Source organism: Paraburkholderia tagetis (assembly GCF_022213065.1).
GTDB lineage: Bacteria > Pseudomonadota > Gammaproteobacteria > Burkholderiales > Burkholderiaceae > Paraburkholderia > Paraburkholderia tagetis.
Genome location: NZ_JAKLJA010000017.1, coordinates 1 through 114,920, shown reverse-complemented (window position 1 = coordinate 114,920; position 114,920 = coordinate 1). Strand labels below are relative to the sequence as shown.

At 65.7% G+C, this 114,920-nt stretch carries 94 protein-coding genes and 1 pseudogene (1 of these 95 running past the window's edge); 49 read left to right on the top strand and 46 right to left on the bottom strand.

Annotated elements, in window-relative coordinates:
- From L5014_RS20375 to L5014_RS20360, 4 genes are all read left to right on the top strand, one after another.
- Positions 1-934: the 3' portion of an amino acid--[acyl-carrier-protein] ligase gene (locus L5014_RS20375; RefSeq protein WP_238465549.1), read on the top strand. 98 nt of this gene lie to the left of the window's left edge; the window shows 934 of its 1,032 coding nt (coding positions 99-1,032); its start codon lies beyond the left edge, outside the window; its stop codon occupies positions 932-934.
- A complete protein-coding gene (locus tag L5014_RS20370; RefSeq protein ID WP_238465548.1) occupies positions 931-2,046 on the top strand; it encodes a DUF1839 family protein in 1,116 nt (371 codons plus the stop codon). Before L5014_RS20375 ends, L5014_RS20370 begins: the two co-directional genes overlap by 4 nt.
- A 146-nt stretch (positions 2,047-2,192) precedes the next feature.
- Entirely contained in the window at positions 2,193-4,841 is a 2,649-nt protein-coding gene (locus tag L5014_RS20365; RefSeq protein WP_238465578.1) for a glycosyl hydrolase 2 galactose-binding domain-containing protein, read from the top strand.
- A gap of 301 nt (positions 4,842-5,142) precedes the next feature.
- Positions 5,143-7,449, top strand: coding sequence for a hypothetical protein (locus L5014_RS20360; protein WP_238465547.1), 2,307 nt, complete (start codon positions 5,143-5,145; stop codon positions 7,447-7,449).
- An 81-nt stretch (positions 7,450-7,530) separates the two neighbouring features.
- Here L5014_RS20360 and L5014_RS20355 read toward each other — a convergent pair whose 3' ends face one another.
- Positions 7,531-9,543: an alpha/beta hydrolase gene (locus tag L5014_RS20355; protein ID WP_238465546.1), complete on the bottom strand. Its 2,013-nt coding sequence runs from the start codon at positions 9,541-9,543 to the stop codon at positions 7,531-7,533.
- Positions 9,544-9,936: 393 nt separating this feature from the next.
- On the opposite strand from L5014_RS20355, the gene L5014_RS20350 reads away from it, so the two are divergent.
- Together L5014_RS20350 and L5014_RS20345 are read left to right on the top strand one after the other, a co-directional pair.
- Positions 9,937-11,442, top strand: a complete 1,506-nt coding sequence (locus L5014_RS20350) for a flippase (RefSeq protein ID WP_238465545.1) — start codon at positions 9,937-9,939, stop codon at positions 11,440-11,442.
- Positions 11,443-11,444: 2 nt separating this feature from the next.
- Positions 11,445-12,797: a glycoside hydrolase 5 family protein gene (locus tag L5014_RS20345; RefSeq protein WP_238465544.1), complete on the top strand. Its 1,353-nt coding sequence runs from the start codon at positions 11,445-11,447 to the stop codon at positions 12,795-12,797.
- A gap of 86 nt (positions 12,798-12,883) precedes the next feature.
- Here the strand turns inward: L5014_RS20345 and L5014_RS20340 are convergent, their stop codons facing one another.
- Positions 12,884-13,936 carry a glycosyltransferase family 2 protein gene (locus L5014_RS20340; RefSeq protein ID WP_420800105.1) on the bottom strand — a complete coding sequence of 351 codons (1,053 nt, stop codon included), beginning with the start codon at positions 13,934-13,936 and terminating at the stop codon, positions 12,884-12,886.
- Positions 13,937-14,147: 211 nt separating this feature from the next.
- Between L5014_RS20340 and L5014_RS20335 the strand changes: the two genes are divergently transcribed.
- Both L5014_RS20335 and L5014_RS20330 read left to right on the top strand, forming a co-directional pair.
- Complete coding sequence (locus tag L5014_RS20335) at positions 14,148-15,254, top strand: MraY family glycosyltransferase (RefSeq protein ID WP_238465543.1); 1,107 nt, start codon at positions 14,148-14,150, stop codon at positions 15,252-15,254.
- Positions 15,255-15,399: 145 nt separating this feature from the next.
- The gene (locus tag L5014_RS20330) at positions 15,400-15,534 is read left to right on the top strand and encodes an entericidin A/B family lipoprotein (RefSeq protein ID WP_238465542.1); all 135 of its coding nucleotides are present in this window, start codon (positions 15,400-15,402) and stop codon (positions 15,532-15,534) included.
- A gap of 111 nt (positions 15,535-15,645) precedes the next feature.
- On the opposite strand, the gene L5014_RS20325 is transcribed toward L5014_RS20330, so the two are convergent.
- Positions 15,646-16,311, bottom strand: a complete 666-nt coding sequence (locus tag L5014_RS20325) for a pyridoxamine 5'-phosphate oxidase family protein (protein ID WP_238465541.1) — start codon at positions 16,309-16,311, stop codon at positions 15,646-15,648.
- A 319-nt stretch (positions 16,312-16,630) separates the two neighbouring features.
- Here L5014_RS20325 and L5014_RS20320 point away from each other — a divergent pair, with 319 nt between their 5' ends.
- A complete protein-coding gene (locus L5014_RS20320; protein WP_238465540.1) occupies positions 16,631-17,083 on the top strand; it encodes a host attachment protein in 453 nt (150 codons plus the stop codon).
- A gap of 303 nt (positions 17,084-17,386) precedes the next feature.
- Entirely contained in the window at positions 17,387-18,490 is a 1,104-nt protein-coding gene (locus tag L5014_RS20315; RefSeq protein WP_238465539.1) for an acyltransferase family protein, read from the top strand.
- Between the two features lie 37 nt (positions 18,491-18,527).
- Here the strand turns inward: L5014_RS20315 and L5014_RS20310 are convergent, their stop codons facing one another.
- Positions 18,528-19,463, bottom strand: coding sequence for an MBL fold metallo-hydrolase (locus tag L5014_RS20310; protein WP_238465538.1), 936 nt, complete (start codon positions 19,461-19,463; stop codon positions 18,528-18,530).
- Positions 19,464-19,679: 216 nt separating this feature from the next.
- On the opposite strand from L5014_RS20310, the gene L5014_RS20305 reads away from it, so the two are divergent.
- The 5 genes from L5014_RS20305 (at position 19,680) to L5014_RS20285 (ending at position 23,756) form a co-directional block, all read left to right on the top strand.
- Positions 19,680-20,024: an ArsR/SmtB family transcription factor gene (locus L5014_RS20305; RefSeq protein ID WP_238465537.1), complete on the top strand. Its 345-nt coding sequence runs from the start codon at positions 19,680-19,682 to the stop codon at positions 20,022-20,024.
- Positions 20,021-20,521: a YeeE/YedE family protein gene (locus L5014_RS20300; protein ID WP_238465536.1), complete on the top strand. Its 501-nt coding sequence runs from the start codon at positions 20,021-20,023 to the stop codon at positions 20,519-20,521. The genes L5014_RS20305 and L5014_RS20300 overlap by 4 nt, the downstream gene beginning before the upstream one ends.
- A gap of 1 nt (position 20,522) precedes the next feature.
- Positions 20,523-21,017, top strand: a complete 495-nt coding sequence (locus tag L5014_RS20295; RefSeq protein ID WP_274389437.1) for a YeeE/YedE family protein — start codon at positions 20,523-20,525, stop codon at positions 21,015-21,017.
- Positions 21,018-21,035: 18 nt separating this feature from the next.
- Positions 21,036-22,751: a bifunctional protein tyrosine phosphatase family protein/NAD(P)/FAD-dependent oxidoreductase gene (locus tag L5014_RS20290; protein ID WP_238465535.1), complete on the top strand. Its 1,716-nt coding sequence runs from the start codon at positions 21,036-21,038 to the stop codon at positions 22,749-22,751.
- A gap of 159 nt (positions 22,752-22,910) precedes the next feature.
- The gene (locus tag L5014_RS20285) at positions 22,911-23,756 is read left to right on the top strand and encodes a sulfite exporter TauE/SafE family protein (protein ID WP_238465534.1); all 846 of its coding nucleotides are present in this window, start codon (positions 22,911-22,913) and stop codon (positions 23,754-23,756) included.
- 133 nt (positions 23,757-23,889) lie between these two features.
- Here L5014_RS20285 and L5014_RS20280 read toward each other — a convergent pair whose 3' ends face one another.
- Together L5014_RS20280 and rarD are read right to left on the bottom strand one after the other, a co-directional pair.
- Complete coding sequence (locus tag L5014_RS20280) at positions 23,890-24,270, bottom strand: DUF5594 family protein (RefSeq protein ID WP_238465533.1); 381 nt, start codon at positions 24,268-24,270, stop codon at positions 23,890-23,892.
- Between the two features lie 155 nt (positions 24,271-24,425).
- Positions 24,426-25,319 carry an EamA family transporter RarD gene (gene rarD / locus L5014_RS20275; protein ID WP_238465532.1) on the bottom strand — a complete coding sequence of 298 codons (894 nt, stop codon included), beginning with the start codon at positions 25,317-25,319 and terminating at the stop codon, positions 24,426-24,428.
- A 280-nt stretch (positions 25,320-25,599) separates the two neighbouring features.
- Between rarD and L5014_RS20270 the strand changes: the two genes are divergently transcribed.
- Complete coding sequence (locus L5014_RS20270; protein ID WP_238465531.1) at positions 25,600-26,388, top strand: sulfite exporter TauE/SafE family protein; 789 nt, start codon at positions 25,600-25,602, stop codon at positions 26,386-26,388.
- Between the two features lie 166 nt (positions 26,389-26,554).
- Here L5014_RS20270 and L5014_RS20265 read toward each other — a convergent pair whose 3' ends face one another.
- Together L5014_RS20265 and L5014_RS20260 are read right to left on the bottom strand one after the other, a co-directional pair.
- Positions 26,555-26,815: a hypothetical protein gene (locus L5014_RS20265; protein ID WP_238465530.1), complete on the bottom strand. Its 261-nt coding sequence runs from the start codon at positions 26,813-26,815 to the stop codon at positions 26,555-26,557.
- 264 nt (positions 26,816-27,079) lie between these two features.
- Positions 27,080-27,445, bottom strand: coding sequence for a BON domain-containing protein (locus L5014_RS20260; protein WP_238465529.1), 366 nt, complete (start codon positions 27,443-27,445; stop codon positions 27,080-27,082).
- Positions 27,446-28,114: 669 nt separating this feature from the next.
- Between L5014_RS20260 and L5014_RS20255 the strand changes: the two genes are divergently transcribed.
- The 3 genes from L5014_RS20255 (at position 28,115) to L5014_RS20245 (ending at position 31,638) form a co-directional block, all read left to right on the top strand.
- Positions 28,115-29,647, top strand: coding sequence for a TAXI family TRAP transporter solute-binding subunit (locus tag L5014_RS20255; RefSeq protein WP_238465528.1), 1,533 nt, complete (start codon positions 28,115-28,117; stop codon positions 29,645-29,647).
- Between the two features lie 146 nt (positions 29,648-29,793).
- Positions 29,794-30,447, top strand: coding sequence for a 2-hydroxychromene-2-carboxylate isomerase (locus L5014_RS20250; protein ID WP_238465527.1), 654 nt, complete (start codon positions 29,794-29,796; stop codon positions 30,445-30,447).
- Positions 30,448-30,690: 243 nt separating this feature from the next.
- Positions 30,691-31,638, top strand: a complete 948-nt coding sequence (locus L5014_RS20245) for a LysR family transcriptional regulator (protein WP_238465526.1) — start codon at positions 30,691-30,693, stop codon at positions 31,636-31,638.
- Positions 31,639-31,832: 194 nt separating this feature from the next.
- Here L5014_RS20245 and xdhC read toward each other — a convergent pair whose 3' ends face one another.
- The 3 genes from xdhC to xdhA form a co-directional block, all read right to left on the bottom strand.
- Positions 31,833-32,441: a xanthine dehydrogenase accessory protein XdhC gene (xdhC, locus tag L5014_RS20240; RefSeq protein ID WP_238465525.1), complete on the bottom strand. Its 609-nt coding sequence runs from the start codon at positions 32,439-32,441 to the stop codon at positions 31,833-31,835.
- 69 nt (positions 32,442-32,510) lie between these two features.
- Positions 32,511-34,865, bottom strand: a complete 2,355-nt coding sequence (xdhB, locus tag L5014_RS20235; protein WP_238465524.1) for a xanthine dehydrogenase molybdopterin binding subunit — start codon at positions 34,863-34,865, stop codon at positions 32,511-32,513.
- A gap of 43 nt (positions 34,866-34,908) precedes the next feature.
- On the bottom strand, positions 34,909-36,483 hold the full coding sequence (gene xdhA / locus L5014_RS20230; protein ID WP_238465523.1) for a xanthine dehydrogenase small subunit: 1,575 nt from the start codon (positions 36,481-36,483) through the stop codon (positions 34,909-34,911).
- Positions 36,484-36,838: 355 nt separating this feature from the next.
- Between xdhA and L5014_RS20225 the strand changes: the two genes are divergently transcribed.
- A complete protein-coding gene (locus L5014_RS20225) occupies positions 36,839-38,062 on the top strand; it encodes an MFS transporter (protein WP_238465522.1) in 1,224 nt (407 codons plus the stop codon).
- A 234-nt stretch (positions 38,063-38,296) separates the two neighbouring features.
- Positions 38,297-38,836 carry a PAAR domain-containing protein gene (locus L5014_RS20220; RefSeq protein ID WP_238465521.1) on the top strand — a complete coding sequence of 180 codons (540 nt, stop codon included), beginning with the start codon at positions 38,297-38,299 and terminating at the stop codon, positions 38,834-38,836.
- Here the strand turns inward: L5014_RS20220 and L5014_RS20215 are convergent.
- The 4 genes from L5014_RS20215 to aspT (L5014_RS20200) form a co-directional block, all read right to left on the bottom strand.
- Positions 38,823-40,811, bottom strand: coding sequence for a type VI secretion system Vgr family protein (locus tag L5014_RS20215; protein ID WP_238465520.1), 1,989 nt, complete (start codon positions 40,809-40,811; stop codon positions 38,823-38,825). The two genes, L5014_RS20220 and L5014_RS20215, sit on opposite strands and share 14 nt — an antisense overlap.
- A 227-nt stretch (positions 40,812-41,038) precedes the next feature.
- Entirely contained in the window at positions 41,039-42,697 is a 1,659-nt protein-coding gene (locus L5014_RS20210) for a bifunctional aspartate transaminase/aspartate 4-decarboxylase (protein ID WP_238465519.1), read from the bottom strand.
- A gap of 102 nt (positions 42,698-42,799) precedes the next feature.
- Positions 42,800-44,485 (bottom strand): aspartate-alanine antiporter, encoded by a 1,686-nt coding sequence (gene aspT / locus L5014_RS20205; protein WP_238465518.1) that lies wholly within the window; start codon positions 44,483-44,485, stop codon positions 42,800-42,802.
- Positions 44,486-44,564: 79 nt separating this feature from the next.
- Positions 44,565-46,247, bottom strand: a complete 1,683-nt coding sequence (aspT, locus tag L5014_RS20200) for an aspartate-alanine antiporter (RefSeq protein ID WP_238465517.1) — start codon at positions 46,245-46,247, stop codon at positions 44,565-44,567.
- 637 nt (positions 46,248-46,884) lie between these two features.
- Between aspT (L5014_RS20200) and L5014_RS20195 the strand changes: the two genes are divergently transcribed.
- The gene (locus L5014_RS20195) at positions 46,885-47,892 is read left to right on the top strand and encodes a LysR family transcriptional regulator (RefSeq protein ID WP_238465516.1); all 1,008 of its coding nucleotides are present in this window, start codon (positions 46,885-46,887) and stop codon (positions 47,890-47,892) included.
- Here the strand turns inward: L5014_RS20195 and L5014_RS20190 are convergent.
- On the bottom strand, positions 47,876-48,475 hold the full coding sequence (locus L5014_RS20190) for a plasmid fertility inhibition factor family protein (protein WP_420800104.1): 600 nt from the start codon (positions 48,473-48,475) through the stop codon (positions 47,876-47,878). The genes L5014_RS20195 and L5014_RS20190 overlap by 17 nt on opposite strands.
- Before the next feature lie 131 nt (positions 48,476-48,606).
- Between L5014_RS20190 and L5014_RS20185 the strand changes: the two genes are divergently transcribed.
- Positions 48,607-49,461 carry a crotonase/enoyl-CoA hydratase family protein gene (locus tag L5014_RS20185; protein WP_238465515.1) on the top strand — a complete coding sequence of 285 codons (855 nt, stop codon included), beginning with the start codon at positions 48,607-48,609 and terminating at the stop codon, positions 49,459-49,461.
- Positions 49,462-49,651: 190 nt separating this feature from the next.
- Positions 49,652-51,433, top strand: a complete 1,782-nt coding sequence (locus tag L5014_RS20180; RefSeq protein ID WP_238465514.1) for a winged helix-turn-helix domain-containing protein — start codon at positions 49,652-49,654, stop codon at positions 51,431-51,433.
- Positions 51,434-51,566: 133 nt separating this feature from the next.
- Here L5014_RS20180 and L5014_RS20175 read toward each other — a convergent pair whose 3' ends face one another.
- Positions 51,567-51,827 (bottom strand): hypothetical protein, encoded by a 261-nt coding sequence (locus L5014_RS20175; protein ID WP_238465513.1) that lies wholly within the window; start codon positions 51,825-51,827, stop codon positions 51,567-51,569.
- Between the two features lie 398 nt (positions 51,828-52,225).
- On the opposite strand from L5014_RS20175, the gene L5014_RS20170 reads away from it, so the two are divergent.
- The 3 genes from L5014_RS20170 (at position 52,226) to L5014_RS20160 (ending at position 55,795) form a co-directional block, all read left to right on the top strand.
- Positions 52,226-53,410 (top strand): MFS transporter, encoded by a 1,185-nt coding sequence (locus L5014_RS20170; protein ID WP_238465512.1) that lies wholly within the window; start codon positions 52,226-52,228, stop codon positions 53,408-53,410.
- A 128-nt stretch (positions 53,411-53,538) separates the two neighbouring features.
- On the top strand, positions 53,539-54,702 hold the full coding sequence (locus L5014_RS20165; protein ID WP_238465511.1) for an MFS transporter: 1,164 nt from the start codon (positions 53,539-53,541) through the stop codon (positions 54,700-54,702).
- Between the two features lie 229 nt (positions 54,703-54,931).
- Positions 54,932-55,795 carry a hypothetical protein gene (locus tag L5014_RS20160; RefSeq protein ID WP_238465510.1) on the top strand — a complete coding sequence of 288 codons (864 nt, stop codon included), beginning with the start codon at positions 54,932-54,934 and terminating at the stop codon, positions 55,793-55,795.
- A gap of 110 nt (positions 55,796-55,905) precedes the next feature.
- On the opposite strand, the gene fahA is transcribed toward L5014_RS20160, so the two are convergent.
- Both fahA and hmgA read right to left on the bottom strand, forming a co-directional pair.
- The gene (gene fahA / locus L5014_RS20155) at positions 55,906-57,204 is read right to left on the bottom strand and encodes a fumarylacetoacetase (protein WP_238465574.1); all 1,299 of its coding nucleotides are present in this window, start codon (positions 57,202-57,204) and stop codon (positions 55,906-55,908) included.
- A gap of 116 nt (positions 57,205-57,320) precedes the next feature.
- On the bottom strand, positions 57,321-58,646 hold the full coding sequence (gene hmgA / locus L5014_RS20150; protein ID WP_238465573.1) for a homogentisate 1,2-dioxygenase: 1,326 nt from the start codon (positions 58,644-58,646) through the stop codon (positions 57,321-57,323).
- A 444-nt stretch (positions 58,647-59,090) separates the two neighbouring features.
- On the opposite strand from hmgA, the gene L5014_RS20145 reads away from it, so the two are divergent.
- A complete protein-coding gene (locus tag L5014_RS20145; RefSeq protein WP_238465509.1) occupies positions 59,091-59,918 on the top strand; it encodes an EAL domain-containing protein in 828 nt (275 codons plus the stop codon).
- Positions 59,919-60,060: 142 nt separating this feature from the next.
- Here L5014_RS20145 and murB read toward each other — a convergent pair whose 3' ends face one another.
- A complete protein-coding gene (murB, locus tag L5014_RS20140) occupies positions 60,061-61,116 on the bottom strand; it encodes a UDP-N-acetylmuramate dehydrogenase (RefSeq protein ID WP_238465572.1) in 1,056 nt (351 codons plus the stop codon).
- 316 nt (positions 61,117-61,432) lie between these two features.
- Here murB and L5014_RS20135 point away from each other — a divergent pair, with 316 nt between their 5' ends.
- Positions 61,433-61,918: a YajQ family cyclic di-GMP-binding protein gene (locus tag L5014_RS20135; RefSeq protein ID WP_133198698.1), complete on the top strand. Its 486-nt coding sequence runs from the start codon at positions 61,433-61,435 to the stop codon at positions 61,916-61,918.
- Positions 61,919-62,009: 91 nt separating this feature from the next.
- Here the strand turns inward: L5014_RS20135 and L5014_RS20130 are convergent, their stop codons facing one another.
- The gene (locus tag L5014_RS20130; protein ID WP_238465508.1) at positions 62,010-62,525 is read right to left on the bottom strand and encodes an SRPBCC family protein; all 516 of its coding nucleotides are present in this window, start codon (positions 62,523-62,525) and stop codon (positions 62,010-62,012) included.
- A 273-nt stretch (positions 62,526-62,798) separates the two neighbouring features.
- A pseudogene (locus tag L5014_RS20125) lies at positions 62,799-63,173 on the bottom strand (citrate/2-methylcitrate synthase); the annotation flags it as partial.
- A 117-nt stretch (positions 63,174-63,290) separates the two neighbouring features.
- Between L5014_RS20125 and L5014_RS20120 the strand changes: the two are divergent.
- On the top strand, positions 63,291-64,736 hold the full coding sequence (locus tag L5014_RS20120) for a coiled-coil domain-containing protein (protein ID WP_238465506.1): 1,446 nt from the start codon (positions 63,291-63,293) through the stop codon (positions 64,734-64,736).
- A gap of 51 nt (positions 64,737-64,787) precedes the next feature.
- Here the strand turns inward: L5014_RS20120 and L5014_RS20115 are convergent, their stop codons facing one another.
- The 11 genes from L5014_RS20115 to queG form a co-directional block, all read right to left on the bottom strand.
- Positions 64,788-65,528: a hypothetical protein gene (locus tag L5014_RS20115; protein WP_238465505.1), complete on the bottom strand. Its 741-nt coding sequence runs from the start codon at positions 65,526-65,528 to the stop codon at positions 64,788-64,790.
- Positions 65,529-65,536: 8 nt separating this feature from the next.
- Positions 65,537-66,223 (bottom strand): C39 family peptidase, encoded by a 687-nt coding sequence (locus L5014_RS20110; RefSeq protein WP_238465504.1) that lies wholly within the window; start codon positions 66,221-66,223, stop codon positions 65,537-65,539.
- A gap of 3 nt (positions 66,224-66,226) precedes the next feature.
- On the bottom strand, positions 66,227-66,676 hold the full coding sequence (locus tag L5014_RS20105) for a hypothetical protein (RefSeq protein ID WP_238465503.1): 450 nt from the start codon (positions 66,674-66,676) through the stop codon (positions 66,227-66,229).
- A gap of 193 nt (positions 66,677-66,869) precedes the next feature.
- Positions 66,870-68,102, bottom strand: coding sequence for a hypothetical protein (locus tag L5014_RS20100; protein WP_238465502.1), 1,233 nt, complete (start codon positions 68,100-68,102; stop codon positions 66,870-66,872).
- Positions 68,103-68,118: 16 nt separating this feature from the next.
- Positions 68,119-69,351, bottom strand: coding sequence for a hypothetical protein (locus L5014_RS20095; protein WP_238465501.1), 1,233 nt, complete (start codon positions 69,349-69,351; stop codon positions 68,119-68,121).
- Between the two features lie 709 nt (positions 69,352-70,060).
- Positions 70,061-71,860, bottom strand: coding sequence for a methyl-accepting chemotaxis protein (locus L5014_RS20090; protein WP_238465500.1), 1,800 nt, complete (start codon positions 71,858-71,860; stop codon positions 70,061-70,063).
- A 205-nt stretch (positions 71,861-72,065) separates the two neighbouring features.
- Positions 72,066-72,692 (bottom strand): glycerol-3-phosphate 1-O-acyltransferase PlsY, encoded by a 627-nt coding sequence (gene plsY, locus L5014_RS20085; RefSeq protein ID WP_238465499.1) that lies wholly within the window; start codon positions 72,690-72,692, stop codon positions 72,066-72,068.
- 310 nt (positions 72,693-73,002) lie between these two features.
- Positions 73,003-73,509: a Cys-tRNA(Pro) deacylase gene (gene ybaK / locus L5014_RS20080; RefSeq protein ID WP_238465498.1), complete on the bottom strand. Its 507-nt coding sequence runs from the start codon at positions 73,507-73,509 to the stop codon at positions 73,003-73,005.
- 54 nt (positions 73,510-73,563) lie between these two features.
- On the bottom strand, positions 73,564-74,523 hold the full coding sequence (gene xerD / locus L5014_RS20075) for a site-specific tyrosine recombinase XerD (RefSeq protein WP_238465571.1): 960 nt from the start codon (positions 74,521-74,523) through the stop codon (positions 73,564-73,566).
- Between the two features lie 185 nt (positions 74,524-74,708).
- Entirely contained in the window at positions 74,709-75,182 is a 474-nt protein-coding gene (locus L5014_RS20070; RefSeq protein WP_238465497.1) for a methylated-DNA--[protein]-cysteine S-methyltransferase, read from the bottom strand.
- Positions 75,183-75,259: 77 nt separating this feature from the next.
- A complete protein-coding gene (queG, locus tag L5014_RS20065) occupies positions 75,260-76,507 on the bottom strand; it encodes a tRNA epoxyqueuosine(34) reductase QueG (RefSeq protein WP_238465570.1) in 1,248 nt (415 codons plus the stop codon).
- A 224-nt stretch (positions 76,508-76,731) separates the two neighbouring features.
- On the opposite strand from queG, the gene tsaE reads away from it, so the two are divergent.
- Together tsaE and L5014_RS20055 are read left to right on the top strand one after the other, a co-directional pair.
- The gene (gene tsaE, locus L5014_RS20060) at positions 76,732-77,307 is read left to right on the top strand and encodes a tRNA (adenosine(37)-N6)-threonylcarbamoyltransferase complex ATPase subunit type 1 TsaE (RefSeq protein ID WP_420800103.1); all 576 of its coding nucleotides are present in this window, start codon (positions 76,732-76,734) and stop codon (positions 77,305-77,307) included.
- Positions 77,289-78,875, top strand: a complete 1,587-nt coding sequence (locus L5014_RS20055; RefSeq protein ID WP_238465495.1) for an N-acetylmuramoyl-L-alanine amidase — start codon at positions 77,289-77,291, stop codon at positions 78,873-78,875. Before tsaE ends, L5014_RS20055 begins: the two co-directional genes overlap by 19 nt.
- 80 nt (positions 78,876-78,955) lie before the next feature.
- Here L5014_RS20055 and L5014_RS20050 read toward each other — a convergent pair whose 3' ends face one another.
- On the bottom strand, positions 78,956-79,873 hold the full coding sequence (locus L5014_RS20050) for an EamA family transporter (RefSeq protein WP_238465494.1): 918 nt from the start codon (positions 79,871-79,873) through the stop codon (positions 78,956-78,958).
- A 217-nt stretch (positions 79,874-80,090) separates the two neighbouring features.
- Between L5014_RS20050 and L5014_RS20045 the strand changes: the two genes are divergently transcribed.
- Positions 80,091-80,975: a pirin family protein gene (locus tag L5014_RS20045; protein WP_238465493.1), complete on the top strand. Its 885-nt coding sequence runs from the start codon at positions 80,091-80,093 to the stop codon at positions 80,973-80,975.
- A 57-nt stretch (positions 80,976-81,032) separates the two neighbouring features.
- On the top strand, positions 81,033-81,881 hold the full coding sequence (gene trxA / locus L5014_RS20040) for a thioredoxin (protein WP_238465492.1): 849 nt from the start codon (positions 81,033-81,035) through the stop codon (positions 81,879-81,881).
- Positions 81,882-82,051: 170 nt separating this feature from the next.
- Here trxA and L5014_RS20035 read toward each other — a convergent pair whose 3' ends face one another.
- The gene (locus L5014_RS20035) at positions 82,052-82,933 is read right to left on the bottom strand and encodes a tRNA threonylcarbamoyladenosine dehydratase (protein ID WP_238465491.1); all 882 of its coding nucleotides are present in this window, start codon (positions 82,931-82,933) and stop codon (positions 82,052-82,054) included.
- Between the two features lie 251 nt (positions 82,934-83,184).
- Between L5014_RS20035 and pdxH the strand changes: the two genes are divergently transcribed.
- The 3 genes from pdxH (at position 83,185) to L5014_RS20020 (ending at position 86,913) form a co-directional block, all read left to right on the top strand.
- Positions 83,185-83,829 (top strand): pyridoxamine 5'-phosphate oxidase, encoded by a 645-nt coding sequence (gene pdxH / locus L5014_RS20030; protein WP_238465490.1) that lies wholly within the window; start codon positions 83,185-83,187, stop codon positions 83,827-83,829.
- 224 nt (positions 83,830-84,053) lie between these two features.
- The gene (locus L5014_RS20025) at positions 84,054-85,268 is read left to right on the top strand and encodes an SAM-dependent methyltransferase (protein ID WP_238465489.1); all 1,215 of its coding nucleotides are present in this window, start codon (positions 84,054-84,056) and stop codon (positions 85,266-85,268) included.
- Between the two features lie 139 nt (positions 85,269-85,407).
- A complete protein-coding gene (locus L5014_RS20020; protein ID WP_238465488.1) occupies positions 85,408-86,913 on the top strand; it encodes a DUF72 domain-containing protein in 1,506 nt (501 codons plus the stop codon).
- Positions 86,914-87,030: 117 nt separating this feature from the next.
- On the opposite strand, the gene msrA is transcribed toward L5014_RS20020, so the two are convergent.
- Positions 87,031-87,579, bottom strand: a complete 549-nt coding sequence (gene msrA, locus L5014_RS20015; protein WP_238465487.1) for a peptide-methionine (S)-S-oxide reductase MsrA — start codon at positions 87,577-87,579, stop codon at positions 87,031-87,033.
- A 316-nt stretch (positions 87,580-87,895) separates the two neighbouring features.
- Here msrA and L5014_RS20010 point away from each other — a divergent pair, with 316 nt between their 5' ends.
- The gene (locus L5014_RS20010) at positions 87,896-88,420 is read left to right on the top strand and encodes a flavin reductase family protein (RefSeq protein ID WP_238465486.1); all 525 of its coding nucleotides are present in this window, start codon (positions 87,896-87,898) and stop codon (positions 88,418-88,420) included.
- A 109-nt stretch (positions 88,421-88,529) separates the two neighbouring features.
- Here L5014_RS20010 and L5014_RS20005 read toward each other — a convergent pair whose 3' ends face one another.
- Positions 88,530-89,030 (bottom strand): Lrp/AsnC family transcriptional regulator, encoded by a 501-nt coding sequence (locus L5014_RS20005; RefSeq protein WP_238465485.1) that lies wholly within the window; start codon positions 89,028-89,030, stop codon positions 88,530-88,532.
- A gap of 132 nt (positions 89,031-89,162) precedes the next feature.
- Between L5014_RS20005 and kynB the strand changes: the two genes are divergently transcribed.
- The 3 genes from kynB (at position 89,163) to kynA (ending at position 92,158) form a co-directional block, all read left to right on the top strand.
- Positions 89,163-89,801: an arylformamidase gene (kynB, locus tag L5014_RS20000; protein WP_238465484.1), complete on the top strand. Its 639-nt coding sequence runs from the start codon at positions 89,163-89,165 to the stop codon at positions 89,799-89,801.
- A gap of 103 nt (positions 89,802-89,904) precedes the next feature.
- On the top strand, positions 89,905-91,155 hold the full coding sequence (kynU, locus tag L5014_RS19995) for a kynureninase (RefSeq protein ID WP_238465483.1): 1,251 nt from the start codon (positions 89,905-89,907) through the stop codon (positions 91,153-91,155).
- A 10-nt stretch (positions 91,156-91,165) separates the two neighbouring features.
- Positions 91,166-92,158 (top strand): tryptophan 2,3-dioxygenase, encoded by a 993-nt coding sequence (gene kynA, locus L5014_RS19990; protein WP_238465482.1) that lies wholly within the window; start codon positions 91,166-91,168, stop codon positions 92,156-92,158.
- Between the two features lie 74 nt (positions 92,159-92,232).
- Here kynA and L5014_RS19985 read toward each other — a convergent pair whose 3' ends face one another.
- The 3 genes from L5014_RS19985 to L5014_RS19975 form a co-directional block, all read right to left on the bottom strand.
- Positions 92,233-93,753 (bottom strand): mannose-1-phosphate guanylyltransferase/mannose-6-phosphate isomerase, encoded by a 1,521-nt coding sequence (locus L5014_RS19985; protein ID WP_238465481.1) that lies wholly within the window; start codon positions 93,751-93,753, stop codon positions 92,233-92,235.
- A 2-nt stretch (positions 93,754-93,755) separates the two neighbouring features.
- A complete protein-coding gene (locus L5014_RS19980; protein ID WP_238465480.1) occupies positions 93,756-94,979 on the bottom strand; it encodes a glycosyltransferase in 1,224 nt (407 codons plus the stop codon).
- A gap of 117 nt (positions 94,980-95,096) precedes the next feature.
- Positions 95,097-95,876 carry a Crp/Fnr family transcriptional regulator gene (locus tag L5014_RS19975; protein ID WP_238465479.1) on the bottom strand — a complete coding sequence of 260 codons (780 nt, stop codon included), beginning with the start codon at positions 95,874-95,876 and terminating at the stop codon, positions 95,097-95,099.
- A 146-nt stretch (positions 95,877-96,022) separates the two neighbouring features.
- Between L5014_RS19975 and L5014_RS19970 the strand changes: the two genes are divergently transcribed.
- The 4 genes from L5014_RS19970 to L5014_RS19955 all read left to right on the top strand — a co-directional run bounded on the left by L5014_RS19970 (position 96,023) and on the right by L5014_RS19955 (position 101,034).
- Complete coding sequence (locus tag L5014_RS19970) at positions 96,023-97,429, top strand: FecR family protein (protein WP_238465478.1); 1,407 nt, start codon at positions 96,023-96,025, stop codon at positions 97,427-97,429.
- Positions 97,417-99,300 carry a CHASE2 domain-containing protein gene (locus L5014_RS19965; protein ID WP_238465477.1) on the top strand — a complete coding sequence of 628 codons (1,884 nt, stop codon included), beginning with the start codon at positions 97,417-97,419 and terminating at the stop codon, positions 99,298-99,300. Before L5014_RS19970 ends, L5014_RS19965 begins: the two co-directional genes overlap by 13 nt.
- Positions 99,287-100,708, top strand: coding sequence for a tetratricopeptide repeat protein (locus L5014_RS19960; RefSeq protein WP_238465476.1), 1,422 nt, complete (start codon positions 99,287-99,289; stop codon positions 100,706-100,708). Before L5014_RS19965 ends, L5014_RS19960 begins: the two co-directional genes overlap by 14 nt.
- A gap of 110 nt (positions 100,709-100,818) precedes the next feature.
- Positions 100,819-101,034, top strand: a complete 216-nt coding sequence (locus L5014_RS19955; RefSeq protein ID WP_238465475.1) for a hypothetical protein — start codon at positions 100,819-100,821, stop codon at positions 101,032-101,034.
- A gap of 87 nt (positions 101,035-101,121) precedes the next feature.
- Here the strand turns inward: L5014_RS19955 and L5014_RS19950 are convergent, their stop codons facing one another.
- Genes L5014_RS19950 through L5014_RS19925 form a run of 6 tightly spaced genes read right to left on the bottom strand, consistent with a single transcriptional unit; the run spans position 101,122 to position 109,198 of the window.
- Positions 101,122-103,566, bottom strand: coding sequence for a glycosyltransferase family 4 protein (locus L5014_RS19950; RefSeq protein WP_238465474.1), 2,445 nt, complete (start codon positions 103,564-103,566; stop codon positions 101,122-101,124).
- A gap of 6 nt (positions 103,567-103,572) precedes the next feature.
- Positions 103,573-104,607 (bottom strand): glycosyltransferase family 4 protein, encoded by a 1,035-nt coding sequence (locus L5014_RS19945; protein ID WP_238465473.1) that lies wholly within the window; start codon positions 104,605-104,607, stop codon positions 103,573-103,575.
- Positions 104,604-105,899: a methyltransferase domain-containing protein gene (locus L5014_RS19940; protein WP_238465472.1), complete on the bottom strand. Its 1,296-nt coding sequence runs from the start codon at positions 105,897-105,899 to the stop codon at positions 104,604-104,606. Before L5014_RS19940 ends, L5014_RS19945 begins: the two co-directional genes overlap by 4 nt.
- Positions 105,892-107,151 carry an ABC transporter ATP-binding protein gene (locus tag L5014_RS19935; protein ID WP_238465471.1) on the bottom strand — a complete coding sequence of 420 codons (1,260 nt, stop codon included), beginning with the start codon at positions 107,149-107,151 and terminating at the stop codon, positions 105,892-105,894. The genes L5014_RS19940 and L5014_RS19935 overlap by 8 nt, the downstream gene beginning before the upstream one ends.
- Positions 107,148-107,930, bottom strand: a complete 783-nt coding sequence (locus tag L5014_RS19930; protein ID WP_238465470.1) for an ABC transporter permease — start codon at positions 107,928-107,930, stop codon at positions 107,148-107,150. Before L5014_RS19930 ends, L5014_RS19935 begins: the two co-directional genes overlap by 4 nt.
- Positions 107,931-107,983: 53 nt before the next feature.
- Complete coding sequence (locus tag L5014_RS19925; protein WP_238465469.1) at positions 107,984-109,198, bottom strand: glycosyltransferase family 4 protein; 1,215 nt, start codon at positions 109,196-109,198, stop codon at positions 107,984-107,986.
- 221 nt (positions 109,199-109,419) lie between these two features.
- On the opposite strand from L5014_RS19925, the gene L5014_RS19920 reads away from it, so the two are divergent.
- The 4 genes from L5014_RS19920 to L5014_RS19905 all read left to right on the top strand — a co-directional run bounded on the left by L5014_RS19920 (position 109,420) and on the right by L5014_RS19905 (position 114,756).
- On the top strand, positions 109,420-111,210 hold the full coding sequence (locus tag L5014_RS19920; RefSeq protein ID WP_238465468.1) for a type I secretion system permease/ATPase: 1,791 nt from the start codon (positions 109,420-109,422) through the stop codon (positions 111,208-111,210).
- 16 nt (positions 111,211-111,226) lie between these two features.
- Complete coding sequence (locus L5014_RS19915; RefSeq protein ID WP_238465467.1) at positions 111,227-112,591, top strand: HlyD family type I secretion periplasmic adaptor subunit; 1,365 nt, start codon at positions 111,227-111,229, stop codon at positions 112,589-112,591.
- A gap of 16 nt (positions 112,592-112,607) precedes the next feature.
- Positions 112,608-114,083 (top strand): TolC family outer membrane protein, encoded by a 1,476-nt coding sequence (locus L5014_RS19910; protein WP_238465466.1) that lies wholly within the window; start codon positions 112,608-112,610, stop codon positions 114,081-114,083.
- Between the two features lie 262 nt (positions 114,084-114,345).
- Entirely contained in the window at positions 114,346-114,756 is a 411-nt protein-coding gene (locus L5014_RS19905; protein ID WP_238465465.1) for a hypothetical protein, read from the top strand.
- Positions 114,757-114,920: the final 164 nt, after the last annotated feature.

Below are 114,920 nucleotides of genomic sequence, written 5' to 3'. Positions count from 1 at the left end.
CCTCATCGACACCGGCGAAAATGGCCTCTATGGCCGCAGCCAGGTGTTCGAAGACGTGGTCGAGCGCCTGAACGTGGCGATCACGCATCTGGGCGCCGATCAGGATCCCGAAGTGTTGCGCTTTCCGCCCGCGTTGCGGCGCACCGACTTCGAGGACAGCGAGTACCTGAAGAACTTCCCGCAGCTCGCCGGCACGATCCATTCGTTCTGCGGCAACGAAGCGGGCCAGATGCGCCTGTTGCGGTGCCTCGACGACGCCATGAGCCAGAGCGACGACGACCGCGACCCCGCATGGATGGAGCAGCAAAAGCCCACGCGCCTCGTGCTCACGCCGGCGGCCTGCTATCCGATCTATCCGGTGATGGCGCGGCGCGGCCCGCTGCCCGCGGGCGGCCACACCATCGACGTGCTCTCGTACTGCTTTCGCCATGAGCCCTCGCTCGATCCCGCGCGCATGCAGATGTTCCGCCAGCGCGAATACGTGCGCCTCGGCACTGCGGAGCAGGTCATGGCGTTCCGCCAGATGTGGATCGATCGCGGCTCGCTGCTGGTCTCGCTGCTCGGGCTGCCGGTCGACGTCGATCTCGCCAACGACCCGTTCTTCGGGCGCGGCGGCAAGATCGTCGCGGACAGCCAGCGCGTCCAGGAACTCAAGTTCGAGCTGCTGATTCCGGTGGCGAACGCGGACGGCAAGACGGCCTGCCTCTCGTTCAACTACCACATGGATCATTTCGGCGGCATCTGGAAGATCCAGTGCGACGACGGCTCGATCGCGCACACGGGCTGCGTCGGCTTCGGCATGGAGCGCATCACCCTCGCGCTCCTCAAGCATCACGGGCTCGACGTGAACGCCTGGCCCGACGAAGTGCGCGCCGTGCTGTGGGGCGACACGAAGGCACGCGTCGAGCACGCGCTTGCGGAGGCTCGCGTATGAACGCACCCACCGAGCCCGCTGCCGCGCTCACGCCCGCGGATTGCCCCAGCGGCGCCGATTCGACTGCTTCGGTTGGTGCGGCTGGTGCGGCTGGTGCGGCTGGTGCGGCTGGTTCGACGGCTTCGGCCGCTTCGGATGCAGCGCCAGCGCAAGCCGCATCGCGCGAGCACGTCTCGCACGCGCTGCATCAGGGCGAGCGCGTGTGGGTGGAGACCAACTGCTACGTCGATTTGTGGATCGAGTTGCTGCACGGCATGGGATTCGATCCGCGCGCGGCGCTCGCCTTCACGGTGACGCAGGACTTCGAGGGCGACCAGTTCACGTTCTTCAAGTTTCCGCTCGAAGACATCGAGCATCTGTACGGCACCCAGGTCACGGAGCTTGCGATCTACGATTCGCTCGAAGACCGTGTGCTCGCGCAAACGCAGCGCGGCCATACCGTGCTCGTCGAAGTGGACGGCTTCTATCTGCCGAACACGCGCGCGACTTCGTACCGGCGCGAGCATCCGAAGACCACCGTGGGCATCGACTTCATCGATCCACCTGGCAAGCGTCTGGGCTACTTCCACAACACGGGCTATCACCGGCTCGACGGCGAGGACTACGACGGCGTGTTCCGCAAGCTGCCGCAGTTCGCGGACCAGGCGGATCTGCTGTTTCCGTATGTGGAATTCGCCAAGCGCATGCGCGCGCCGCTCGAAGGCGCGGCGCTCGCGCAGGCCTCGGCCGGATTGCTGCGCGCGCATCTCGCGCGGCGCCCGCGGCGCAATCCGGTAACGGAATGGCGCACGGCGTTTCCGGCGCAGCTCGACATGCTGCTCGAACGCGGCGAACGCTTCTTTCATCCGTACTCGTTCAACCTGATGCGTCAGCTCGGCGCGAACTTCGAATTCCTCTCGAAGTATCTGCTGTGGCTGAACGAACGGGACGTGGCGATTCCGGAGACGATCGCGGCATCGGCGCAAAAGGTGGCTTCGGAAGCGATGGTGATGCAGTTCCGGCTCGTGCGCGCGATGGCGCGCAATCGCCGCGACACCTGCGACGATTGCTTCGACGTGCTCGAAGCGGAATACGCAAACACGCTAGAGCCGCTCGCCGCGCTGATGGCGTGATGGCGTGATGGCGTGACGGCGTTATGACGTGACGGCGCGAAGTGACGATACCAGGCGGTGACGAGGCGCTGCGGCCGCCCGTGGGGGAACGCGTGCGTAATTTGCCAAACGATGCCGACGAACCAGGCGCGAGCGGGCCAGGCGTGATGAACGTGCAAGACGCGCTCGGCCCGCCCGCGCCTCTTTGCGCCGCCACTGCCGCCACTGCCACTGGTGCGCACGAAAACCTCTGGCCGGTCCCACTAAACGTGGGTTGGCGATGCGCTTCGACACCGCCAGGCGCGTGCGCGTCGCCTGCTGCGCTCGATGCTGCCACGCGCGCCGAAGACTGGATCGACGCCGACGTGCCGGGCACCGTCGCCTCGGCGCTGCGCGCGGCGGGCAAGCTCGATTCCGAACATCCGAACGCGCTTGCAGATAAATTCGCCGACAACCTCGCCTCGCGCGATCACTGGTATCGGCTCACGCTCACGGGCCACGGCATGCGCCGTTTGCGCCTGCACGGCCTGGCCTCGATCGCCGAAGTCTGGCTCGACGAGCGCCTGCTGCTCACCTCCGGCTCGATGTTCGTCACGCACGACGTGGCGTTCGAACTGCGCGGCACGGCCACGCTCGCGCTGTGCTTTCGCACGCTCGACGCGGCGCTCGCGGCACGGCGCACGCGGGCGCGCTGGCGCCCGCGCCTCGTCACGCCCGCGACGCTGCGCAACGTGCGCACGACGCTGCTCGGGCGCATGCCGGGCTGGTGTCCCTCGTTGCACGCCGTGGGCCCCTGGCGGCCCATCGAGTTGCTGGCCGACGCGCCCGATGCGATCCATAGCGTCGATCTTTCGACGTCGATACAAGGCGACGACGGCATCGTCAACGTCACCGTGCGCTTCGTGCACGCTCACGACGATGCACCCGCCGCGACGCTGCATTGCGCGCATGCGCAAGCCGCGCTCGCATGGCGCGATGCGCACACGCTGATCGGTACGCTGCGCGTGGCGAACGTCGAACGCTGGTGGCCGCATACGCATGGCGCGCCTACGCGTCATGCCGTCACGCTGCAACTGGCGCAGCACAAGGTGGTGGACAACGCGGTGGACAACGCGGTGAACGAAGCACCAAACAAAGCACCGCACGACATCGCGCTAGGCGACGTAGGCTTTCGCACGATCGAAGTGGATCGCGATCTGAACAGCGCGGACGGCGCAGGCTTCGCCCTGCGCATCAACGGCGTGCCGGTGTTCTGCCGTGGCGCGTGCTGGACCAGCGCCGACCTCGCGACGCTCACGGGCACGCCGGAGCAACTCGCGCACACCTTCGCGCTCGTGCGCGAAGCGGGCATGAACATGATCCGCGTGGGCGGCACGATGGTCTACGAATCGGATGCGTTCTACCGGTTCGCGGACGCCCACGGCATCCTCGTCTGGCAGGACTTCGCGTTCGCCAATTTCGACTACCCGACCGACGCGGCCTTCAGCGCCGCCGTCGAAACCGAGGCCACACAGTATCTCGCGCGCACGCGCCGCTACGCCGCGCTCGCCGTGCTCTGCGGCGGCAGCGAAGCCGACCAGCAAGGCGCGATGTTCGGGCTACCGCCCGAGATGCGCGAGCAGGCGCTCTTCACGCAGCAGTTGCCCGCCATCGTCGCGCGCGAGCGGCCCGACGTGCCCTATGTGAGCAATTCGCCTTCGGGCGGCACCTGGCCGTTCTCCACGCGCACGGGCGTCACGCACTACTACGGCGTGAGCGCGTACCAGCGTCCGCTCGACGACGTGCGCCGCTCGCAGGTGCGCTTTGCTTCCGAGTGCCTCGCATTCGCGAACGTACCCGACGACGTCACGCTGCACGACGCACTCGGCACCATCCACGAGCACGATCCGCGCTGGAAGGCGGCGGTGCCGCGCGACCCCGGCTCGGGTTGGGATTTCGACGACGTGCGCGACCACTATGTGCGCGCGCTCTTCGGCATCGAGCCCGCGCAGGTGCGCTATGAGGATCCGCAACGCTATCTGGACCTTTCGCGCGCGGTGGTGGCCGAGTTGATGATCGACGTGTTCGCCGAATGGCGCCGCGCCGGCTCATCGTGCGGCGGCGGGCTCGTGTGGCAGTTGCAGGATCTGCGCCCGGGTGCCGGCTGGGGGACGATAGACGCGTGCGGCAGGCCCAAGAGCGCATGGCACGGCCTCGCGCAGGTGCTCCAGCCAGTGCAGGCCGTCATCACCGATGAGGGGCTCAACGGTCTCGATATCCATCTCGTCAACGACAGCGCCAGCGCGCTCGCGCTGCAACTCGAACTCGTTTGTTTGCGCGACGGCGCGGTGACGGTCGCGCAAGCCGCGCGCGCGGTCGAGCTTGCGCCGCGCAGCGTGCAGCGCGTGAGCGCGGCCGATCTGCTCGGGCGCTTCTTCGACTTCACGCACGCGTACCGCTTCGGGCCGCGCGCGCACGACGTGACGATTGCGACGCTGCGCGACCCGGCGAGCGGCGCAATCGTTTCAGAAGCGTTTCATCTGCCCGAGCGGCGCGCGCACGAGCGGCACGATCTGGGCATCGCCGCCACGCCGCAGCGCACGGAACGCGGCTGGCAGCTAGCGATCGAAGCGCAACGCTTCGCGCGCTGCGTGCATATTGCCGATGCGCACTACTGCGCGCGCCGCGACTGGTTCCATCTGCCGCCGAACCGGCGCGTCATGATCGATCTTGTACCGATCGACACACGCGAGCATGACCTCGCGCCCGATGGCGAAGTCCGCGCGATCAACGCAGCGGCGCCCGTGTTTTATCGCCAGGCGCTGACGACGCCCTGAAGATCCGCGCGGCTTTCGACGTGAGCTGAAAATGCCTTCGCGCATTTTTTGCAAACGTCTTTCCGCATTCCGGACTACTTGACTTTCCCCGATTTGAACGTATCGTTCATTGGGCGCCGGGATCCCTTTTTAAATAATTCGATCAGCATAAAAATGCCACCGGGATTGCGCATTATATTTTCGAAAGGATTCCCGGCCCATATCCATGCGCAGTGAATATGCCGCTGCTGGCTCACAAGCCATGCGTAGCAAATACCGCTGTTGCATCAGGCATTCCAACACTCACGACGGGGACCCAGTCATGCCTACGCCTGCGGAAGAACAAATCAAAGCACAACTCGATCTGCTCCTTCAATTAGAGCTGGATGGAATGGATGCTGTCGACAAGGCGAATTTACGCAGTGAGATACGGAAGATCGAAGTCGAGTACGCAAAGTCAGTGGAAAAGGGAAAAAGCTCTGCCTACTACAAGGACGTCAGCGATTCCATAGCCAAGAACCTCCCGGCTCTCGTGAATGGCATCTATTCAGCGAATAATGCGTTCAAAAAGGGCGACTATGTCTCGGGCTCCGCGGCGATCATGAACATCTGCGCGAGCGTGCTCCCGATATTGACTGCCGTATCGGCAACCGCTGGGCCCGCTGGAGTATTGATCGGCGCGATTTTCTCGGTTGTGGCACAGATCCTCAGCTTTTTCGCGCCTCAACAGCCCTCGCTCGAAAGCAAGATCGCGAAGTTGCTGGATCAACTCAGGGCCGACGAAGAGATCGAGACGATCAAGGCATTCAGCCACAGCATCAGCAGCTACACATCATCGTTGCGTTCAAAATGTTTGGGCGAGAAGAAGTGGAAAGCGGCTGTCGCACTCAGCGGCACCGTGTCTCTGGAGAAAGGATCAACGGAAGTGGTCGGAACCAACACGAAGTTCAGCGCGACCGCCGAGGTCGGTCAGTGGCTCACGTTCGATTCCGATACGCCGCCAACGCCGTACAAGATTGCGAAAATTACCAACGATACGCGTTTGACCCTGGCAACGCCGTACACCGGTCAATCGCTGACGGGCGGCACGTGCAAGTACCGGCACCAGAAAATCGTGAAAAGAAGCATCGATGAGATTCTGGAGATGCCCCTCACGGACGAGAAGGAAGCCGACGCGTTCAGGATAGAGTTGATGGGACTCGGCTGGGGGCTCGACAGGAATCAGGCGAAGCTCGACACCCCGGTTTTCTGGAGCTGGAGGGTGGCGGCATACCTTCAGAAAGAATCGAATCAGAGCAAGGAGCAATGGCCTGAAGTGCTCGGCCTGTGGTGCCAAACCTATGTCGAATTGCTGACGGCAAACACGATGCTCAGTTGCATGGCCAGTCCAGGAAAGCTGGAAGCGCTGTTAGCGGCAACTCAGGAGTCGAACAAGACGAGCCCCCTTTCCGACGGAGTCAAGGCTCTGTGCCATGAAGCCGTGCTCAACCTTGGGGTACTGGTGAAGGAGCTTCCCGCTTCGTGGGAAGCGGATAAGGAGGAAATGCGCAATATCGTGACAGCAGTACGGCCTGTGGCGCGCGAGCATGGGCTCTATGCTCACCTCGGCACCTGGATGGACGGGCTCATCCTGTACGTCGCCCGGGGTAACGGCCAGGCCCGCGAGCTTGCGTGGGACTACAAGAAGAACACGGCGTGGCTCGTCAGCATGTCCGTCCACGCCCCCAAGACCCAGGTTGACTCGTTCACCCCCAAATACGAACTCCTCGTGGTTGAGTCGGGCGCGGGCCGCGTTTGGCGCCATCATCTCGATTCGGTCAGGGGCGACCTGGCCGATGGCACCGTCGTGATCGCGCCTCGTTCCAGCCGCCCGGAGCGGTTTCTCGACGTCAGCGGGTTCGCGTTCCACGACAAGACACCCGGCGTCGATGCCAGCACGCACCCCAGGACGCTGGCTGCGCTGGTGGTCGAGGACTCGGCACATGCGCGCTACGTGAATTACTACACGTTCGACAAAGACCTCAAGAGCACGCGCGTGGACACGGAGCCGTATCTGTCCGACGTGGCGGAAATTCGCTCCTTGTATCTTCCTGCCAGCACTTTACCGGACGACCCGCACGCCGACGCACTGACCGGCGCAAACCGGCCCGAAGCGAATTCGGTGCTCACGTATGGCGGGATTCGCGGCAGCAACCGGCTGCATGTGATGGAGTGGATTGATGCATCCACCGTGGAAGGCCCACAAAATTGGACCACCTACAACGGCGTCGAGATCGATGCGCACTATGTCTGGCTGTACGGGAGAGGCGGCATCGCGTGCGCGACGCATACCTCGATGCTCAAAGCCAGAAGAGGAAAGATTGCGCGTCCGGCGTGGATCTATCACGATTTCGACAAGCAGTTCACGAGACCCGAGGTCAACTCCCTTTGCCCATGCGTGGACGGGACGCTTACCGTGGCCATGATCGGCCAGATCTACACGGCGGACTACAAGATCGATCGCAAGACCAATCGCATCGTCACCAGTTCGTGGGTGAGACGGGGCGGCAAGGCCACGCAGGTCGTCAAGATGCCGATTCCCTGCTGGTCGGTACTCGAGAGTTTGAATGAGAGGTTGCGCGACGAGTAGCCAACGAGCAGCCAACGAGCAGCCAACGAGTAGCCATCGCGGAAAACGGTTGCGCAGCAGGCTGCGCACCGGCGAGCGACTTCAGGCCGCCGCGCCCGATACCGTGCCGGCTGCGGCAGCGAGAGCAGCACCATCGCTCACGCCCGCCGCAGCCTGCGCGCTTTCATAAATCAGCCCGGCACGCAGCCACCCTTCGAAATCGTCCATCACGGCATTGCGCGCCTCGCGCGTGAAGAGCGCGTGATCGAGGCCCGGCAGCGTCAACGCGCGCACGTTCGCCACCGCGCGCAACGCGGCGAATGAAGCGCCAAGCTGCAAGCGCGCTTCTTCGAGCCCGCTGTCGAATTCGCCGTACACGAGACGCAACTGCACCTTCTTCGCGTCGATGCTGCGCAGGAGCGTGCGCGCCTCGTTGGCGACGAGCGCGCGCCCCGTCTTGCGCTCGATCGCATGAGCGAGCGCGAACACCGCATGGCGCAAGCTGCGCTTCGCGAGCACGCTGGCGATACGCAGCGGGTTGCTGTCGGTGCGGCCACGCAGCGCGCGCTTCCACTTCTCGGCGCTGAACGCGGCGCGCACGTAAGTCTTCGACGAAACGACGCGCTGCTCGCCCGGCGAACGCGCGGCGCCATCCCACGTGAACTTTTGCAGATTCACGCCATACGCGGCCACCACGTTCGGATGCAGCGCGCACACGTGCAGGCTCACGAACGCGCCGCCGCACACGCCGAAGGCGACCACGCGCGCATGGCCGCGCGCGACGAGCCAGTCGGCGGCAGTAGCTGCGTCGTCGCGCAGCGAGGTCGAATAGAGCCAGTCGAGCGTCACCTCGGGCACCGGCGGCTGCGCGTCGCCAAGGCCGCCGACGTCCATGCGCAGCGAGGCCACGCCCTGCTCCGCGAGCCGCCGTGCGAGCAGCACGGCAATGCGGCCATCGCCGATGTGGTGCGCCGCGCCCGTGTTGATGAGCAGCACGGCGGGCGCGCCCGGCCTCGGGGTGTCGGGGTCGCAGTGAATGCCGAAGCAACGGCCAAAGCGCACGGGCCGCTCGGTCGCGCGGTGACCCGCCGGCCGCAGATACGGCTGCGGGTCGATTGGCGCGAGGTTCATGGGTGGCTCGACGGCGGGCTGCGCGGCTTCGACAGCGGTGTCGGTATTGGTGGCGGTGGCGGTGGCGGTGGCGGCGCGTTCGGCGTCCTCGGCAAGCCAGGCGCTCACGCGTGCGAACGCCTCGACGGGCTCCTCGCTATAGAGCGCTTCCAGCATGAAACGGTCGGATTCCTCGAAGCCGCCCTGCTCGACCTGCACGCCGTGCTGCGTGTAATGCGCGGCGAGCGTAGTGGCGAGGTTCGTGCCGCTCGAATCGAGCAGCAGCACGCGCGGCGCGGGCGCGCGGGTGTCGCGCATCAGATCGACGGCCGAGAGCGTGGCGATGTCGTCGCCGTGCAGGCCGAAGCCGAAGGCTTCCACGTAGGCGGCATCGTCGGCGATGGGCACGGCGCCCATGCCCGCCGACGTGCTCAGCCAGCTTTGCCGATGCGCGCGCAACTCGCGGATATAGCGGCGCCCGGTGACCGGCGGCGCGAGCAGCACGAGCGCGTCCACGCCGGGAGCCTCCACTCCGGGCGACTCCACGCCGGGAGCCTGCACTCCGGGCGAATCCACGCCGGGCAAATCCCCGCCGGAAGCAACCGCGCCGGGACTACCCACGCCAGGCACGAACGCGCCAGACACCGCCTCACCGCGCAAGCGCTCGGCCCCCAGCGCAGCCAGCATCGCGCCAAGGCGCAAGCCCACGAGCGCCACGCGCGTCACGCCGGTCCATGCACGCAGATGCCGCACAGCAGCGCCCACGCTTGCGAGCCACGCGTCCACGCGGCCTGGGTCGTCTTCCATGCCGTCGGCGTCGCCGGTGCCCGGGTAGTCGAAGCGCAGCACGGGCATGCCCGCCGCGGCGAGCCGCTCGGCCAGCTTGCGCCAGCCGCGGTGCGTGCACAGCGCGTCATAGCCGAACGGATTGCACAGCACCACCCCCATGCGTCCCCCGGCTGGATGCAGCCAGCCGAAAGCGCCGTCGAACACGACAGGGATCATGGAATGCCACCTCCTTCAAGGGTCCGGCCGGACGCCCGTCCCCGGGGCTAGCGCTGCAACGGCAGCCTGCAGAGCACATCACGCCCACCGCCGCGCGATGCCCGGTTTTCGTCCGCGAACGGCCGCACCGCGCGCAGCGTAACGGTGTAAGGAGAATTTAATTTTTGGCATGCCGCGGCTCCGTGCGCCGACGCACAAACGCACACGCATGCCTCGTCCAGAATGGACGGCACGCGCGCTGATCGATCGAGGGGGCCGAGGGGCCGAGGGGGTTAAGAGGCGCGGGCGCGAGAACACGGCCGCTTCACATGCGCCACAGACCCCGCCACTGCCCCGCTACAGACCCGTTGCAGACCCGCGCGCGGGCGCACTTGCCCGCACGCCGACCACACCATGACCGCCAAGCCCAGTCACACGCCGAGCAAAAAGCCGAGCCTCAAGCGCAGCGCCGCGTTCAACTTCGCCGGCAGCGTCCTGCCGATGTTCGTCGCGCTCGTGACGACGCCCATCTATCTCGAGCAGATCGGCGCGGCGCGCTACGGCGTGCTCGCGATCGTCTGGATGGTGCAGGGCTACTTCGGTTTTCTCGATCTCGGCCTGTCTTCCGCCACGTCGAACCGCATCGCGCAGCTGGAGCACGCGCAACCCGCCGAACGCGAATCGGTGCTATGGACCGCGCTGCTGCTGAACGCCGCGCTGGGGATAGCTGGCGGCATCGCGCTGTACGGGCTCATGCAGATGCTGCTCGGCTACTTCGACATGGGGCCGGAGCTCAGCGCCGAGCTGCGGCCCGCGCTGCCCTGCGTGGCTTGCCTCGTGCCGCTGTCGAACCTCATCAGCGTGTTCAACGGCGCGCTCGTCGGCCGCGAGCGCTTCGGCACACTCAACGCGGTCCAGTTGCCGGTCACGCTGATGTATCAACTCGTGCCGCTCGGTGCCGCGTTGCTATACGGGCCGAATCTGCGCAATCTCGTGTACGGCACACTGGCGGCGGGCGTCGCCGCGCTGCTCGTCAATGCCATCGTGGTCTGGTGCGTGTTCCCGCTGCGCCTCGCGCAAGGTCCGCGCCGCGAATGGGTTGGCAAGCTCTTTTCGTTTGGCGCGTGGATGAGCGTGACGAGCCTCGCCCAGCCGCTGCTGGAAACCGGCGACCGTCTGATGATTAGCCACGCGCTCGGGCCGCAGGCCGTCACGTATTACCATGTACCGTTCAATCTGGCCGTGCGCGTGCGGGTCTTTCCTTCGGTTTTTGTGCGCACGCTGTTTCCGCGCCTCTCCTCGCTCGACGCGGCCAACGCTGCCGAATTGTCCACCACCGCAATACGCGGCCTCGCCGCGCTGCTCACGCCGATGACCGTGTTCGGCATGTTCCTCATGCACCCGTTTCTTGCACTGTGGGTGGGTCAGGAGTTCGCCATGCGCGCCACGTCGGTCGGCGAGACGATACTCGTGGGCATCTGGATCAACGCAGTCGCGCAAATCGCGGCTTGCCACCTGCAGGCAACCGGACGTCCCGGCATCGTTGCACGCTTTCAGGTCTACGAAATGTTCCCGTTCTTCGCCTTGTTGTGGTGGATGCTGCACACCTTCGGCGTGGTTGGCGCCGCGCTCGCCTGGAGCGCGCGCTGTCTGCTCGACTTCGTGCTGATGTTCCATGCCGCGCGCCTGAACTCGCACCCAACACGCATGCTGTTCGCGCCGGCGCTGATCGTCGCGGCGGCATACATTGCAACGCTCGTATTCGCGCCGCTCTCGTGGCCGGGCATCGGCTGCTGGATCGGCATGACCATCGTCGCGCTCGCGTGGGCCGCCCGCACCGAGCCGCAAGCGTGCGCGCGCGTGCTCGGCCTGCTCGCGTCGATGCGCAACCATACGCGGCGCTGGGCGCAGGGGCAGTGATCATGCCAGGCCTCGCCATGCGCGTGACAGGCTGCGCGACGCGCTCCCTCCTGGCGATCGGCGTCGCCCTGTTGTTCATCCTGCCCGCGCCGCCGTTCACGGCCGCGCTGGCCGCGCAGGAGACGCGCGCCATCAGCGCCGACGCCCTGCTCGACTCCATCGGCGTGACCATCCATATCAACTACACGGACGGTGCCTACGCCGACGTCCACAAGGTCAGCGACGACCTCGCCTGGGCCGGCGTGCGCCACGTGCGCGAGGGCACGCCGGTCGACTCGATTCCGCTTTCGAGCTACCTCTGGCTCGCGCAGCACGGCGCGAAGTTCACCTTCGTGGTAGGCGGCGACGTCGCCGATTCGCTGCGGCAGCTCGACCGTTTCGCTGCGACTGCGGCCACGGCAGCACCCGACGGCATCGCCGCCGTGGAAGGCCCCAACGAGATCGACAATTTCCCGATCAGCTACAACGGCCTCAAGGGCGACGCCGCTGGCCTCGCCGCGCAACAGGCGATCTACGCGCACGTGCACGGCAACGCGCACCTCAAGGGCGTGCCGGTCTACGACCTGACCGGCTACGGAATCGCGCACGTCGACACGCGCGCGGGCGCCGCGGACTTCGTCAATCACCACGTCTATCCGCAAAACGGCGATCAGCCCGCGTACAACGCCAACGGCGCCTTCTGGCTGGCGTGGGCCATCAACAGCGTGCGCAAATATCAACTGCCGATCGTGCTCACGGAATTCGGCTATTTCTCGAGCCCGCAGGCGGGCTGGAACAGCCTTGGCGTCGATGAAGCAACCCAGGCGAAAGGCGTGCTCAACGGTCTGTTCGATGCGGCGAGCCTCGGTGTCACGCGCACCTATCTCTACGAACTGCTCGACGAGAAACCCGATCCGCAGCATGCGAACAACGAGATGCACTATGGTCTGTTTCGCAACGACCATACGCCGAAGCCTTCGGCCAGCGCGATCCGCAATCTCACCGCGATCCTGCGCGCGAATTCCGCGAACATTCCGGTTGGCGCAGGCTCGCCGAATGCTTCGTCATCCTGTGTATTGAGCGGCATGCCGCAATCCGCGCGCAGTCTGCTGCTCACGCGAAGCGATGGACGCTACTTCATCGCGCTCTGGAACGAAGTGCCGTTCTGGGACCGGGCGACGGGCAAGCCACTGAACGCCCCGCCCGTGAGTGTGCAAGTCGACTTCGGCGCCAAGGCGAGCCGCGTCGTGCTCTACGATCCGACCGTGTCAGCCGGGCCGCTCGCCACGCATGCCAACATGCAACGGCTCGCGGTGGAGGTGCCCGATCACGTCGTGCTGCTCGAAGTCACGCCCGCAAGCCAGTCGGGAAGCTGAACGCGCGACGCGTGGCGCGCAGCAGCGCCCACAGCGAGCGCTCACGTCGCTTGTTCCGCATCACGTCCCTGCATCACTGCCCTGCATCACGTCCTTTTTACCCACGCGCGCAGCGCAAAAAACGGCCGGTACACACAGGGGCACGCGGCGTAGAGGAACATGCGGATCTTGAAGCCCATTTTCACGCCCGGCGTGCGCAGCAGCAGCCCGAGCTTCGCGCCGAAGCCGCGCACCGCGAACACGTCGCGCGCATAGTGCTCGCGCGCGAGCTTGGGCACGAGCAGCGCGCGCATCGGCTCGCCCACGCCCGCGATCTGCGCATCGTGCTGAAACTGCGCCGACTCGACGAGGCCGAACGCCGTCGTGAGCTTCACGCGCGCGATGAACTGCTCGACGGTGCGAAAGCGCTTCTTGCCCGAGAGCCCGCCGCGCCGGTAGCGCACGAGCGGCTCGCGCAGGCTGTACGCGCCGCCCGACATCACCGCGCGAAACGTCATGATCTGGTCTTCGGCCATGGCGCCCGGCAGCATCGGCCCGAAACGCTCGAACAGACGCCGCGACCACGCGTGCGAAGCGCCCACCACCCACGGGCGCTCGCGCGCCCAGTCGTCGAAGCACTTGTACTGGCCGAGATCGGTGGGCGCAATGAGACCCGAATCCCGGCCTGAGTCCGGGGACGCGGGGTCGAACTCCACGAGATCGGAGGCGATCAGGTCCACGCGCTGACCCAGCGCGTTCCAGCAGTCGACGAGCCGTGCGCAGCGCTCGGGCGCCGAGACATCGTCGCCCGCGGTCACCACGAGCAAGGCGCCCTGGCTCATGGCGGCAAGCTTCGAGAGATGCGCGCTGATGCCCGCGTTCTGTTCGTTGCGGTTGAGCACGAGGCGATGCGGGCCGCGATAGTCGCGCACGGCCGCTTCGATTGCGCCCCACGTGCCGTCGGGCGAGCAATCGTCGGAGATCAGGATTTCGAGCGGCGAGTACGTCTGCGCCAGCGCGCCCGCGATGGCGTCGGCGACGACGCCCGCCTGGTTGTAGGCAATGAGCAGCATCGACACGAGCGGGCGCGGAGCGTCGTTCGCGGGAAGCTGCCCGGTGCGTTCGGCGGATCCGGAATCCTGGGCGTAGTCCTGAGGCATCGGCAATGAAGTGCCCGCGAGCGCGGGCAAACAGGTTTAGCGCGGGGTTGGGCCTCGAACAGGCGCCCGCCCGGCGTGGGCGCGCCATACTATCACGCGTGCGCGCCGCCACCGAAACCGCCACCGAGCGGCATACTGGCCGCGCGCCAAAAGCGCCACGCCGCCTTTGTATAATCGTGGATTCCCCTTTCCCGCCCTGCGTTCACCTTTCATGCTTAGTTTCGCACTCGGCTTTCTTGTCTCACTGCTGGTCACGCTGCTGATCGTGCGTTACGCGCATCTGCATGAAAAGTTCTCCGTCGACTCCGACCTCGCGGGCGTGCAGAAATTTCACGCGCGCCCGGTGCCGCGCATCGGCGGCACGGGCATCCTCATCGGGCTCGTGGTCGCGGCGGCGCAGTTGCATTTCACGTATCCGGCCGTGTCGGGGGGCATTCTCGGCATCGTCGCGTGCGGCGTGCCCGCGTTCGCCTCGGGGCTCGTCGAAGATCTGACCAAGAAAGTCTCGCCGCTGGCGCGCCTCATCTGCACCATGGCCGCCGCCGCGCTCGCCTACTTCGCGCTCGGCATCGCGGTCACGCGCATCAGTGTGCCGCCGCTCGACTTCCTGCTCTCCTACGCCGTGATCTCGTGCTTCATCACCGTGCTGGCCGTGGCGGCGCTCGCCAACGCGATCAACATCATCGACGGCTTCAACGGCCTCGCCTCGATGGTCGCGTTCATGATGTTCGCCTCGCTCGCCTACGTGGCGTTCCAGGTGCACGACGCGGTCGTGCTCTCCGCCTCGTTCATCATGATGGGCGCGGTGCTGGGCTTCTTCATCTGGAACTTCCCGGCGGGCCTGATCTTCCTCGGCGACGGCGGCGCCTACTTCATCGGCTTCATGCTCGCCGAGCTGGCGATCCTGCTCGTGATGCGCAACCGCGACGTCTCGGCGTGGTATCCCGTGCTGCTCTTCATGTACCCGATCTTCGAGACCTGCTTCTCGATCTACCGGAAGAAGTTCGTGCGCGGCATGTCGCCGGGCATCCCCGACGGCGTGCACCTGCACATGCTCGTCTACAAGCGCCTGATGCGCTGGGCCGTCGGGGCGCGCACCGCGCGCGAGCTCACGCGCCGCAACTCGCTCACTTCGCCCTACCTGTGGCTGCTGTGCCTCGTGGCCGTGATTCCGGCCACGCTGTTCTGGCGCCACACGCTGCACCTGTTCTGCTTCGTGGTGGTGTTTGCGCTCACTTACGTCTGGCTCTATGTGAGCATCGTGCGATTTCGCTCGCCCAAATGGCTCGTGGTGCGCAAGCACCATCGGCGCACCTGAGAAAAAAGGGGCGAATGCGGCCAAGCGGTGCGCTCATGCATGTGTCCCCGGTTCGCACGTACAATTCCGGCACGCGCCGCAATGGCCCTGCCGGGCCAACCGAGCGTGCGCCCGAACATTCGTTAAAAGCATAAGGAAAAACGACATGCGCCGTTATCTTGCGATTGCTCTCGCCCTCTTCACCGTCACGCTTGCCGCGTGCAACACCGTGGCCGGCTTCGGCCAGGATCTTTCGAAGGGCGGCAACGCCATCACGAATTCGGCGGAAAAAGCCAAGTAAGGCTACCAAGGCCACCAAGGCCGCGGGGACCGCCCGGGCCGGTCACGCTTCGCTCGGGCGGCGCGTGACCGGCCCCTTTCGTTTGGCGGTTGTTCGTTGGCAGTTTTAACCTCAGCCTCGCGCAAATTCCCGCAGGCGCGCCACCTCAGTTTCCAGTTCCCGCACGCGTGCCTCGTGCCGCAGCGCCGCCGCCTCCATCTCACGGATACGCTCGTCGCGCTCATCGAGCGCCGCCTTCACATCCTGTGCCTCGAAGCGCTGCGGAATGTGCTGCGGACAATTGCTGTCCCACGCGGTTACCGTGAACTGGATCGCACGTTCGGCGCGTGCCTTGTAGCCCGCCGGCATGAGCCGCTGGACCAGCGCCGCGTCCTCCACGACGCGCGCCTCGCCCCAGATCTTGATGCGCCGGCGCCGCGCGTAATCGATGAGGAACAGATACGCCTTTGGGTTGTCCGTCAAATTACCTAGCGTGATGTATTGCTGATTGCCGATGAAGTCCGCAAACGCGATGGTGCGCGCATCGAGCACCTGCAAGAAGCCCGCCGGGCCGCCGCGATGCTGGATATACGGCTGGGCGTCGGCGGTCGCGGTGGCGAGAAACACACTGCGCTGCGCCTCGACGAACTCGACTACGTCCGGCGTGAGGTCGGTGCCGAAACCGCGCTGCGCTTCCATGCGCGCGTAAAGGTCGCGCGAACCGAGGCGCGCCTGCATGGCCTTCACGGTTGGCGTGAACGCGACATCGCTCGTATAGCGGACTGCGGACGTATCCATCTGCGGCTCCTTCGCTGCGTGCTCTGGTGTGTGCAAGATAGATCCTTCCACAGGGAAACAGAATCCTGCATCCACGGGAATCATCCTCCCGAAATCCGGATGGATGAAGCGCGTGCCGCGGATCGCCATGCAGCAGCCAGGAAGCAGCCAGGAAGCACATCGACGCGCCCGGGCGCGTCCGATGCATCGTCGCGCAGGTAGCGCATGTCGCGCCGCCGCAAACCGCGAACGCGTTACCCTTGAAACTCGCGCGGCGCCGCGCGAGTCCACTCACCGCTTCGGCTGTGCGTTATGCCGAAGCACTGGCAGGGAGGAAAGCATGTCGAACATGATCTGGGTCGTCGTCGCCAACCGTGTAACCGCACGCATTTTCGCGGCGGAAAGTCCGATAGGCGCCATCGAGGAAATCGAGACGCTGCTCCATCCGGAAAGCCGCGTGCCCGAGCAGAGCCTCGTGACCGACCGCCCGGGGCGCACCGAGCGCGCCTCCGCCGGCCGCCAGCAGAGCGACCCCGACCCCACGCATCACGAACACGAGACCAGCCTGTTTGCATCGCAGGTCGCCACGACGCTCGCCAAGGCGCGCAACGCGGGCCGCTACGGCACGCTCGTGCTCGCCGCGCCGCCGGCATTCCTTGGCGCGTTGCGCAAGGCACTCGATACACAGACGCGCAGCCTCGTCACGCTCGAGCTCGACAAGGACCTCGCGCTGCTCGACGCGCGCACGCTGCGCACGCATTTCCCCGAGCGTCTGGTGCGGGCGCAGGCTTGAGCGCCTTTGGCCTGTGAACTGAAACAGGCTGCGCAAGTACGCATGACGCTGATGGCCTGCTCGCCCGCCAGCATGCCGGGCAGGCCGAGCAGGCCAATTCGCTCGATGGTGGGCGGCGCGTATGGACCGCATGCCACAGCGAATCAATCTGCTCCATCCAATCTGCCCCACCAATTGCCGGATTGCGTACGGTCACGCACCAAACTGCGCATTTGCGGCCCCCCGGCAATGTCAGAATAAGCAAGGAAAACGCAAGGCATCCGCTCAGGGCGCCATGGGTGAACACGCAGACCGCACCGAAACATGAAAAAGCTGGAGTCCATTTCCGTGCTGCGCGCCATTGCGGCCACCACGGTCATCTACTTTCACATCATGGCGCCGACAGGGCACGCGTTCGGCGAATTCGGCGTAGACATTTTCTTCGTGATCAGCGGCTTCGTCATCGCGCTCGTGCTGGACAGCCCCAAGATGACCACGCAGCGCTTCCTCACGGACCGCATTGCCCGCATCGTCCCGCTCTACTGGCTGCTGACGTTTGCCGTATTCGCTGGTGTTCTCATCGCTCCATCCCTCTTCAATTCAACGACAGCCGATTTCGGAAGCCTGCTGAAGTCGCTGCTTTTCATTCCCTATCGCAAGGAAAGTGGCGCGATCTTTCCGATGTTGTTCGTCGGCTGGTCGCTGAACTATGAAATGCTGTTCTACGCGGTGACGGCCGTCTCGCTGATGCTGATGCGCCGCCACCGGTTGCTGTTCATCGCGGCACTGATCTTCGCGATCTTTTGCGCAGCGACGGTATGGGCTCCCTACAATGCGATCGCCGAGTTCTATTCGGATCAGCGCATCCTGGAGTTCCCGCTCGGCTTCGTGATTTACCGGCTCTGGAAATTCGGTATCCCGAACAAACCCGTGCTTGCGTGCGGCACGGCAGCCGCGGCCTATGCATGGATGGCCTACGTGAACTGGCATGGCGTGTCGCACGCGATGTTGCTGTATTACGGCGTTCCGGCTTGCCTCGTGGTCGTCAGCAGCCTGAGTCTCGAATCGGCAATGGGCTCGGGCCTGTTGACGCGCGGGGCGATATTCGTCGGCAATGCCAGTTATGCCGTCTATCTGAGCCACCCGTACTGCGTCGAGGCCGCGCGCAAGCTACTGCCGAAAGCGATCCCCGGCTTCGAGGCCACTGCGCCGGTCGGGGTTGCGGTCGTCATCGTCGTGGCGACAGCGGTGGGCGGCGCGCTTTACGTGCTCGCCGACAAGCCGCTGCACGCGCGCGCACGTCGGCTGCTGCAGTCTGTCCCGGCCATACGGTTGCGCCGATCCGCAAGCGCCGGCTTGAATCACACGCTCATGGCCGCCGATGAAAAACCATCGCGCAACGTGTCGGTCAACCACGACGCGGGCTGACCGGCGAAGCATGTGATCGACGCGTGATCGCCTCTTTTCAAAGCGCGTTCAGCGGAATCTTGAGATAGCGCACGCCGTTGTCCTCGGGCTCGGGCATGCGCCCTGCGCGAATATTCACCTGAATCGACGGCAGGATCAGATTGGGCATGGCGAGTGTGCGGTCGCGCGCGGTGCGCATCTGCACGAAGACTTCTTCGGTCACGCCGTCGTTCAGGTGGATATTGCCGCTGCGCTGTGCGCTCACCGTGGTTTCGAAGCTCGGGCCGCGCGACTCGGGCGGATAGTCGTGACACATGAAGAGGCGCGTCTCGCCCGGCAACGCCAGCAGCCGGCGCACCGAGCGGTAGAGCGTGTGCGCATCGCCGCCCGGAAAATCGCAGCGCGCCGACCCCACATCGGGCATGAAAAGCGTGTCGCCCACGAACACCGCGTCGCCGATCTGATACGCGAGGTCGGCCGGCGTGTGTCCAGGCACGTGGATCGCGCGCGCCTCGAGCGGACCGACTTCGAAGCGTTCCTCGTCCTTGAAGAGATGATCGAACTCGCTGCCGTCGGCGACGACCGTGGCGCCCAGGTTGAAGACCGTGCGGAATACGCCCTGCACGTTGCGGATGTGCTCGCCAATCGCGATCTTGCCGCCGAGCTGCTGCTTGAGGTACGGCGCCGCCGAGAAATGGTCGGCGTGCGCATGCGTCTCCAGCAGCCATTGCGCCGTGAGCGCGTGTTCGCGCACGAACGCGGCCACGCGGTCCGCCGATTCCGTGGACGTGCGCCCCGACTTCGGGTCGTAGTCGAGCACCGGATCGACGATGGCGCACACCGAGCCGCGCCCCGAATGCACGACGTAGGTGACGGTGGACGTGACCGGGTCGAAGAACGGCTCGACGAGCGCGGCCGGGGTGGAAGTGGCAGAGGTGGCGGTGGCAGGGGCGTTGGGCGCGGCGCAGGTGACGACGGGGGCGGACTCGGACATCGGGAACTCCATACGGCCAGAACGGGTTGAATGCGCGGGTTAAACGCGCGGATTGAATGCGCGTGGTGAATGCGTATCGAGGAATGCCGGGCGCTTCCGGCCATGATTTATTGAAAGACATATTATGAATCGATATAATGTTTGTCAATCAACTGTCAGTCGACAGGTGTCAATCTTTTCGCTCATCGTTTCATTGCGCGCTCGGCGCCACCACACATGAATTCACCGCTCACCCCTGAAGCGCGCGAGGCGCTGCGCGAATCCGCGGAGAAGTGCTGCGCGCTGCTCAAGGCGCTCGCGCACGAAGACCGCCTGCTCCTCCTGTGCCAGCTCACCGAGGGCGAGCGCAACGTGGGCGAGCTCGAAGCGCTCGTCGGCGTGCATCAGCCCAGCCTTTCGCAGCACCTCGGCGTGCTGCGCGAGGAAGGCCTCGTCGAGACGCGTCGCGAAGGCAAGTACATCTACTATCGCCTCGCGAGCCACGAGGTCATCCAGGTCATGCAGACGCTCTCCAGCCTCTACTGCGGGCGGCTGAAGGCAAGTTCGGCGCGTCCGGCGTGAGTCTCGATCTCGCCCACTTCACGCCGCTCGCCTCCTTGGCGGGCGGTCTCATGATCGGCGCCGCCGCCGCGCTCTTCGTGCTCGGCAACGGGCGCGTCGCGGGCATCAGCGGCATCGTCGGCGGCTTGCTGCAGGGTGCACGCGCGAGACACGGCGAGCGCGCCTGGCGTCTCGCTTTCGTCGCGGGCCTCGCCGCCGCGCCGTGGCTCTGGCGGCTCGTCGCCGCCAGCGCGACCGGCGTTGGTAGCGGCGTTAGCAGCAGGATTGCTGCCGTGGGCGCCGGGGCCTTGTCGCCCACCATCGATGCGTCGCCCGCCACGCTGATCGTCGCCGGGCTGCTCGTGGGCGTGGGCACGCGCTACGCCTCGGGCTGCACGAGCGGCCACGGCGTGTGCGGCATCGCGCGCGGCTCGCTGCGCTCGTTCGTGGCCACCGGGCTCTTCATGGCTGCTGGTTTCGTCACCGTGTTCGCGGTGCGCCATCTCGTGGGAGCCTGATATGGGTGAACTCGGCGGCAACGCCCCAAGCGACGTCCAACGCAACGCAATACGCAACGTCGGCGCCTTCGCCTGCGGCCTGCTTTTCGGCCTCGGCCTGATCGTCTCGGGCATGGCGAACCCGGCCAAGGTGCTCGCCTTCCTCGATCTGGCCGGGCACTGGGATCCATCGCTTGCCTTCGTGATGGCGGGCGCCGTCGCCGTCGCGGGCATCGGCTTTCGTCTCGCGCGCACGCGCTCGGCGAGCATCCTCGGTGCGCCCATGCAGTTGCCCACGGCACGCCGCATTGATCCGCGCCTGATCGCGGGCGCGCTTGTCTTCGGCGCGGGCTGGGGCCTCGCGGGCTTCTGCCCCGGCCCTGCGCTCGTCAGCGCCGCGAGCGGACAGCCGCGCGCGTGGCTCTTCGTGGCCGCGATGCTCGCGGGCATGGCGCTGTTCGCCGCGCTCGAGCGCCTTGCCGCGGTCCGCGCGCAGCGCAGTCAATCTTCAAGCTAGCCAGGAGTTTTCGATTCCATGCAAATCGTGCAACACGACGCGCGCTTCGCCAGCGCCGACCAGATCACGCCCGCCGACCTCGCCGAGATTGCCGCAGCCGGCTATCGCTCGGTCATCTGCAACCGGCCCGACGGCGAAGGCGGCCCGTCGCAACCGGCTTCGGCGCAAATCCGCGAGGCTGCGAAGCAGCTCGGCCTGCAATTCGCCTATCTGCCCGTCACGCCCGGCAAGATCGGCCCCGATGAAGTCGCGCGCTTCGCGCAGCTCCTCGCCGACATGCCCGCGCCCGTGCTCGCGTATTGCCGCACCGGCAACCGCGCGACCAACCTGTGGCAGTTCGCGCAGGCGAGCGCACAGGCGCATCCCGTCACGCCTCCTGTCGCTGCGGCGGGCGCGGCGAACGCCACGGCGGCAGCGGCATGCGATTGGGACAATGCCGGGGAAAATGCCGGAGAAAACGCCAGCGCGACCAGCGCGGACAAAGCCGCAGCATCGGGCAGCACGGGCAAGCGCTGGGACGTCGTCGTGATCGGCGGCGGCTCTGCGGGCATCAGCGTGAGCGCGAGCCTGCTGCGCCGCCAGCCGGGCTTGAGCATCGCGATCGTCGAGCCCAAGGATCACCACGACTACCAGCCCGCGTGGACGCTCGTGGGCGGCGGCGCCTACGACGTGAAAAAAACGCGCCGCCCCATGGCGAGCGTGATCCCGCGCGGCGCGACGTGGATCCGCGCGGCGGCCGAGCGCGTCGAGCCGCACGCCGATCTCGTGCGCCTCGCAAACGGCGAGACCCTCGCGTATCGCCAGCTCATCGTCGCGCCCGGGCTGCGGCTCGCGTGGGAGCGCATCGAGGGGCTCGAAGCAACGCTCGGCAAGAACGGCGTCACCTCGAATTATCGCTACGATCTCGCGCCCTACACGTGGCAGCTCGTGCAGCAGATGCAGGGCGGCACGGCACTCTTCACGCAGCCGGCCATGCCGATCAAGTGCGCGGGCGCGCCGCAAAAGGCCATGTACCTCGCCTGCGACTACTGGCTCAAAACGGGCAAGCTGTCCAAAGTGAACGTGGAGTTCGATCTCGCCGGCGCGGCGCTGTTCGGCGTGGCGACGTTCGTGCCGCCGCTCATGGAGTACGTGAAACGCTACGACGCGAAGCTCGCGTTCTCGTCGAATCTCGTCGCTATCGACGGCCCCGCGCGCCGCGCCACCTTCGAAGCGAAGGACGCCGACGGCAACGTCACGCGCATCGAGAAGCGCTTCGACATGATCCATGTGGTGCCGCCGCAGGTGCCGCCCGATTTCATCCGCGACAGTGAGCTCGCCGATGCAGCCGGCTGGTGCGAAGTCGATCACGCCACGCTCCGGCATCCGCGCTGGCCCAACGTGTTCTCGCTCGGCGACGTGTGCTCGGCGCCCAACGCGAAGACGGCCGCGGCGGCGCGCAAGCAGGCCGTGATCGTCGCGGAGAATCTGCTCGCCGCGCGCGCGGGGCAAACGCTGCGCTATCGCTACGACGGCTATGGCTCCTGCCCGCTCACGGTCGAGAAGGGCAAGGTCGTGCTGGCCGAGTTCGGCTACGGCGGCAAGCTGCTGCCCACCTTCCCGCTCGAACCCACGCGGCCGCGCCGCCTCATGTGGCTCCTCAAGGCCAGCCTGCTGCCGCGCTTTTACTGGAGCGGCATGCTCAAGGGCCGCGAGTGGTTCACGGGCGCGCAGCCGTCCGAGGCGCAGCGCTGAAGCACGACGTCGGCTCCGGTTGCCTTGCATGGATCGCGCGTCAATGCTGGAGCATCAGCCCGGGTCGACAATTCTGCATGGGATCGCAGCAAGCGCTCTGCATGGGGCCGGAGTCAGTGCTAAAGCGCTAAGCGCGATCGACACACGAAATCACGGATCATGGATACCACCACGCTCGTGAGCGCCGCACTCGGCTCGGTCGTCGGGCTCATCCTCGCGCTGACGGGCGCGGGCGGCGCCATCGTCGCCGTGCCGCTGCTCGTGTTCGGTCTCGGGCTCGGCGTCGCGCAAGCCGCGCCTATCGGGCTCTTTGCCGTCGCGCTCGCGGCGGGCATCGGCGCCCTGCTCGCGCTGCGCGAGGGCAAGGTGCGCTACAAGGCCGCCGCGCTGATGGCCGCAACCGGCGCCGTCATCTCCCCCGCCGGGCTATGGGTCGCGCACCGCGTGCCCGACGCGCCGCTCACGCTGGTGTTCGCGCTCGTGATGGCACGCGTGGCTTGGCGCATGTTCCGGCACAAACGTGGCGCGGCAGACGATCTGCAAGGCGGCGCCGAGCCCTGCCCGTCCGATCTGCCGTGCCGGCTGAACCTCGACCGCGGCAAGCTCGACTGGACCGCGCCCTGCGCGCGGGCGCTCGCCCTCTCCGGCGCCGTGTCGGGCTTTCTCTCGGGGCTTCTCGGCGTGGGCGGCGGCTTCGTGATCGTGCCCGCGCTCAAGCGCGCGTCGGACATTCCGATGCAGGGCATCGTGGCCACTTCGCTTGCGGTGATCGCGCTCGTCTCGACGGCGGGCGTGGCCGCGTCGGCGGCCAGCGGTCATATGCTCTGGCTCAACGCACTGCCGTTCGCAGCGGGCGCGCTCGCCGGCATGCTGGGCGGGCGCGGCTTCGCGCACCACGTGAGCGGCGCGCGGCTGCAACAGTCGTTTGCGCTGTTCGCGGGCTGTGTGGCGGTGGGCATGGCCGCAAAGGCCGTTCATGCGATCGCGCTTGCGGGTGGGGTCTGACGCAGGCGCCGCGCGGTGCGGGGCCGCGTAATCAGCGCGAAATCAGCGCGAAATCAGCAGTTCTCGGATCAGCAACGCTTAGCTGCCGTCGAATCAACAACCCTCGGCAGCCCCCGAATCGACAATCCTCGAATCAGCCTTCGAAGTCGAGCCCGCCTAGCAGCACCTCCGGCTCGCCTTGCGTACGCGAGGCGAAGTCCACCGGACGCGCCGTCTCCCACGAGGTCATCTTGCGCACGATCGCCTCCAGATAGTGCTCGAAGCGCGCCTCGCCGCCGGGCGCCATGAGGCGCTCGACCTCGTCGACGTCCCACGTGAGCGACAGGTTCAGCGGATACGCATACGGATGCCGCAGCTCGCTCGGCACGCCTTGAACGCGCACGCGCGTGGGGTGTCCGCGCCCCTCGCCCGGCACGACGTCCACGCGCACCGCCGGGCCGAAATGGCTCGCGAGGATGGCCGCGATGCGCGGCACGAATTCAACTTCGAAACGGTAAGCGGCAGCGCTACTCATGCGCGGGGGTCTCCTCTTTGTGCGTTCTGGTCGTTCTGGTCGTTCCGGGACGTTCTGGTCGTGCCGATTCAGGCATCGAAACATGCTAGCGCGAGGCCGGCACGCGAGCCACCCCCAATCCCCAATCAGACCATCCGCGTCGCGCCCCCGGGCGCTCAGCGCGCCTCGCGTGCCCGCTGCGCCGCGAGCAAGGTCGCGCGCAGCCCCTCGAACGAATAGATCGCGAGCGCGACCCAGATCGCGCCGTAACCGACCGCGCGCACCGAGCCGAACGGCTCGCCATACACGAGCACGCCGGTGAGAAGCTGGAGCGTGGGCGTGACGTACTGGATGAGACCGAGCATCGAAAGCGGAATGCGCCGCGCGGCGGCGGCGAAGAGGAGCAGCGGCACGGCCGTGATCGGCCCGGCGGCGACCAGCAGCAGTTGCAGCCCGGGCGACGCCTGGGTGAAATGGCTCGCGCCAGCCATGCCGATGATCGTCAGATAAACGACCGCGACCGGAAAGAGCAGCACCGTTTCGAGCGCGAGACCTTCGAGCGCGCCGAGCTTCGCGGTCTTGCGCAAGAGGCCATAGCCGCCGAAGGTCAGCGCGAGCGCGAGGCTGATCCACGGCGGCGCGCCGTTCTGCCAGGTGAGCCAGGCCACGCCGAGCGCCGCGACCGCCACGGCACACCATTGCACCGGGCGCAGGCGCTCGCGCAGGAAGGCATAGCCGAACAGCACGTTGATGAGCGGATTGATGAAATAGCCGAGGCTCGCCTCGACGATATGCCCCGCGTTCACGGCCCAGATGTAGATGCCCCAGTTGGCCGAGAGCAGCACGGCGCTCGCCGCGAAGCGCGCGAGGAGGCGCCGGTCGCGCAGCGCGGGCCGCAGCCATGCCCAATGGTGCCGCACGACGAGCACGGCGAGGATGAACACGAGCGACCACGCCATGCGATGCGCGAGCATCTCGAGGGCGGGAATCTGGTGGAGCGTCTTGAAGTAGACCGGAAAGAGGCCCCAGATGGTGAAAGCGCAAAGAGCGTAGGCGATGCCGGGATTCATGAGTCTTTTTATTGATGCATTGATGCGGTGCGGGCAACCGTGCGCGGCGCGCGCTTTTTCCGCGCTTTTTTCGGTTATCCCGCAAATTTTGGGGGGAGATGTGAACCGACCCTGCGCCGAGCCGCCGGTTTTGCGACAATAGCGGATTTTCGCCGCCAGCCTTTGCCGCTGTCCAGCTTGACGCTGTACTTACGATCGACCTGGGCGGCCCGACTCGGGCGGTCCTATCGGGGCGGCCCCATCCCTTCAACAAAAAGCAGCGCGACTTGCGACGCACGCGATGGTCCTACCTCATATCGATCCGCTCTATTCGCTTTCCGGCCTGCTGGTCGGGTTTCTGGTCGGCCTGACTGGCGTGGGCGGCGGCTCGCTGATGACCCCGATCCTCGTGTTGCTGTTCCACGTGCATCCGGCCACGGCGGTGGGCACCGACCTGCTCTACGCGGCGGCGACCAAGTCGGCGGGCACGCTCGTGCACGGGCTCAAGGGTTCGGTGGACTGGCGCGTGACCCTGCGCCTCGCGGCGGGCAGCGTGCCGGCCGCGACGATCACGCTGATCCTGCTGCACCGCTTCGGCATGGACACGCCGCGCGCGGGGCATCTGATCCAGGCAATACTGGGGGCGGCGCTGCTGGTCACCGCCGTCGCGCTGATCTTCCGGCCGCAGCTCGCCGCGTTCGCGGCGCGCCATCGCCACGGACCCAGCGAGGCGCGCACGCTGCTCTTCACGATCATCACCGGCGCCGTGCTGGGCGCGCTGGTGTCGCTCACCTCGGTGGGCGCTGGCGCGATCGGCGTGACCGTGCTGCTGCTGCTCTATCCGACCCTGCCGACGGTGCGCATCGTCGGCTCCGACGTGGCGCACGCCGTGCCGCTCACGCTGCTCGCGGGCGCGGGTCATTGGCTGCTCGGGTCGATCGACTGGTCGATGCTGCTTTCGCTGCTCTGCGGCTCGCTGCCCGGCATCGCGATTGGCAGCGCGCTCTCCACGCGCGCGCCCGAGAAGCTGCTGCGCGGCCTGCTCGCCACGACACTCACGATCGTGGGTGTGCGCCTCGTGCTCGCCTGAAAGGCGCGCAAACGCACCCGGGAGCCCCACGCCTTACCAGCGCAGACGCATTCAGACGCACGGCGCCCGCCTTGGGGACGCATCGCGCGGAGCGCACAAGGGCATCCCGGCATCCGCGCCGCGCGCATGCCGCGAAGCGAGATGCCGACCCGAACGTTCGCGCCGCTCAGGCGTGCGGCGCGCGGCTAAAGAAACGGCCGTTCAGATCGGTCTCGAACTGGCGCAGCCACTGACCGTGCGCGTCGATGCGGTACGCCTGCGCCCAAGCCCCGCGCCGCACGACCACGAACTCGCTGTGCTCGGGATCGTCGGGATCGGTTTCCCCATGCACATCGAAGTGAATCGGCGCAAAGCCGTGCCGCGCGCACGCCAGCTCGAACGCCGCCCTGTCGACGAGCGGCAAATCGGTGTAGGTGTGAATAATCATGGCATTTCCCCGCAATGAAGCCATGCGCGGCTTCGCAGCGTCCGCGCCACCACAAGGTATACCCCCAATCGCGGGAATGCTGTGTGTCAGCTCACATATTCGCGGCGCGCCGGTCGCCGGCGCCGCCCTTTCTGCAAAAAAACAGGCCCCGGCGACATATCGGGGCCTGTTTGCACGAGCCATGCCCGCAATTCGCGCCAATTGAGCGCCAATTGGGCGCCAGGCTGGCGCAGAACCGCGCGCAGAACGCGGGCTGAGCGTGGTTTACTGCTGCACGACTGTCAGCTTGTTCGTCACCGACTTCACGCCGGCCACGCCCTTCGCGACCTCGCCGGCCTTGTCGATCTGGTCCTGGCTCGGCACCGAGCCCGTGAGCGTGACCGCACCGCTGCGCGAGCGCACGGTGATGTTCGAGATATCAAGGCCCTGCGCCTTCGAGAGCGCCTTGCGCACCGAGTAGCCGAGCTTGCGGTCGACCTTCTTGCTGGAGGCCGGAGCCGCCGCCGTCGGGGCCGCTGCCGTCGCGGCGGCCGTGCCGCTCGCCGCCGAATTGTCCTGGGCATACACGCTGCAGGCGACCGTCACGCAGGCCACTGCAGTCAGCGTCTTCAGAAAAGCGACCGATTTCATGTTTTCTCCTTTTGCTTTCGCGTTGTTGCTTCGCTCGTTGCGAGGATAGACCGTCTTCCCCCGCCGACGGACGGACTGGCTCGCCGTCCGCCAGACCAGGTCTGACGGCTTCGTTACGACACCCACGGGCAGCGTGTGAGTGCGAGTGCAAGCGCGCGCTCGCATGCACGGACACTGCCATGGTCCGGACACGCTGCTGCGAGAGGCAGGGATGGATAAGGCACGCGCGGCACATGAATGACACCGCGCGACGGCAGCGGCGGCGCTTGGCGCTTGTCCGGGTTTGTCCCGGCTTGTCCCGGTTTGTCCGGCCGGTCTGCACGCGCCTGCATCGATTGCCTGATTACGCCGGGTAGTTGCCTGGTAGTTTGTTATGGACTGGACGGCCTGATGGTTCGTACTGCAGGTTCGTACCGCAGGCTCGTACCGCATGGCGCTCGCGCCATGGCGACCCACAATTTAGCCTGGGCGCGGCGCGAGTGCAAAGGGTTTAGGGGCGCGGGTTGCGCCACGGCAGCAGACATGCCGTCGCAACATCCAATCTCATGTAACATCGGCGGGCGTACCGGCGTGGGCGTACCGGCGTGGGCATGATCCCGGGCTCGAGCGCGGACACACCGCGCCGCGCAATCTTTCCCCGAACCTCCCGAGGCCCGCCTTTTCCCAACAATGAAGTTCCGCACCGGCCGCAAATCTCCTCCCCGTCTCGTCGCGCGCTTCGTGGCAATTTCATGGCGCGATCTGGCCGTCTCGTTCGGCCCCATCCTGCTCATCAGCGCCGCCGCGATCTGGCTGGCCGTGCGCCTGATCCAGCCCGCGCCGCCCAGCACGCTCACCATGAGCGCGGGCCCCAAGGGCAGCACGTTCTGGAACGCCGCGCAGAAGTACAAGACGATCCTCGCGCACAACAACATCACCGTGAACGTGCTCGAATCGGAAGGCTCGGCGCAGAACCTCCAGCGTCTGTCCGACCCGGCCTCGCACGTGGACGTCGCGTTCGTCCAGGACGGACTCGCGAGCAAACCGCCCGAGGGCCTCGTCTCGCTCGGCAGCGTGGCCTATGTGCCCCTCGCGGTGTTCTATCACGGGCCGCCCGTGGGGCTGCTCTCGGAGTTCGAAGGCGAGCGCATCGCCATCGGCGCCGAAGGCAGTGGCACGCGCGAACTCGCGCTCACGCTGCTCAAGGCCAACGGCATCGAGCCGGGCGGCAAGACCAAACTGCTGCCGCTCTCCGGCGAGGACGCCGCGCGCGCGCTCGTCGCGGGCAAGATCGACGTGGCCTTTCTCGCGGGCGACTCCGCGCAGCCGCCGGTCATGGGGCGCCTGATGCGCATGCCGGGCGTGCGTTTCTTCGACTTCGCCCAGGCCGATGCCTACGCGCGGCGCTACCCGTACCTCACGGCGATCACGATCCCGATGGGCGCGTTCGATTTCGGGCGCAATCTGCCCGCGGCGCCGCTGCACTTCATCGCGCCCACGGCGGAGCTGGTTGCGCGCGACTCGCTCCATCCGGCGCTCTCCGACCTCCTGATCGAAGCGGCCAGGCAAGTGCACGGCCGCTCGACGCTCCTTCAACACGCGGGCGAATTCCCGGCGCCGCGCGCGCAGGACTTCCCGATCAGCGACGACGCCGCGCGCTACTACAAGTCGGGCAAGGGCTTCCTGTACCGCGTGCTGCCGTTCTGGCTCGCGAGTCTCGCCGACCGCCTCATCGTCGTGCTGGTGCCGATCGTCGTGGTGCTGATTCCGGGCCTGCGGCTCGTGCCGAGCCTCTATGCATGGCGGGTAAAATCGCGCATCTACCGCTGGTACGGCGCGCTCATCGCGCTCGAGCGCGCCGCGAACGCCGACAACTCGTCCGCCGAGCGGCGCTCGCTGACGCGCCAGCTCGACAAGATCGAGGAGTCGGTGAACGGCATGAAGATGCCGCTTGCCTACGCGGGCCAGTTCTACGTGCTGCGCGAGCATATCGGCTTCGTGCGTGAGCGGCTGCTGGCCGTGCGCGAGCGGCTCTCGGCCATGGGCGACGACACCGACAACGGCGGCGCGGACCAGCAAGCCGGCGAGCGCGACGAAGGCCATGAAGGCGGCGCCGGCGGCAGCAGACGCGAAGACAACGGCGCAGGCGAACGCGACGAAGGCAGCGCGGGCAGCAAGCCGGGCGCAAGCGCCGATGCACCGCACGACACGCGGCGCACGTAGTGCAAGTAGCCGCGCGCGCCAGCCACCCGCAGCACGCACGCGAAAAAAAGCAGCACGCAGCAGCCAATTCGATCGATACTCGCGATCAATACTCGAACAATGGGCCGCCGATGCGGTCCAGCAGAAGTCCATCCCGGAGGAACAGCATGATCAGCGGCATCGACGCCAACCGGCCAGCCTGGTTCTACGACTTCGTGTCGCCGTTCTCGTACCTGCTACTGGAGCAATACGACAAATGGCCGGGCTTCGACTTCGCGCCCACACCGGTGCTGCTGAGCGAACTGTACCGCCACTGGGGCACGCCGTTAGGCGCAACGATCCCGGCCAAGCGCATCTTCACGTACCGGCACGCGCTCTTTCGCGCCGAGCAACTCGGCATTCCGTTCAAGATGCCGCCCGTGCATCCGTTCGACTCGGTCAAGCCGATGCTGCTCGCCATCGCCGCCGGCGGCGAGTTTGCGTGCGTGCGCGAGATCTTCCGCTTCATCTGGCGCGAGGGACGCGATCCGTCGAGCGACGAGGGCTTCGAGCAACTCTGCGAGCGCGTGGGCATCGCGCACGGCGAAGCGATGATCGAGCAGGAATCGGTGCGCGCGCAACTACGCCGCAACACCAACGACGCCATCACGATGGGCGTGTTCGGCGTGCCCACCTTCTGGATGAACAAGCAGCTCTTCTGGGGCGAGGACACGCTGCCCATGGTGCTCTACTGCGCGCGCACGCCGAACTGGCTAGACTCGCGCGAGGTGAAGCGCATCAGCTCGCTGCCTTCGGGGCTCGCAAAGCAGGAAACGGTGTAGAACGCGCCGTGCGCAATAGGGCCGCGCGGCACTGAAGCACTGACGCACTGAAGCACTGCGCACGCGCGGACCTGCCCTGCTGATGCCGGTCATACCAGGCGCCCTATGGCGGCTGCGCACGCAGCAGAATATCGTTATGGATCAAGCCGCGCGCGAGCGGTGCACCCAAAGGCGCACCCCCAAGCGCACCAAAAAGCGCACCAAAAGCGCGCGGCACCACTCCCCACGCTTTTTCGCCTTGCCATGGACGACACTGCTCTTTCTCTCGATATCTGGCTCGTGCGCGTGCTGCGCACGTTGCTGATCGAGCGCAGCGTCACGCAGGCTGCGCTACGGCTGAATCAAACGCAGCCGGCAATCAGCACGGCACTGCGGCGGCTGCGCGAGATCCTCGGCGACCCCATCCTCGTGCGCGGCAAAGCGGGCATGGTGCCGACCGAATACGGCGAGTCACTGCTGCAGCACGCACAACGCGTGCTGCGCGATGTCGATTTCGTGGCCACGCCTCACGGCGACTTCGATCCGGGGCGCTCGAAGCGCACCTTCCGCGTGGCCGCGCCCGACTATCTCAACGACTTCTTCATGCCGACGCTGATCTCGTGCTTTCGCGAAACGGCGCCTTCGGCGCGTCTGGAGATCCTCTCGCTGTCGCCCACGCTCGATCATCACGCCACGCTGGAAGCGGGCGAGCTCGATATCGTGATCGGCAACTGGCCGAAGCCCGATCCGCACTTCGCGCGCAGCGACCTGTTCACGGACAAGATCGTCTGCATGATGCGCGCCGATCATCCGCTCGCCCGCGCGCCGCTCACGCGCGACACGTATCTCGCGGCGGCGCATCTCGCACCCACGCCCTATACCGGCGCAAACGCGAGCGCCATCGACCTGGGCTTCGCGAAAGCACGCGCGCAACGACGCATCGTCGCGACGCTGCCCTACTTCGGGCTCGCGCCTCAGGTGCTGCTGCAATCGGACCTGATCTTCACGACCACGCGCCGCTTTGCGACGCATTACGCGCGGCTCCTGCCCATCGCCGTGGTCGAGCCGCCGTTCGCGTTTCCGCGTATTCGCTGCTACCAGATGTGGCATCCGCAGCCCGACCGGCCGAGCGATATCGACTGGCTGCGCGGACTGATCGACAAGGTCTCGGCCGTGCTCACCGAGCCTGCGAGGAAGAGCAAATCGCGCTAGACCCACGCGCAAGATGCACTCAATGCGCGGCTCCGCCCCCACTGCGCCGCAAGCAAAATCCGCAAACAAAAAAAAGCACCCCAAGCGCTGGATGACTTCCAGCGCCTGGGGTGCAGCTCACGGCAGAAACCGAATTTTTCTCGCCCACCATCGCACCGATCGCACTAATCGCACCATCGGGTGAGCGCTCGACCTCAAACTCGCGCGAACATCGGCGCGCTCGCCGCACGGTTCGTCGCGGCGAGCGGCACGCGCATCTGCATGAGCTGCGCGGCCACGGCGACCGCAATCGAAGATGGCGCCTTGTCGACGATGCCCGTCACGCCGATCGGGCAAGTCATCTCGCTCATGCGCCCGGCCGCCACGCCGCGCTCGACGAGACGGCGCTCGAACTTCACGCGCTTGGTCTTCGAGCCGATCAACCCGAACCACGCGAAATGGCCCCGCTGCATGATGCGCAGAGAAAGGTCGAAATCGAGCGCGTGATTGTGCGTCATCACGATGAAGTACGCGCCCGGCGGCGCCTCGTCGACGATCGCGGCCGGCGTATCGGTCGCCTCGATCTGCACGTTGAGCGGCACTTCGTCGGGGAACAGCTCGTCGCGTTCGTCCACCCACTGCACGACGCACGGCAGCATGCCGAGCAGTTTCACGAGCGCATGCCCCACGTGTCCCGCGCCGAACAGCACGACGTGCATCGGCCCATAGTGCGGCACCGGCGTGCCGCGCCGCCCGATCACGACGCGCCCCGCGGCGTCGATCCGTTCGCAATGGTTCGTGCTTTTATTCGTACCGCTGATCATCTGACGAGACTCCTTCGAAGCTTCGCGCTCAATCACACTCAATCGCACTCAGTTGCGGCTCAATCACGCTCAACCGCGCGCCATGGTCCGCACCGCACGCACGCCCTTCAAGATTTCCTCGGCGGTCGCGGGCGCATTCATCGGCGGATTGAAGCGGTAGTCGCCCACGCTCGCCACGGCGTCGCGAATCGCGAAGAACACCGAGAACGGCAGGAGCAGCGGCGGCTCGCCCACGGCCTTCGAGCGATGAATGCTGTTCTCCACATTGCTGTTCTTGAACAGGTTCACGTTGAACTCGATGGGCGTGTCGTTCACGGTCGGGATCTTGTAGGTGGACGGCGCGTGCGTCATGAGCTTGCCGTCCGGCTTCCACCACAGTTCCTCGGTCGTGAGCCAGCCCATGCCCTGAATAAAGCCGCCTTCCACCTGCCCGACGTCGAGCGCCGGATTGAGCGAGTCGCCTGCGTCGTACAGCGCATCGGCGCGCAGCACGCGCATTTCGCCCGTGAGCGTATCGATCACGACCTCGGAAACCGCCGCACCATATGCGTAATAGTAGAACGGCCGGCCGCGCAGCGTCTTCTGGTCCCAGTACAGCTTGGGCGTCGCGTAGAAACCATCCGACCACAGTTGCACGCGCGCGAGATAGGCCTTCGCGACGAGTTCCTCGAACGGCACGATCGCGTCGCCGACGATCACGCTGTCGTTGGCGAAGCGCACGTCGGCTGCGTTGACGCGGCCCTCGCCCCACGTCGTGGCCGCGAGCGCGGCAAGACGCTCGCGCAACTGGCGCGCCGCATCCTGCGCGGCCTTGCCGTTGAGGTCGGTGCCCGTCGATGCGGCGGTGGCCGAGGTGTTGGCGACCTTGCTGGTGTCGGTGGCGGTCACGCGCACGCGGCCGAACTCGATGCCGAGCTCGTGCGCCACGACCTGCGCGACCTTGGTGTTCAGGCCCTGGCCCATTTCCGTGCCGCCGTGGTTCACGAGCACGGAACCGTCGGTGTAGATATGGACCAGCGCGCCCGCCTGGTTGAAGTGCGTGACGTTGAACGCGATGCCGAACTTGACCGGCGTGAGCGCGATGCCCTTCTTGAGCACTTCGTTGTTGGCGTTGAATTCGCGGATCGCGGCGCGGCGCGCGCGATAGCCGCTCGTTTGCGCGAGTTCGTCGATGATCTCGTGAATGACGTTGTCTTCGAGCGCCTGGCCGTAGGGCGTCTCGTTGTTTGCCGTCTTGCCGTAGAGGTTGCGACGGCGCACGTCGAGCGAATCGACGCCGAGCGAGCGCGCGACGTCGTCCATGATGTATTCGATCGCGAACGCGCCCTGCGGGCCGCCGAAGCCGCGGAACGCGGTGTTCGACTGCGTGTTGGTCTTGCCGCAGTAGCCCGCGATGGAAACGTCGGGCAGCCAGTAGGCGTTGTCGAAGTGGCAGACGGCGCGCGTCATCACCGGACCGGAGAGGTCGGCGGAGAAGCCGCAGCGCGAGGTCATGTCGACCGAAATACCTTCGATCGTGCCCTCATCGTCGTAGCCCACTTCATACGTATAGTGGAAATCGTGGCGCTTGCCCGTGACCATCATGTCGTCGTCGCGATCCGGACGCAGCTTCACGGGGCACAGCAGCTTCCACGCGGCGAGCGCCGCGCAGCACGCGAACAGGCCCGATTGCGATTCCTTGCCGCCGAAGCCGCCGCCCATGCGCCTGCATTCCACCAGCACGTTGTGCGAGTGCACGCCAAGCACGTGCGCCACCAGATGCTGCATTTCGCTCGGGTGCTGCGTCGAGCACCAGACGTGCATGCCGTCGTCGTCCTTCGGCACCGCGTAGGCGATCTGCCCCTCCAGATAGAACTGCTCCTGGCCGCCCAGCAGCATTTCGCCTTCATGGCGGTGCGCGGCGCGCGCGGCACGCGTTGACGCGTCGCCGCGTGCGAGCTTCATCGGCGGCAGCACGTATTGCTCGGCGGCGCGCGCCTGCTGCGCGGTGAGCACGGCGGGCAGTTCTTCGTATTGCACTTCGGCGCGGCGCGCGGCCTGGCGTGCGATGTCGTGCGAGGTCGCCACGACGATGAACATCGGCTGGCCCACGTACTGCACGACACCGTCGGCGAGAACCGGGTCGTCGTGGATGATCGGACCGCAGTCGTTCACGCCGGGAATGTCGCCGGCCGTGAGCACGGCCACGACGCCCGGCGTCGCGCCGACCTTGGCAAGATCCATCGAGACGATGCGCGCGTGCGCCTTCTGCGAGAGGCCGAGCGCCGCGTGCAGCGTGCCCGCCACGAGCGGAATGTCGTCGGTGTAGGTGGCGCGCCCGCTCACGTGCAGGTGCGCCGATTCATGCGCACGCGAGACGTGCACCTGCGCGAAATCTTCACGCGCCTTCGCTTCTTCCAGGAACGGTTCGGCTTGCTGGTTCATTGTTTCGATCTCCGTATAGTGTCCGCTTGGTCCGCTTCCTGGTTTAGCAAGCCGCGCTGTGCGCAGATTCGGCCGCAACTGCGCGCACATTGATCGCCTGCGCGGCGAGCGGGTTGTGCGGCCGCGTTTCGAGCCAGAAGCGATATAGCGTGTTCTTCGCGGCTTCGAGGCGGTAGTCGCTCGTCGCGCGCATGTCGGAGAGCGGCGCGTAGTCGTGGCCGAGCGCGAGCATGGCCGCCTGCGCCGTGGCTTCGTGCCATTGCGCACCGGCGAGCACGCCCTCGGCGTGAGTCGCGCGCCTGGGCGTCGCGGCCATGCCGCCGAACGCGATGCGCGGCTCGCGAATCGTGTCGCCATCGGCGATGAACGAGTACGCCGCGCACACCGCCGAAATATCGGAGTCGAAGCGCTTCGAGACCTTATAGGTGCGGAACTTCAGGTTCGCACGCGCGCCAGTGCGGGTCGGCACCTTCAGCGCCAGCACGAACTCGTGCTCGGCCATATCCTTCTTCTGGTACGCCAGATAGAGGTCTTCGAGCGCCATCTCGCGCACCGTGTCGCCGCCGCGCAGCACCACGCGCGCGCCCAGTGCGATCAGGCCCGGCATCGAGTCGCCAATCGGCGAGCCGTTCGCGACGTTGCCGCCGATCGTGCCCGCGTTGCGGATCGGCAGCGACGCAAAGCGCTGCCACATCTCTTCGAGTTCCGGATAGTGCTTCGCGAGTTCGGCATAACCACGCTCGACGCTCACGCCCGCGCCGATCTCGATCCACGCGTCGCTCACGTCGATCCGGCTCATCGACTCGACCTGACCGACATAGACGATATCGCCCAGGTCGCGCATCTGCTTGGTGACCCACAGGCCGATGTCGGTGCTGCCCGCGAGAATGCGCGTGTTGGGGCGCGCGGCCTTGATCGCGGCGAACGCGTCGACGGTGCGCGGCGCGTCGTATTGCTGGCCCTTGTGCTCGTAGTGGAACGTCTCGCCGCGCTCGAGCGTGGCGAGCGTGCGCGAGAGCGCCTTCACGTCGATGGGCGCCTTCGGCGCATCGGCCTTGAACATCTGCTCGGCGGCATCGAGGATCGGACGATAGCCCGTGCAGCGGCACAGGTTGCCGGTCAGCGCGTTGGCGATCTGGTCGCGCGAAGGCACGCTGCAAGACCCACTGCGAGCGGCCTTGCCAGAGCAGCCCTGGCCTGCTTGGCCGGCATGCCCGGCGTGCTCATGACCGTGCTTTTCGTAGAGCGCCCACATCGACATGACAAAACCGGGCGTGCAGAAGCCGCATTGCGAGCCGTGGCAGTCCACCATGGCCTGCTGCACCGGGTGCAGCGAGCCGTCGGGCTGGCGCAGGTCTTCGACCGTGAAGAGCGCCTTGCCGTCGAGCGTGGGCAGGAACTGGATGCAGGCATTGACGGCCTTGAAGCTCACGCCGCCTTCGGCCGTGCGCTCGCCGACGACGACCGTGCACGCGCCGCAGTCGCCTTCGGCACAGCCCTCCTTGGTGCCCGTGCAATGCGCGTCTTCGCGCAGATACTGGAGGACGGTACGGGTGACGTTTGCGTCGCTGACTTCACGGATCGCGTTACGGTGATAAAAGCGGATCGGCTGACTCATGGTTTTTCGTCTCGTCGTGTTCTGCGGCTCGCTGGACGGCCCCGAGTGGGGGTGCGTTCGCCGCGCTTCTGTGGACGGTTCGAAAATTAACACTGCCAATATCACGAACCCATAGGCAGAGGTACATGGGGGTTATATCGTTGCCGCGATAAATCACCGGGCTGTGCTCGCGCTGCACTTATATGCCCGGGGAATGGCCGAATCACGCGATTTTGCGTGAAACCAGCTCAAATCGGCCACAAAATGGCTGAAAAACCCCACCACCGCCCTCCCGGGGACTTTTCAACATCAGCGGAAGAACCGGTTCCATGGGACAATCACGCCTTTCCCGCCGTTAGCCATCCGCATTTTCCCCATGTCCGCCGAGTCAGCGCCCGCGCACCACGCCGCATCGACGACCTTGCAAATCATCCCGGTCGTCTTTTTCACCTTCCTCTGCTACCTGACCATCGGCATTCCGCTCGCCGTCTTGCCGGGCTATGTACACAACGACCTTGGCTTCAGCACGATCGTGGCCGGCGGGGCGATCAGCGTGCAGTACATCGCGACGCTCTGCTCGCGGGCGCTGGCCGGGCGCTCGGCCGATACGCTCGGCCCCAAGAAGACCGTCACGATCGGCCTGACGATCTGCGGCGCGAGCGGCGTGCTGCTGCTGCTCGCGACGCTCGTCGATCACTGGCCGGGCCTCTCGCTCGCGCTGCTGGTCGTGAGCCGGCTGCTGCTCGGCTGCGGGGAAAGCCTGTGCGGCACGGGCGCGATCCTCTGGGGCATCGGCCGCGTGGGCACGGCGCACAACGCGAAGGTGATCTCGTGGAACGGCATCGCCACCTATGGCGCGCTCGCCATCGGCGCGCCGCTCGGTGTGGAAATGGCGCATTACCTCGGCTTCTGGTCGCTCGGCGTTTCGGTGATCGGGCTCGCCGCGCTCGGCTTCTGGCTCGCGCGCCCGATCGCGCCGGTGCCGGTCGTGCACGGCGAGCGCATGTCGTACCGCAGCGTGTTCACGCGCGTGCTGCCACATGGCCTGGGCCTCGCGCTGGGCTCGGCGGGCTTCGGCTCGATCGCCACCTTCATCACGCTCTTCTATGCGGCGCGCCAGTGGCCCAACGCGGCCTTCTCGCTCACGGTGTTCGGGCTGATGTTCATCGGCGCGCGCCTGTTGTTCGCGAACACGATCAAGAAGTTCGGCGGATTCCGCGTGGCGATTGCATCGTTCTCGTGCGAATGCGCGGGTCTGTTGCTGCTGTGGCTCGCGCCCACGCCGCACGTCGCGCTGCTGGGCGCGGCGCTCACGGGCTTTGGCTTCGCGCTGGTGTTCCCCGCGCTGGGCGTGGAGGCGGTCGGTCTCGTGCCCGCGGCAAGCCGTGGGGCGGCACTGTCGGCCTACTCGGTGTTTCTCGACCTCTCGCTCGGCATTACCGGGCCGCTCGCGGGCTATGTGGCGAATCTGTTCGGTTATGGGTCGGTGTTTATGTTCGCTGCCATCGCGGCCGCCGCAGGCGTGGCGCTTTCGGTCTCGCTGCATCGCAAGAGTGTGCGGCAGGCCGCGCACGGCGGCGACACACCGAACACCCAATAAGCGCTGCCCCCGAACAGGCATTCCAATATTTCTTGATCCAGCACGACGGTGCTCCCGTTGTCGCCTGGCAGTAAATCTCCGTCAAAACTCTCCCGCCGCAGCCCGCTTTATAATATGCATTCCTGATTTTATGCAAACACAGGCGACGACACCCGATATGTCAGCGGCCAAAAAATAGATGGCGAGTTTCCGCCCGGATAAGTCCGCTGGCTTTCGAACTAGTGAGATCAAATCATGGTAATCAATTTCTTCGCTGGCGCTCCCATCACAGTCGGCGCCTCGTTATCGCATGGCGGAGAAGTACTGGAAGGCAACGTCGGCGTGGCTATTGCCGGACATCCGGTTGCCACGAAGGGAGCCAGATGCCAGTGCGACCTGCATGGCGCGACCATCATTAAAACAGCCTCTGGAAGGGTGATGGTCAACGGCGGCGGACCCGTTGCGATAACCGGAGACGTGACCGATTGTGGTGCGTATTTGACTGCACTGGAAGACGTAGGCAGGAAAAATCAGGAGATGCAAGACTACAGTAATGGGATGCAAAAATACTCAACTTATAACTCCATGAGCCCTGCAGGGCAGTCCCATGTAAATGGGAGCACCTTGAATTACAACGGACACAGTTACGTATTTACTTCCAGTTATCACGCAAACGGCTTACCAACCTTTGTGAACGACGCCGGTGCCGTCATCACCATGAACGTCGACATCCGACTTTTCATGATTTTGTTCGGCATGCTGCCCATATCGGCGCCGACACTCACAGGGTCTTGAGATTGGTCAGTGGTGCCACGGTGACCAGCGTCGCTGCGGCCGCAACGCTCACATTCACGCCGGTGATCGTCACCGTGCCGCCGCTGTCCATCACGATGCTGGATGCTCCGCAGATGAAGCTCATCTGCGCGGCAGCGGTGATCGAGACGTTGGCGCTTGCCGAAAGGCTTTGAGTGCCATTGACGGCCACGGCTTGACCGCCGTTGACCGTCAGCGTGTGTCCCCCGTTGATGGTGGTCTGCTGCGCGCCATTCACGACATGCTGCTCCGCGCCCTGCACATTGATTACCCGCACGCCGCCGATATTCGTCGTGTCGTTGGCAGCCGTGGAGCGCGTGCGATTGGCCTCGACTGCATGCACTTCGTCGCGCTCGACCTCGGTCAGTAAATCCCGCTGCGCGTGAATCCAGAGTTGCTCGCAACCTGCCTGATCCTCGAAGCGGATCGCATTGGCCATCTCATACTGGCCGCCCGGCGTCGAACGTGTCAGGATCCCGCTCTGCGTGGCGTTGCGTGGCAACGGCCAAGGGGTCATGTTGGCCGCGTTATACACGCAGCCAATGACGATCGGCCTGTCGGGATCCCCGTTTTCGAAGTCGACGACCACTTCGGAGCCAATGCGAGGAATCGCGACGCTGCCGTACCGGCCAGCGGCCCAGGGAAACGCCACCCGGACCCAGCACGACGAGTTGTCGTCGCGCTCAGGGGCACGGTCCCAATGAAACTTGATTTTTACGCGCCCATACTGGTCCGTCCAGATCTCCTGGCCGGCCGGCCCCGTGACGATCGCTGTTTGCGGGCCCGTCGTCTTTGGCCTGGGCACATCGCGCTGTGGCCGGAACGGCATGCCCGACGGCTGCACGACGAACGAGCAGGCCACATTGCAGTGGCCGGTGCCTGACGCACCAGCAGTGGCGCGCGCCTCGAACGACGCTTCGGTCACGAGGTATTCGCGATTGGCACGCGTGTGCGGATGGTGTTCGAGTGCGAACGTCGTGCCGCATACGATGCTGCGCATCGGGCCACTACCGTGGTGACGTTCGTTGCGCGCGAGAATTTCCTGCATGCGCACTTCGGCGAACCGATGTCCTTGCTCCGCATCCGCGTGGTCGCCCGGCCAGACGTATTGCTGCAGTGGATCGCGGTCGTGGCCGTCGGCCGCTTTGGCCTCCACGCCAAGCGACGCATGCGGGGTCTCGAAGTTGAAATCCCCTGAAGCCCAACGCGCCGCATGGAGACGGCCGCTCACATGAAACGCATTGACGTATTCCTGATGGGTCGAGCTTGCGTCGGGATGATAAGGCAGTTTGCCGCCCCGGACGAACGGCGACGGATGGTGCGCACTGGGTGCGTCCGCGAGCACCAGCAGATGTGTATCGTTCGCGTGCTCGAAAAACCAGTAGATGCCATATTCCTGCGTGAGTCGCTGCACGAATGCAAAATCTGTCTCGCCGTACTGCACTTGATAGACGAGCTCCGGGTAACGCGCGGCGAGCCGCAACTGGCAGGGCCATCCATAACGTGAGAGCACACTGCGGACGATCTCCACGACAGTCTGCCGCTGAAAAATGCGGTAGTCCGTGCGATGCTCCGCGAAATGGAGCCATGGCCGGATGACAAGCCGGTAACGGCAATATCTGTCGCCAGCGCCCTGAAAGCTTGCTTCGGTGATGACCCCGCTAACCTGGCGTACGGCTCGCGGACCGACGCCGTCGGACGTCAACGCATCGATCCCGATCAAGACGGTCAACTCGTTGCCGATCATGCGTGCGAGATCGAGATTGGCAAGCTCGTCGAACTGCTCTGGGTAGTTCGGCGTAACGCAATCGAGCGTATATCTGAACGGACACGAAAGCGCTTCTGTGCCTTCAATGCTGATCAAGCGCAACGCAGGCTCACCGTTCGACAGCGTGGGCAGCACCTGGCCGCGCATCTCGATTACGTACTGTGGACAGGACTCGGCAGGATCGGTCATGAGGCCCCCGATTGGGTGGGCCACAAGACTATCGCGCTCGCATCGTCAGGGCCTTATCGCGGAACAAACACTCTCCACTTCGACGACAGCGCGACAAATGGCTTGCCGCGCCCATGCCCCCGCCGCCCCAATGTCATGCCCCTGCAAATAAAAGCCGCACCCTGCGCCCATGCACAGGGTGCGGCTCATCCCGCTCGCGGCGGCGTCCGTTGCGCCGCCGGGCCTTTTTACTTCTTCACGGCAGCCGGATCGAGCCTCTTGCCCGTTTCCTCGTTATAGCGCTGCACGTACTCCTCGCTGAGCTTGCGCATCGCGCGGCCGATCTTGCGGTAATCGGCTTCGTTCAGATTCGCGAGCGACACGCGCCCCGACGGATGCGGCGTGCCGAAGCCCTTGCCCGGCAGCAGCACGACGCGCGCCTCGGCCGCGAGGCGGAACAGCAGTTCGTTCGGCTGGACCTGCTTGAGCAGCCAATCGACGAATTCGCGGCCAAAGCGCTTCTCGCCCAGAAATTCCATGTCGATGATCGTGTAGTAGTCGACCTGGTTCGGGTCGCCCTCGTCGACGGCAATGCCCATTTCCTCGTAGAGCGCGCGCTTGCGGCTGCGAATCAGGCGCTTGAGCGCGTTCTTGTATGCGTCGGGCGTGTCCATGAGCGAGAACAGCGAGAACATCACCATCTGCACCTGCTGCGGCGTCGAGAGGCCCGCCGTGTGATTGAGCGCGACGGTACGGCTGTCGGCCACCAGACGGTCGATGAACTTGAGCTTCTCCGGCTCCGTCGTGATCGACTCGTAACGCTTGTGCAGTTCCTTCTTCTGCTCTTTCGGGAGCTTCGCGAGCGTCGCGTCCAGCACGTTGTCGTGATGCGTCGCGATCGCGCCCAGGCGCCAGCCCGTCGCGCCGAAGTATTTCGAGTAGGAGTACACGAGAATCGTGTTCTTCGGCGCGAGCGCGAACAGCGAGACGAAGTTGTCGGCGAAGGTGCCGTACACGTCGTCGGTGAGGATGATGAGGTCCGGGCGCGCCTTGACGATTTCGGCGATGTACTCGAGGCTTTCATCGTCGATCTTCACCGAAGGCGGATTGCTCGGGTTCACGAGGAAGAACGCCTTCACCTTCGGGTCGCGCAGCTTGTCGAGCTCCTTCTTCGAGTACTGCCAGTTGTTCTCCACGCCGGCGTTCAGATGCATGACGTTGAGCTGGTAGTCGTTGAGCTCGGGAATCTCGATGTACGGCGTGAAGATCGGCATGCCGAGCGCGATGGTGTCGCCCGCCTTGATCAGGAAGTTCTCGCGCATCGTGTTGAAGATGTACGTCATGGCCGCAGTGCCGCCTTCCACCGCGAACACGTCGAACTCGCCCACGAATGGATGCTTGCCGATCATCTCGCGGCGCAGATATTGCCCGACGATGATCTCCGAAAGCTTGAGCATGCGGTCCGGCACCGGGTAGTTGCAGGCGAGAATGCCTTCGCACATTTCGTAGAGGAAGTCACCCGCCGAAAGACCCAGTTGGTCGCGCACGTACGACACCGCGCCCGCGAGGAATTCAATGCCGGCCTCACCCTTGTTCTCGCGCACGAACAGATCGAAGCGCTCGACGATACCTTCACGCTGCGGGAACCCGCCCACGCCCTCGCGCATATAGGCGAACGAGCGCTCCGACTCGCGCATGGCGAAGAGGCCGAGCTGCCAGAAGCCGTGACGCGGAATCGTGGCGAGGAAGTTGGGATTGCCGCGGCCGGCGTTGAGCATCGAGAGGTTGGCCGGGCGCTCCGCCGCGCCGCCGCCGGCCGCCTTGATCAGCTCGTCCTTGAGCTCGAACGGGCTCAGTGCGTCGAGGCCTGCTTTGCCCTTCGTTTCGTTGCCTTTACCTTTTGCCATGATGCGCTCCGTTGGAAGACGTTGGGCGTGCCGCCGCTGCTTGCGCTTGACGCGTTGCGCCGGCGACGGCACGCGATTTCGACAAATCGTTTCGAGTTCACTTCATGCGAGACCGACCACGAGCGGCCCGAGCAGCGTGAGCAGCACGTTGGCGATCGCGTAGGTGATGGCGAACGGCACCGTTGGCACGGCGCTCTCGGCCTTGTCGAGAATGCCGCCGAATGCCGGGTTCGCACTGCGGGAGCCGGACAGTGCGCCCGCGAGAATCGCCGCGTTGTTGTACTTGAGGACGTAGCGGCCAAACAGCATCGTGAGAATGAGCGGCACGATCGTCACGACCACGCCGAGCAGGAAGATGGTGACGCCGCTCTGCTTGATCGTCACCACGGCCTGCAAGCCCGAGTTCAGCCCCACCACCGCGACGAACGCCGCAAGGCCGAAGTCCTTGAGCAACTGCGAAGCCGCCGGCGGCATCACGCCGTACATCGGGTGCTTGCCGCGCATCCAGCCGAACACCAGGCCCGCGAGCAGGCAGCCGCCGCCCGAGCCGAGCGTGAGCGGAATGCCGGCCACGTTCACGACGATCAGGCCGATGAGCAGACCCAGCACGAGGCCCACGCCCATATAGATGAAGTCGGTCTTGTTGCTGTAGGCGAGCTCGTAGCCGGCGGACTGCACGGCGCGCCTGGTGTCGGTGGCCGTGCCGTAGACGGTGATCACGTCGCCGTGCTCGAGCTTCGAGCCCGGCAGGACCGGCACCGGCTGCCCCGCGCGCTCGATCTTCTCGATATACACGCCGTGACGCAGATCGCGGTCGACGTTCTTGCGCACTTCGCCGATCGTCGTGTGGTTCATGCCCTTCTTCGTGAACACGACCTGGCGCGTCTGCATCACGAGGCTCATGCCGCCCGAGTCCGGCATTTCCGGGCCGATCAGCGTGCCCACTTCGACCATCTGCTCGCGGCGGCCGACGACGAGCACGAGGTCGTCGCGGCTCAGCACGAAGTCGGGCGTGGCGTCGACGAGCTTGCCCGCGCGGCGGATTTTCTCGATGGCGACGAGGTCCTTCTCGGCCACTTCGATCTGCTTGACCGTCTTGCCGGCCGCCGCTTCGACGCGAAACACGCGGCCGAACAGCTCGGGCAGCGCGGCGAGCTGGCCCGGCCCCGCCGCGGCGTTGCCACCCGCCATTTCGAGCTCGGCGTCCGTGGAGGCGTCCTTCAGGCTGCGGCCCATGAACTTCGGCAGGATGTTCACGCAGACGATGATCGCGCCAAGCGAACCGAACACGTAGGTCACGGCGTAGCCGATCGCGACGTCGGCCTGCATGGCCTTCACCTGGTCGGGCGGAAGACCGAGACGCGCGATGGCGTCGCCGGCCGTGCCGATAATCGCCGACTGCGTCATGCCGCCCGCGGCGAGACCCGCGGCGAGGCCCTTGTTGAGGTGAAAGAGCTTCGCGCAGACGAGCACGGTGGCAAGACCCGCGAGCGCCATGAACACGGCCATCGCAATCTCGCGCAGCGTCTTGCGGTTGAGCGAGTTGAAGAAGCCCGGCCCGGAGTCGTAGCCCACGGCATAGATGAACACGGCGAACATTACCGATTTCACGCCGTTATCGATCGTCACGCCCACCTGACTGATCACGACGGCGGCAAGCAGCGAGCCGCCTACGCCGCCTAGCTGGAACTTGCCGAAGTTGATCTGGCCGACCCAGTAACCGACGGCCAGGGAGAGAAACAAGGCGATTTCCGGGGATTTGTGAAAGATGTCATGCAGCCATTCCATCGTGCCCTCGCATGGTTAAAAGTCACTGCTTGCTGCCGTTGAAATTGGACGGCGGGTATCAGCCAGAACTCGGCCGAAATCAGCCGAATTTAGTGGCGAGCCCAACCACCACGGGCCCCATGAGCGGCAACAAAATATTCGACAGTGCATAGGTGATCGTGTAGCCGATCACCGGCGTCGAATTGCCGGTCACGCCAACGAGCGCACTGATCGCCGGCGTACTGCACTGCTGGCCTGCAATCGCGCCGAGCAGCATCGGCGCTTCGAGCTTGAGAAACAGGCGCCCGATCCAGAGCGAAAGGAGACCGGGAATCAGCACCATCAGGATGCCGGCGAGCGGCAGCGCGAAACCGTACTCGCGCACGAGCTTGATGGCGTCCGGTCCGGCCGAGAGCCCCACGGCCGCGATGAAGGTCGCGAGGCCGAAGTCCTTGAGCGCTTGCGCCGCCGCCGAGGGCAGCGAGCCGACCACGGGGAAATGCGAGCGCAGCCAGCCGAAGAAGAGGCCCGAGAGCAGGCACCCGCCGCCCGTGCCGAGCGCCAGCGCAACGCCGCCCACATGCACGCCGAGGCGGCCGATCATCATGCCTGCGAGCACGCCGAGGCCGAGGTAGACGAAGTCGGTCTTCTGGGTCTGCTGGATCACGTAGCCGAGGCGCTGCGCGCCGCGCGCGACGTCGGTGGGCGCGCCGACCAGCGTGAGCACGTCGCCGCGCCGCACCACCGTGCCGGGCAGCGCGGGCACCGTGGCATCCAGACGCGTGATCGCGCCCACGTAGATGCCGCGCCCCGCTTCGGGCGCGGCGCGCTCGCGCATCTGCGCGAGCGTGAGGCCGTCGGCTTCGCGACGCGTGAGCATCACGTCCACACGTTGCGCGAGCAACTTCACGAAGCCTTCGCCCGAGACTTCCGCACCCAGGCTGCCCGACGCCTCCACCACGGCCTCGCGGCGCCCGCCGATGAACACGATGTCGCCCGCTTGCAGCACGAGTTGCGCAGCGGTATCGATCTGGCGCTTGCCGCGCATGACCCGCTCGACCGTGACGTTGTTGCCGAAGCGCGCCTCGAATGCGCAGACCTGGGTGCCCACAGCCGGCCCCACCTCGAAGGCGCGCGCCTCGAGCAGCGGCAGCGCGAGCCGCTGGCCTTCGTCGAGCACGCCGTCACCGCCGAGCTTGCGAAACAGGCGCGCGGCCTCCTCGCGCAGGTTCACGCGCATGAGGAGCGGCGCGATCTGGCTCGTGAACAGCACGATGGTGATCAGGCCGAAGAGGTAGCTCACGCTATAGGCGGTCACCACGTGCGCCTGCAGCGTGCTCACCTGGGCCTCGGAAAGGCCGAGCTTCGCGATCGCCTCGGAGGCCGTGCCGATCACCGCCGACTCGGTGGCGGCGCCCGCCAGCAGGCCGGCTGCCGTGCCGGCGTCGAGTTTCATCAGCACGACGGCGATCATGATGAGCGTCATGACCGAGACGATCTCGATGATCGACAAAAGTCCATAGCGCCAGCCGCGCCCGATGTTCGCGAAGAACTGCGGGCCGCCCGTGAAGCCGAGCGCGAAGATGAACAGCGCGAAGGCGACGTTCTTGAGATCGGGCGAAATGCGCGCGCCGGTCTGGCCGAGTACGAGCGCGACGATCAGCGTGCCGCACACGCCGCCAAGCGAGATTGGCCCGAAACGCACGGAGCCGATCAAATAACCGAGCGCGAGACTCACGAACAGCGCAATCTCGGGCTGCGACTTCAGCAATTCGACGATCATGTCTGGCCTGCCGATTTACGTTTTAGTTTTCAGAAAAATGCATAAAAAAACATGCACGCCACATGCACGTCTTTATTCCCGTGCTTCGCAAGGTTTTGGCGCGAAGCACAAAAAACCCCGCCTGTCCGAATCAAGCTTATGTGAAATACGCCATGCGAAGCCGCAACCTGGCCATCAATGCATCGAAAACAAACGTTTTTAAACAGCAAAACCCCGAACGCAGGCCAGCCATTAATCCATCGCGGCGCGGCGCGGCCCGGTAACGCCATCGCGCATTGAATGGCACCGGTTGAACTATGCGATTGCCGCCGATTCCCACCGATCGACACAGGTTGGCACTTTTTACGTGTGTTTCATTGCCCAAAACCCTTGCTCTTTGGAATTGAATTCGCATACGTCAGTGAAATCCGGCGTCGCATGAGATAAATATTGCAATTCTGTAAGACTGTCAATATTATTTTCCCTCTAAAATCGCCACCGCAATCGCAATCGCAATCGCAATCGCAATCGCAACCGCAATCGCAACCACAACGTGTGACAGAAAGCGTGTCCCATTGCCTGGCGATATTGTCGTAATGGCGAATAAGACGCCCCTTTAACCCGGCAAATACAACCAGCATACGAGAGGCGAAATTCGATGAATCAGCTACACGCCATGCGCGTCTTCGTCGCGGTTGCGCAAGCGCAGAGCTTTCGCCGGGCCGCGCAACAACTCGACGTCTCGAATGCACTGGTCACCCGCGCGGTTGCCATGCTCGAAGCCCATCTGCATACCCGGCTCATCAACCGCACCACGCGCAATCTTTCGCTCACCGAAGCGGGCCTTCGCTATCTCGAGGGCTGCCGCAGCGTGCTCGAGGAGCTCGATCACCTCGAGAATGCCCTCGCGCACACCGAGCGCGAGCCGAGCGGCACGCTGCGCGTGGCCGCCGCCAGCACGCTGGCGCTCGTCACGCTCACGCCGCTCATCGACGGCTACCGGCGGCGCTATCCGCGCGTGAACGTGCGCCTCACGCTCGCCGAGCGGCAGATCGATCTCATCGAGGATGGGTTCGACGTGGGCATCGTCGCGGCCTCGCCCACGCGCGCCGGCCACAATGCCGAGATCGTCGAGCGGGCGCTCGGCATGGCAACGTTCGTGCCATGCGCATCGCCTGGCTGGCTCACCGAACATGGCGAACCGCGCACGCCCGCGCAACTCGCACGCCACGCGGCGGTGACGCTGCCGCCCGAGGAGCGCAGCGTCAGCTGGCAGTTCGCGAAGCTCGGCGAGCACGCGCAGCAGGTCACGCTGCGGCCCGCCTATGCAGTGAACAACATGCTGATGGTGCGGCACGCCGCGCTCGCGGGCATGGGCGTGGCGATCGTGCCCGAGTCGCTCGTCGCCGACGACTTCGCCGCCGGCGCGCTCGTGCGCCTGTTGCCCGAGTACAAGATCGACGACCCCGAGACCCACCTGGCGATCGTCTACCCGAACCGCCAGTATCTGCCTGCGAAAACGCTGCGCTTCGTCGATCACACCGTCGAGCATTTCCAGCATGTGGGCGACGCCTTCGGCAGAACGACAGCCACGCCGGCCACTACGCCGGCCACCGCGCCGGCCTCCGTGCACGAGGCCACATCACACGCTAGCGAGGCGGCATAGCGGTAACCCGGCATCGCGCTAACCCCTCGCGCAATGCCGGCTTCTGCGTTGCGCCCCGCCCGCTCTCGTCCAGTTCCACGGCACCGCATAGCTCGAGCAGCAGCGACGCTTCGCGCTCGTGCACTTCCACGGGCAGCCACATCGCGCCGGCCCATGCAAGATAGCGCGCACGATGCTGGCCGTTGCGAAACGCCACCACGCCCTCGTGCGCGAGGCCGAACCACCCCGCGAGCCCTGCCGCGCGCCGCTTCATGATCGTCACGTAGGGCATTTGCGGCACCCGCTCGTTGTGCGGATCGAGAAATTCGCGGATGCCGCGCACCTTGCCCAAATGCCAGTCGTCGACGGGCTTGAGCACGTAGTCGGTGTCGTCGCGGTTCGCGCAGACCAGCAGCTTGTGCAGATCGACGATCACCACTTCGTGACGCGTGCCGTCGGTCGCGAAGCTGCGTTTGAAGCGCACATGGTCGTAGGGGTGAGGTGCCGGCAACGGCACGATCCAGAGCGGTCCGCACGCGTGCTGTAGCGGTGATGGCAAGGTCGAAGGCATCTCGGTGGGCGTGGACGGGGACATCTGCAGCATGCGGAGGGCGCGTCTCTCGGAGTAGTGAAAAGCGGCCTAAGCTACGAGGGAATCGTGAATTTTTCGTGACCTATGCCACCTGAATGCGTACCACGAATGCGCATGCCGGCCGCGCGTGAGGAAAGGAGCCGATGGATAACGCAAAGCACGCAAACCTCATTCCCGCCGCGAGCACCGAGGCTACCGAGACCACCGAGATCTTTGGTAACCACGTGCGCATCGAAGCGCGCGCCCAGGTCGCGACCATCGTGCTCGAGCGGCCCGAGAGGCGCAACGCCATCGACCGTCCCGTGGCCGAGGCGCTGGCCGCCGCCTTCGCGCGCTTCGAAGCCAACCCGCAATGGCGCGTGGCCGTGCTGTTCGGCGCGGGCGGCACGTTTTGCGCAGGCGCCGACCTGGGTGCGCTCAACGACGACGCGCGGCGCAACGAAGTCCACGCCGACGGCAGCGGCCCGGGCCCGCTCGGCCCCACGCGCATGGCGCTCGCCAAGCCCGCCATCGCCGCCATCTCGGGATACGCCGTCGCCGGCGGCCTCGAACTCGCGCTCCTGTGCGATCTGCGCATCGTGGAAGAAGACGCCGTGCTCGGCGTGTTCTGCCGGCGCGTGGGCGTGCCGCTCATCGACGGCGGCACGGTGCGCCTGCCGCGCCTCATCGGCCTGTCGCGCGCGCTCGACCTGATTCTCACGGGGCGCGCGGTAAACGCGCAGGAAGCCCTCGCCTTCGGCCTCGCAAACCGCGTCGTGAAGCCCGGGACGGCGCGCGAGCAAGCGCAGGCGCTCGCGGCGCAACTCGCGGCATTCCCGCAGGCGGCCTTGCTCGCGGACCGCCGCTCGGCCTGGGAAAACAGCCCGCTGGCCGATCTCGCCGAAGCGTTGCGCCGCGAAGGCGCCGGCGGCTATCGCGCGGTCATGGACGAAGGGCTCGAACTCGCCGCGCGCTTCGCCGCGGGCGCGGGCCGCCATGGCGATGCGCTCGACGGTTGATTCTTGAAGGTCGCCGCGCGAGCCGCTAAATTTAAGTCTGGCAGCCGATTCGACCCACCGAGCGACTGCCTGCACCGCCCGCACTGCATGCACCGCGCGCGCCGTCAGGGTCGTCCACGCCATCTGCTGGACATTCCTTAGACGAGACGCCGTCGCGCACGGTCCATGATGTCGCATCGGGGGACCTTCCATGCCGACGGATCGAATCATCCGGTTCGCGGATTTCGAGCTCGACGTCGAGCGCTATCAGCTTCGGCGCGCGGGCGAAGAAGTGCGACTGGAACGGTTGCCGATGGATCTCCTTATCCTGCTCGCGTCCCGCAACGGCGAGTTGATCTCGCGCGCGGACATCGTCGAGCGGCTATGGCACGGCAATCCGTATCGCGATACGGAGAACGGCATCAACACCGCGATCCGCAAGATCCGCATCGCGCTCGCCGACGACCCGGCGCAGCCACGCCATCTCGTCACCGTGAAGGGCAAGGGCTACCGGCTCGACGGCGCGAGCTTCGCGAGCCAGGCTGCCGCCGCGGAGCCCAGCGGCGCGCACGACGCCGTGCGCGTGCTGGTGCTGCCGTTTGCAAACCTCACGGGCGAGGGGAAAGAGGAATATCTGTGCAGTGCGCTCGCCGACGAAATCTCGGCCACGCTCGGCGCGCTCGGCGCGGACCGTCTGCGCATGATCGCGCGCACGACCGCGGCGCGCTATCGCGATACGGCCAAGAGCATCGGCGAGATCGCACGCGAACTCAAGCTCGACTACGTGCTAGAAGGTTCGTTCTCGCGCGAGGCGCACCAGGTACGCATTCTCACGCGTCTGATTCGCTGCGCCGACGAAGTGCAGATCTGGAGCCGCGCTCACGAGCCGGTGGCACAGGGCGCCCTCGACATCCTCAAGGAGGCCGCCGCCGCGCTCGCGCAGGAGCTCGCCTCCACGCTCTCCGAACAGCAGCGCTCCTTGCTCGCGCGGCGGCTGCCCGTCGACCCTGCCGCACACGACGCCTATGTGCGCGGGCGTTACTTCTGGTATCGGCGCGTGCATTTCGATGCGGGATTCTGCGGCCAGCATGGCATCGACGGCGAAGACTTCGCCCGCAGCCGCGCCTATTTCGAAACGGCGCTCGAGCACGACCCGAACTACGCGCTGGGTTACGCGGGGCTCTCGAATTACTACGGGGCGTCGGTCGTGCACGGCCTGTTCGCGCCCGACGACGGCTGGCCCATCGCCCGCGCCCTCGCGCAAAGCGCACTGGAACTCGACCCCGATCTGCCCGAGGCGCATCACGCGCTCGCCGCGGTGCGCTACTTCTTCGACTGGGACTGGCCGCGCGCCGAGGCGGGCTTCAAGGAAGCGCTGCGGCGCAATCCCAGCTATCCGGAGGCGCACCGGCTCTACGCGCGGCTACTGCTCGCGGCGGGCCGCCATGCGGAAGGCCAGGCAGCGATGACGCGCGCCGAGAAAATCGATCCGCACGCGTTCCTGGGCTCGCGCGCCTTTGGGATGATCCTTGCGGGTCAGCACGCGCAAGTCGTCTGCGAATATCTCTCGCCGGGTCACATGGAGCATTCGCCGCTCGTGTACCAGGTGCTGGCGACGGCGTTCGAAGTGAAGAAGCTCTTTGCGCAGGCCGTGGACGCAACCTCGGAAGCGCTCGAACGCTGCAATCTGCACGCGCGCTCGGCGGCGATCCGCATGCATTGGGAAACGGGCGGCTACGACGCGGTGCTGCACTGGTATCTGGACGACCTGCTGGCGCGTCGGCGCCGGCAGTACACCTCGCCCTTGCTGATTGCCGAGGCCTATGCGCGGCTCGCGCAGCCCAATGAGATGTTCCAGTGGCTGGACGCGGCCCTCGCCGAACGTAGCTCGCGCCTGTGCGAACTGCGCATGAATCCCTGGTTCCAGCCGTATCGCGCGAGCGGACGCATGCGGCGCATCGAACAGCATATCGGCGACGGGCCGACGCACTGATGTATGCAAAGATGCTTGCGCGTGCCCCTCGAGCGCCCCCCCCCCCGGACACACGAAGGGCGCCTCATGAGCGCCCTTTGCGTCGCCGGCGGCCGGCCCGGCCACGATTGTGTTCGAGGTCTCCGTTCGTGCCTCAGTTGCCGTGATACAGATCGTTGTTCAGACGGTCGCGCTCACCGGACTTGATCGAGCGTTCCAGATCTTGATACACCTGCGCATGGGACATCCTTAGCGGCGCCCCCGCGGCGCTATTGCTCATGGGCGTGCCGCCCACGTCCTGCGAAGCCGACGGCGTGCCCTGTGACGGATCGGACGACGTATCGGCAAGTGCGAGTCCTGCGAAGAAGGCGGCCGAGCAGGCCACCGCGATGCGTACTGTGTTCAGCGTGCTCATATCATCGCTCCGGGAGGAAAAGCAGCGCATGCACCCCACCCGCCATGCGCGGCGCGGACGAAGCCAGCTGTCTTGCCCGCAGGCTGAAGAGCGGACATCGCGCTGGGCAACGCGCACTGGATCGTAGGCCCATGGTGCTGCCCGACAGCAGGCCGCACCATGGACGCAAGCTGAAGAAATCGTCAAGGCCGCCCGCACGAGGGCACTGTTGCGTAAGAAGAACGCAAGAAAAGCGTGCCGTATGCGGCGCGGCGCATTTCAGTACAATCCCCGCTTGATTTTGGTTGGCGCGCGTGTGGGCGCAGCCCGCCGCGATTCGATCCCGGACGCCGCGCCGCCAACCAGACACGCCCCTCAAACGCACCCCCAAACGCCGCACCCCACGCCCCCGCACGCCCATGCCTTTGCCCCTTCTTGCCCTCGCCGTCGCCGCGTTTGGTATCGGTACCACCGAGTTCGTCATCATGGGGCTCTTGCCCGATGTCGCGCGCGACCTGAGCGTGTCGATTCCGGCTGCGGGCATGCTCGTCTCGGCCTATGCGCTGGGCGTGACGATCGGCGCGCCCATCGTCGCCATCGCCATCGCGAACGTGCCGCGCAAGGCGGCGCTCATGCGCCTGATCGGCATCTTCATCGTCGGCAATCTGCTGTGCGCGCTCGCGCCCAACTACGCGATCCTGATGGCCGCGCGCATCGTCACCGCGTTCTGCCACGGCGCGTTCTTCGGCATCGGCTCGGTGGTGGCCGCGGGGCTCGTTGCGCCCAACCGGCGCGCCCAGGCCATCGCGCTCATGTTCACCGGCCTCACGCTTGCAAACGTTCTGGGCGTGCCGCTCGGCACGGCGCTCGGCCAGCTCGCGGGCTGGCGCACGACCTTCTGGGCCGTGACTGGCATCGGGGTGCTCGCGGCGGCGGCGCTGCAAGTCTGCTTGCCGAAGCATATCGAGATGCCCAAAGCGAGCCTCGTGCACGAATTCAGCGTGCTCAGGAACCCGCAGGTGCTGATGGTGCTCGGCATGAGCGTGCTGGCCTCGGCCAGCCTCTTCTCGGTGTTCACCTACATCACGCCGATCCTCGAAGACATCACAGGCTTCTCGCCGCACGACGTCACCTTCGTGCTGCTCGTGTTCGGCCTCGGCCTCACGGTGGGCAGCACGCTCGGCGGCCGGCTCGCCGACTGGAAGCTCATGCGCTCGCTGCTCTCGTTGATTGCGATGATTGGCGTGGTGCTCGCCGTGTTCGCGTTCACCATGCACGATGCGCTCGCCGCGGTCGCGACCATCTTCGTGTGGGGCGTGCTCGCCTTCGCCATCGTGCCGCCGCTGCAAATGCTCATCGTGAATCGCGCAAGCGATGCGCCGAACCTCGCTTCCACGCTCAACCAGGGCGCCTTCAATCTCGGCAACGCGGGCGGCGCGTGGCTCGGCGGCGCGGCGATCAGCGCGGGCGCGCCGCTTACCGCGCTGCCCTGGGTGGGCATCCTCATGGCGTTCGCGGCGCTGGGGCTCACGTTGATCTCGGCGCAGCTCGACCGGCGCGCGCGCCGCCGCACGGCAGTGGCCGGGCCGACGTCCTGCGCGTGATGCGTGTGATGCGCGTGACGCGATTACGCGCGAAATAGCGCACCGGCGCCCGCCAACACACCCGCACACCCACGCTCCCACGCAACGCTCAACGCGCCGACGCCACGCCCGTAGTAGCATCCCGGCCGATGAAAACCGTCCTCACCCGCGACTTCCTCGCACTGATCCTCAGCGTGGCCGTGGTCGGCCTCGGCTCCGGCGCGACCCTGCCGCTCACCGCCCTCGCCCTCACCGACGCCGGCTACGGCACCGCCATCGTCGGCCTGCTCACCGCCGCGCAAGCATTCGGCGGGCTCCTCGTCGTGCCGGCCACCGCATGGATCTCCACACGCTTCGGCTCGCGCCAGGTGATCGTGGGCTCGGTGCTCGCCGTCGCCATCGCCACCGTGCTCATGCAGTTCTGCTCGAACCTGTGGCTCTGGGCGCTCCTGCGCATGGCCTGCGGCGCGGCGCTGATGCTGCTCTTCACCATTGGCGAGGCATGGGTCAACGAACTCGCCGACGACACCAACCGCGGCCGCGTGGTCGCCATCTACGCGACCACCTTCACGCTGTTCCAGATGTCGGGTCCGGTGCTCGTGAGCCAGATCGCGGGATTCACGGCGTGGCGCTTCGCGATCTGCGGCGCGATCTTCCTCATCGCGCTGCCGACGCTCGCCGCGATCCGCACGAACGCACAAACCACGGACCTGCACGAGCCGCACGGCAGCTGGCGCCATGTGCTGCCGAAGATGCCCGCGCTCATCGTCGCCACGGGTTTCTTCGCGCTCTTCGACACGCTCGCGCTCGCGCTCTCGCTGTTGCCGCTCTTCGCGATGGGCCACGGCATCGACAGCGAAACGGCGGTGCTGTTTGCCTCGGTGGTCCTGCTCGGCGACACCACCATGCAGTTCCCGATCGGCTGGCTCGCCGACCGGCTCGGCCGTGAACGCGTGCACGCGCTCATGGGTGTGCTCGTGGCGGTGCTGTTGCCGCTGCTGCCATTGGCCATCGCGACGCCATGGCTGCGCTGGCCCCTGCTCTTCGTGCTGGGCGCGGCGGCAGGATCGATCTACACGCTCGCCATCGTGGCGTGCGGCGAGCGCTTCGAGGGCGTGGCGCTCGTTTCGACAAGCGCGCTCGTGAGCGCTTCGTGGAGCGCGGCGAGCTTCGGCGGCCCGATCGTCACCGGCGCGCTGATGGAGCGCGCGGGCCACGACACCATGCTATGGGTGCTGCTCGCATGTGCGCTGATGTTTCTTGGGACGCTGCGCTGGGAGCGTGCGCGGGGGATTGGCGGTGTGAGGGCTTGAAGCGAGGCTCCGGCTTCTCGCTCGTGTCGCTGTTTGACTGGCGACAACGCCAGCCCAACTCTTCACGCGATGATGCAGGCGCGCGATGCTCGACACATAAAATAAAAAGGGCGTCACCGAAGTGACGCCCTTGCAGCAGGAAGTCGGGGGTCCGCTTACCCGGGGGCAGCAGCCGACGCTGATCCCGACTTTTCGCGAGTCATGTTACGGAAAACAGGACACCCAGTCAATGGAGCTCGCCGATGACACCCTGGCCGCCATCACCCTGATGTTGTCCGGCGAACGACTCGGGACGTTCCTGACGCTAGCGGGCTCTCCACGCCCGGCCATAGCACTTCATCAGCAAACGCTCCAGGTCGCCGGAACGCTCATGTGCGTGACGGCAGTCGTCGAAATCGCATTGCGCAATACCATCTGTGACCATCTCACCCACCATTTCGGCACCGCTGACTGGCTGCGCGACCCACCTGCGCCATTCGGATGGCGCGCTCAGGAAAAAACCCGGATTGGCGAAGCGCTTGCCAGCGCGCAGCGCGCTGCATACACCAAGATGGATACCGCACAGAAACGCGCGATCGACGACAGGTTATTCCGCAATGGCGTGCCAGCGGGACTCACGCATGAGCGGCACGCGAAAATTCGACAGCAGTCTCTCGCAGTGCCCAATGGCCAGGTGATCGCCCAACTGACGCTGTATTTCTGGAAACGGCTTTTCTCGATCGAATATGAATCATCGCTCTGGCGCACCGTGCTCAAGCGAGTCTTTCCCGATAAAACGCTGCGGCGAGCGGACGTTGCAATCCAGTTGGAACGAATCTACCAAACCCGCAACCGGATCGCTCATCACGAACCTGTGTACGGTCATCGCCTGCACGATACGCTCGAGGCCATTGACTTCATCATCACGCGGCTCGGGCAACATACACCGTGCCACGCAACGCCGCTCGCGCAATTGCTGGCCGGCGAATGGCAGACACTTTCCGCGCAGGCCAAAGGGCTTCGCACGAGCATCGATGCCATGTCGCAGGCTTCATCAACTCTGCCAACTGAACCCCGGGCGCTTGCCGCAACGGTTGTTGCGGATCAGCTATAGCGCTTCGCCAGCGAGTATTCAGGTGCCCAATGGATAACGGCCGATACGCCTTTCGAGCGCATCGGCCGCCTTGCGAATAACGACGGACTGCCGCCGCCGTATCGGTCCGCTTACTTCGACGCAGGCACAATCTTGCCGACACACGCGCCGAAGCCCACGCGATAACCTTCGCCCTGGCACCAGCCCGCGAGCGTGAGTTCATCGCCGTCTTCGATAAAGCCGCGCGTGCCGCCGCCCTTCAATTCGAGCGGATTCTTCGCGTTCCACGTGAGTTCGAGCAGGCTGCCGAACGAATCGGGCGTCGGGCCCGAGATCGTGCCCGATCCCATCAGATCGCCCACGCGCGTATTGCAGCCGGCCACCGTGTGATGCGCGAGCTGTTGCGCCATCGACCAGTACATGTGGCGGAAATTCGTGCTCGAGATCGTGGTGGCCTCGCTCGCGCCTTCGGGGCGCAGCAGCACTTCCAGCGCAATATCGAACGCATGATTGCCCGCATGGCGCAGATATTCGAGCGGCTGCGGCTCCTGCACCGGCTGCTCGACGCGAAACGGCTCCAGGGCGTCGAGCGTCACGATCCAAGGCGAAATCGTGGTGGCGAAGGTCTTCGCATTGAACGGCCCGAGCGGCACGTATTCCCATTGCTGGATATCGCGCGCGCTCCAGTCGTTGAGCAGCACCATGCCGAAGATGTGCGCCTCGGCGTCCTCGCACGCGATCGGCTCGCCGAGCGCATTGCCGCGCCCGATGATAAAGCCCGTCTCCAGCTCGATGTCGAGCTTGCGGCACGCGCCGAACACCGGACGATCCTGATCGGGCAGCTTTAGCTGGCCGTTGGGGCGGCGCACCGGCGTGCCGCTCACGACCACCGACGAAGCGCGCCCGTTATAGCCGATCGGCATCTCGGACCAGTTCGGCAGCAGCGCATTCTTCGGATCGCGAAACATCGAGCCCACGTTCGTCGCGTGCTCTTTCGACGAATAGAAGTCCGTATAACCGGGAATCTCCACGGGCAGATGCAGTTTCGCATCAGCGAGCTTCACGAGCGCGCGTTGACGCAATGCCGCGTCGTCGCGCAGCGTAGCAGTATCGCGGGCGAGCAGCGACGAAAGCTGCACGCGCACGCTGCGCCACGTATCGCGGCCGAGCGCGATGAAGTCGTTCAGCGCGGGACGCGCGAAGACGTTGTGTGTCGCCGTGGGCAAACGCAGTAACCCGGCTTCGTGCAGCACCGCCAGATCGACGACCGAGTCGCCGATCGCCACGCCCACCCGCGCGGTCGTGTGGCCCGCCGTGCTGAACACGCCGAACGGCAGGTTCTGGATCGGGAAATCGCAGGCGGCGTCGTTCGCGCTCTCGATCCAGCTCTTGCGCTGCGGATCGAGCGTTGCGTGCAGATCGGCAGGCATGGGGTTGCTGGGGTTGCTGGGGTTGCTGGGGTTGCTGGGGTTGCTGGGGTTGCTGGGGTTGCTGGGGTTGCTGGGGTTGCTGGGGTTGCTGGGGTTGCTGGGGTTGCTGGGATTGCTCATGGCTTCTCCGGATTGAAGTGTTTTTTGAGGCCTTGCCAGCACTCGTAGTAATGCGCTTGCAGTTGCGCCGTTTCGAGCGCGTAGCGCGTCGGGCGGATCAGCGTGCGGGTCTCGAACATGAACGCCATCGTGTCGCCCACCTTGTGAGGCTTCGACGTATCGGCGCTCGAGGCCTTCTCGAAGGTCTCGGCATCGGGGCCATGCCCCGACATGCAGTTGTGCAGGCTCGCGCCGCCCGGCACGAAGCCTTCGGCCTTCGCGTCGTACACGCCGTGCACGAGGCCCATGAACTCGCTCGCGACGTTGCGGTGGTACCAGGGCGGACGGAAGGTGTTCTCCGCCGCGAGCCAGCGCGGCGGGAAGATCACGAAGTCGATCGAGTCGACGCCCGGGGTATCGGTCGGCGCATGCAGCACAAGGAAGATCGACGGATCCGGGTGGTCGTAGCTGATCGAGCCGATGGTGTTGTAGCGGCGCAGATCGTACTTGTACGGCGCGTAGTTGCCATGCCACGCGACCACGTCGAGCGGCGAATGGCCGATGTCGGCGCGCCAGAGCTCGCCGTTGAGCTTCGCGACAAGCTCGAACTGCCCTTCGCGGTCTTCATAGGCCGCGCACGGCGTGAGGAAATCGCGCGGATTCGCGAGGCCATTCGAGCCGATCACGCCCAGATCGGGCAGACGCAAGAGCGCGCCGAAGTTTTCGCAGATATAGCCGCGCGCTTCGCCGTCGGGCAGCTCGACCGTAAAGCGCACGCCGCGCGGAATCACCGCGATCTCGAACGGCTCGAGCTCGAGCTTGCCCATCTCGGTCGCAATCGCGAGACGCCCTTGCTGCGGAACGATCAAGAGCTCGCCGTCGGTGTTGTAGAAGAAGCGGTCGACCATCGGGCGGTTCGCCGCGTACAGATGGATCGCGCAGCCGCTCATCGAGGCCGCCGAGCCGTTGCCCGCCATCGTCACCCAGCCGTCGATGAAGTCGGTCGGCTCGGTGGGCATCGGCAGCGGGTCCCAGCGCAACTGGTTGGGCGGCGTGGGCGGCACGTCGCCGAAATCGGCGACGAGGCGCGGCGCGCGACTCTGGCCACCATCGATGCCAGCGACGCCAGCGCGCGCGGCCAGCAGCGTGAACGGCTGGTGCACCGCGCCCGGCCGGATGCGATAGAACCACGTGCGGCGGTTGTGCGAGCGCGGCGCGGTGAAAGCCGTGCCCGACAACTGCTCGGCATAGAGCCCGTAGGCGCAGCGCTGGGGCGAGTTCTGCCCGTCGGGCAAGGCGCCGGGCAGCGCCTCGGTGGCGAATTCATTGCCAAAGCCGCTCATATAGCGCCCAACCGCCGCGCTTTTTCCACTTTCTCCGCTTTTTCCTGCTTCCGCCTGGGTTACGTCCCGCAAGGGTGCGTTCATCACTGTCTCTCCACGTTCTGCCGCGCCACCGGCGCCCGGACGGGCGCCATCGGGCCGGCACGAAATCCGGTTCCACGGGCAAGGCGCGTCGGCTCCTCCAACGGATTCCATCGCGCGATTTACGAATAGTAAAATGGATTATGATTAGTGAAATTATAGGTAAACCCTGGTACGCCCCGGCGCACGGCGCAAATGCGGCTCCGGGTGGATATGGTTATCACTAATCGGTGCATGCCGGAGCGCCCTGGGCTGCTACCATCAAGCCATGCGGCCCCCGTAGCCGCGACAACCAAACTGGCGCGAGCCGTATGCCCGCGCATTTCTCGTTACGCCTGTCGCCACTCCCTCATTCATCGCGTCATGATCGCTCCAACCATTCCCGAGCTCGTCACTCGCGCCGCCGACCATCCGTTTCTCGGCGAGCATCTGACGTTGGGCACCGGCACGCATCATGCCGAGGCCGTCGCGCGCCGCAATGGCGTGGAGCTCTTGAGCGCCTATGAACCGATCTACGACATCAGCGTGCACGGTGGCGCGCAGTCGCTCACGGCGGATCTCTCGCTGGCCTCGCGCTTCGGCGACGAACTCGGCTTTCAGGCGGTGACGCTGCGCGAGCAGGACGGCAAGGCCGAGCTCTTCGACCCGTTCGCCGATACGCTCGATGATCCCGAACTCGTCGCGCTCGACCGCTGCGTACGTGCGCTACACACGATCAACTTTCTGGGCTCGCAACAGCACGGGCTGCTTTTTCTGCGCGTGCACGAGCGGCTGCTCAAGAGCGTGAGATACGACCACGGGCGGCACTTCTCGAATGTGCTGGTCTCGTTCGGGCTGAACCCCGGGCGCGTGGTGATCGAATTACCGGCGGCGGCGGTCGCGCACCGGACCTTCGTCGGCTATCTGACGCAGAGCTACCAGCGCCATGGATTCAAGGTGGCGGGCAATCTGCCCAACGCGGGACAGATTCTTTCCGTATCCGATATGGCGCGGCTCGACTTCCTGAAGATGGACGCGAGCGCGGCCCTGCGCGATTCGATGGTGAAGCCGCTGGTGAGCTACGCGGCGCGGCTGCGCATTCCGCTGATCTTCAACCGCGTGGTGGACGCGCCGCAGTTCGAGCAGTTGCAGCAGTACGACGTGCGCTTCGTGCAAGGGCCCGTGTTCGCCACGCAGCCCAGCGCGGCTTAGCGCTGTTGTTGTGCTGCGCGGTTGTGCTGTAACGCGGCGCAATGAGGGAGTGGGCCGGTGAGCGTGGCGCCCAGATGTGCGAAAGCCGCGCACGCTCCAGAGTTGGCTACATGCGCGGCTGCAAGCGCGACTCACGCCGTGACTACAGGCTGACGGGTTCCTGCTCCAGCTCCACACCAAAGCGCGCGAGCACGTCACGGCGGATCGCCTGGGCCAGTTCGAGGATATCGCTGCCGGTAGCGCCACCGCGATTCACGAGCACCAGCGCCTGCCGCTCGTGCACAGCCGCCGCGCGCAGCGTGCGCCCTTTCCAGCCGCATTGGTCGATCAGCCAGCCGGCGGCGAGCTTCACGCGGCCATCGGCCTGCGGGTACGAAACGATGCGCGGTTCGCGCACGACGAGCGAATCGAACTGCGGCGCGTCGATCACCGGATTCTTGAAAAAACTACCCGCATTGCCAAGCACGAGCGGATCGGGCAGCTTCGCGCGACGAACCGCGACCACGGCGTCGAATACGTCGCGTGCGCACTGTGCCTCCGGCAACCCGCGTTGCGCAAGCTCGCGCGCGAGGTCGGCGTAACCGGCATTGGGCCGCCACGCCTTCGGCAACCGGAAGGTCACCGAGGTAATCACGAAACGATCGCGCCCTTCGCGCTTGAAGAAGCTATCGCGATAGCCAAAGCGGCAATCGGCGGCATCGAACGCGTGCGGCGTGCCCGATTCGAGCTCGATCGCACGCACGCTCGCGCAGCGCTCGGCCATCTCCAGCCCGTAGGCGCCGATGTTCTGAATGGGCGCCGCGCCCACCGTGCCCGGGATCAGCGCGAGATTTTCGAGCCCCGGCATGCCCGCTTCGAGCGTCCATGCCACGAAGTTGTGCCAGTTCTCGCCGGCGCCGGCTTCCACGTACCAGGCGTCATCGTCCTCGCGCGTCACGCGCTTGCCCGCCAGCGCGACGAGCAGCACGAGCCCGTCGAAGTCGCGTGTGAGCACGACGTTGCTGCCGCCGCCCAGCACCAGCGTGCGCAGGCCCTGGGCACGCGGGTCCCGCACGGCGGCCATCAGTTCCGCCTCGTTCTCGATACGGCAGGCGAGGCGCGCGCGCACGTCGAAACCGAAGCTGTTGTGCGCACGCAGCGGATAGCCGGCAGCGAACCACACCGGGGACGGATCGGCGGAGGTGGCGGAAACGGGCATCGAGGATGGATGTGACACGAAAAGGCCGAAGACGGGAACGAGAACGGGAAAACCGGCGCTGACAACCAAAAACGCAAACTGGAAACGCGGACGCAGCCAAAACGTGTGCAAAGCGCAGGCACGCTGGCTGCGAAGCCACCGGCACGCAGCGCCGCGCGGCCTTGGGCAAACACGGCGGCGCCGGTAAAATGGCGTCGGTCCGTGATTATAGCGAGTACAAGGCACCGCACCGGAAAACCCGGCTGCGGCGGCGAGCGCACGATTCGTGCTGCCCGTGAGCAAATGCCTGCGCCACTCGCACTTTTGGGAGAAAGCAATGCCATCGTTTGACGTCGTCAGCGAAGCGAACATGATCGAAGTAAAGAACGCCGTCGAGCAATCCAACAAGGAGATCTCCACGCGCTTCGACTTCAAGGGCTCGGATTCGCGCGTCGAGCAAAAGGAACGCGAACTGACTGCGTTCGCCGACGACGATTTCAAGCTCGGCCAGGTGAAGGACGTGCTGGTGTCGAAAATGGCCAAGCGCAACGTGGACGTGCGCTTCCTCGACTACGGCAAGATCGAGAAGATCGGCGGCGACAAGGTCAAGCAGGTCATCACCGTGAAGAAGGGCGTCTCGGGCGACCTCGCCAAGAAGATCGTCAGGCTCGTCAAGGACAGCAAGATCAAGGTTCAGGCAAGCATCCAGGGCGACGCCGTGCGCGTCACGGGCGCCAAGCGCGACGATCTGCAAAGCGTGATCGCCCTGCTGCGCAAGGACGTGACCGATACGCCGCTCGACTTCAACAACTTCCGCGACTGATTCGCCGGGCCCTTTGGCGGCCCGTGCCGGAATCACCCGCAAAGCGAGGCGCGCACCGCCGCCTCGGCCATGGCGCCCCGCTCTTGCTGCGTTAGTCGTCCGTCGCGACGAGCGGCATCAGTGCCTCGCCCGTCTCCAGCAGCGTCTTTAGATTCGACAGGATGCGCGGCCAGCCGCCCGACACCGCCTCGATGAACTTCGAGCCAGGACGCTCCATGCAGTGCGTGACCGTGAGCTTCACGGCGTACTCCACCTGCTCGATCTGCAACGTGCACACGGAATCGCCCTCGGCGTACAGTTCCGGGCGAAACATGTTGCGCCAGCAGATCACGAGGCGATGCGGCGCGCCCGACTCGACGATCTCGCCCGAATCGGCCACGCGGCCATCGGCAAAACGTAGCGACCACGACGAGCCCGCCCGCCAGTCGCACTCGTGATGCATGCCGAACCAGTAGCGCTCCGTGTATGCGCGGCTGGTGAGCGCTTCCCATAGCGCTTGCGGCGTGGTGCGGATGAACGTGACGTAGACGAACGTCGATTCACCCGTCGCGCCACTCGGGCCACTCGGGCCACCTGCGCCGGCCGCGCGACCTTCACTGCTGCTCATAGCTGCCTCCTTCTCCTTCGAGTGAGCGTTTGAGCTCGACGAGCACGCCCACGCGGACGTTCGAATTTGCCGATCCTGCGCGCGGCGATTTCGCCAATCGGTACTGAAACGGCGGTGTCGTTCATGGCTTTAATTGTGCAACCTTTCAGTTTCATATCAAGATGAAAAAATGGGGCGGCACAGTGCGGACTCACGAGATGAACATGGGGAGGCTAATGGTCATTGGGCAAGGTGACCACGCGCTCGCCGAGTACGCGAAGAACTCACCCTTAACAAGGAACCGCTCTCTTCGTGCATGTTGAGTGCCGCTTCGTTCGCAAAGCAATGTGCTATGCCGCACAGACACGCACAACGGGTTACGTTCAACGCAAACGGATTCGCGCCAGAAAAGCCGGCTAGACGCACCATCAAAGTCGACGAGGTCTGTCTCTGGCCCACATGCGGAATCAGGATGCGGTCGAGCGCACAGACGAGCACCTCGTTGGCCTTGTATTCTTCGCACGGATTCGAAAACATCATGCGCATGAAGTTCGTGCTATTTGACGGATCGCTCTGCGAAAACCCGGGTGCTGATAGCGAAACACGGTGACGGTACCGACGCTTTCGCACGCAAAGTCGAGCGCACACGATGTCGCCGCATGGCGGCATGTCTTCATGGGTTCTCGTCCATGCCCGGCGTCCGCGGCTTGAAGTGATACGTCGCCGGCGTATGTCTGTTGTCGAAGTGAATCGAAGTAGAACTGCAAGCGTGACATGGAGAAGCCCATGAAGTGCGTGCCATTTCGACAGATCAGCGCCATCGGTTACGCAGCACTGGTGGCATTCAGCGTCGAAGCGCACGCGCAGTCGCTCGAAACGCAGGCCGTGCAGGCTGACCAGGTGAACATCAAAGCACTACGCGACGAAGTCGATCAGCGCCTCAAAGAACTTGAGGCGCTCAAGCACAAACTGGCTGACGAAGAGGCGAACTATCTACGGCTCAGCCGTGCACTGAATGCAGGCCAGCTTGAAAGCAAGCGAGCAACGGGTGGCACAGACGCCAACGGTTTGCCAGTAGGCGACGCAGCAACCGGTGGCGCAACCGCCGCCGCTCAGGCAGTCCAGGCCGATCAGGCGTCGCAGGCCGGCGCGCCCGCAAACGCGCAACCCGGCGCGCTCGCGCAGGGCGACCAGGGCGCAGGCGCCAATGCCGGCAACACGTCCCAGCAAGGTACACAGGCGACGCCAGTCGGCCAGGCACCCGTCGCGGACACGCGCCCACCAGCCGTCGCACCGATCTTCGATCAGCCCGGCGTGCTCACGCCACGCCATACGTTCGTCGTCGAGCCGTACTTCCAGTTCGGCTATGCGTCGGAAAACCAGATTTCACTCGTTGGGTACACGATCATTCCTGCACTTCTGATCGGGCTCATCAATGTGAACGAGGTGAAGACGACGACGCTAACAGGGGGCGTCGCATTGCGCTACGGGATCACGAACCGGATGGAGTTCGAGGTCCGCGTGCCGTACGTGTACCAGACCAACGATGTCGTCGCGCGCCAGCCCTTCGTCGGCACGGCCGCCAATACCACGATCAGCAGCGACGGCCACGGCATCGGCGACGTCGAAATGACGCTGCGCTATCAGTTCAATCAAGGTGGTCCGGACAAGTTCTACTACGTCGGCTGGCTGCGCTTGAAGACTGCGACGGGCAAGAGCCCGTTCGACGTTGTGACCGATTGTGTGGTGTCCTGTGTTTCAGGCACGACCGCGAACACGGGCCTTCCGCTGCAGCAACCGACCGGCTCGGGTTTCCTCGCAATCCAACCCGGCCTTACGTGGCTGTTCCCGACCGACCCGGTCGTGTTCTTCGGCAACTTCAGCTACCTGCACAGCTTCGGCAAGGACGAGCGTCTCACGCTGCTCAATGGACAAACCGAGTTTCTCGGCAAAATTCAGCCGGGCGATATCTGGGGATTCAACATCGGTATGGGCCTTTCGTTGAACGAGAAGGCGTCGGTCAGTATCGGCTACGACCAGAGCATCGTGTTGCCGACCTCGCAGAATGGACAAACGGTGCCTGGCTCGGTGCGCGTCGTTCTCGGCACGCTGCTGATCGGATATTCCTACCGGGTCACGCCAAAGACCACGCTCAACTTCTCGATCGGCGCCGGCCTCACACGCGACACGCCGGACCTCACGCTCACGCTGCGTGTGCCGATGTCGTTCTGACCCAATCCGAAGCCTACGTCCCCACGTCCCCGCGAGCCTGCGCCAGCACTTCTAGCGAGGGCGCACCGCGCCGGCGAGTGAGCTGTTCAATGTCGAAAGGAAGTTCATCGCCTTGAACGCGCCAAGCGAGTTCACACTCGTATTGATCGTCGTAAGCGCCTGTATCTGCTGGCCGCTCAACGTGTTCTGGATCACCGAGCCAGTCATGCCGGGCAGCGCCCCCTGTTGCACGGAGTTGTTGGGTCCGACCTGGACTAGCGCTCCAGTGTTCGCACTCGCCAGCATCTGCGCCTGCTGGGCCGTCATATTGGCGACATTCGGAATGTTGAAGCTGGTCTGCGCGACAAGATTGCCGTTCACGAATGCGGCACGCGAGATGCCGAACGACACCACCAGGCCGGATGGCAAGTCGAACCCGCCACGCATGTCATCGAGGCGGCGCTCACTCACCGCCACGAGATTGGCTGACGACCACGCCGGGTCGGCATCCTCCGGCGCCGATATCGATTCCACTGCCCTGCTGACCGAATGCCTGCCATCCGTCATGGCGTCGGGCGCCGATGTTGACGCCGATGGTGGCGCAGATGGTGGCGCCGTTGCCGCGACATGTCGCGGTGGCACGGTTGTGACATTCGTTGCATCCGCCACGTCTTGTGGCGCGCCCTGCATCGTCCTGACCGGACCGGTTGCGATCGCCGGCGAATCGCTTACGGCCGCGCCTGCTTCGAACGAGCACATGCTGCCACCTATCACGGTGACAATGCCGGCAAGCTTCAGGTGTCTGGATTTCATCGCTGTCCTCAGAATTCACCTGGACCGAGTTTCGGTACGACCACGTTGAACAGACCTTCGCGCGGAATGGCGGTATAAAGCGGCGCTGCCGGTGCGACATGCCAGTCACGTGGATCGTTGAACCTCGCCATTTCATGCCTGTTGTGAATGACGAACACTACATGGTCCTGCCACTCTTGCTCAAAACTCTCCTGCGACAGCGCCCGCGTGCCGGTGGCCGGATCGCCAATCAGCACACGCCCGTTGCGCACGCCCTTGATGACCACGAAGTGGTGGTATCCGTGCTCGACGATCAGCGCGATCGCGGGTGTGGTCGTCTGGTTGAGCTTTTCGAGCGGCACCTCATAGCCGTCAGCCTCAAAGCCGCGCGACATCAGGAAGTTTCGGATATCGAGCAGCGAGAAACCTTCCCGACGAATCTTGTCCTGATTGCCGTGCTCGAACATTTCGACGAACGCCTGCTGCTCGGTCACCGGATAATCGTATTGATACGTAAGCAGGGTCGCCACTGCCGCTGAACCGCAACTGAAATCGTATTGCTGCCTGATGGTCCGCTTGAAGCGGGCTTCCTTCAGGCTCGTCACATGCAGCGAGTAATAGCCGCCCGACGGATCGGTGACGTCGATAGGGTCGGCGTGTGCGGCCGGCAAACAGCAGCCGAACGCGAACGCGAGATACGCTGCAATGTGCTTCATTGCCTAGTTCCCGAAACGCACGTTCAACACCGTAGCGTTCTGGATCAGTACATTCGCACCCGTGTTCTGGATGACGGTCGGCAAGCCGCTCGAATTCGAGAACGATCCGTCGCTGATCGTGTTCGAGCCCGTCACCACTTTGTTGGCGACGTTATCCGAAAGCGTGCCATTCAAAAAATTCTGCCCCACCAGCGCATCGCCGCCGCGATGTTCATCCAACTGTTCATCTGTCATCGCCACGCCAAAGCTCGGCTGCTGCGCGTCGTGAGATACGGTGGCCGTCGCTGCAGGCGTTGCGGATTCGACACCACCCGCAGGTACGGCCACGCCAGTTACACCGGCTTGTGCCCGTTGTTGCGACGATTGCGCGTCGTCCGCCGCATAGGCGACCAAACCCTGCATGGCAATCACGACTGGAACGACGAGCAGGGAAACTCTCTTCTGCACTTGCATGGACGTCTCCTTGGGCCATGTGCAGTCAGCGTCGACCGCACAGAATCCGGATATCTGAGACCCCGCCTCGCGAATTGCCGCAAATGCAACGGCCACGCCATTCGCACGGGCGTTGGGAAATTGCCGTGGAGCGCCTTGTTGCGCGCCCCACGGCACCTGCCCCCCGGAATTCATGCTTGAATAAAGCTGTCTTTCAATGCCCGACAGTCAAGTTCGCCTGCACGGTAACGGCCTGCTGTACCAGCGATGCCATGCCGCTGTTCTGGCTCATGACGGAGATGCCGGCTGCGGACTGGGCCGCACCTGTCATCGAGTTGGCCATGTCGAACGTGCCAGCATTGACGGAGTTGACGCCACCTGCACCACCCGCTCCACCGGTGCCACCATTACCGACACCGCCGGTACCGGTAGCGCCAGCTGCGCCAGCTACGCCCACTGCTCCGGCTGCACCGTTGCCTCCGGTTGCATTGCCGTTATGGGCGCTAGACGACGCGCTGCCGTTGCTGCCGCTGCCGCCGGTGCCCGTACCGCCAGCACCACCTGCACCAGCCACTGCGGTCGCCGCACCGCCATTACCGCCGGTACCGCTACCCGCTCCGCCTGTTGCAGCGTTCGCGCCAGTTGTGGCCGCACCGCCCGCGACAGCGGCTGCGCCGCCCGTGCCGGTGCCGGAACCGCCAGCACCGCCCGCGCCGCCTGCGCCGCCGCCCGACGATGCGCTAGCGGTCGAGCCGCGGTAGGCATGAGCGCCGCCGCCGTCGCCGCCGGCGCCACCCGAGCCGCCGTTGCCGCCGCTCGCCCGGGCGTTTCCGCCTGCGCCTGCCGCCAAGCCGCCCAACGCTACACCCACGGCTCCTGCGTTACCGCCACTCCCAGAGCCACTGCCCCCCTGGGTGCCGCCCGCACTTGCGTTGCCGCCACGTCCGCCGTCGCCGCCATTGCCAACGCCAGCTGACGCGCTGCCATTGGTGGCACTGCCTGCCGCAGCGCTGCCGTTAGCCGCGGTACCGCCATTGCCGCCGCTGCCGCTCGCGCCGCTGTTGCCACCATTGCCACCAACGCCCCTGCCGCCGTAGCCCTTGCCGCCGCTGCCTGCATTGCCGCCTGCGGCACTGCCGAAGTTACCGGCCTGGTTGCCGATGCCTGAGACGCCCAGGTTTGTTACCGAACCGTCCAGCGTGCTCAGCGCCACGGTTTTCGTGCTGTTAAAGGAGTCCTGCCTCACATTGGCGTACTTCGCGATCTCGTTGGCGTTGTCACCAACCGTCGAGGTCTGGCCGGAGCTTGCGGAACTGGACAGCGTGTTCGCGCCGGACGTGGACCTCTGATCGCAGGACTGGGCGTTATCGCTACAGGGGTTCGCCATCGCATACCCGCTCACCCCAAGAGCCAGCACCGCAGCCGTCGCCATTAGCGTTCTTCGCATGAGAGCCTCCTGCTGGCTAATGGCCAACGGTCAAGTTCGCCTGCACCGTAACGGCCTGCTGCACAAGCGATGCCATACCGCTGTTCTGGCTCATGACCACGATGCCTGCTGCGGACTGGGCTGCACCCGTCATCGAATTGGCCATGTCGAACGTGCCTGCGTTGACGGCATTGGCTCCACCAGCGCCGCCGGCACCACCGACCGCTCCGTTGCCTACGCCACCATTGCCCGTACCGCCTGCACCGCCTGCACCGCCTGCTGCGCCTGTCGCGCCAACGCCCGCGGTTGCGCTGCCGTTGCTGGCCATGGTGCTCGAGCCACCGTTCGTCGCGCTACCGCCCGTGCCCGTACCGCCTGCAGCGCCATTACCCGCCACCGCCGTTGCTGCACCGCCGGCACCGCCGCTGCCCGTGCCCGCGCCGCCCGTTGCCGTGCTCGCGCCGGTCGTGCCCGCGCCGCCAGCACTGGCGACTGAGCCACCCGTGCCGCTGCCCGAGCCACCTGCAGCGCCAGCACCACCAGCGCCACCAGGCGATGTCGATGTCGCGGTCGACCCACGGCTCGCATGAGCGCCGCCGCCATCTCCACCAAATCCACCGCTGCCGCCGCTACCACCACTGGCGCCTGCGCTGCCACCCAGGCCAGCAGAAGCGCCGCCAGCCGCAAGGCTGCCCGCCGCAGCCCAACCGCCACGGCCGCTGCCATTACCGCCTTGCGTACCACCGGCTAGAGCGCTGCCTCCCCTCGCGCCGTTGCCCGCATTGCCGTCGCCAGCAGTTGCGCCGCCGTTACTGGCATTACCGGCCGTAGCGCTGCCATTGAGCGCGCTGCCGCCGCTGCCGCCGCTGCCGCCTGCGCCGCCATTGCCACCGTTGCCGCCCACGGCGCGGCCGCCGTAGCCGTTACCACCCTTGCCGCCGGCGCCACCCTGGGCGCTGCCGAAGTTAGCGGCCTGGTTGCCAATGTTAGAAACACTGACACCGGTCACTACGCCATCAAGCCTGCTCAATGCGACAACCTTCGTGCTGTTGCCGCTGTTCTGCCAGAGAGAGGCACCGGAGGCGATCTCGTTGGCGTTACTGCCGCTCGTCGACGCTTGAGTCGACGCAGCACTGCTGGTCAGCGAGTTATCGCCGGATGTCGACCGCTGGTCGCAGGATCTGCTGCCATCACTGCATGGATTTGCCATTGCGTAACCGCTAAAGCCTAGAGCGAGGACCGCAGCGGACGCGAATAGAGTCTTGCGCATAGGAACCTCCTGTCGAAACGTAGGGGGGCGGGTTGGCTAAGTACGCCAATCCACCGCGCCACAACGCATAGGCGGTGCCATGCAGCTAAGCCATTGAAATAAAAAGGAAAATATTGAACTGCCGCGACGACGCATTCCCTATCAGGGTTTTTATTCAGGCTTTATGTTTCTCAAATGCAACATCAAAACCGGCATTGCACCGGTTTCAGAGGTTCAGCCAGTCATAAAAATGCTTCAAATTCAGCTTGCTACGCGATCTTTTCAATGGCAATTGGAGAATAAAAAAACGTTTCGGTTTTGATTCACGCAAGCAGGACATCCCATTTTTCGTACTATATCCTGCTCGGTCATTCGGCCTGAAAGCCTTTCCTGGCCTGGCCCACACCGCTCATCACTCATACAGTCAGGGAAAAACGGAATGTCCGAAGCCTTACGAACACGTATCTTCTAGTCGTTTTTCGCGGCAATTATCCCAACACCTCTCAACTACATAAAAAGTGCTATTTCATGAAGTAGGCGTTTTGCACACAGGTATTATGACAGCAGAATCACCCACCTCTGTTTGACGCCACACATTTCAGAACGTTTCGTCATTCGCTTCCGCAACGCTGAACACGCAGCATCGGCGCACAAAAAAGACGGCGCCGCAGCGCCGCCCATTCATTCCTGCCACCGTCTCGTGGATGGCGGCGGACTCAATGCGGTTGACTCAATCGAGCTTGAACTGCCCCACCGTTTGCGCGAGGTTCGCCGCCTGGCCGCGCAGTGCGGCGGCCGCCGCCGTCGACTGCTCGACGAGCGCTGCGTTCTGCTGGACCATCTCGTCGAGCTGGCTCACCGCGCGGTTCACCTCCTGGATGCCGCGCGTCTGCTCGTCCGCCGCGTGGGTCACCTCGGAAATGATGGTGGTCACGTTCGACACGTTCGCCACGATCTCGTCCATCGTTTCGCCGGCGCGGCGCACGAGCTGCGAGCCCGAGCTCACGCTCGCCACCGTCGATTCGATCAGCGCCTTGATCTCGCGCGCCGCCTGCGCGCTGCGCTGCGCGAGGCTGCGCACCTCGCCCGCCACCACCGCGAAGCCGCGCCCCTGCTCGCCGGCACGCGCCGCTTCCACGGCCGCGTTCAGCGCGAGAATGTTGGTTTGAAACGCGATGCCGTCGATCACGCCGATGATGTCGGCAATCTTCACCGAGGCGTGCTCGATCGCGCCCATCGTGTCGACCACGTCCGAGATCACCGCGCCGCCGCGCGAGGCCACCGTCGAGGCCGACGACGCCGTCACGTCCGCCTGCTGCGCCGCGTTCGCGGACTGCGCCACCGTCGCCGTGATCTGCTCCATCGAGGCCGCCGTTTCTTCGAGGCTTGCCGCCGCCGATTCGGTGCGGCCCGAAAGGTCGACGTTGCCCGCGGCAATCTCGTCGCTCGCGGTGCGCACCGACTCGCTCGCGTCGCGGATATGGCGCATCACGTCGCGCAGCTTGTCCATGAATGCGTTGAACGAACGCGCGATCTGCGCGACTTCGTCGTTGCCCGTCGCGGGCAGGCGCTGCGTGAGATCGCCCTCGCCCTTGCCGATGGCGTCCATCGCGTCGCGCACGCGCGAGAGGCGCTGGAACGACACGGTGGCAACCGCGCCGACCACCAGCGCCGCCAGCACCGCGATCACCACCAGCGCGCCAAGCGAAGCCGCGAGGAGCGAGCGCATGCCCGCCGTGGCGTCGGCGCGGTCGAGCGCGACCACCAGGCGCCAGTCGGTGCCCGCGATCGGCTGCGCGCGCATCAGCTTGGTGGCGCCGCCCACGTCGACATCGAGCGGCGCCTTGGCGGCGAGCAGCGCGGCCAGTTTGTCGCCCGAGAGATCAGGCGCGATCCCCGTGACGGGCTGAAGCGTGAGCTTCGGGTCGTTGTGCGCGACGATCTGGCCCGCGCTGTCGATCAGCATGCCGAAGCTCGCGGGCGTCGGGTGGATCGAGCGCACGTTGGCGATCACGCCGTCCATCACGACGTCGCCGGAAACGACAGCCTTCAGGACGCCCTCGCGGATCACGGGCTCGGCGAACGACACCACGAGCTTGCCCGTGGCGGCGTCGATGTACGGCGGGGTCACCACGCCCTTGCCCGCCGCGACCGCCTGCTTGTACCAGGGCCGGCCGGTCGGATCGTAGTCGGGGGGAATGCCGGCGTTGTCGGCGAATTTCGCGCTCTTGTCGGGATAGCCCGCGTAGACGTCGAGGAAGCCGCCCGCCGCCACGACCTGCTTGAACATGGGGGCCGGATCGGGCTGCAGCACAGCGTCTTGCAGCGAATCGATCATGCGCGCATGGCCCGCGACCCATTCGTCGATGTTCTGGGCGTGGCTGTCCTCGACGGCCGTGAGCGTGGCGTCGATCGAGTCCTGGTTGTGCGAGTTGGCAACGAAATAGTCGAGCGCGGTGTTGGCCGCCAGCGCCACGACAACGATAACGACGCATAGCGCGACGATACGCGCACGAATGGTGGTGAACATAGAAGGGAAGCGCCGTATGGAATGGAGTGAATCGAACTGCGGTACGCGTAGGAAATGAGGGATTAACCCACGCGTTTACGGCGTCCGGCGCGATGATCTTGAATCGGATTTGGCGGGGCGCGAGCAGATCGCCGCGCGGGCCTATGGCCAGGCGAGGGCTAGCCGATGTGTGGCGCGCCGGAAGAAGCGTGCCCCCCGCCCTTGCTTACTTGCTCGCCGCGGCAGCCTTTTTCTTGTCGCCGATACGGCTTTCGGTGCCGTTCACGAGCTTCGAGATATTGGCGCGATGGCGCCAGAACAGCAGCACGCTCATCGCGAGAATCGCGAGCGCGATCACGTGCGAGCCGAACAGGAAGAAGACGTCGAAGAGCGGTGCGAACACGGCGGCCGCGAGCGCCGCCAGCGACGAGTAGCGCGTGAAGAACGCGACGATCAGCCAGGTGAGCAGCACCGCACCGCCCAGCACCGGGTTCACCGCGAGCAGCACGCCTGCGGCGGTCGCCACGCCCTTGCCGCCCTGGAAGCGGAAGAACACCGGATAGAGATGGCCGAGGAACACGGCAATGGCCGCAAGAGCGACAGCGGTCTCGCCAAGGCCGAAACGCGGCCCGAAGCGCACCACGAGCCAGACCGCCAGCCAGCCCTTGAACGCGTCGCCGATCAGCGTGAGGATGGCGGCCTTCTTGTTGCCGCTGCGCAGCACGTTGGTCGCGCCCGGGTTGCCGGAGCCGTAGGAGCGCGGGTCGTCGAGGCCCATGACGGAACTCACGACCACGGCGAACGAAATCGAGCCGATCAGATAGGCAGCAACGGCGACAAACAGGTTGTACATGCACGAAACCCGGAGGAAGAGAAACGGAGCGCGGCCGTCCGATGGGAATACACCAGAATGCGCGCGAAGGCGCTCATTTTACCGAAGCGCGGGCGGACCTTGCCGCCATCCCAGGGTAATCCGGGAAATCGGGGATCGTACCGCCCGTATCGGCGCATCCGGCGGGCGCCCACCCGGACACGAGCACAGGCGCCAACGCAGGCAACAGCGCAGGCAACAGCGCGAACATCACGCCACGCCGGGCATCACTCCACACTCGGCGTCGGGCATCACTCGACGCCGGGCATCACTCCACACGCCACGTCGGGCATCACTCGACGCCGGGCGTCGCAACGCTCGCGCACTGCACGGGCTTCGCCTTGAGCAGCGACGTGAGCACCGCGGGCGCGAGGCTCACGAGATAACCGCGCCTGCCGCCGTTGAGCCAGATCTGGTCGAGTTCGAGAACGGTCGATTCGACGTACACAGGCATCGCCTTCTTCGTGCCGAACGGCGACGTGCCGCCCACCAGGTAACCCGAATGGCGGTTCGCGACTTCGGGCTTGCAGGGCTCGACGCGCTTGGCGCCGATCTGCCGCGCGAGGTTTTTGGTCGAAACCTTGCAGTCGCCGTGCATGAGCACGATCAGCGGCTTGGCGTGCTCGTCCTCCATCACGAGCGTCTTGACAACGCGATGTTCGTCCACGCCGAGCTGGCGCGCGGATTCGCTCGTGCCGCCATGCTCGACGTACTCGTAGGGATGCTCGCCGAACGCGACGCCCGCGCGGCGCAGCATCTGCGTGGCGGGCGTTTCGGAGACGTGTTTCGATTTGCTCATGGCGCGCATTTTAATGTGCAACGGCGGGCTTTCGCACCACCCTACCCCACGCCACTACCCGCGCGGATGATGCGTCTCGTGAAGCAGCCGCAGCCGCTCGCGCGCGACGTGCGTGTAGATCTGCGTCGTGGAGATGTCGCTATGCCCGAGCAGCAGTTGCACCACGCGCAGGTCCGCGCCGTGATTGAGCAGATGCGTGGCGAATGCGTGGCGCAGCGTGTGCGGCGAAAGCGGCGCGTGCACGCCGGCATTGAACGCATGCCGCTTGATGATGTGCCAGAACTGCTGGCGCGTCATGCCTTCGGCGCGCGCGGTGACGAACAGCGCATCGGCCACGCGCGCGCCGAGCAGTTCGGGCCGCGCCTCGCGCAGATAACGGGTGATCCAGGCCGCCGCCTCTTCGCCGAACGGAATCAGGCGCTCCTTCGCGCCCTTGCCGAGCACGCGCACGACGCCTTCGTTCAGGCCCACTTCGACCGTCTTGAGCGTGACGAGCTCGGTCACGCGCAGGCCGCTCGCGTACATCAGTTCGAGCATCGTGCGGTCGCGCAGGCCGAGCGGCGCGGCCACGTCGGGCGCGTTCAGGAGCGCTTCGACCTGCGCCTCGGTGAGCGTCGACGGAAAGCGCGGCGCCTGTTTCGCCGAGCGCACGCGCACCGTCGGGTCCGCGCTCACGCGTCGCTCGCGCAGCGCCCAGCCGTAATAGCGCCGGAATACCGAGAGACGCCGGTTCGCCGAGGTCGATTTGTCGTCCTTGCGGCGTGCGCTGTAGGCGAGCAGGTCGTCTTCGCACACCGTGTCGAGGCCATGCGAGCGCGCGTGCGCGAGCCACTCGGCGAACAGACGCAGATCGCGCCGGTAAGCGTCGAGCGTGTTGCGCGAGAGACCGTGCTCGAGCCACATGGCGTCGCAGAAAGTGTCGATGGCAAGCAGGCTCGCGGAAAGCGCTTGCGCGGCGGCGGGTGCGAGCGCGCTTGTTTCGGTTGTATCGGCTTCGTCCGGCGTGTATGTCATCGCGTCGATCTCGACGATCTCGCCGGTGTCGTTGATCTCGTCGTCCTGGTCGCCTTCGTCGATGCCGCATTCCACGTCGCTATCCACGGCGTTATCCGCTTCGTTATCGTTCCGATCGTCCACGTCTTCCCTTTCGCTGCTGTCTTGCGCCAATGCTTGCGTGCCGGCGCGGGCGCGCGGAGCGGTCATCGGATCGCTACGCCTTCGTGAGCAAGCAGCCAGCGCTTGACGTCGCGAAAGAAGCCTTCGCCGCCATGATGCGCAAAGCCGCCTATGCCGCTCGCCGACACCACGCGGTGGCACGGAATCACGATCGGAAACGGGTTCGAGCCGCAAGCCTGCCCCACCGCACGCGCGCTAATGCTGCCGATGCGCTTCGCGAGCGTGCCATAGGTGAGCACCTCGCCCGCCCCGATCGCGCAAATGCCGTCCCATACGCGGCGCTGAAACGGCGTGCCGCGCGGCGCGAGCGGCAAGTCGAAGTCCACTTGCGCGCTCGCGAAATAGCGCGTGATCTGCGCGACCGCGCGCTCGGCGAGCGGACAATCGGGGGCGACCGCTCGCGTGGAGTCGGGCAGATAGACGATCTCGCGCACGGCGCCATCGCCGGTGCGAATGCCGACCTTGCCGAACGGTGCTTCGATTACTGCATTGAACATGGTGTCATCTCCTGTGGAACTCGCTGGCGCCTTAACGCTGGGCGCGGTCCCATGCAAAGCTGAATGCACACGCCAGTCTAAGCCGCTTCGAGCGCCCATTGCACATGCTCGCGCACGAGCGCCGACGCGTCGTGCTCGCGCGCATGCAACGCCGCGACGATAGCCGCGCGCCCTTCCTGCCCGTCACGCGGCGCGCCTTCGGCATGCGCGTGCGCGCGCGTCGCGCGCAGCGCATTGCCCATCGCCACGGCAATATTGCGCAGCCAGGACTCATAGCCGATGCGCCGGATCGCGCTGCCCTGCATGCGTTCGTCGAACTGCGCGGCGCTCCAGCCGAAAAGCTCGACGAGACTCGCACGGTCGAGCCCGTGACGCACATCGAAATCCGCGACCGGCGCGGCCTGCGCGAACTTGTTCCACGGACACACGAGCTGGCAGTCGTCGCAGCCATAGACACGATTGCCGATCAGCTCGCGCAATTCCAGGGGAATGCTGCCCTTCAATTCGATCGTCAGATACGAAATGCAGCGCCGCGCATCGACGCGATACGGCCCGACGATCGCCCCCGTGGGGCACGCGCCGATGCAACGCGTGCAACTGCCGCAATGCGCGCCGGGCTGCTCGGGCGCGTGCGAGGCGCGATCGTGGGGGTGTTGCGCGCGTTGCGCATCCTCCGCATCGGTGGGCAACGGCACATCCACGTAAATTTCGCCGAGAAAGAACAGCGAGCCCGCATCGCGCTGCAAAAGCAAGGTGTGCTTGCCGCGCCAGCCGATGCCGGCCTTCTGCGCGAGCTCGACTTCGAGCACCGGCGCGGAGTCGGTGAAGACGCGAAAGCCAAAAGCGCCGATTTCAGCCTCGATGCGTTCCGCCAGCTGCTGCAACCGCGCGCGCATGACCTTGTGATAATCGCGGCCGCGTGCGTAGATCGACACCACGGCCGCATACGGGTCGTCCAGACGCGCGCGCTCGCGCTCGCGCCAGTTCTCGTGTCCAGCCGCGCCGTGCGCATCGGGGGTCGCCGGGTCGGCGGCGTCTGCTTGCGAAGCACTTTCGGCGTTCTTTCCCGATGCATTCGAAGGCGCCGAACCTGCAAGCGTCGCGGCGGGTAGATAAGCCATGCGCGCGGTGATGACGCGTCGCGTACCGGCCACAAGCTCTGCGGGCCGCGCGCGTTTCATCCCATGTTTGGCCATATAATCCATCTCGCCATGGCAGCCTGCTTCGAGCCACGCAGCAAGGCCCGCCTCGGCATGAGCAAGATCGGTGTCGCTGATGCCGATCGCACCGAACCCCAGCTCGCGCCCCCATGCGCGGATGCGCATCGCGAGCGCGGCCAGCGCCGCTTCATCGAGCGGCGCGGCTTCCTTCTGCGGCGCTGACGTACCGACGCCCGACGTAGCAACGCCCGACGCAATCGTCTGCGCGGGCTCATTCGCCGACGTCTCGACCGGCACGCGCGCATCGACCGAATCGTGCACTTCGTGCGTATCGTGGTGCATCGGGTTCGAAGGGGAATGCGAGGGTTTCATTACGCTATTTTACGAGAATGCCCGGAACACCTGACATGCCCGGACACGACCACGCGAGTCTGCCTGCCGCCCCCATTCTGCTCGAACGCCGCTTCGAGCTCGCGGACGAGGCTGCCACCGATGCATTCGGCGCGCGCTTTGCGCACGCGCTCGAGGGCCTGCGCGCGCAAGAACCCAGCCAGAGCGCCGTGCAGTTCAACGGCCTGCACGTGCAGCTCTTTGGCGACCTGGGCGCCGGCAAAACCTCGCTCGTGCGCGCGGCGTTGCGTGCGCTCGGTCATGGCGGACGCGTGCGCAGCCCGACGTACACACTCGTCGAACCCTATACGGTGATCACGACGAGCGGGGAACTCCAGCTTTATCACTTCGATCTGTATCGTTTCAGCGACCCGGCCGAATGGGCCGACGCCGGCTTTCGCGAATATTTCGCGCAAGGGGCGGTGTGTCTCGTCGAATGGCCGCAACGCGCGGGCGGCCTGCTCGGCATACCCGACCTCGTGTTCCAGCTCGAACCCGGCCGGTATGGTGAAGGCCGCGTGCTCACCGCGTACGCATACAGCGCATCAGGAAAGGCATGTCTAGAAAGATGTTAATCAAACCGTTCCGCTCGATCGAATCCGCGGCCACCGCCACGCACAACTGGCGGCGCCGGCAGATTCTGAAAGCGGGCGCGTCCACGCTGGTGCTCGGCCTCACGGTCACGGCACCGCGCCTCGCGTGGGCAACCTCGGTGATCGGCGTGCGCGTGTGGCCCGCGCGCGATTACACGCGCGTCACGATCGAATCGGATCAACCGCTGCAGAACACGCAGCAACTGTTGCAGGGTCCCGACCGGCTCGTCGTCGACCTGAACGGCCTCGATCTCGACGACGCGCTCAAGAATCTCGTCTCCAAGATCACGCCGAACGATCCGCAGATCCAGGCCGTGCGCGTGGGCCAGTATCAGCCGAACGTGGTGCGCATGGTGTTCGACCTCAAGGGGGCGGTGAAGCCGCAGGTCTTCAACCTGCAGCCCGTGGGCTCGTACAAGTACCGGCTCGTGTTCGACCTGTATCCGGCGGTCGCGCCCGATCCGCTCATGGACCTGCTCGCGCAGACCGAGCGCAAACAGCAGCAACTCGACGCGCGCGAAGCGATGCGCGACAGCACGCCGCCCGCTCCGCCCTCCACACTCGCGGGCCCCAACAACCCGCCCGCGCACGACAACAGCGACGCCTTCTTCGAGCGCTATGCGCAGAACGACGTGGGCTCCACCGCGCCGTCCACGCCCTCCACGCCGTCCTCACCGCGCCCGACGCCGCCCGTGCCGCCCGCAGCGGTCCTCCCGCGCCCGAAGCCCGCGCCGAAGCCGCCTGTCATCGCACAGGACAACGGCAGCGGCAGCGACAACAGCGGCGGCCAGGACGACAACTACGGCTTCACCACGCCGAAGTCCAGCAAGGGCGGCACCACGCGGCTCTTGACGGTGGCGATCGATCCCGGCCACGGCGGCGAGGACCCCGGTGCGATCGGCAGCGCAGGCACGTACGAAAAGCACATCGCGCTCGACATCGCGAAGAAACTGCGCATGAAGATCGACGCGCAGCCCAACATGCGCGCGATGATGACGCGCGACGCCGACTTCTTCGTGCCGCTGAACGTGCGCGTGCAGAAGGCGCGCCGCGTGGGCGCCGACCTCTTCGTGTCGATCCACGCCGACGCGTTCACCACGCCGGAAGCGCGCGGCTCGTCGGTGTTCGCGCTCTCCGAGCACGGCGCGTCGAGCGCTGCCGCGCGCTGGATGGCGACCAAGGAGAACTCGTCCGACCAGATCGGCGGGATCAACGTGAAGACGGCGGACGCCTCGGTGAACCGGGCGCTCTTCGACATGTCGACCACGGCGCAGATCCGCGACTCGCTGCGCTACGGCGGCTTCGTGCTCAACGAGGTCGGCGGGATCAACAAGCTGCACAAGGGCTCGGTCGAGCAGGCGGGCTTCGCGGTGCTCAAGGCGCCCGACATTCCGTCGATCCTCGTGGAGACGGCCTTCATCAGCAACCCCGAGGAAGAACAGAAGCTCAACGACAACGCCTATCGCGACAAGATGGCGAACGCCATCCTCAAGGGCATCACGCGCTACTTCGCGGCGAATCCGCCGCTGGCGAAGGGCCGGATGACGTAATACAGACGTGTGCGCAGGCGGCGCACACCGTCATCGCGCCATGGCGTCACTCATTGCGTCAGTGAGCGCCGCGACCCGGCTCAGGAACCCGCTGCCCACACCGCTGCAAGCCGCGCCCTGAGCCAGCCGCCGAACACGTTCACGGCGAGCCCGGCCATCACCAGCGCGGCGCCGCCGACCTGCGCGGCGGAGAGGCGCTCGTCGAGCAACAGCGCCGCCGCGGCAAGCCCGACGATCGGCACGAGCAGCGAGAACGGCGCGACCTGGCTGGCCGGATACTTCGAGAGCAGCCGGCTCCAGAGGCTGTAGCCGAGGATCGTGGCCACGAACGCGAGATAGACGATGGCGCCGATCGAAGTGGCGCCAATGCCCGCGAGCGCCGCCTCGATGCGCTGCGGCCCCTCGATGAAGTACGAGAGCACGAGGAACGGCACGGGCGGAATCAGGCTCCCCCACACCACGAGCCCGACGAGATCGACCTTGCCCGCTTTCTTCGTGACGATGTTGCCGAGCGCCCACATGCAGGCCGAGCACAGCGTGAGCACGAAGCCGGCGGCGGTCATCGCCTGGGCGCCCGCGCCGCCAGCCGCCGAAGACGACTGCAAGCCGATCACCGCAAGCCCGCCCGCCGCGACCAGCAAACCGATCACGTTCTGGGCACGAAAGTGCTCGCCAAGGAAGATCGCCGCGAACACGAGCGTAAAGAAAGCCTGCGCCTGCAGCACGACCGAGGCGAGCCCGGCGGGCATGCCCACGTACATGGCCGTGAAGAGGAAGACGAACTGCCCGAACGAAATCGTCGCGCCGTAGGCGAGCAGCCAGCGCAGCGGCAGTTTCGGGCGCTTCACGAACAGCACCGCCGGAAACGCCGCCAGCATGAAGCGCAGCGCGCCGAGCAGGAGCGGCGGCACGCCGTGCAGCCCCACCTTGATCACCACGAAATTCACGCCCCACGCAAGCACGACCACGAGCGCACACAGCAAGTCCTTCGGCGACATCTCCGGCTCCGGTTATTGTTCTGTCGAATCTGCGAGTTTACCGGCCCGGGCGCGGCGGCGCTTGCCACGCCGCAGGCGCACCGCGATGCTCCCCCCAACGCATGCGTGCGTGGCGGCGCAGCGGCGAGGCCGGCGTTAGAATGAGCGCCTGTTCGCGCACAGCGCCCTACGCGCGGCACCTCATCCGTGTGCCGTCCGACCCCTCAAGGAAGCGTCCATGTCCTCATCGATCAAAGCGGTCCTCAAGCCCCATCAGCGCGACATCGGCAATCTCTATGTGCGCCGCGTGCTGCCCGCGATGGCTGCGCGCCTCGTCGGCCCGTTCATCTTCTTCGACCACATGGGGCCGGCCACGCTTGCGCCCGGCGGCGGCGTCGATGTGCGCCCGCATCCGCATATCGGCCTCGCCACCGTCACCTATCTTTTCGACGGCGCGCTCATGCACCGCGACAGCATCGGCTCGGCTCAGGAGATCGTCCCCGGCGACGTCAACTGGATGACAGCGGGACGCGGCATCGTCCATTCGGAGCGCACGCCCGACGAAGCGCGCAAGACCGGCGTCACCATGCACGGCATCCAGACCTGGGTCGCGCTGCCGTTCGAACACGAAGACACCGAGCCGTCGTTCTTCCATCACGCCGCCGCCACGCTGCCGAACATCGAGCGCAACGGCGTCTCGATGCGCGTGATCGCGGGCACCGCGTTCGGCGCGACCTCGCCCGTCGCGACCTTCTCGGGCACGCTGTACGTGGCCGCCGACTTCGCGCCGGGCGGCGCCATCGCGCTTGACGCGGAGCATGAGGAGCGCGGCGTCTATCTCGTCGATGGCGACCTTTCGATCGACGGCACGCCGCTCGAGCAGTACACGATGGCCGTGCTCACACCGGGCGAAACGGTCACGCTCGCGAGCACGAACGGGGCACGCGTGATGCTGCTCGGGGGCGAGAAGCTCGCGGGCGAGCGCTTCATCGAATGGAACTTCGTCGCCAGCTCGCGCGAGAAGATCGAGGCCGCCAAGGACGCGTGGACGCGCCAGGAAATGGGGCACGTCCCCGGCGAGACCGAATGGACTCCGCTACCCGAAAAGAAGCCGCAGCATTGAAGCGCGCCGATCCGCCCTCATCTTCACGCGTGACGGATTTTTCCCAACGAGGACGTAATGGATACCACCCTGGCCACTTTTGAAAAGGACGTGATCGAAGCATCGGCGCTCGCGCCGGTGCTGGTCGACTTTTGGGCGCCGTGGTGCGGCCCGTGCAAGACGCTCGGACCGATGCTCGAAAAGCTCGAAGCTGAGTACGCGGGCAAATGGAAGCTCGTGAAGGTCAATGTCGACGAAAACCAGGAGCTCGCCGCGCACTTCCAGGTGCGCAGCATCCCGCACGTGGTGGCGTTCGCCGACCGGCAGGCAGTCGACCAGTTCATCGGCGTGCTGTCCGAGGGTCAGCTGCGCGAATTTCTTGATCGCCTGATTCCCGATTCCGCACAAGCCGCGCGCCAGGCCGCCCAGGAAGCGCTCGCCGAAGGCCGCCGCGACGACGCCTATGAAGCGCTGCAAGCCGCGCTCGCGTTCGATCCGGGCATGGACGACACGCGCATGGACCTGATCGAGTTGCTGCTCGCCGACAACCGCGCCGACGAAGCGCACAAGGAAGTCGAGCTGCTCTCGCCCAAGACCACGCAGGGCATCGACCCGCGCTTTAACGCGCTCAAGACGCGCCTCGACGCACTCGACGCCGCCGCCGACCTGCCGCCCACCGACGCGCTCGAAGCCCAGGTGGCCGCGCATCCCGAGGATCTCGAAGCGCGCTTCGATCTGGCGAGCGCGCTGATCGCGCGGCGCAAGTACGCGGGCGCGCTCGAACATCTGCTCGAGATCGTCAAGCGCGACCGGGCGTTCCGCGAGGACATCGGCCGCAAGACCATGCTCTCGGTGTTCGATCTCGCGTCGCATCAGCCGCAGCTCGTGAGCGAATGGCGACGCAAGCTGAGCGCCGCGCTCAACTGAGTGCACAGCGCCGAGCGGGCTGCACCGTCTACATCCACGCAGCAGCGCTCAAATGAAAAACGCACGGTCATATGGCCGTGCGTTTTTTTCGCCTGCGCTTATTCGTGTTTCCCACGCATCGCGGCGCTCAGCCGGCGGGTACGCACGCGGCTAAAGCAGCCCAAGCGCCCTCAACCCGCCGCGCCCCGATGCGCGAGCGCGCGCAGCACATACGCCGCGGCGGCAAAGCCAAAGCTCGCCGTCACGCAAACGCTCGAACCGAAACCCGCGCAATTCAGGCCCACCGGCCCCTGATGGCCCGGCGAGGTGCTCACGTGCTCGGCTTCGTTGTCGATGTCGCAGACGGCCGCTTCGGGGTAGATGAGCGGCTCGTCGGAATACACGGCGCTCACCTTGAAGCGCGCCTTGGGGCCGCGCGGAAAGCCGTGGTGCTTGCGCAATTGCCCACGCACTTTCGAGAGCAGCGGGTCCTGGATGGTGAGCGCGAGATCGTCGATGCGAATGCGCGTGGGATCGAGCTGGCCGCCCGCCCCGCCCACGGTGATGAGCGGCACGCGATGCTCGACACACCAGGCGATCAGCGCGGTCTTGGTGCGCACGCTGTCGATGGCGTCCACCACAAAATCGAAGCCGCCGCCAAGCAGCGCGTCGAAGTTCGACGGCTCGACGAAATCCTCGACGAGCCGCACGTCGCAGGCCGGATCGATGAGCTTGATGCGCTCGGCCATCGCCTCGACCTTCGGCTTGCCGTAGTTGCCGTCGAGCGCGTGAATCTGGCGGTTAGTGTTGCTCTCCGCGACGTTGTCGAGATCGATGAGCGTGAGCGTGCCGATCGCGCTGCGCGCGAGCGCCTCCGCGACCCACGACCCCACGCCGCCGATGCCGATCACGGCAACGTGCGCGCGCTCGAAAGTTTCGAGCGCAGGTGCGCCATAAAGCCGCGTGACGCCGCCAAAGCGGCGCGCCCGGTCGGCAACATCGGACGCAGCGGGCGCGGTAAGATCGGCAAGGCTGGCGGAACCGGCCGCAGCGGAAAGCGGAGTACTGGACATGACGGTAGCGGGTCGAAAGCGGACCGATCGCGCACTGCCACGGTCCAGGGAAACGCATATTTTGCCTGATCGCGACTAAACGGGCGCACCTCGGGGCGCACCCCGCCTCACGATGGCTCCCAGGCCAGCCCGCTCAGCCTTGGCCCGAATGGGGGAGCCAGTACCTGTGCTTGTCCTGTGCCGCTTGCTTCGCCGCTGTCTTCGCACGCTGTTCGATATACTTGTCCGCATTGAAGCGTTTGCATAAAAAAATGACCTCGCTCGCCGACCTCCGCAAGAACTATTCACTCGGCTCGCTCGACGCCTCTGACGTCGACCCCGACCCGATCCGCCAATTCCAGACCTGGTTCAGCCAGGCGCTGGACGCCAAACTGCCCGAACCCAACGCGATGACCGTCGCGACCGTCGACCAGGAAGGCCGCCCCGCCGCGCGCATCCTGCTGATCAAGGGCGTGGACGAGCGCGGCTTCGTCTTCTTCACCAACTACGAAAGCCGCAAGGGCCGCGAACTGGCCGTCAATCCGCATGCGGCGCTGCTCTTTCACTGGATCGAGCTCGAGCGCCAGGTGCGCATCGAAGGCCGGGTCGAAAAAACCAGCGACGCGGAAAGCGACGCGTATTTCCACTCGCGCCCGCTCGGCTCGCGCATCGGCGCGTGGGCGTCGGAGCAGAGCGCCGTGATCGGCGGCCGCGCCGAGCTCGAAGCGCGCGAGCGCGAGATCGGCGCGCAGTACGGCGAGCACCCGCCGCGTCCGCCGCACTGGGGCGGCTACCGCCTCGTGCCGAGCGCCATCGAGTTCTGGCAAGGACGTCCGTCGCGGCTGCACGACCGCATCCGCTATGTCCGCGACGATGCGGGCGACGGCGCCTGGCGCATCGAGCGGCTCGCGCCCTGATTCGGCAAGCCGCGCTACGGCTCGAAGGTTTCGCAGGTCTTTCGCAACCTGAGCAATATCTGGGCAGTACCTGGCACCATCTCGCAATACTTGCAACACCCCGCATCACCTGCGCGCCGCGGTTCGCCGCGGCGCCGCGCCAGTTAGTTTTTGCCTCGTAGCGCGCACTGCAATTCGCTTTTGTCTTTGGGCTTCAATCGTTCATCTGACATGGAGAGAAACGCATGTTCTGGGAGAAAAAACTCGCACAGTGGGTCGACGAAGTACGCCACAAGTCCAACCTGCCCGCGCGGCTCGTGCTCTGGAGCGGGCAGCAGTACGACTTCGGCCACTTCGCCGCCCCGCAGGTCACGCTGAAGGTCAACAGCGCCGCAGCGCTGCCGCTCCTGCTCGAACCGAGCCTCGACAATCTCGGCGAGGCCTACGTGAAGGGCAAGATCGACATCGAAGGCAAGCTCGCCGACATCATCGACATCAGCTACTCGCTCGCGCGCAACACCATCACGAGCGCAAGCAAGCTCGCCCGGGTGCGCCGCTACTTCACGCACTCGAAGAGCACCGACCAAAGAGCCATCCAGTACCACTACGACGTCTCCAACGAGTTCTACAAGCTGTGGCTCGACGAGAACATGGTCTATTCGTGCGCCTACTTCGAGAACGGCGACGAGGACATCGGCACCGCGCAGCTCAAGAAGATCGACCACATCCTCACCAAGATCCAGCTACAACCGGGTCAGACGTTGCTCGACATCGGCTGCGGCTGGGGCGCGCTCGTGCTGCGCGCCGCGCAGAAGTTCGGCGCGCGCTGCGTGGGCGTGACGCTGTCGCAAAACCAGTTCGACCTCGCCACCGAGCGCGTGAAGGCTGCGGGCCTCGCCGATCGCATCGAGATCCGCCTGCAGGACTATCGCGACATTCAGGGCCAGTTCGATCGCATCACGAGCGTGGGCATGTTCGAGCATGTCGGGCGCAAGAACCTGCCCGGCTATTTCACGAAGGTGCGCGAGCTGCTCGCCGACGACGGCGTCGCCCTGAACCATGGCATTACGTCGAGCGATGCCGAGAGCGGTGAAACGGCGCTGGGCGGTGGCGAGTTCATCGACCGTTATGTGTTTCCCGACGGCGAGCTGCCGCACATCGGCCTCGCACTCGAAGCGGCGCAGCGCGGCGGGCTCGAGGCGGTTGACGTGGAGAGCCTGCGCCGTCACTATGCGCACACGCTCGGAATCTGGGCGGAAAACTTCGAGGCGCGCGCCGAGGAAGCGAAAAAGCTCGTCGACGACGAGAAGTTCCGCATCTGGCGCGTCTATCTGGCGGGTTGCGCGTATGCGTTCGAGCACGACGACGTGTCGATCTACCAGATCGTCTGCCGCAAGGCCGGCCGCAGCGCGAAAACGCTGCCGTGGTCGCGCCGCTATATGTACGGGAAGCCGCTCTGACGCGACGGCGAGGCGTGCAGCGGCGCGGGCTGCGGCCCGCGCCGCTGTGTTGGGTGCAAGGCGCGCTCATCGACATGGCTAGCCTGGCGCATCGCAACGAGCGGCTTCGACCACGCGATCGCCATCACGACTCAAACGCATGAACGAACGCGACGACGGCCTTTTCGGGGCACTAGAGAACGACGGCTCCGGCGCAGGACATCACCCGGCGCATGAGGACGACAGCGGAACTCGCAGTACAGAGCGCAATTCAGCGCATGCCTCGCCGCGAAAGGGCACCGCCGAGCGCCGCAATAGCCGCAATATGCGGGCCGTGCGTGAGAACTCGCCACCGGAGACGCAAACGGACCTGTTCGGCTTCGTGCCGCCCGAGCCGCGTGAGCAGTGCGACCCGTCGGTGGGGCGTCCCGCGCGTCGAAAACCCGCCGATACCACCGGCACAGCATCGCCGCCTGACGATGACGACGCATCCGCAGATCGCGACAACGCACAGCGGCCGTATGCCGCAAAGCCAACCAGATCGACACAATCGGCGAAACTTGCTGACTCGCCCGCCCCACGCCGCCGTGCGAAAGGTGTGCTGCCCGCCGAACCAACACAAGACGTGCTCGACCTCGCCGCCGAACTGCCGCCGGGCGTGCGCCTGGGCACTTCGTCGTGGTCGTTCCCGGGCTGGCGCGGCATCGTCTACGGCGACGACTACAGCAACTCGAAGCTCGCGCGCGACGGGCTCGCGGCCTACGGCGCGCATCCGCTGCTGCGCTCGGTGAGCATCGACCGCTCGTTCTACGCGCCGCTCACCGTCACCGATTACCTGCGCTACGCGCAGCAGGTGCCGGACCACTTCCGCTTCATCGTGAAAGCGCCCGCGCTCATCACCGACGCGAGCGTGCGCGGCGATCGCGGCGAGCCGGTCTCGGCCAACCCGTGCTTCCTGAACGCCGATCTGGCCGCACGCGAATTCGTCGAGCCTTGCCTCGCGGGGCTCGGCGCGAAAGCGGGCGCGCTCGTGTTCCAGTTTCCGCCGCTGCCCGATCAATTGCTCGCCGATCCGGCCGTGTTCGTCGAGCGTCTGGCGGCGTTTCTCGCCGCGCTGCCGCCGCTGCCAACGTTTAATGCGACGCCCGCGCCGAACCCGGCGTCAGCACAGAGCACCGAGGCCAGCGAGGCTCCTTCGGGCGATGCCCCAACCGGCGACGGCCCGTGCTACGCCGTCGAGATCCGCGACGCCATTCTGCTCACGCCGCGCTTCGTGCGCGCGCTGCGCGCGGCGGGCGTGCGCTACTGCGTGGGCCTGCACGCGCGCATGCCCGACCCGCTGCGCCAGGCGGCGGCGCTCGCGCTGATGGACGGCGAGACCCCCGCAGGCCCGCTGATCGTGCGCTGGAGCTTGCACAGCGGCTTCAAGTACGAGCAGGCGAAGGCGCGCTACGAACCGTTCGACAAGCTCGTCGACGAAGACCCCCATACGCGCGAAGCGCTCGCCGAGCTGGCCGCGCGCTACGCGATTGCCGGCCAGCCGGTGCTGATCACGACCAACAACAAGGCCGAGGGATCTGCGCCGCTGACTTGCGCCAAGCTCGCGCGCGCCATCGCCGACGAGATGCTGCGCATGCGCAGCGACAGCGCCTCGATGCCCGAATAGTGCCCAAACAGCGTCCGGATAGCGCCAGACAAAAAACGGCGGGCGCCGTTCAGAAACCTGAACCGCGCCCGCCGTCCCGATGCAAACCGATAAAAGCCCCGCCCGCTCTCCGAGCGCTCACTCCGCCCTGAGCCGGTGCGCGAACTTCTGGCGGAACTTCGCCACCTTCGGCGCCACCACGAACGCGCAATAGCCCTGATTCGGATGCTGAGCGAAGTAGTTCTGGTGATACGCCTCGGCGGGGAAATAGTTGCCGTCGAGCGGCAGCACCTGCGTGACGATCTCGCCGTCGTAGACGCCTTCGGCCTTCAGTTCGTGGATCGCCTGCAGCGCCGTCTCGCGCTGCGCCTCCGAATGCGTGAAGACGACCGAGCGGTACTGCGTGCCGACATCGTTGCCCTGGCGGTTCAACTGGGTCGGATCGTGGATCGCGAAGAAGATGTCCAGAATCTCGCGATAACCGATCTTCGCCGGATCGAAATCCACCTTCACGACTTCGGCGTGACCCGTGTCGCCATCGCACACCTGCTCGTAGGACGGGTTCGCGGCGTGGCCGCCCGCGTAGCCGGATTCCACCGCCACCACGCCGTCCACGCGCAGATAGACCGCCTCCAGGCACCAGAAACATCCGCCGCCGAGCGTGGCGGTTTCGATCATCTGACTCATGCTGCACTCTCCTTTGTTGCCGCGCCGGCCCCACGATTCCAGGGCCCGCGCAAATTTGTGCCGGTTTTCCGCACCGTCCCGCGCCATCGCGCTTGATCCTGCTTGATCCCGCTTGGTCCCGCTTGGTCCCGCTTGGTCCCGCTCGATCCCGCTCGACCTCGGGAAACCAGGCCGATGAGCCGCCGCCCGCCGCTTTTCGCTAAAATTGGGGCAATTCGCCGAAATTACACATGACGTTCACATCGACTCCCGCTTGCGCCGCCCGCCGCCTCCCGCTTCCGCCGGGCACGCGCCCCAATGCCCGGGGCCTGCTCCGATGACCCGCCGCGCCAGCCCGCCCAACTTCGACGGCGCCGCGTTTCGCCGCGCGCTCGGCCAGTTCGCCACCGGCGTGACGGTCATTACGACGCGCGCGCCCGACGGCCAGCTGATCGGCATCACCGCGAGCTCGTTCAACTCCGTCTCGCTCACCCCGCCACTCGTGCTGTGGAGCCTCGCCACGCGATCGGCGTCGATGCCGGTGTTCCGCAGCAACAGCCATTATGTGGTGAATGTGCTCGCCGCGTCGCAGCTCGACCTGTGCAAGCGCTTCGCCACCGTGAAAGGCGACCGCTTCGAAGGCGTCTCGCACGCGGCCGGCGACTCGGGCATGCCCGTGCTCGACGGCGCCATTGCGTGGTTCGAGTGCCATAACCGCAGCCGCTACGACGAAGGCGATCACGTGATCTTCGTGGGCGAGGTGGAGCGCTGCGGCATCCGCGAACCGGGCCAGGACGGTCGCGACGACGCCGCGCCGCTCGTATTCCACGGCGGCGCGTTTCATCAGTTGCAGCCGCTTTAAGCCGCTTTAAGCCACTCTCTAGGCCGCGGCTGCCGAAAGCCCTTCGCTGGCGGCACCCGGCACGCCCCACGGCCCTTGCCGTCGAGCCTGGCAGCCCAGGCTGCGTCGATTAAACCTTCGGCTCCCCGCGATGCGTGATCAGATCGACCGGCACCCCCGACTCCGTCTTGAGCGTCGTGAGCACGATGTTCGAGCGGATGTCCATCACGCCCGGCGCCTTGTATAGCTTGTTGAGCACGAAGTCCGAGTAGTGCTTGAGGTTATGCGCGAGCACGCGCAGCAGATAGTGCGTCTCGCCGGTCACCACATACGCCCCCACCACTTCGGGCCAGTCGCGCAGCGCCGAGACGAAGCGCTCGTGCCAGCTTTCCTGGTCGTTGCGCATCGAGACCTGCACGAAGGCCTCCATTTCAAAGCCGAGAATCTCCCGATTCAGGCAGGCGCGATAGCGCTCCACCACGCCCTGCTCTTCCAGCAAACGCAGCCGCCGCAGACACGCGGAAGGCGAAAGCGAAATACGCTCGGCCAGATCCAGGTTGCTGATGCGCCCCTCGTTCTGAAGTACGGCAAGAATCCGGCAATCGGTGGCGTCAAGCGAGATGGCATTCATTTTTTGGTCTCCGTTCCCCTATTGACTCAAATTATGTGCCAAGAACTGTAGCGTACGACGTTTTTTTCGCAAGCACATTTCGTGGCGAGTTGCCTATCATTCGAAAGATACGGAGACAACCTCGTCAACCATATGAACGACCTCTGGGACATTTCCCCACCCATTCGCCCTGAAACACCGGTCTGGCCCGGCGATACGCCCGTTAGCATCGAGCGAGTCTGGCGCATGGAAGCCGGCTCGCCGGTCAACGTGGCGCGCGTGACGCTTTCGCCTCACACCGGCGCGCACACCGACGCCCCGCTGCACTACGACGAGGCCGGCGCGCCTATCGGAGCCGTGCCGCTCGACGCCTATATCGGCGCGTGCCGCGTGATTCATTGCGTGGGCGCGGCGCCGCTCGTGCTGCCCGAGCACGTGCAAGCCGCGCTTGCCGGCATCCCGCCGCGCGTGCTGCTGCGCACCTCCGCCAGCGCGCCTCAGGATCGCTGGGACAGCGCGTTTTGCGCCGTCGCGCCCGAGACGATCGACCTGCTGGCCAAGCATGGCGTGCGCCTGATCGGCATCGACACGCCCTCGCTCGACCCGCAGGAATCGAAGACGATGGATGCACACCACCGCATCCGCGCGCATCGCATGGCGATTCTCGAAGGCGTCGTGCTCGACGCCATCGCGCCCGGCGACTACGAACTGATCGCGCTGCCGCTGAAGTTCGCGACGCTCGATGCGAGCCCCGTGCGCGCCGTGCTGCGCGCGCTGCCGGCCCGAGCGTGAATGGCGCGCAGGCCCTGAAACGCCGTCAACGCTTGATCGAATCTTTCACATCAATTGCCCCGACCCGAGCCCCGACCCGACACTCACCGCACCCAGAACCGACATGAACAACCGTAACGACGCATTGGCGCTCGACCGCGCCGACCCGCTCGCCGCGCTGCGCGAGCAATTCTCGCTCGCGCCCGAGACCATCTATCTCGACGGCAACTCGCTTGGCGTGCCACCCACGGCGAGCGCCGCGCGCGCGCAAGCCGTGATCGGCGGCGAATGGGGCGAAGGCCTCATCCGCAGCTGGAACACGGCGGGCTGGTTCGCCATGCCGCGCCGCCTCGGCAACAAGCTCGCGTCGCTGATCGGTGCGGCCGAAGACGAAGTGGTCGTCACCGACACCATTTCGATCAATCTCTTCAAGGCGCTCTCCGCCGCGCTGCGCGTCGCGAACGCACGCGATCCCAAGCGCCGCGTGATCGTCTCCGAGCGCTCGAATTTCCCGAGCGATCTGTACATCGCACAAGGCCTCATCGAGCAACTCGACCGCGGCTATGAACTGCGTCTCGTCGACGACCCGAGCGAGCTGCCCGCCGCGATCCGCGAAGACGTGGCTGTGGCGATGATTACGCACGTGAACTACCGCACGGGCGAAATGCACGACATGCGCGCGCTCACCGAGCACATCCACGCGCAAGGCGCGCTCGCGCTGTGGGATCTCGCGCACTCGGCAGGCGCGGTGCCCGTCGATCTGAACGGCGCGAACGCCGACTACGCAGTCGGCTGCACCTACAAGTACCTGAACGGCGGCCCGGGCTCGCCAGGCTTCGTGTGGGTGGCCAGGCGCCATCAGGACACGTTCTCGCAGCCGCTTTCGGGCTGGTGGGGGCACAAGTCGCCGTTCGAAATGAACCCCGTCTACCGCCCGGACAACGGCGTCGGCCGCTACTTGTGCGGCACGCAGCCGATCATCTCGATGGCGCTCGTGGAATGCGGCCTCGACGTCTTCCTGCAAACCGACATGCAGGCGATCCGCCGCAAGTCGCTCGCGCTCACCGATCTATTCATCGAACTCGTTCAGACGCGCTGCAAGGAATACCCGCTCACGCTCGTCACGCCGCGTGAGCATGCGCAACGCGGCTCGCACGTGAGCTTCGAGCATCCGCACGGCTATGAGGTGATGCAGGCGCTGATCGCGCGCGGCGTGATCGGCGATTATCGCGAGCCGCACGTGCTGCGCTTTGGCTTCACGCCGCTGTATCTGCGTTACGTCGATGTCTGGGACGCCGTTGAAACGCTGCGCGACGTGCTCGCGACAGAAAGCTGGCGCAAGTCTGAATTCGCCGCACGCGGCGCCGTGACCTGAGGATCCCGAAATGACCGACCACATGCAGATTCCGGGCGTGCCCGACAGCGACGCCGCTCCCTCCAGCGCCACGAATGCCAGCGAAAGCGCGCGCGGCGGCTGCCCGTTTGGGCATGGCGCGGCGGCGGCAGCGCCGCAAGCGGGCGCGACCACGCCGGCCGAACCAGCGGCTACGCAAAAGGGCGAAGGTTGGCACGATGCCCAGCTCGATTTTTCGAAGTCGATGAGCTACGGCGATTATCTTTCGCTCGATTCGGTGCTCAACGCGCAGCACCCGCTTTCGCCCGATCACAATGAGATGCTGTTCATCGTCCAGCATCAGACGAGCGAGCTGTGGATGAAGCTCGCGCTCTATGAGCTGCGCGCGGCGCTTGCCTGCGTGCATCGCGACGAGTTGCCGCCCGCATTCAAGCAGCTCGCGCGCGTCTCGCGCATTCTCGAGCAACTGGTGCAGGCGTGGAATGTTTTGTCGACGCTCACGCCGTCCGAGTACACGGCGATGCGGCCGTATCTGGGCGCTTCGTCGGGCTTCCAGTCGTATCAGTATCGGCAGATTGAATTTCTGCTCGGCAACAAGAATGAGCAGATGCTCAAACCGCATGAGCATCGGCCTGAGGTTCATGCGCAGGTAAAAGCGACGCTTGAGGCGCCTTCGTTTTATGACGAAGTGATTCGGCTGCTTGCACGGCGCGGCTTTGCCATTGCGCCCGAGCGGCTCGCTCGCGACTGGACGCAGCCGACGCTGCACGATGCGTCTGTCGAGGCAGCCTGGCTAGAGGTTTATCGTAATCCTTCGCAGTACTGGGATTTGTATGAGATGGCCGAAGAGCTTGTCGATCTCGAAGACGCATTCCGGCAGTGGCGGTTCAGGCACGTCACTACGGTTGAGCGGATTATCGGCTTCAAGCAGGGCACCGGTGGAACGAGCGGCGCGCCGTATCTGCGCAAGATGCTGGATGTCGTGCTGTTTCCGGAGCTTTGGCATGTGAGGACGGTGTTGTAAAAGACCCCCACAAAGAGGAACGGCAGCGCGGCCCGGAACCGGTCGCGCTGCCGTTTGCGTTTATACCGCCGCGCCTACCGCTCGACGTGGCGGCCGTAATTGTCGTCGAAGCGCACGATATCGTCCTCGCCCAGGTAGCTGCCGCACTGCACCTCGATCATCTCGAGCGGCACGCGCCCAACGTTTTCGAGGCGGTGCATAACGCCCATCGGAACATAGGTCGACTGGTTCTCGCCAAGCAAGAAGACTTCGTCGCCGCGCGTGACTCGCGCGGTGCCGCTCACCACGATCCAGTGCTCGTTGCGATGGTAATGCACCTGCAACGACAGTGTAGCGCCAGGCGTGACCACGATACGCTTGACCTGGTAGCGCGAGCCGCGCTCGATTGAGTCGTAATAGCCCCACGGTCGCGCGACCTTGCGGTGGTGCGCGGCCTCGGTACGTTCGCCTTCGCGGATGCGGCCAACCAGCGCTTTCACGTCCTGCGCACGACTCTTGTCCGCGACCAGCACGGCGTCGGCGGTTTCGACCACGATCAGGTCCTGAGTGCCCACGCAGGCCACGAGCCGGCCTTCCGAATGCACATAGGTATCCGATGTATCTTCGAGCAGCACGTCACCACGCGTGACGTTGCCCGCCGCATCCTTCGGCATGATGTTCCAGACGGCGTCCCATGAGCCGACGTCGGACCAGCCCACTTCGAGCGGTACCACCGCGCCCTTCAGGCCGCCTTGTGCAAGCCGCTCCATGACTGCGTAGTCAATTGAGTCGGAGGGGCAATCGAGGAACGACTTCGCATCGATGCGCCACGATGCGCCGTCCGCGCTGCCCTTCCGATAAGCGTCCTCGCAGGCATGCGCGATGTCGGCGCGCAGTGCGCGGATCGCCGCGAGCCAGACCGAGGCGCGCATCACGAAGATGCCGCTGTTCCACCAATGGCGGCCGCCGTTCACGAAGGCCTCGGCAATCTCGCGCGGCGGCTTCTCGACGAAGCGGCAGAGTCCGCGCGCACCTGCGGCGAGGGCGCCCTTGTCAGCATCGAGCGCTTCACCGGTTTCGATGTAGCCGTAGCCCGTCTCGGCGCGCTGCGGCACTACGCCGAGCGCAACGATGCGACCTTGCTGTGCGAGGCCCGCCGCGACGCTCACCGCGCGCGCAAACGCCGGTGCGTCCAGGATCGCGTGATCGGCGGGCATGACGACGAGCACAGGATCGCCGCCGCCCGCGCTCGCTCGCATGGCGGCGAGCGTGAGCGCCGGCGCCGTATTGCGCCCCGCAGGCTCGACCATGACCTGCCAGTCGCGGCGGCTCACCTTGAGCTGGTCCGCCACCATGAAGCGATGTTCCTGCGCGCAGATCAGAAGGCCGCCGTTCGAGCCCGGCCGCGCGAGCGAATCGAGCCGCGCAACGGTCGATTCGAGCAGCGAGCGCTCGCCCAGCAAGCCGATCAGCTGCTTCGGATGGGCCTCGCGAGAAAGCGGCCACAGGCGCGTGCCTGAGCCGCCCGCGAGAACGACGGGCAAAATGTCGGGCGCGCCCTGCGCACCCGGTTGAGCGCCTTGTAGTGAGGCGTCGACGGTTTGGGGAAACGTCATCTTCAAGACTTTTCTTCGATTACCTGATCTCGATCGACCGAAAGCGGTGCGCTTTCGCGCCTCAATTCGGCTGCCTTTGAGGCACCCGCCCGTGCGGTGCCGCTCGCGTGTTCGGCCACCACGGCGTCATAGATGCGCCGGTAGGCCCGCGCCGTGCGATGCGCGGTAAACAGGTCCTCGAAACGCAGTGCCGCGCGGCGGCCCATCAGCTCGCACTGAAGCGCGTCGTTCCACAGCGCCTCCATCGCGCGCGCGAGATCTTCGTGATCGTTCGGAATGCATACGAGTCCCGTTTCGCCGTGGCGATTCACGTAGCTCGTGCCGGTGCCAATCTCGCAGGTAATCATCGGCTTGCCGAGCATTGCGCCTTCGAGCAGCGTCATACCGAACGCCTCGGCACGATTGGGCGAGGGAAAGACAATGGCACGCGACAGCTCGATGAGCGCCATCTTGTCTTCTTCCGGTAGCTGGCCGGTGAAATGCGCGCCCGTGATGCGGTGCTGTTGCGCATACGCGCGCAGCTCCGGCGCGAGCGGGCCGTCGCCGACCAGCACGACCGGGTAGCCGGTGCGCCGGATCGCTTCGAGCAGCACGTTCAGGCCCTTGTAGTAGCGGAATACGCCCACGAAGAGGAAGAACGGACCACCGCCCGTGCGCTCGCGCCATTTCTTCAATAACGCCTCGTCGGGCTTGGGGTAATAGTTGCGCGTGAGCCCGAGGGGTACGACCTCGACCTTGTCGCGATGTGCGCGCAGCACCTCGCTCGTCGCGGCATAGTTTGGCGATGTTGCGACAATGCGATCGACGCTGCGCAGGAAGCGATGCATGAGCGGCTTGTACATCGCGAGCAGCGTGCGCTGGCGCTGGATGTCGGCGTGGTAGGTCACGACCGAGGGCTTGTGCACGCAGCTCGCGAGGTGCGCGATGTCCGACATTGGCCAGGGAAAGTGGTAGTGGATCACGTCCGCTTCGCGCGCGAGCTGGCGAAAGCGCCGGATCACGCCAAGCGACAGCTCGACCGAGGCGAGCTTGAAACCGCTCTGCACGCGCTCGACGGTGTGGCCCGGCAAGCTCACGCGCTGCGCTGCGCCGCGCTGCGAAGTGAGGGTGAGCACGGTGTTCTCGACGCCCTGATCCGCGCCCGCGCGGCAAAGGTGATAGATGGACTGCTCGGCGCCCCCGACCGTATCAGGCAGATACGTTCGATAAAAATGCAGCACACGCATGATGCATGATCCGATATTCGAATGTGTATTCAGCAGCCCAGAATCGTGCAGGTCGTTGCTTGCACATCCGCATGGGCAGCGGTGTACGCGACTGCGCGGACTGCGCGTGCGGCCTCTTCAATCGCTTTCACTACCGGCCTCCTCCAGCTCGCCAATCTCGGCCTTCTTGCGCAGCTGCAATTCCGCTTCACCCTTGGCGAGCTTTTTGAGCAGTTGCGCATCGCGCACGATGAGGCGCCGGTAATCGCGCTCGATCACTTTGCCGTCGACGAGCGAGCGGATGGCGCGCGAAACGGTCTCCCGGCTTACGTTGGCCATGATCGCGATCGCCTGCTGATTGGGCAGATTCTCGATGGTGTACAGATCCCCGGCGCTCTTTTTCATGGACGCCTCAAGCACCGAGTACACCCGCGCATACGCGCGCGACAACCCGAGCATCGAACGGTAGTTCGATGCCTGACGAATGGTGCGGCACAGCCGTTGCAGCAATGCCTCGACCACCGCGGGATTGCGGTAGAAAAGGTTTTGCGCATGCGCTTTCGGCAGGAAACCGACAACCGATTCGCTCGTGGCAATGATCGACGCCGAACGCGGCCCGCCGTCGATGATCGACAGCTCACCGAAATAATCCCCCGGCTCGACGAAGTTCAATCCCACTTCCCGTCCATCTTCCGAGAGCGCGATGACCTGCAATCTCCCGGACATGAGCATCAGCAGGGATGACCCTGCATCCCCCTTGTGGACGACGAATTCGCGCTTCCCAAAGCGCCTGTAGCGAATATGCCGACTGGTTTCTTCAATCACATCATCGGCGACGTTGCGCAGGAGCTTTTGCTGCCTGAGCAGATCGATCGCCTTCAATGGTCCGAAGCTGCCTTTGAACTCTTCTGTGGACATCCTGGAGTTGCAGCCTTTTTATCTGGTCTGGCGCCACGATAGACGTCCGCGTAGTGAAAATCTGTGACAGCCGTCACAACCTGAACGAGGACACCACAGGTACTATCCTTGAAAAATCGCGCGCGAGAGAATGCGCACATAGACCAATGCCATCTACTACTATGCGGGGGCTGGCGGCCATCGTGCTGTCCGTCGTTTGCGCGGCCGTGGCCGCGCAAACGAGCCAGCCGGAGCAGAAGGGCCAGAGGGACGAGCCGGGCTTGCACGCGCACGAGGGTACCGCGGTGGCAGGCAAGGCAGTCGTCGTCGTGGGGCATGCGAGCGTCGTGAACGCCCGCGGCGAGCGCGCGCTCGCCTCCGGCGCGAGCCTCGCGGTGGGCGACACGATCGAGACCCGCACCGACGGCTATGTCTACGTCACAACCGTCGATCACGGCTTCATCAGCGTGCGGCCGAACTCGTCGCTCGGCATCGAGCGCTACGATTACGACGCAAACGCCCCCGAGCGCACCATCATCAAGCTCGTGCTCAATCGCGGCGTGGTGCGCGAAATCTCGGGCAAAGGCGCGCAGGCCGCGCGCGAGCACTACCGCATGAACACGCCCGTCGCGGCGCTGGGCGTGCGCGGCACCGACTTCACCGTGTTCACCACCAACAACATCACGAGCGCCTCTGTGCGCTCCGGCGGCATCGTCATGACACCGCTCGGCGGTGGCTGCGCGACGAGCGGCTCGGGCCCCTGCGAAGGCGCGAATGCGGCACAGCTCTTCGCAGACCTAAGCGACAAGGCGCTTCAGGTGACGCGCGGCGGCACCCATCCCGTGCTGCTCGACATGCGACTCACGCCGCTCACGACCGAAGGCGCCGGACAGAAGGCGGAAGACAGCGCGGCGCACGCGTCCGCCGCCATCACGCACGTCGATCCGGGCGTCGCGCCCGTGGAGCTGGCGTTGCCGCTCAATCAGCCGGACACGTCCTCTTCCACTCCGCAGACTCCGGCGTCGCCCTCCTCGCCGGCCAATACGATCACGCCGCCGGCCCAGACTCAGCCGCCCGAAACCCAGCAGATTTTCTGGGGCCGCTTCACGCCGCTCGCAAATTTGCCAGCCAACACGACGCTCGCCGACCTCGAGCAAGGCAAGGAGTCCATCGGCTATCTCAATCCGTTCGAGCTCGTGCGCATCCCGCAACCCGACATGGTGATGCCGCAGCAAGGCGCGTTCAACTTCAGCCTGACGCGGTCCGAGGCTTACCTCATCAATAATTCAACGGGCATCGCGACCGCCGCGACGATCGGCAATGCCGCGCTCGCGATCGATTTCGGGACGCGCCAGTTCACCACGAGCCTGCAAATGAGCGCGAACGGCACGTCCTACAACGTCCGATCGTTCGGCACCGTGAGCAATGACGGCAAACTTCAGTCAGACTTCGCTGCACCGGCCTTCGTAATCGGTGCGCTCGCAGGCAAAAACGCCACACAGGCAGGCTACATCTTCAACCAGGCCGTCGGCACCAGCCAGCAGATTAGCGGAGCCACTTTGTGGTCGAGGTAGTACGCCTGTCCCGACTCGACCGCCTGCGCCTCGCGATTTTCGGACTGACCCTTTTGGCGACCTGCCTGCTTGCCGCACGCGTGGGCGCGCCGCCGCTCTATGCGCGGCTCGGCTACGCGCTCGACGACTGGCGCCAGGCGCACACGCTGCTCGCGGCAACCGATACGCGCGTCGTGCTCGTCGACATCGACGAGCACTCGATCGACGCGATCGGCCCGTGGCCGTGGCCGCGCGCGCTGATCGCGCAACTCGCGCGCACGCTGTTCGTGCAGTACGGCACGCGCTCGGTCGGGCTCGACATTCTTTTCCCCGAAGCGAGCCAGCCCGCCGACGACGCAGCGCTGCTCGACGTCGCCCGCCACTATCCGCTCGTGTTCGCGCAGACCTTCAGCTTCGCGGCCACCGATCATCCGCCGCGCGTGGGCCAGACCGGCGGCGCGCTGAGCATGCGTTCGAGCGCACCGCCGATGCCGGTCGCCAGTGGCTTCGTCGGCAACTTCTTTTCGGACGCCGATGTTTGTGTCGGCCATGTGACCCCCCATACTAGTGCCGACGGCGTCGTGCGTACCGTCGCACCGCTGATCCGCTACGGCGCGCATCTCTACCCGATGTTCGCGTGGCAACTGCTGGCATGTCGCACGGGCACCGCGCGGCAGGCTGCCCCGCCCGACCCCGCTGCGCTGCCCGGCGAAACGGATGGTCTCTTCCACGTGCCGTTCAGGCGCACAGCCGCGAACTACGATGTGATCCCCGCCGTGGACGTCCTCGCCGGCAGCGCACCCGAGGGGCTGCTGCGCGGACGCTATGTGGTGGTGGGATCGTCCGCGCTCGGCCTGAACGACCACATCGCATCGCCCATCGACCCGTGGCTGCCCGCGATGGTAGTGCACGCCGAACTGCTCGACGCGTTGCTGGACCTGCGCTCCGGCCCTGGCGCCTCATCGCTCGCCTTCGCACGCTGGCTGCCGCTCGCATGGGCTATCGTCTCGCTCGCGCTGCTGGCGTGGCTCTCGCGTCAGCGCCGCGCCTTGCTCACCTTGCCCGTTGCCGCTGCAACCACCGCGCTGTGGCTGTGCGTGCAGCTCTGGCTACGCGCCCTGCCCGCCGATCAGCTCGCGCTGCCGCTCGTGCCCGCCTTCGTGTTCGTGTTCGTGCAGGCGCCGCTCGAATGGATCGCCTCGCTCGTCGCCATGCGCGCGTTCGAGCGCCGCTTCAGCCAGTACCTGCCGCAATCGGTGCTGAGTCATATCATGCGGCGCTCCGACCAGGACGCGCTCAAGCCGCAACGCCGCCAGATCACGGTGCTATTTGCCGACATCGAGGGCTACACGATGCTCGCCGAGCAGATGCCGCCCGAGCAGCTCGTCGCGATGACCGAAGTCGTGCTCACGCGCCTCACCCAATGCGTGTACGACACCGAGGGGACGCTCGACAAATACATGGGCGATGCGTTGATGGCGTTCTGGGGCGCACCGCTCGAGCAGCCCGATCACGCCCGCCGCGCGCTCGACTGCGCGCAGGCCATGTTGCGCGAAGTTGCGGCCATCAACCGCGATGCGGTGGCGCTGCCGCATGGGCGCGCGCTGCGCGTGCGCATTGGCGTGAACAGCGGCAGCGCGATGGTGGGTGAACTGGGCTCGGCGTCACGGCAGTCCTATACGGTGATCGGCGACGCGGTCAATGTCGCGTCCAGGCTCCAGGAATACGCACGCACGGCCTCGACAGACCTGCTCGTGGGTCAGGAAACGGCTCGCCTCACAGCGGGCTACCCCCTGCGGATGATTTCCGAGGTGACGTTACGGGGCCGCGGCGCGCCGGAGCGGCTCTTCGTCCTCGACGAACCTGAAGCCATGCTCGATGCGGTTCGTTGACCGGTTCCCCGGCCTGCGCGCGAGCGCATGGCACGCGCTGCGCCCGGCCATCGCACTCGGGCTGTGCGTTGGCGCGCTGTTGGCCGGCGCGCCGCCAGCGCACGCCCAGCAGGCGGACGGCCCGCCTCCGGTCACATTGCCGATCGCACCGCCAGCCGCACCGCCAGCCGCACCGCCAGCCGCACTGCCGCCGGGCGCGGCAACGCCTGCAGACGCGCAACCGACAGACGCCGGGATGCAGAACATCATCGACGACGATCTCGAGGCTCAGGCCAATGCTGCAATGGCGGAGGGTCATCCGGAGCAGGCGCTCGCGCTGCTCGACGAACTCATCGAACGCGACCCGCGCCGCGCCGGAGCGCTCCTCGAAACGGCGCTGCTGCACTGCCAGCTCGGCAATCGCGATTTGACGCGCCAGACGCTCGCGCGCATCGAATCGAGCTACAAGGTTCCGCCGGCCATCGAGAAGCTGATCCGGTTCTACAGGAGCAGCACCTGCGTGCCGGCAACGCGCACGCCGCAACTGATCGCGAGCGTGCGCGCGGGCGTGACGTCCAACGCGAACTTCGGCCCGTCGGACCCCGTAGTCACGTTTGCCGACAGCGCGCCGTTGCATGCCCTCATACTCGCCCCGGACAGCCTCGCTCACAGCGATCAGTTCGTCGAATCGTCGCTGCAGGGCGAGTTGCCGATGCGCTTCATGCCGGGCCTCACGCTGTTCGCGGGGGTCACGCAACGCCAGTACCGCGACCTGCACGACTTCGACCAGCGCATCGCGAGTGTCGGCGCGGCGCATCAGTATACGTTCGCGCACGGCAGCATCGAGAACCAGGCCGCCGCCGACGTGTTCTGGCTCGGCTCGCGGCTCTATCAGAGCGACATCTCCTGGCACACCGGCTACTGGACGCCGCCCACGGCGTTCCACGACTCGATCGCGCGCGCGGGCGTCGACTTCACGGTGACCGACACCAGCTATCCCGGCAATTCGCTCTACAACGGCGTGCGCTTCGAGTTGCACGCGACCATGCAGGCGCGCATCGGGGCGCGCACATCGGTGCAATTCTTCGCCGGACCGGTGTGGGAGGCACCTTCGGGCGACCGGCCGGGCGCATCGCGCCACGGCTATGCGGCGTGGCTCGCGCTCGACTACGACCTTGGCCGTTACGGGCAGTTCGAGGCCATCCTGCAGCGCCGCACGCTGATCGACTCTGTGCCCTTCGACCCGGTGTTCTTCGGCTCGACGGTCCAGAACCAGACCATGCAGGCCGTGTCGCTGCAATACGCCTACCCGCTCACGCAACACTGGTCGCTGTACACACGCTTCCTGGCGCAGCGCGTCTCCGACTCGATCGAGCCTTTCGCGTACAGCGTGCGCGAAGCATCGGTGGGCGTGTCGTGGAAATACTAGCCGGAGCGCCGGCGTTGCGAGACGCGTAGAGGAAAGCGACGATCTAAAAGACGTGTGCCCCGAATCGTAAAGCGATAGAATCGGCCATCGATCGAATTGAGCAAATAATCATGACCCAGCCCGTCACCCCGTCCACGCAGGCGCAAGATGACTCGACCAGCCTCGAGGCCCACGGGTTCCTGAACCACTCGTATGACTCGCTCGACGCGCTGCTTCTCGGCCTCACGCACGCCGACACCGCGCCCGCTGCCGAGCACACGGACGCGCCCGAAGTCACGATCGTCGGCCAGGCCGACGCGTTCCTGCCCGCCCATCTGTTCCTCTGATCCGCCTGCCGATATATAGGCCGCACCACAGGCCGCACCACAGGCCGCGTCGTCGGGAGCGCCGTTGCAGCACGCCCGACATCACGCTCACACCAGCAGTTGCGTGAGCGATTGTGCGTAGACCCGCGCAATCGACTGCCAGTCCCCGTTCTCTTCCACCCAGCTGCGCGCCCGGCGCTTGAGCGCCTCGCGCTCGTAAGGCGCGAGATCGAGCATGGTGCGAATGCCCAGCGCGAAATCCTCGCCCGTGGCCCGCACGTACTGCTGGCCGTTCTCGAAGCCGATGCCCCGCACGCCGAACTCCGTGCTCACCACGGGCACGCCGGCCGCTGCATATTCGATCAGCTTGAGGTTCGTACCCGAGCCTGACACGACCGGATTCAGACCGATATCGCAGACATCGAGCCAGGCCGCCTTTTCCGCGTCGCTGACCACATCGGCGAAGCCGACGTTCGCGGTGCGCTCCCAATGACGCACTTCCCCGCACACCGAACCCAGCAGCAGGAAATGCACGTCTGGCAGTTGCGCGGCGGCCTCAATCACGACGCGCGCGGCGTCGATGTTCGGGCCGTGCGCGCTGCCCATGAAGAGCGCGATCGGCTGCGTGACACCCAGCTCACGGCGGCGGCGGGCCACGCGCTGTGCTTCGCGGTAAGGCGTGTTGTCCACGTCGATGCCGTTCGCCACCACAATGCCCCGGCCGAAGCGGGCATCGTTCTCGTCGCCGTACAGCGCCCGCAGTCGCTCGAGATCCTGCTTCGAGCACGCGCTCACGAGCGCGGCCTCGCGCACCGCGCGGCGCTCGAGCTCGAGCACGCGGTCGATCGCCCACTGATGCTGGCCGTAGATGTCGGCCTTGAGGTCGGCCTCCACGTTGTGCGCCTCATAGACGTACGGACAGGACGACACCTCGCGCAGTGCCGGCAGTGCGTACGGATGCGAACAGACCATCACGTCGCTGCGGCGGGCAAGCGCGTCGATCGCTTCGAGCCAGCGCGGCACACTCGCCGGATAGAGCGCTGCCGTGAGGTCTTCCGCCGAGGCGCCGAGCATGTCCCGCAGATGCAGCGCCTCACGTTCGAACGCTTCGGACTGCGGCACCAGCTCCTCGGTGAAACCTGCCGCGATGCGGCGCATGCCAGCGTCGTGGCGGCCCGAGAGATTGACGAAATGCACGTCGAATTGATCCGCGAGACGCGAATAGAGGCCGAAGAGCCGCAGCTTGCCGCCGCTCACCACGGGCGCGATCGGGTAGGTGTTGAGCACACCGATCAACGGCTTCGCGGGTTCGGTCACGACCGCCGGCGCCGCCGGGTTGCTGCTCGCCTTCGCGCGCTGCGCGGCGCTCGCCCCAGGCGAATTGCGAGGCGCGAGGATCAGCGCATCGCATAGCGCGTTCCAGTCGAGCTGGCGCGCGCGCTCCTGCGCAAGGCGCCCCATTTCGGCTGCGGCCGCGCGGTCGTCGCACAAACGCCGCATCGCCTTGCCGATCGCCGTCGCATTCGTCGGCACGATGAGGCCGGTCCTGCCGTCTTCGAGCAACTCGGTCGGACCACCCGAATCGTTCGTGGCGATCACGGGCTTCGCGCACAGCATCGCCTCGAGCGTGATGAGGCCATAGTCCTCGTCGCGCGGCACGAACGGCACGCAGATCGCGCGCGCATATTCCTTCACGAGCTGCGCCTCGGGCACGCGGCCAAGAAAATGGATGCCCGGGTAGTTGCCCGCAGCCGCGCGCAGGCGCGCCTCGTCCGTGCCGCCGCCCGCGATGTGCAGCGGCACATCGGGGCCAAGCCCGCTCGCCTTGTAGCCTTCGATGATGAGATCGATGCGCTTGGCCGGGTCGAGGCGGCTCGCGCTAAAGATAGTTTCCTGGGGCCCAGCGCCCAGGCCCTTCAGGCCGGTCGGATGGTGATGGACCGCCACGCTCACGTTCTTCGGGAAGTAGCCGTCGCGCGCGGCGACCACATCCGAAATCGCGGCGTAGTGGGCGATCCTGTCGGTGCGCATCGTCACCGCGTCGAGCAGGCGGATCACGGCGCGCGTCACGGGGCCAGGGAAGGCCCAGCACGGTGAAGCGGGGTCGCGGCGGAACGCGGCATCGAGCGCGTCAATCAGCTCGTCGAATTCGACGTCGTCGGCGCGATAGTTCGTAAGCGCCTCGACAATGCGAGAAGGCATGCCGAGCACACGCAGCGCCTCGGGATCGACCTGTGTGGGCATGTCCTGCGGGTAGCAGTCGTAGAGCCCGCGCAGCGTGTGCTGGAGATAGACCACGTGATTCGGATGGCGGACCGCCCATGCCGGATACTTGGTGCTGATGACCATGTCGAAGTGGCTCAGATCCAGCTCCGAGAAACGCCGGTAACTCGAAAGCAGCTCGCCCAGGTTGCGCTCGTGGCTCGGCAGCTTGACCAGTTCGGCGAGCACACCGGGGCGCGCGTTGAGCGCCTCCACCAGACCCCACCAGAGATTTTCCGCGCCGCCAATCACGAACGGGACCGGGCTAGGGGCAATGACACAAATTTTCATGGCTAATTAGTTATAGCTGCGGGTCAACGTTTGCACGACGCGATCCCACGTGATTCCGGCACTCGCGTAGGCGTCGCGCGCGCGGCGGCCCGCATCGGCGGTCTTGCGCGCGTTGGCGGCAATCCAGTCCAGACGCGCAGCGAGCGCCTGTGCGTCGGCAGCTTCCACCCAGCCGGTGTCCTCGTGGCGCACGAATTCGAGTGGGCCACCCGAGTCGCTGCAGGTCACCACGGGTTTGCCCGAGAGCATGGCTTCGAGCGTGATGTAACCGTAGTCCTCGTCGAACGCCGGGAACACGATGGCCTGCGCGCGCGCGTAGAAGGCGCGCTTCTCGGCTTCGCTGATGTGCCCGATCAGCGCCACGCGATCGCCCACGCCGTGGCGCTCGACGAGCTGTGCGAGCGCGCCGCGCTGGCCACCATCGCCGGCAAGCACGATCTTCAGCGGCGAGCGCATGTGGCGCGCGGCCTCGATCACGAGATGCTGGCGCTTGAGCGTCTCGAGGCGGCTCGGGAAGAACACGTAGTCGAGCGCGTCTTCGCAGTAGAACTGCTCGGCCTGCGCGGGCGGATGATAGAGCGGCGTCGCGCTCACGCCATTGAACTCGCGCAGACGCTCGGCCACGCGCCGCGAGTTGGCGAACACCGTCTTCGCCGCGCGCAGCACGCGGTTATCGAAGGCAATCACACGCTCGCGCAGGTCGGCGAGCTCAGTCGTGGCCTTCGCGGGCTCATACAGCTCGTACACGGCGCGATGCTGATGCATCACCCAGACGCGGTGATCGGGATGCGCGACGCCATAACCGGGAAACTGCAGGCTCAGGACCTGGTCGATCGTTACGCCGTTCGGCTGGATCAGGTCGATCTCGCTCGCGTGCGACATGGCGCGCACGATGTCCGCCTCGGGCGAGAACCGGAACGGCAGGCGCAGCAACTCGACTTCGTGGCCCGCCGCCTGCAGCGCGTTCACCACGCCCGCAATGTGATAGTTCGCGCCCCCGTGCATGAACGGCACGAGGTTCGCGGTGACGAGGATCTTCACGCCTTGACCTCTTGCGGTGCGCCCTTCGTGCCGGTCACGGCGAAGTCCTGCGGACCGCAGAGATGGCCATTCACGCGCGCGGTGAGCGGGTCGTCGCCAGGCACCTTGGCCTCGTGCGGATACGGGCTGCTGCGGATGATGTCGATATTGCCGAAGCCGTGATGCTTGAGCAGGAACGAGATGGCCGTGGGCGTGACCGGATTGCGGTGCGTGAAGTCGTGATAGAAGGTGTGGCTGCCCACCAGCACGTTTTCCGGGTTCGGTGTCTCGAACAGCACCGAGCCGCCCTCGGCGAGCACGCGATGGCTTTCCTGCACGACCGCGTACAGATAGTCGAACGGCAGGTGCTCGATGATGTGAAACCCGGTGACGGCCCCAACCGACCCCGCTGGCAGGCTGCGCAGGAACGTGAGCGCATCCACGCAGCGCGCGTTGTGGCCGTTCTTGAGGCACGCGTCGGTCATCACGCGGTTCGCGTCCACGCCGATCGCCGACTTGCCGCGCTCGCCGACAAACGACAGCCATTCGCCGCGGCCGCAGCCCACGTCGACGACGTCGTGCTTCAGCCCGCTTTGCGCGGCCACGCGCTCGCTCACCCACGAGTCGTAAATGGCAAGCTTCGCGAGAATCTCCTCGCGCGAGCCGCGGTTGGCGTCCTCGAATGCGAGGTAGTACGCATCGATGACCTCGGGCGGCACCGGCGACACCGGCGTGAGAAACACCTCGAGCGCCTCGATACGGTGACCCTGGCCCGCGATCGTCACGTCACGCTGCTGCATGCGACGCTCGAGGTACGTCGCGTGCTGAAAAAGCGACGGACCGAGTTGCTCGAGCTCGGCGCGCGTGGCGCGCGCATCCATACGACGTGCGATGCGCGCGCCCAGTGTGCGAAGGCCGAGCTTGCCGAGCACACCATGCACGAGCATGGCCGCCACGCCCTGCTTCACGCGTGAGAGCGGCACACCCGCGCGCCGCCCCTCGGGCGAAAGACGGATCCTGCCCGCGATGACAAGACGGCTCGTGCCGCGCGCGAGCTGCGCGCGAAAGTTGGCGCGGCCGGCAGCGTCGGCTTCGCGATGCAGGAGGCGGCGGTAGACGCTGTCGATGAACTCGTCGTCGGTGCCGATCATGAACGGGTCGTCGCCTAACCGCACGGGCACGGGCACGGGCGTGTGATTGCCATGTGCATGAGCGGGCGCGCCGCCCGCGTTCACCGCTTCGGTGCGTTGGGCGTGCACCGCCGCTTCGGCTTTGACGCGCGCGATCAGGGCGTTCAGGACTGCGTTAGTCATAAATTTCTTCGGCTGGGGACAATGAGGCCGGCATGGCGGCATGCTGTTCGAATCTCACCGGGACATAACAGAGGCCCGAGAACGGCGAGTGCAGGAAGCCCACGATCTCGAAGGTCGCGGCGGCATCCCACCAGTGCTGGCAGTCGTGCACGTGCGTTTCGTCGGAATGGATCGCGACGGTCAAGGTGTATTTGCCGGGCGCGAAATTCAGCGGCAGCGCGAAGCGGCAGACTGCGCGCGAGCCGCGCTCGAAGCGCACCGGCGCTTCGAGCAGCGCGGTGTTGGTGCCGAACACGTCCTGGCCAAAGCGGTCGCGCACGAGAATACCCACGGTGAGTGAAGCGTCCTGATCCGATTCGCACTCCACATCGATCGTGACGGGCTCGCCCGAGCCGAAGCGCGTGCCCGCGCCATGTCGGCCGGCCATCGACACGCTCGCGATGCGGGTACGCAGCGCGCCGTAATCGCCCTCGTGCAGCGGGGTTTCGCGCTGGGAGCCTGCCTCCACGCCCGCAATGTGTCGGTAGTAATTCTGTGCTGCCTGGTCGGGTGCGCCGTCGTAGTCGATACGGCCGTGTGCGAGCAGCAGCGCGCGGTCGCACAACAGCTTCACGGAGTTGATGTCGTGCGAGACGTAGAGGATCGAGCCGCCGCGGTCGCGGAATTCCTTGATGCGCTTGAGGCACTTCTGCTGGAAGCGCGCATCGCCCACGGCGAGCGCTTCGTCCACGATGAAGCAGACCGGATCGGCGTGGATCGCCACCGCGAAGCCCAGGCGCATCACCATGCCCGACGAGTAGGTGCGCACGGGTGCGTCGATGAACTCGCCGAGCTCGGAGAACGCCACGATCGAATCGAAGCGCTCCTCGATCTCGTCGCCCGTCATGCCGATGAGCCGCGCATTCACGGCAATGTTCTGGCGCCCCGTGAGCTTGCCGTCAAAGCCGGTGCCGAGCTCCAGCAGCCCGGTGATGCGGCCGTTGCGCGCGATGCTCCCCGCATCGGGTGTCAGCACGCCGCTCACGAGCTTGAGCAGCGTGGACTTGCCCGCGCCGTTCTGGCCGAGCACGCCGATTGCCTCGCCCTGCCTCAGCTCGAACGAGACGTCGTCGAGCGCCTTGTGCAAGCGATGGCGCTGGCGCTTGAAGAGGCCCTCGACGAGCCGGTCAGCCGTGCTCCGGTAGATGCGGAACTGCTTCGAGACATGCTCGACCTTCAGCACCGGCGCGCCTTGCGCGATTTCGGCGGTCATAGCGTGTTCCTCATTTCCGAGTCGAGGCGCTGGAGCAAGCAGCGCGCGATGGCGAGCATGATGCCCGCGGTGCCGCACAGCGCGATCAGCTCCTTGAGCGGCGGCCATTGATTCCAGACCACCACGCCGTGCACCGCGTCGACGGCCCAGAAAATCGGACTCAGATGCAGCCAGCGCGCCGCCCACGGCGGCAGAATGGCCGCGAGATACACCACCGGCGTAAGCCAGAAGCCGAACTGCAGCAGGATGCCGAGCACATTGCGGATGTCCGGCAAAAACACGTTGAGCGTGGCGAGCACGATGCCCACGCCGTAAGCGAAGCCGCTCAGCAGCAAGGCGATGAGCGGCAGGATGACCCACTGCACGCCGATCGGATGGCCGACGACCAGCAGGAACACAGCAAAGAACCCCATCGTGATTGCGTAGACGACCCATTCGGTCAGCACCACGTAGAGCGGCATCGTCCACAAATCGACGGCAATCTTGCGGATGAGATGCGACTTCTCGCCGTAGACCGGAGTCACGCGGCTTAAGATATTCGCGAACATATTCCACATGAGCATGCCGCCGATCAGGTACACGGTGTAGAGATACGGATCGGTGTCCGCACCGAGGCGCGCTCGCATGAAGCGCGAGAACACCGTGCTGAACAGCACGATGAACGCAAGCGGTTGAAGTAGCAGCCACGCCGCGCCGAGCGCGTTCTCGCGGTGCCGGTCCACGAGGTCCTGGCGCGAGAGCAGCCAGATGTGGACGAGGCGGGTCCTGAAATCGTTCATGTCTTTACCGGGATACGCCGCGCCGGTGCCCCGCGCGCGGATTCAATGCAGCGTTAGTCCGCCACCTTGCGGTAGACGGCCAGCGTCTCGGTCGCCGTGCGCGACCAGCTGAACTCGCGGGCGCGCTGGGCACCTGCATCGCCCAGCCGCGCACAAAGGGCATCGTCCTCGATCAGCTCGCGCATGGCTTGCGTGAAGCCGTCCACGTCGGCGGGCTCGCAAAAGAGCGCAGCGGGGCCCGCGACTTCGCGCAGCGCGGGCGCCGTCGAGCAGAGCGCGGGTACGCCCGAGGCCATCGCCTCCAGCACCGGCAAGCCGAAGCCCTCGTAGATCGACGGATAGACGATCGCGCGCGCACCTGCCGTCAAAACGGGAATGTCGTCATCGGACACGTAGCCGAGCTTGCGTACGGTGCCGTCCGCGAGCGAGGCGGCGAGCGCCGTGTGGAGCGACTCGGTGAGCCACCCTTCCACGCCGATCAGCGCAAGCGGCATGGCACGGCGCACCGCCAGCGGCAGGCACAGGTGAGCGGCAAGCGCCGTTTGCAGATTCTTGCGCGGCTCGAGCGTGCCAACCGCGGCGAAATAGCCCTTGTGCGCGAGCTTGTAGCGCGCGAGGACCCGCGCGGTCTCGGCGCGCGTATGCGGCCGAAAGCGCTCCGTCACGCCGTTGTAGACGACATCGATCTTGCTCGCGTCTACGGGAAAGCACTCCATCAGCTCGCGCTTCACGAACTCCGAGACGACGATCACGCGGTCAGCGTGGCGCAGCGCCCTCGGGAAATTCGCACGCAGATGCGCGAGCCGGTGTTCCGGATGACAGTCCGGGTGACGCACCCATGACACGTCGTGCACCGTGGTCACGGTCGGCCCGCGAAAGCGGAATGGAATGAAATTAGGGTCGTGGTAGACGTGCGGCTTGCGCTGGCGGCGCAGCCCGGAGTCGAAGCGGTACTGCTCGACGTGCGGCATGAAGCGATAAACGCCGGGCACGTGCGTGCGCGCGAAGCGCTTGAGGGCGCCCGCGAACGAGGTACGCATCGAGGCGCCGGCGACAGGCGCGCCCGCCGCCGTCATGCCCTCGGCGCTGCCGCCTGCGATCGTCGACGACCAGTGTGTGCCGTAAAAGAGCCGCAGGCTGTGGCCGCGCTGCACGAACTCTCGTGCGAGATGCGAAGCGTACTGGCCAATCCCCGTGAGCGGCGTGAGCAGCGCGCGGCCCCCCATGGCGATTTCGAGCGGCGCGCCCGCCGTGAATGTTTCGCTCATACCTGAAATTTCTGTTTTTGTCTGTGCGTTTAGGCTGCGCCAGTATCGGGCGAAATTAGGCTGATTGATGTGACGGCCATCACATTCCACAGCCAGGCGATCACTCAGAATTGGCGCCGTCATCAAGGGGAAAACACCGCCTGAGAGACCAGCTTCACCACAAGGCGGCCAATTTTAGGACCGGATAGCGTGCGGGGCCGCGCGGTATCGGTAACGGAAAGATGAATAAGAAGATCAAGCTACCGACGAACGAGATCGTGCAGGCGCTGCTCGGCTACCGCCGCGTGTTCCGCACCGTTGGCGTGTTCAGCATGCTCATCAACCTGCTCATGCTGGTGCCCTCGCTCTACATGCTGCAGGTCTACGACCGGGTCCTGCCCAGCCGCAACGGCATCACACTGCTCATGCTCACGCTGATGATGCTGGGCATGTTTGCGCTGATGAGCGCACTCGAATATGTGCGCAGCTTTGTCGTGATCCGCGTGGGCGGCAAAATCGACATGCATCTGAACACGCGGGTGTACACGGCGGCGTTCGAAACCAACCTCAAGCAAAATGGCGTGGCCGCGAGCCAGCCGCTCAACGACCTCACCACGATCCGCCAGTTCGTCACGGGCAACGGGCTCTTCGCCTTCTTCGACGCGCCGTGGTTCCCGGTCTATCTGATCGTCATCTTCATCTTCAACGTCTGGCTCGGCCTGTTCGCGCTGGTGGGCTCGGCGCTGCTCGTCGTGCTGGCCGTCGCCAACGAGCGCATCACGAAGCGCCCGCTCGCCGAAGCCCAGCAAATGTCGCTGCGCTCAACCGCCCTCGCCACCAGCAACCTGCGCAACGCGGAAGTGATCGAGGCGATGGGCATGCTGCCTACGCTGATGGCGCGCTGGTCGAAGCTGAACACCGGCTTTCTGCTCCAGCAGGCGGAGGCGAGCGAGAAAGCGGCGCTAATCGGCAACGTCACCAAATTCGTGCGCATTTCCCTGCAATCGCTCGTGCTCGGCGTGGGCGCGCTGCTCGCCATTGACGGCAAGGTTTCGGCCGGCATGATGATCGCCGGTTCGATCCTGATGGGGCGCGCGCTGAGCCCGCTTGAACTGGTGATCGGCGTGTGGCGCCAGTGGAGCGGCGTGAAAAGCGCTTATGAGCGCCTTGTCGAATTGCTCGAATCGAATCCGCCGCGCCGAATCGGCATGAGCCTGCCGGCGCCGGAAGGCCGCGTCACGTTCGAAGGCGTCACCGCCGCGCCTCCCGGCACGCGCGTGCCGGTCCTGCAGGGCCTGACGTTCTCCATCGACGCGGGCGACATCGTCGGCATCATCGGGCCGAGCGCCTCGGGCAAGTCGACGCTCGCGCGCCTCATGGTGGGCGTATGGCCGGCCGCCGTGGGCACCGTGCGGCTCGACAGCGCGGACATCTATCAGTGGGACAAGGACCAGCTCGGCCCGCATATCGGCTATCTTCCGCAGGACATCGAACTGTTCGGCGGTTCGATCGCGGAGAACATCGCCCGCTTCGGGCAGATCGACTCCGAGAAAATTGTCGAGGCCGCGCGGCTTGCCGGCGTGCACGAGATGATTCTGCACCTGCCCAATGGCTACGACACGCTGGTGGGCGATCGTGGCGCCGGGCTCTCAGGCGGCCAGAAACAGCGTATCGGCCTTGCACGCGCGCTCTATGGCAGCCCTTCGCTGATCGTGCTCGACGAACCGAACTCCAATCTCGACGAAGTCGGCGAAGCCGCGCTCAGGCAAGCCATCGAGAATCTGCGCGCCGCCAACCGCACCGTCGTGCTGATCACGCACCGCACCAACATTATTGCGGCGACGACGAAGCTCATGCTGCTCGTCGAAGGGCAGTTGCGCCTCTTCGGCCCGACACCGCACGTGCTCGCGGCCATCCAGCAACCCCAGGCGGCGGCCGCACAGGCAGCAGCGGCAGCAGCGGCCGCACAAGCGAGCCAGGCGAAACCCGCCGGCAACGCATCCATCGGCAACGACGCAGAAGTTCCGGCCTGATCCGCAGAGTCATCACATGTTCAATTCCGCAAACAAGAAAGCCGCGGCGCCCGCGATCGAGGTGCTCGGCGGCTCGCTGCCGCCCACGCTGAACACCGACGAAACCCGTTACGTCAAGATCGGCTGGGCCATCGTGATCGTAGGCATCTGCGGCTCGTTGCTGTGGGCTACATTCGCACCACTAAGCAAGGGCGTGCCGGTGGAAGGCACCGTGGTCGTCACGGGCAACCGCAAGGAAATCCAGCATCCGACAGGTGGCATCATTAGCGAGATCCTCGTGCACGACGGAGATCGCGTGAAGGCCGGTCAGGTGCTCGTCAAGATGAACGACGTGCAGGTACGTGCTCAAGCCGACTCCGTGCGTGCGCAGTACCTGAGCGAGCTTGCCGTGCGAAGCCGCCTCACTGCTGAAGCTACGGGCGCGAAGACCATCACGTTCGCACCCGAGCTGCTGCAGGCCGAGCAGGCACACAATCAGCAGGTCATCGACGACATGCAGTTGCAGACGCAACTGCTGCAAAGCCGCCGCCTCGCGCTGCAATCGGCCACGGCGGCGCTGCGCGAAACGGCCGCGGGCTATAGCGCCCAGCTCGCCGCGAACAGCCAGTCGCGCACCTACAAGCTCGCCGAGCAGCAGGCCCTCGGCAACCAGCTCGAAGGCATGCGCAAGCTGGCGGACGAAGGTTACGCACCGCGCACGCGCCTGCAGGACCTCGAGCGTGACAGCGCGCGCCTCGACGGCGAGATCTCCGGCCAGGTCGGCGCAAGCGGACAGTTGGCGAGCCAGATCGCGGAAACGCGCCTGCACATCCTGCAGCAGCAAGACGACTACATGAAGGAAGTGCGCACGCAGCTCACTGACGTCCAGCGCGATACCGAAGCGCTGCGCAGCAAGCTCAACATGAGCGACTTCGAACTCGCGAACGCCGAAGTGCGCTCGCCAGTGGACGGTACGGTGGTGGGCGTGAACGTGTTCACGAACGGCGGCGTGGTCTCCGCCGGTGCGAAGCTCATGGAAGTGGTGCCGAGCGGCGAGCCGCTCGAAGCCGAAGGTGAACTGCCGGTGAACCTCGTGGACAAGGTGAAGCAAGGCCTGCCCGTCGAGATGATGTTCACCGCGTTCAACCAGAACAGCACGCCGCACATTCCGGGCAAGCTGACATTTATCTCCGCCGACCGGCTCGTGGATGAGCACACCGGCCGGCCCTACTATCGCGTGCGCGCGCAGGTCACGCCCGAGGGCATGAAGATGCTCGCGAACCTGGACGTCAGACCAGGCATGCCCGTTGAGGTGTTCGTCAACGCGGGCGAGCGCTCTCTGATGAGCTATCTGCTCAAACCACTCATTGATCGCGCCCATTCGGCCCTTTCGGAGGATTGACGTGCGCGACCAGGCAATGAAGACACGGGCAGCCGCCCGCAGGGACGGCGCGCGCGCCGCCAACGCGAAAGCTACTCGCCCATTACTCGCGCGCCTCGGCGTGTCGATCGCGCTCGCGCTGGCCTCGACGCAGGCCGCGCATGCCATCGGCATCGTCGATGCCTATCAGGCGGCGCTCGAACACGATCCACAGTTTGCAGGCGCGATGGCGGACAAGCGCGCTGGCGACGCCAACGTGGCGATCGGCCGCTCGTATCTGCTGCCCAACCTCTCGGCCTCCTACGGGACTTATCGCGACTGGACCAGTACGACGAGTTTCGGGCCGCAGTTCAACAACAATACGACGTCGCAATACAACATCTATCACGCCTATGCGGCCAACGTGCAGCTACGCCAGCCGCTCATCAACTTAGAGGGTCTCGCGCGCTATCGCTACGGTAAGGCCGCGGCGCTCGCCAGCGATGCCGTGTTCACCGGCAAGAGCGAAGAGCTGATGGTGCGCGTGCTGACCGCGTACACCGACACACTCTTCGCGCTAGATCAGGTCGCGCTCGCCACCGCGCAAGAAAAGACCTTCCAAACGCAGCTCGCCAGCAACGAGGCGCAGCTCAGGAACGGCCAGGGCACACGCACGGACGTCCTCGAAACGAACTCGAAGCTCGAAATCGCGAAGGCCGACCTCGCCGACGCTCAGGACAACCTGGATAACAGCTCGCACGCGCTCGAAGCCATCACGGGACTGAGCGCCTCGCTCGACGTTGCGAGCCTCGACCGCCTGAGCGAACATTTTGAGCCGACACCGCCCTCGCCCGGCGGCTTTGAGCAGTGGCACGACATCGCACTCGACAGTAACGCCGACCTGATCGCGCAGCGCCACTCGGTGGAAGCCGCGCGCCAGCAGATGCAGATCGCACGCGCGGGCTACTACCCGCACGTCGACTTGGTGGCGAGCATCGGCAAGAACCAGTCAAACTCGCTCGACGCCATCGGCCAACGCTACTTCACGAAACAGGCGGGTATTGAAATCACGATTCCGCTCTACTCGGGCGGCATGGTCAGAGCCAGCACCGAGCAGGCCAGCGCCAACTACGCTCACGCCCAGGACGATCTGCTCGACAAGACGAACAAGGTGCTGCTCGAACTGCGCAAGCAGTACAACCTCTGCACGAGCAGCATGACGCGCATCCAGGCACTCGAGAAAGCGGTAGAGTCGGCCACGCTGCAGATCACCGCCACGCGCAAGAGCGTGGATGCAGGCGTGCGGACCAACGTCGACGTCCTGACGGCCACGCAGCAGCTCTACCAGGCCAGGCGCGATCTGGCGAGAGCCCGCTACCAGTACATGATCGCGAGCCTTCAGCTCAAGCTCGCGGCCGGCATTCTCAACGAGCAGGACCTCTACGCGATGGCGGAATGGTTCAAGCCGGACAGCGGCGCGACAGTTTCGAAGACGAGCCAGGCGCATACGCCGATGATCGTCAGCGTGAAGTGAGCGATCACGGCACGCGCGCCGGGTGAGCCTGTTAGCACGCCTTCGCGCCGGACGGTCCACGGAGGCTCCCCCCCTGCAATCCCCCGCAAACGCCGAGTTTGCGGGGGATTTTCTTTTGGCGCGCGCATGCCGCACAGCGCACGCCGCATGTTCTGCAAAATTGTGTTCTACCGCACAGCCTCCCCTCCTTGCTTACGATAAATTTCCCCCCAATGCGCATATCAGCGTAGTTCTCATCGACGGCGCCTCGAGCGTCCATTACGTGCAAGCAACGACAACTATGACGATCGGGTCACGCGCCAAGAGAAAGCCGGTACGCAACAAGAAGCCGGGCTCCGAGATGCTGGTCGCCGAGTGGACGATCGAGCATGCCCAGACGCCCGAGCATGTCAGCATTTCATTCGTTGTACGATCGAATGGCACGGATGAGCCAGCGCGTTGCGTTACCAGTCGCTTTTTGCTGCCCAGCGAAAGCGCGGCGGAACTGATCGAGGATCTCAGGGACGCGCTCGAGGGATGTGCCGCGATGGCGAGTTTGGGCGGTGAGGTCGTGTCGCCTGAGAAAGCGGACGACGGTCGTGGCGAGTACGCGGGGCTGCCGAGCAACGCCGAAGATGTCGACCCGATGTCGAATCACTTCGCGCTCGGGGCTTACGGGCTCGTGGGCAACTAAGCGTTACGGTTTCCGGCCAGGACGCGTCACGGGATAAGTGATAATCGGGATAGGGGCAGGCCTCGCGGCCCGACCCCTCCCACACCACCGTGCGTACGGGTCCGTACACGGCGGTTCGGATCGGTTGATCGACTACCGGCTAACCGAGGGGAGACCGAGAGAAC

Bases quoted from the DNA above. Each gene is read 5' to 3' on its own strand.
- L5014_RS20175 (WP_238465513.1), bottom strand. From the start codon at position 51,827: ATGAGCACGCTGAACACAGTACGCATCGCGGTGGCCTGCTCGGCCGCC.
- L5014_RS19970 (WP_238465478.1), top strand. From the start codon at position 96,023: ATGCCATCTACTACTATGCGGGGGCTGGCGGCCATCGTGCTGTCCGTC.
- hmgA (WP_238465573.1), bottom strand. From the start codon at position 58,646: ATGAGCGGCTTTGGCAATGAATTCGCCACCGAGGCGCTGCCCGGCGCC.
- L5014_RS20355 (WP_238465546.1), bottom strand. From the start codon at position 9,543: ATGATCCCTGTCGTGTTCGACGGCGCTTTCGGCTGGCTGCATCCAGCC.
- kynA (WP_238465482.1), top strand. From the start codon at position 91,166: ATGACCGACCACATGCAGATTCCGGGCGTGCCCGACAGCGACGCCGCT.
- L5014_RS20095 (WP_238465501.1), bottom strand. From the start codon at position 69,351: ATGCGCAAGACTCTATTCGCGTCCGCTGCGGTCCTCGCTCTAGGCTTT.
- L5014_RS20310 (WP_238465538.1), bottom strand. From the start codon at position 19,463: ATGTCCGAGTCCGCCCCCGTCGTCACCTGCGCCGCGCCCAACGCCCCT.
- L5014_RS20195 (WP_238465516.1), top strand. From the start codon at position 46,885: ATGAATCAGCTACACGCCATGCGCGTCTTCGTCGCGGTTGCGCAAGCG.
- L5014_RS20270 (WP_238465531.1), top strand. From the start codon at position 25,600: ATGGTCCTACCTCATATCGATCCGCTCTATTCGCTTTCCGGCCTGCTG.
- L5014_RS19985 (WP_238465481.1), bottom strand. From the start codon at position 93,753: ATGACGTTTCCCCAAACCGTCGACGCCTCACTACAAGGCGCTCAACCG.
- rarD (WP_238465532.1), bottom strand. From the start codon at position 25,319: ATGAATCCCGGCATCGCCTACGCTCTTTGCGCTTTCACCATCTGGGGC.
- L5014_RS19925 (WP_238465469.1), bottom strand. From the start codon at position 109,198: ATGAGCGAAACATTCACGGCGGGCGCGCCGCTCGAAATCGCCATGGGG.
- L5014_RS20210 (WP_238465519.1), bottom strand. From the start codon at position 42,697: ATGGCAAAAGGTAAAGGCAACGAAACGAAGGGCAAAGCAGGCCTCGAC.
- L5014_RS20215 (WP_238465520.1), bottom strand. From the start codon at position 40,811: ATGACCGATCCTGCCGAGTCCTGTCCACAGTACGTAATCGAGATGCGC.
- L5014_RS19950 (WP_238465474.1), bottom strand. From the start codon at position 103,566: ATGAAAATTTGTGTCATTGCCCCTAGCCCGGTCCCGTTCGTGATTGGC.
- L5014_RS19930 (WP_238465470.1), bottom strand. From the start codon at position 107,930: ATGAACGATTTCAGGACCCGCCTCGTCCACATCTGGCTGCTCTCGCGC.
- L5014_RS20165 (WP_238465511.1), top strand. From the start codon at position 53,539: ATGAAAACCGTCCTCACCCGCGACTTCCTCGCACTGATCCTCAGCGTG.
- L5014_RS20045 (WP_238465493.1), top strand. From the start codon at position 80,091: ATGTCCTCATCGATCAAAGCGGTCCTCAAGCCCCATCAGCGCGACATC.
- L5014_RS20220 (WP_238465521.1), top strand. From the start codon at position 38,297: ATGGTAATCAATTTCTTCGCTGGCGCTCCCATCACAGTCGGCGCCTCG.
- fahA (WP_238465574.1), bottom strand. From the start codon at position 57,204: ATGCCTGCCGATCTGCACGCAACGCTCGATCCGCAGCGCAAGAGCTGG.
- L5014_RS20290 (WP_238465535.1), top strand. From the start codon at position 21,036: ATGCAAATCGTGCAACACGACGCGCGCTTCGCCAGCGCCGACCAGATC.
- L5014_RS19960 (WP_238465476.1), top strand. From the start codon at position 99,287: ATGCGGTTCGTTGACCGGTTCCCCGGCCTGCGCGCGAGCGCATGGCAC.
- kynB (WP_238465484.1), top strand. From the start codon at position 89,163: ATGAACGACCTCTGGGACATTTCCCCACCCATTCGCCCTGAAACACCG.
- L5014_RS20320 (WP_238465540.1), top strand. From the start codon at position 16,631: ATGTCGAACATGATCTGGGTCGTCGTCGCCAACCGTGTAACCGCACGC.
- L5014_RS20260 (WP_238465529.1), bottom strand. From the start codon at position 27,445: ATGAAATCGGTCGCTTTTCTGAAGACGCTGACTGCAGTGGCCTGCGTG.
- msrA (WP_238465487.1), bottom strand. From the start codon at position 87,579: ATGAGTCAGATGATCGAAACCGCCACGCTCGGCGGCGGATGTTTCTGG.
- L5014_RS19910 (WP_238465466.1), top strand. From the start codon at position 112,608: ATGAAGACACGGGCAGCCGCCCGCAGGGACGGCGCGCGCGCCGCCAAC.
- L5014_RS20185 (WP_238465515.1), top strand. From the start codon at position 48,607: ATGGATAACGCAAAGCACGCAAACCTCATTCCCGCCGCGAGCACCGAG.
- kynU (WP_238465483.1), top strand. From the start codon at position 89,905: ATGAACAACCGTAACGACGCATTGGCGCTCGACCGCGCCGACCCGCTC.
- L5014_RS20335 (WP_238465543.1), top strand. From the start codon at position 14,148: ATGCTTAGTTTCGCACTCGGCTTTCTTGTCTCACTGCTGGTCACGCTG.
- L5014_RS20035 (WP_238465491.1), bottom strand. From the start codon at position 82,933: ATGTCCAGTACTCCGCTTTCCGCTGCGGCCGGTTCCGCCAGCCTTGCC.
- L5014_RS20180 (WP_238465514.1), top strand. From the start codon at position 49,652: ATGCCGACGGATCGAATCATCCGGTTCGCGGATTTCGAGCTCGACGTC.
- L5014_RS19920 (WP_238465468.1), top strand. From the start codon at position 109,420: ATGAATAAGAAGATCAAGCTACCGACGAACGAGATCGTGCAGGCGCTG.
- L5014_RS20115 (WP_238465505.1), bottom strand. From the start codon at position 65,528: ATGAAATCCAGACACCTGAAGCTTGCCGGCATTGTCACCGTGATAGGT.
- L5014_RS19955 (WP_238465475.1), top strand. From the start codon at position 100,819: ATGACCCAGCCCGTCACCCCGTCCACGCAGGCGCAAGATGACTCGACC.
- L5014_RS20350 (WP_238465545.1), top strand. From the start codon at position 9,937: ATGACCGCCAAGCCCAGTCACACGCCGAGCAAAAAGCCGAGCCTCAAG.
- L5014_RS19940 (WP_238465472.1), bottom strand. From the start codon at position 105,899: ATGACTAACGCAGTCCTGAACGCCCTGATCGCGCGCGTCAAAGCCGAA.
- L5014_RS20325 (WP_238465541.1), bottom strand. From the start codon at position 16,311: ATGGATACGTCCGCAGTCCGCTATACGAGCGATGTCGCGTTCACGCCA.
- xerD (WP_238465571.1), bottom strand. From the start codon at position 74,523: ATGACATACACGCCGGACGAAGCCGATACAACCGAAACAAGCGCGCTC.
- L5014_RS20135 (WP_133198698.1), top strand. From the start codon at position 61,433: ATGCCATCGTTTGACGTCGTCAGCGAAGCGAACATGATCGAAGTAAAG.
- L5014_RS20050 (WP_238465494.1), bottom strand. From the start codon at position 79,873: ATGTCGCCGAAGGACTTGCTGTGTGCGCTCGTGGTCGTGCTTGCGTGG.
- xdhC (WP_238465525.1), bottom strand. From the start codon at position 32,441: ATGATCAGCGGTACGAATAAAAGCACGAACCATTGCGAACGGATCGAC.
- aspT (WP_238465518.1), bottom strand. From the start codon at position 44,485: ATGGAATGGCTGCATGACATCTTTCACAAATCCCCGGAAATCGCCTTG.
- L5014_RS20090 (WP_238465500.1), bottom strand. From the start codon at position 71,860: ATGTTCACCACCATTCGTGCGCGTATCGTCGCGCTATGCGTCGTTATC.
- L5014_RS20130 (WP_238465508.1), bottom strand. From the start codon at position 62,525: ATGAGCAGCAGTGAAGGTCGCGCGGCCGGCGCAGGTGGCCCGAGTGGC.
- aspT (WP_238465517.1), bottom strand. From the start codon at position 46,247: ATGATCGTCGAATTGCTGAAGTCGCAGCCCGAGATTGCGCTGTTCGTG.
- ybaK (WP_238465498.1), bottom strand. From the start codon at position 73,509: ATGAGCAAATCGAAACACGTCTCCGAAACGCCCGCCACGCAGATGCTG.
- L5014_RS20160 (WP_238465510.1), top strand. From the start codon at position 54,932: ATGGAGCTCGCCGATGACACCCTGGCCGCCATCACCCTGATGTTGTCC.
- L5014_RS20340 (WP_420800105.1), bottom strand. From the start codon at position 13,936: ATGCCTCAGGACTACGCCCAGGATTCCGGATCCGCCGAACGCACCGGG.
- L5014_RS19975 (WP_238465479.1), bottom strand. From the start codon at position 95,876: ATGTCCACAGAAGAGTTCAAAGGCAGCTTCGGACCATTGAAGGCGATC.
- plsY (WP_238465499.1), bottom strand. From the start codon at position 72,692: ATGTACAACCTGTTTGTCGCCGTTGCTGCCTATCTGATCGGCTCGATT.
- L5014_RS20280 (WP_238465533.1), bottom strand. From the start codon at position 24,270: ATGAGTAGCGCTGCCGCTTACCGTTTCGAAGTTGAATTCGTGCCGCGC.
- xdhA (WP_238465523.1), bottom strand. From the start codon at position 36,483: ATGAGTCAGCCGATCCGCTTTTATCACCGTAACGCGATCCGTGAAGTC.
- L5014_RS20345 (WP_238465544.1), top strand. From the start codon at position 11,445: ATGCCAGGCCTCGCCATGCGCGTGACAGGCTGCGCGACGCGCTCCCTC.
- tsaE (WP_420800103.1), top strand. From the start codon at position 76,732: ATGCCCGGAACACCTGACATGCCCGGACACGACCACGCGAGTCTGCCT.
- L5014_RS20010 (WP_238465486.1), top strand. From the start codon at position 87,896: ATGACCCGCCGCGCCAGCCCGCCCAACTTCGACGGCGCCGCGTTTCGC.
- L5014_RS20225 (WP_238465522.1), top strand. From the start codon at position 36,839: ATGTCCGCCGAGTCAGCGCCCGCGCACCACGCCGCATCGACGACCTTG.
- queG (WP_238465570.1), bottom strand. From the start codon at position 76,507: ATGCGCATCCGCGCATGGGGGCGCGAGCTGGGGTTCGGTGCGATCGGC.
- L5014_RS20070 (WP_238465497.1), bottom strand. From the start codon at position 75,182: ATGTTCAATGCAGTAATCGAAGCACCGTTCGGCAAGGTCGGCATTCGC.
- L5014_RS20255 (WP_238465528.1), top strand. From the start codon at position 28,115: ATGAAGTTCCGCACCGGCCGCAAATCTCCTCCCCGTCTCGTCGCGCGC.
- L5014_RS20105 (WP_238465503.1), bottom strand. From the start codon at position 66,676: ATGCAAGTGCAGAAGAGAGTTTCCCTGCTCGTCGTTCCAGTCGTGATT.
- L5014_RS20330 (WP_238465542.1), top strand. From the start codon at position 15,400: ATGCGCCGTTATCTTGCGATTGCTCTCGCCCTCTTCACCGTCACGCTT.
- L5014_RS19935 (WP_238465471.1), bottom strand. From the start codon at position 107,151: ATGACCGCCGAAATCGCGCAAGGCGCGCCGGTGCTGAAGGTCGAGCAT.
- L5014_RS20360 (WP_238465547.1), top strand. From the start codon at position 5,143: ATGCCTACGCCTGCGGAAGAACAAATCAAAGCACAACTCGATCTGCTC.
- L5014_RS19980 (WP_238465480.1), bottom strand. From the start codon at position 94,979: ATGCGTGTGCTGCATTTTTATCGAACGTATCTGCCTGATACGGTCGGG.
- L5014_RS20250 (WP_238465527.1), top strand. From the start codon at position 29,794: ATGATCAGCGGCATCGACGCCAACCGGCCAGCCTGGTTCTACGACTTC.
- L5014_RS20120 (WP_238465506.1), top strand. From the start codon at position 63,291: ATGAAGTGCGTGCCATTTCGACAGATCAGCGCCATCGGTTACGCAGCA.
- L5014_RS20110 (WP_238465504.1), bottom strand. From the start codon at position 66,223: ATGAAGCACATTGCAGCGTATCTCGCGTTCGCGTTCGGCTGCTGTTTG.
- L5014_RS20190 (WP_420800104.1), bottom strand. From the start codon at position 48,475: ATGCTGCAGATGTCCCCGTCCACGCCCACCGAGATGCCTTCGACCTTG.
- pdxH (WP_238465490.1), top strand. From the start codon at position 83,185: ATGACCTCGCTCGCCGACCTCCGCAAGAACTATTCACTCGGCTCGCTC.
- L5014_RS20315 (WP_238465539.1), top strand. From the start codon at position 17,387: ATGAAAAAGCTGGAGTCCATTTCCGTGCTGCGCGCCATTGCGGCCACC.
- L5014_RS20025 (WP_238465489.1), top strand. From the start codon at position 84,054: ATGTTCTGGGAGAAAAAACTCGCACAGTGGGTCGACGAAGTACGCCAC.
- L5014_RS20285 (WP_238465534.1), top strand. From the start codon at position 22,911: ATGGATACCACCACGCTCGTGAGCGCCGCACTCGGCTCGGTCGTCGGG.
- L5014_RS20245 (WP_238465526.1), top strand. From the start codon at position 30,691: ATGGACGACACTGCTCTTTCTCTCGATATCTGGCTCGTGCGCGTGCTG.
- L5014_RS20365 (WP_238465578.1), top strand. From the start codon at position 2,193: ATGAACGTGCAAGACGCGCTCGGCCCGCCCGCGCCTCTTTGCGCCGCC.
- L5014_RS20005 (WP_238465485.1), bottom strand. From the start codon at position 89,030: ATGAATGCCATCTCGCTTGACGCCACCGATTGCCGGATTCTTGCCGTA.
- L5014_RS20370 (WP_238465548.1), top strand. From the start codon at position 931: ATGAACGCACCCACCGAGCCCGCTGCCGCGCTCACGCCCGCGGATTGC.
- xdhB (WP_238465524.1), bottom strand. From the start codon at position 34,865: ATGAACCAGCAAGCCGAACCGTTCCTGGAAGAAGCGAAGGCGCGTGAA.
- L5014_RS20265 (WP_238465530.1), bottom strand. From the start codon at position 26,815: ATGATTATTCACACCTACACCGATTTGCCGCTCGTCGACAGGGCGGCG.
- L5014_RS20170 (WP_238465512.1), top strand. From the start codon at position 52,226: ATGCCTTTGCCCCTTCTTGCCCTCGCCGTCGCCGCGTTTGGTATCGGT.
- trxA (WP_238465492.1), top strand. From the start codon at position 81,033: ATGGATACCACCCTGGCCACTTTTGAAAAGGACGTGATCGAAGCATCG.
- L5014_RS20055 (WP_238465495.1), top strand. From the start codon at position 77,289: ATGTCTAGAAAGATGTTAATCAAACCGTTCCGCTCGATCGAATCCGCG.
- L5014_RS20305 (WP_238465537.1), top strand. From the start codon at position 19,680: ATGAATTCACCGCTCACCCCTGAAGCGCGCGAGGCGCTGCGCGAATCC.
- L5014_RS20100 (WP_238465502.1), bottom strand. From the start codon at position 68,102: ATGCGAAGAACGCTAATGGCGACGGCTGCGGTGCTGGCTCTTGGGGTG.
- L5014_RS20145 (WP_238465509.1), top strand. From the start codon at position 59,091: ATGATCGCTCCAACCATTCCCGAGCTCGTCACTCGCGCCGCCGACCAT.
- L5014_RS20020 (WP_238465488.1), top strand. From the start codon at position 85,408: ATGAACGAACGCGACGACGGCCTTTTCGGGGCACTAGAGAACGACGGC.
- L5014_RS20295 (WP_274389437.1), top strand. From the start codon at position 20,523: ATGGGTGAACTCGGCGGCAACGCCCCAAGCGACGTCCAACGCAACGCA.
- murB (WP_238465572.1), bottom strand. From the start codon at position 61,116: ATGCCCGTTTCCGCCACCTCCGCCGATCCGTCCCCGGTGTGGTTCGCT.
- L5014_RS19915 (WP_238465467.1), top strand. From the start codon at position 111,227: ATGTTCAATTCCGCAAACAAGAAAGCCGCGGCGCCCGCGATCGAGGTG.